Origin of the sequence: Polluticoccus soli (assembly GCF_029269745.1) — a bacterium.
Classification (GTDB): Bacteria; Bacteroidota; Bacteroidia; order Chitinophagales; family Chitinophagaceae; genus Polluticoccus; species Polluticoccus soli.
Window position 1 is genome coordinate 918,742 of record NZ_JARJHT010000001.1, and the last position, 115,343, is coordinate 1,034,084.

At 45.8% G+C, this 115,343-nt stretch carries 95 protein-coding genes and 1 tRNA gene (2 of these 96 only partly in view); 41 read left to right on the forward strand and 55 right to left on the reverse strand.

What is annotated here, in order from left to right; genetic code table 11:
• Both P2W83_RS04195 and prfA read right to left on the reverse strand, forming a co-directional pair.
• Positions 1 to 484, reverse strand: the 5' portion of a protein-coding gene (locus tag P2W83_RS04195) for a Wzz/FepE/Etk N-terminal domain-containing protein (protein WP_276132438.1). It extends 479 nt beyond the left edge of the window; only the first 484 of its 963 coding nucleotides appear in the window; the start codon lies at positions 482 to 484; its stop codon lies beyond the left edge, outside the window.
• Positions 485 to 552: 68 nt separating this feature from the next.
• The gene (gene prfA, locus P2W83_RS04200; protein WP_276132439.1) at positions 553 to 1,638 is read right to left on the reverse strand and encodes a peptide chain release factor 1; all 1,086 of its coding nucleotides are present in this window, start codon (positions 1,636 to 1,638) and stop codon (positions 553 to 555) included.
• A gap of 140 nt (positions 1,639 to 1,778) precedes the next feature.
• On the opposite strand from prfA, the gene P2W83_RS04205 reads away from it, so the two are divergent.
• A complete protein-coding gene (locus P2W83_RS04205; RefSeq protein WP_276132440.1) occupies positions 1,779 to 3,020 on the forward strand; it encodes a hypothetical protein in 1,242 nt (413 codons plus the stop codon).
• Between the two features lie 43 nt (positions 3,021 to 3,063).
• On the opposite strand, the gene infB is transcribed toward P2W83_RS04205, so the two are convergent.
• From infB to P2W83_RS04220, 3 genes are all read right to left on the reverse strand, one after another.
• Positions 3,064 to 6,231 carry a translation initiation factor IF-2 gene (gene infB / locus P2W83_RS04210; RefSeq protein WP_276132441.1) on the reverse strand — a complete coding sequence of 1,056 codons (3,168 nt, stop codon included), beginning with the start codon at positions 6,229 to 6,231 and terminating at the stop codon, positions 3,064 to 3,066.
• Positions 6,232 to 6,369: 138 nt separating this feature from the next.
• The gene (nusA, locus tag P2W83_RS04215; RefSeq protein ID WP_276132442.1) at positions 6,370 to 7,623 is read right to left on the reverse strand and encodes a transcription termination factor NusA; all 1,254 of its coding nucleotides are present in this window, start codon (positions 7,621 to 7,623) and stop codon (positions 6,370 to 6,372) included.
• A 47-nt stretch (positions 7,624 to 7,670) separates the two neighbouring features.
• The gene (locus tag P2W83_RS04220) at positions 7,671 to 8,126 is read right to left on the reverse strand and encodes a ribosome maturation factor RimP (RefSeq protein WP_276132443.1); all 456 of its coding nucleotides are present in this window, start codon (positions 8,124 to 8,126) and stop codon (positions 7,671 to 7,673) included.
• Positions 8,127 to 8,280: 154 nt separating this feature from the next.
• Here P2W83_RS04220 and P2W83_RS04225 point away from each other — a divergent pair, with 154 nt between their 5' ends.
• The 3 genes from P2W83_RS04225 to P2W83_RS04235 all read left to right on the forward strand — a co-directional run bounded on the left by P2W83_RS04225 (position 8,281) and on the right by P2W83_RS04235 (position 10,727).
• Positions 8,281 to 8,514, forward strand: a complete 234-nt coding sequence (locus P2W83_RS04225) for a hypothetical protein (protein WP_276132444.1) — start codon at positions 8,281 to 8,283, stop codon at positions 8,512 to 8,514.
• A gap of 157 nt (positions 8,515 to 8,671) precedes the next feature.
• A complete protein-coding gene (locus P2W83_RS04230; protein ID WP_276132445.1) occupies positions 8,672 to 9,187 on the forward strand; it encodes a T9SS type A sorting domain-containing protein in 516 nt (171 codons plus the stop codon).
• 43 nt (positions 9,188 to 9,230) lie between these two features.
• Positions 9,231 to 10,727: an autotransporter outer membrane beta-barrel domain-containing protein gene (locus P2W83_RS04235; protein ID WP_276132446.1), complete on the forward strand. Its 1,497-nt coding sequence runs from the start codon at positions 9,231 to 9,233 to the stop codon at positions 10,725 to 10,727.
• 31 nt (positions 10,728 to 10,758) lie between these two features.
• Here the strand turns inward: P2W83_RS04235 and P2W83_RS04240 are convergent, their stop codons facing one another.
• Positions 10,759 to 11,397 carry an HAD family hydrolase gene (locus P2W83_RS04240; protein WP_276132447.1) on the reverse strand — a complete coding sequence of 213 codons (639 nt, stop codon included), beginning with the start codon at positions 11,395 to 11,397 and terminating at the stop codon, positions 10,759 to 10,761.
• Positions 11,398 to 11,474: 77 nt separating this feature from the next.
• Between P2W83_RS04240 and P2W83_RS04245 the strand changes: the two genes are divergently transcribed.
• Together P2W83_RS04245 and P2W83_RS04250 are read left to right on the forward strand one after the other, a co-directional pair.
• Positions 11,475 to 11,548: transfer RNA gene (locus P2W83_RS04245), tRNA-Ile, on the forward strand.
• A 164-nt stretch (positions 11,549 to 11,712) separates the two neighbouring features.
• Positions 11,713 to 12,933, forward strand: coding sequence for a site-specific integrase (locus tag P2W83_RS04250; protein ID WP_276132448.1), 1,221 nt, complete (start codon positions 11,713 to 11,715; stop codon positions 12,931 to 12,933).
• Positions 12,934 to 13,014: 81 nt separating this feature from the next.
• On the opposite strand, the gene P2W83_RS04255 is transcribed toward P2W83_RS04250, so the two are convergent.
• The gene (locus P2W83_RS04255) at positions 13,015 to 14,631 is read right to left on the reverse strand and encodes a hypothetical protein (RefSeq protein ID WP_276132449.1); all 1,617 of its coding nucleotides are present in this window, start codon (positions 14,629 to 14,631) and stop codon (positions 13,015 to 13,017) included.
• Between the two features lie 76 nt (positions 14,632 to 14,707).
• Entirely contained in the window at positions 14,708 to 15,346 is a 639-nt protein-coding gene (locus tag P2W83_RS04260) for an NUMOD4 domain-containing protein (RefSeq protein ID WP_276132450.1), read from the reverse strand.
• A gap of 478 nt (positions 15,347 to 15,824) precedes the next feature.
• On the opposite strand from P2W83_RS04260, the gene P2W83_RS04265 reads away from it, so the two are divergent.
• The gene (locus P2W83_RS04265; protein ID WP_276132451.1) at positions 15,825 to 18,422 is read left to right on the forward strand and encodes an Ig-like domain-containing protein; all 2,598 of its coding nucleotides are present in this window, start codon (positions 15,825 to 15,827) and stop codon (positions 18,420 to 18,422) included.
• A gap of 26 nt (positions 18,423 to 18,448) precedes the next feature.
• Here the strand turns inward: P2W83_RS04265 and P2W83_RS04270 are convergent, their stop codons facing one another.
• Positions 18,449 to 18,913, reverse strand: coding sequence for a Riean_0653 family protein (locus P2W83_RS04270; RefSeq protein ID WP_276132452.1), 465 nt, complete (start codon positions 18,911 to 18,913; stop codon positions 18,449 to 18,451).
• Between the two features lie 645 nt (positions 18,914 to 19,558).
• A complete protein-coding gene (locus P2W83_RS04275) occupies positions 19,559 to 19,813 on the reverse strand; it encodes a hypothetical protein (protein ID WP_276132453.1) in 255 nt (84 codons plus the stop codon).
• A gap of 546 nt (positions 19,814 to 20,359) precedes the next feature.
• On the opposite strand from P2W83_RS04275, the gene P2W83_RS04280 reads away from it, so the two are divergent.
• The 12 genes from P2W83_RS04280 to P2W83_RS04335 all read left to right on the forward strand — a co-directional run bounded on the left by P2W83_RS04280 (position 20,360) and on the right by P2W83_RS04335 (position 29,199).
• A complete protein-coding gene (locus P2W83_RS04280; RefSeq protein ID WP_276132454.1) occupies positions 20,360 to 20,746 on the forward strand; it encodes a DoxX family membrane protein in 387 nt (128 codons plus the stop codon).
• The gene (locus P2W83_RS04285; protein WP_276132455.1) at positions 20,727 to 21,143 is read left to right on the forward strand and encodes a DsrE family protein; all 417 of its coding nucleotides are present in this window, start codon (positions 20,727 to 20,729) and stop codon (positions 21,141 to 21,143) included. Before P2W83_RS04280 ends, P2W83_RS04285 begins: the two co-directional genes overlap by 20 nt.
• A 10-nt stretch (positions 21,144 to 21,153) precedes the next feature.
• Positions 21,154 to 21,678 carry a TlpA family protein disulfide reductase gene (locus tag P2W83_RS04290; RefSeq protein ID WP_276132456.1) on the forward strand — a complete coding sequence of 175 codons (525 nt, stop codon included), beginning with the start codon at positions 21,154 to 21,156 and terminating at the stop codon, positions 21,676 to 21,678.
• An 18-nt stretch (positions 21,679 to 21,696) separates the two neighbouring features.
• On the forward strand, positions 21,697 to 23,367 hold the full coding sequence (locus P2W83_RS04295) for a bifunctional metallophosphatase/5'-nucleotidase (protein ID WP_276132457.1): 1,671 nt from the start codon (positions 21,697 to 21,699) through the stop codon (positions 23,365 to 23,367).
• 85 nt (positions 23,368 to 23,452) lie between these two features.
• On the forward strand, positions 23,453 to 24,106 hold the full coding sequence (locus tag P2W83_RS04300) for a Crp/Fnr family transcriptional regulator (RefSeq protein ID WP_276132458.1): 654 nt from the start codon (positions 23,453 to 23,455) through the stop codon (positions 24,104 to 24,106).
• A 15-nt stretch (positions 24,107 to 24,121) separates the two neighbouring features.
• The gene (locus P2W83_RS04305) at positions 24,122 to 24,946 is read left to right on the forward strand and encodes a sulfite exporter TauE/SafE family protein (RefSeq protein ID WP_276132459.1); all 825 of its coding nucleotides are present in this window, start codon (positions 24,122 to 24,124) and stop codon (positions 24,944 to 24,946) included.
• Positions 24,947 to 25,015: 69 nt separating this feature from the next.
• Complete coding sequence (locus P2W83_RS04310) at positions 25,016 to 26,428, forward strand: MBL fold metallo-hydrolase (protein ID WP_276132460.1); 1,413 nt, start codon at positions 25,016 to 25,018, stop codon at positions 26,426 to 26,428.
• An 18-nt stretch (positions 26,429 to 26,446) separates the two neighbouring features.
• On the forward strand, positions 26,447 to 26,755 hold the full coding sequence (locus tag P2W83_RS04315) for a rhodanese-like domain-containing protein (protein WP_276132461.1): 309 nt from the start codon (positions 26,447 to 26,449) through the stop codon (positions 26,753 to 26,755).
• The gene (locus P2W83_RS04320; RefSeq protein ID WP_276132462.1) at positions 26,752 to 27,492 is read left to right on the forward strand and encodes a DUF2490 domain-containing protein; all 741 of its coding nucleotides are present in this window, start codon (positions 26,752 to 26,754) and stop codon (positions 27,490 to 27,492) included. Before P2W83_RS04315 ends, P2W83_RS04320 begins: the two co-directional genes overlap by 4 nt.
• Positions 27,476 to 28,039 carry a YeeE/YedE family protein gene (locus tag P2W83_RS04325; protein ID WP_276132463.1) on the forward strand — a complete coding sequence of 188 codons (564 nt, stop codon included), beginning with the start codon at positions 27,476 to 27,478 and terminating at the stop codon, positions 28,037 to 28,039. The genes P2W83_RS04320 and P2W83_RS04325 overlap by 17 nt, the downstream gene beginning before the upstream one ends.
• Before the next feature lie 10 nt (positions 28,040 to 28,049).
• Positions 28,050 to 28,562, forward strand: coding sequence for a DUF6691 family protein (locus tag P2W83_RS04330; RefSeq protein WP_276132464.1), 513 nt, complete (start codon positions 28,050 to 28,052; stop codon positions 28,560 to 28,562).
• Positions 28,563 to 28,578: 16 nt separating this feature from the next.
• The gene (locus P2W83_RS04335; protein ID WP_276132465.1) at positions 28,579 to 29,199 is read left to right on the forward strand and encodes a class I SAM-dependent methyltransferase; all 621 of its coding nucleotides are present in this window, start codon (positions 28,579 to 28,581) and stop codon (positions 29,197 to 29,199) included.
• Positions 29,200 to 29,232: 33 nt separating this feature from the next.
• Here the strand turns inward: P2W83_RS04335 and P2W83_RS04340 are convergent, their stop codons facing one another.
• Positions 29,233 to 30,471 carry a tyrosine-type recombinase/integrase gene (locus P2W83_RS04340; RefSeq protein ID WP_276132466.1) on the reverse strand — a complete coding sequence of 413 codons (1,239 nt, stop codon included), beginning with the start codon at positions 30,469 to 30,471 and terminating at the stop codon, positions 29,233 to 29,235.
• Between the two features lie 399 nt (positions 30,472 to 30,870).
• Positions 30,871 to 31,263: a PAS domain-containing protein gene (locus tag P2W83_RS04345; protein WP_276132467.1), complete on the reverse strand. Its 393-nt coding sequence runs from the start codon at positions 31,261 to 31,263 to the stop codon at positions 30,871 to 30,873.
• A gap of 158 nt (positions 31,264 to 31,421) precedes the next feature.
• Here P2W83_RS04345 and P2W83_RS04350 point away from each other — a divergent pair, with 158 nt between their 5' ends.
• Entirely contained in the window at positions 31,422 to 31,697 is a 276-nt protein-coding gene (locus P2W83_RS04350) for a hypothetical protein (protein ID WP_276132468.1), read from the forward strand.
• Positions 31,698 to 31,726: 29 nt separating this feature from the next.
• Here P2W83_RS04350 and P2W83_RS04355 read toward each other — a convergent pair whose 3' ends face one another.
• The 10 genes from P2W83_RS04355 to P2W83_RS04400 all read right to left on the reverse strand — a co-directional run bounded on the left by P2W83_RS04355 (position 31,727) and on the right by P2W83_RS04400 (position 53,411).
• On the reverse strand, positions 31,727 to 32,017 hold the full coding sequence (locus P2W83_RS04355) for a GAF domain-containing protein (RefSeq protein WP_276132469.1): 291 nt from the start codon (positions 32,015 to 32,017) through the stop codon (positions 31,727 to 31,729).
• Positions 32,018 to 32,617: 600 nt separating this feature from the next.
• Entirely contained in the window at positions 32,618 to 35,674 is a 3,057-nt protein-coding gene (locus P2W83_RS04360; protein ID WP_276132470.1) for a S8 family peptidase, read from the reverse strand.
• A gap of 32 nt (positions 35,675 to 35,706) precedes the next feature.
• Positions 35,707 to 37,215 (reverse strand): T9SS type A sorting domain-containing protein, encoded by a 1,509-nt coding sequence (locus P2W83_RS04365; protein WP_276132471.1) that lies wholly within the window; start codon positions 37,213 to 37,215, stop codon positions 35,707 to 35,709.
• 5 nt (positions 37,216 to 37,220) lie between these two features.
• Positions 37,221 to 37,916, reverse strand: coding sequence for a T9SS type A sorting domain-containing protein (locus tag P2W83_RS04370; protein ID WP_276132472.1), 696 nt, complete (start codon positions 37,914 to 37,916; stop codon positions 37,221 to 37,223).
• Between the two features lie 663 nt (positions 37,917 to 38,579).
• On the reverse strand, positions 38,580 to 39,257 hold the full coding sequence (locus P2W83_RS04375) for a terminase small subunit (protein ID WP_276132473.1): 678 nt from the start codon (positions 39,255 to 39,257) through the stop codon (positions 38,580 to 38,582).
• Positions 39,258 to 39,439: 182 nt separating this feature from the next.
• A complete protein-coding gene (locus P2W83_RS04380) occupies positions 39,440 to 41,389 on the reverse strand; it encodes a PKD domain-containing protein (protein ID WP_276132474.1) in 1,950 nt (649 codons plus the stop codon).
• A 64-nt stretch (positions 41,390 to 41,453) separates the two neighbouring features.
• Positions 41,454 to 43,406: a PKD domain-containing protein gene (locus P2W83_RS04385; protein ID WP_276132475.1), complete on the reverse strand. Its 1,953-nt coding sequence runs from the start codon at positions 43,404 to 43,406 to the stop codon at positions 41,454 to 41,456.
• A gap of 69 nt (positions 43,407 to 43,475) precedes the next feature.
• Entirely contained in the window at positions 43,476 to 45,422 is a 1,947-nt protein-coding gene (locus P2W83_RS04390; protein ID WP_276132476.1) for a PKD domain-containing protein, read from the reverse strand.
• A gap of 71 nt (positions 45,423 to 45,493) precedes the next feature.
• Complete coding sequence (locus P2W83_RS04395) at positions 45,494 to 47,443, reverse strand: PKD domain-containing protein (protein ID WP_276132477.1); 1,950 nt, start codon at positions 47,441 to 47,443, stop codon at positions 45,494 to 45,496.
• A 100-nt stretch (positions 47,444 to 47,543) separates the two neighbouring features.
• Positions 47,544 to 53,411 (reverse strand): PKD domain-containing protein, encoded by a 5,868-nt coding sequence (locus P2W83_RS04400; protein WP_276132478.1) that lies wholly within the window; start codon positions 53,409 to 53,411, stop codon positions 47,544 to 47,546.
• 442 nt (positions 53,412 to 53,853) lie between these two features.
• Between P2W83_RS04400 and P2W83_RS04405 the strand changes: the two genes are divergently transcribed.
• The 4 genes from P2W83_RS04405 to P2W83_RS04420 all read left to right on the forward strand — a co-directional run bounded on the left by P2W83_RS04405 (position 53,854) and on the right by P2W83_RS04420 (position 56,443).
• Complete coding sequence (locus P2W83_RS04405; protein ID WP_276132479.1) at positions 53,854 to 54,360, forward strand: hypothetical protein; 507 nt, start codon at positions 53,854 to 53,856, stop codon at positions 54,358 to 54,360.
• 41 nt (positions 54,361 to 54,401) lie between these two features.
• The gene (locus tag P2W83_RS04410) at positions 54,402 to 55,019 is read left to right on the forward strand and encodes a hypothetical protein (protein ID WP_276132480.1); all 618 of its coding nucleotides are present in this window, start codon (positions 54,402 to 54,404) and stop codon (positions 55,017 to 55,019) included.
• A 106-nt stretch (positions 55,020 to 55,125) separates the two neighbouring features.
• The gene (locus P2W83_RS04415) at positions 55,126 to 55,788 is read left to right on the forward strand and encodes a sensor histidine kinase (protein ID WP_420831758.1); all 663 of its coding nucleotides are present in this window, start codon (positions 55,126 to 55,128) and stop codon (positions 55,786 to 55,788) included.
• A complete protein-coding gene (locus P2W83_RS04420; protein WP_276132482.1) occupies positions 55,781 to 56,443 on the forward strand; it encodes a response regulator transcription factor in 663 nt (220 codons plus the stop codon). The genes P2W83_RS04415 and P2W83_RS04420 overlap by 8 nt, the downstream gene beginning before the upstream one ends.
• A 23-nt stretch (positions 56,444 to 56,466) precedes the next feature.
• Here the strand turns inward: P2W83_RS04420 and P2W83_RS04425 are convergent, their stop codons facing one another.
• Positions 56,467 to 57,237: a hypothetical protein gene (locus tag P2W83_RS04425; protein WP_276132483.1), complete on the reverse strand. Its 771-nt coding sequence runs from the start codon at positions 57,235 to 57,237 to the stop codon at positions 56,467 to 56,469.
• Between the two features lie 227 nt (positions 57,238 to 57,464).
• Positions 57,465 to 57,911, reverse strand: coding sequence for an ArnT family glycosyltransferase (locus P2W83_RS04430; protein WP_276132484.1), 447 nt, complete (start codon positions 57,909 to 57,911; stop codon positions 57,465 to 57,467).
• Positions 57,912 to 58,083: 172 nt separating this feature from the next.
• On the opposite strand from P2W83_RS04430, the gene P2W83_RS04435 reads away from it, so the two are divergent.
• On the forward strand, positions 58,084 to 58,377 hold the full coding sequence (locus P2W83_RS04435) for a DUF6122 family protein (RefSeq protein ID WP_276132485.1): 294 nt from the start codon (positions 58,084 to 58,086) through the stop codon (positions 58,375 to 58,377).
• 224 nt (positions 58,378 to 58,601) lie between these two features.
• Here the strand turns inward: P2W83_RS04435 and P2W83_RS04440 are convergent, their stop codons facing one another.
• The 7 genes from P2W83_RS04440 to P2W83_RS04470 form a co-directional block, all read right to left on the reverse strand.
• The gene (locus P2W83_RS04440) at positions 58,602 to 59,780 is read right to left on the reverse strand and encodes a helix-turn-helix domain-containing protein (protein WP_276132486.1); all 1,179 of its coding nucleotides are present in this window, start codon (positions 59,778 to 59,780) and stop codon (positions 58,602 to 58,604) included.
• Positions 59,781 to 60,609: 829 nt separating this feature from the next.
• The gene (locus P2W83_RS04445) at positions 60,610 to 61,098 is read right to left on the reverse strand and encodes a Pycsar system effector family protein (RefSeq protein ID WP_276132487.1); all 489 of its coding nucleotides are present in this window, start codon (positions 61,096 to 61,098) and stop codon (positions 60,610 to 60,612) included.
• 65 nt (positions 61,099 to 61,163) lie between these two features.
• Positions 61,164 to 62,444, reverse strand: a complete 1,281-nt coding sequence (locus tag P2W83_RS04450) for a hypothetical protein (protein WP_276132488.1) — start codon at positions 62,442 to 62,444, stop codon at positions 61,164 to 61,166.
• Positions 62,445 to 62,484: 40 nt separating this feature from the next.
• Complete coding sequence (locus tag P2W83_RS04455) at positions 62,485 to 63,600, reverse strand: amidohydrolase family protein (RefSeq protein WP_276132489.1); 1,116 nt, start codon at positions 63,598 to 63,600, stop codon at positions 62,485 to 62,487.
• A gap of 45 nt (positions 63,601 to 63,645) precedes the next feature.
• Positions 63,646 to 64,644, reverse strand: coding sequence for a glutaminase A (gene glsA / locus P2W83_RS04460; RefSeq protein WP_276132490.1), 999 nt, complete (start codon positions 64,642 to 64,644; stop codon positions 63,646 to 63,648).
• Positions 64,645 to 64,663: 19 nt separating this feature from the next.
• Positions 64,664 to 65,908: a DcaP family trimeric outer membrane transporter gene (locus tag P2W83_RS04465; protein ID WP_276132491.1), complete on the reverse strand. Its 1,245-nt coding sequence runs from the start codon at positions 65,906 to 65,908 to the stop codon at positions 64,664 to 64,666.
• A gap of 624 nt (positions 65,909 to 66,532) precedes the next feature.
• Positions 66,533 to 67,972, reverse strand: a complete 1,440-nt coding sequence (locus P2W83_RS04470) for a DUF2252 domain-containing protein (protein WP_276132492.1) — start codon at positions 67,970 to 67,972, stop codon at positions 66,533 to 66,535.
• A 627-nt stretch (positions 67,973 to 68,599) separates the two neighbouring features.
• Here P2W83_RS04470 and P2W83_RS04475 point away from each other — a divergent pair.
• Positions 68,600 to 69,199 carry a nucleotide exchange factor GrpE gene (locus P2W83_RS04475; RefSeq protein WP_276132493.1) on the forward strand — a complete coding sequence of 200 codons (600 nt, stop codon included), beginning with the start codon at positions 68,600 to 68,602 and terminating at the stop codon, positions 69,197 to 69,199.
• 45 nt (positions 69,200 to 69,244) lie between these two features.
• Positions 69,245 to 70,414 (forward strand): molecular chaperone DnaJ, encoded by a 1,170-nt coding sequence (dnaJ, locus tag P2W83_RS04480; protein ID WP_276132494.1) that lies wholly within the window; start codon positions 69,245 to 69,247, stop codon positions 70,412 to 70,414.
• Positions 70,415 to 70,432: 18 nt separating this feature from the next.
• Here dnaJ and P2W83_RS04485 read toward each other — a convergent pair whose 3' ends face one another.
• The 6 genes from P2W83_RS04485 to P2W83_RS04510 form a co-directional block, all read right to left on the reverse strand.
• Positions 70,433 to 72,202: an ABC transporter ATP-binding protein gene (locus P2W83_RS04485; protein ID WP_276132495.1), complete on the reverse strand. Its 1,770-nt coding sequence runs from the start codon at positions 72,200 to 72,202 to the stop codon at positions 70,433 to 70,435.
• 3 nt (positions 72,203 to 72,205) lie between these two features.
• Positions 72,206 to 73,297 carry a peptide chain release factor 2 gene (gene prfB / locus P2W83_RS04490; protein WP_276132496.1) on the reverse strand — a complete coding sequence of 364 codons (1,092 nt, stop codon included), beginning with the start codon at positions 73,295 to 73,297 and terminating at the stop codon, positions 72,206 to 72,208.
• A gap of 33 nt (positions 73,298 to 73,330) precedes the next feature.
• Positions 73,331 to 73,852 carry a GtrA family protein gene (locus P2W83_RS04495; RefSeq protein WP_276132497.1) on the reverse strand — a complete coding sequence of 174 codons (522 nt, stop codon included), beginning with the start codon at positions 73,850 to 73,852 and terminating at the stop codon, positions 73,331 to 73,333.
• Positions 73,853 to 73,901: 49 nt separating this feature from the next.
• On the reverse strand, positions 73,902 to 74,903 hold the full coding sequence (darH, locus tag P2W83_RS04500) for a BtrH-related acyltransferase DarH (protein ID WP_276132498.1): 1,002 nt from the start codon (positions 74,901 to 74,903) through the stop codon (positions 73,902 to 73,904).
• A gap of 12 nt (positions 74,904 to 74,915) precedes the next feature.
• Complete coding sequence (DarG, locus tag P2W83_RS04505) at positions 74,916 to 75,320, reverse strand: flexirubin biosynthesis protein DarG (protein WP_276132499.1); 405 nt, start codon at positions 75,318 to 75,320, stop codon at positions 74,916 to 74,918.
• Positions 75,321 to 75,898: 578 nt separating this feature from the next.
• Positions 75,899 to 76,375 carry a DinB family protein gene (locus tag P2W83_RS04510; protein ID WP_276132500.1) on the reverse strand — a complete coding sequence of 159 codons (477 nt, stop codon included), beginning with the start codon at positions 76,373 to 76,375 and terminating at the stop codon, positions 75,899 to 75,901.
• Positions 76,376 to 76,444: 69 nt separating this feature from the next.
• On the opposite strand from P2W83_RS04510, the gene P2W83_RS04515 reads away from it, so the two are divergent.
• A complete protein-coding gene (locus P2W83_RS04515; protein WP_276132501.1) occupies positions 76,445 to 77,515 on the forward strand; it encodes a hypothetical protein in 1,071 nt (356 codons plus the stop codon).
• A gap of 96 nt (positions 77,516 to 77,611) precedes the next feature.
• On the opposite strand, the gene P2W83_RS04520 is transcribed toward P2W83_RS04515, so the two are convergent.
• From P2W83_RS04520 to folP, 6 genes are all read right to left on the reverse strand, one after another.
• Positions 77,612 to 77,872 carry a hypothetical protein gene (locus P2W83_RS04520; protein ID WP_276132502.1) on the reverse strand — a complete coding sequence of 87 codons (261 nt, stop codon included), beginning with the start codon at positions 77,870 to 77,872 and terminating at the stop codon, positions 77,612 to 77,614.
• Positions 77,873 to 77,880: 8 nt separating this feature from the next.
• Positions 77,881 to 78,948 carry a M4 family metallopeptidase gene (locus P2W83_RS04525; RefSeq protein WP_276132503.1) on the reverse strand — a complete coding sequence of 356 codons (1,068 nt, stop codon included), beginning with the start codon at positions 78,946 to 78,948 and terminating at the stop codon, positions 77,881 to 77,883.
• 93 nt (positions 78,949 to 79,041) lie between these two features.
• Entirely contained in the window at positions 79,042 to 80,109 is a 1,068-nt protein-coding gene (locus P2W83_RS04530; RefSeq protein ID WP_276132504.1) for a nucleotidyltransferase domain-containing protein, read from the reverse strand.
• Entirely contained in the window at positions 80,099 to 80,854 is a 756-nt protein-coding gene (locus tag P2W83_RS04535; RefSeq protein WP_276132505.1) for a nucleotidyltransferase domain-containing protein, read from the reverse strand. The genes P2W83_RS04530 and P2W83_RS04535 overlap by 11 nt, the downstream gene beginning before the upstream one ends.
• A gap of 88 nt (positions 80,855 to 80,942) precedes the next feature.
• On the reverse strand, positions 80,943 to 81,674 hold the full coding sequence (locus P2W83_RS04540; protein ID WP_276132506.1) for an SIMPL domain-containing protein: 732 nt from the start codon (positions 81,672 to 81,674) through the stop codon (positions 80,943 to 80,945).
• Positions 81,675 to 81,724: 50 nt separating this feature from the next.
• Positions 81,725 to 82,501, reverse strand: a complete 777-nt coding sequence (gene folP / locus P2W83_RS04545) for a dihydropteroate synthase (RefSeq protein ID WP_276132507.1) — start codon at positions 82,499 to 82,501, stop codon at positions 81,725 to 81,727.
• A gap of 99 nt (positions 82,502 to 82,600) precedes the next feature.
• Here folP and P2W83_RS04550 point away from each other — a divergent pair, with 99 nt between their 5' ends.
• From P2W83_RS04550 to P2W83_RS04575, 6 genes are all read left to right on the forward strand, one after another.
• Positions 82,601 to 83,173 (forward strand): DUF1599 domain-containing protein, encoded by a 573-nt coding sequence (locus P2W83_RS04550; RefSeq protein ID WP_276132508.1) that lies wholly within the window; start codon positions 82,601 to 82,603, stop codon positions 83,171 to 83,173.
• A gap of 78 nt (positions 83,174 to 83,251) precedes the next feature.
• The gene (locus tag P2W83_RS04555; RefSeq protein WP_276132509.1) at positions 83,252 to 84,367 is read left to right on the forward strand and encodes a BT_3928 family protein; all 1,116 of its coding nucleotides are present in this window, start codon (positions 83,252 to 83,254) and stop codon (positions 84,365 to 84,367) included.
• Between the two features lie 3 nt (positions 84,368 to 84,370).
• Positions 84,371 to 85,429 carry an ABC transporter permease gene (locus tag P2W83_RS04560; RefSeq protein WP_276132510.1) on the forward strand — a complete coding sequence of 353 codons (1,059 nt, stop codon included), beginning with the start codon at positions 84,371 to 84,373 and terminating at the stop codon, positions 85,427 to 85,429.
• Between the two features lie 232 nt (positions 85,430 to 85,661).
• Complete coding sequence (locus P2W83_RS04565; RefSeq protein WP_276132511.1) at positions 85,662 to 86,309, forward strand: DUF47 domain-containing protein; 648 nt, start codon at positions 85,662 to 85,664, stop codon at positions 86,307 to 86,309.
• Positions 86,310 to 86,334: 25 nt separating this feature from the next.
• A complete protein-coding gene (locus P2W83_RS04570) occupies positions 86,335 to 87,537 on the forward strand; it encodes an inorganic phosphate transporter (protein WP_276132512.1) in 1,203 nt (400 codons plus the stop codon).
• A gap of 105 nt (positions 87,538 to 87,642) precedes the next feature.
• Complete coding sequence (locus P2W83_RS04575; protein WP_276132513.1) at positions 87,643 to 91,398, forward strand: DEAD/DEAH box helicase; 3,756 nt, start codon at positions 87,643 to 87,645, stop codon at positions 91,396 to 91,398.
• 71 nt (positions 91,399 to 91,469) lie between these two features.
• Here P2W83_RS04575 and P2W83_RS04580 read toward each other — a convergent pair whose 3' ends face one another.
• From P2W83_RS04580 to P2W83_RS04600, 5 genes are all read right to left on the reverse strand, one after another.
• Positions 91,470 to 93,626 carry a T9SS type A sorting domain-containing protein gene (locus P2W83_RS04580; RefSeq protein WP_276132514.1) on the reverse strand — a complete coding sequence of 719 codons (2,157 nt, stop codon included), beginning with the start codon at positions 93,624 to 93,626 and terminating at the stop codon, positions 91,470 to 91,472.
• Positions 93,627 to 93,769: 143 nt separating this feature from the next.
• Entirely contained in the window at positions 93,770 to 95,929 is a 2,160-nt protein-coding gene (locus P2W83_RS04585) for a T9SS type A sorting domain-containing protein (RefSeq protein ID WP_276132515.1), read from the reverse strand.
• A gap of 182 nt (positions 95,930 to 96,111) precedes the next feature.
• Entirely contained in the window at positions 96,112 to 98,484 is a 2,373-nt protein-coding gene (gene pnp, locus P2W83_RS04590) for a polyribonucleotide nucleotidyltransferase (protein WP_276132516.1), read from the reverse strand.
• Positions 98,485 to 98,558: 74 nt separating this feature from the next.
• Positions 98,559 to 98,831: a 30S ribosomal protein S15 gene (gene rpsO / locus P2W83_RS04595; RefSeq protein ID WP_276132517.1), complete on the reverse strand. Its 273-nt coding sequence runs from the start codon at positions 98,829 to 98,831 to the stop codon at positions 98,559 to 98,561.
• A gap of 153 nt (positions 98,832 to 98,984) precedes the next feature.
• A complete protein-coding gene (locus P2W83_RS04600; RefSeq protein ID WP_276132518.1) occupies positions 98,985 to 99,362 on the reverse strand; it encodes a four helix bundle protein in 378 nt (125 codons plus the stop codon).
• 94 nt (positions 99,363 to 99,456) lie between these two features.
• Between P2W83_RS04600 and argS the strand changes: the two genes are divergently transcribed.
• Entirely contained in the window at positions 99,457 to 101,256 is a 1,800-nt protein-coding gene (argS, locus tag P2W83_RS04605; RefSeq protein WP_276132519.1) for an arginine--tRNA ligase, read from the forward strand.
• Positions 101,257 to 101,258: 2 nt separating this feature from the next.
• Here argS and P2W83_RS04610 read toward each other — a convergent pair whose 3' ends face one another.
• From P2W83_RS04610 to rbfA, 3 genes are all read right to left on the reverse strand, one after another.
• Entirely contained in the window at positions 101,259 to 102,866 is a 1,608-nt protein-coding gene (locus tag P2W83_RS04610; RefSeq protein WP_276132520.1) for a S8 family peptidase, read from the reverse strand.
• A gap of 72 nt (positions 102,867 to 102,938) precedes the next feature.
• Positions 102,939 to 104,171: an FtsX-like permease family protein gene (locus tag P2W83_RS04615; RefSeq protein WP_276132521.1), complete on the reverse strand. Its 1,233-nt coding sequence runs from the start codon at positions 104,169 to 104,171 to the stop codon at positions 102,939 to 102,941.
• A gap of 2 nt (positions 104,172 to 104,173) precedes the next feature.
• A complete protein-coding gene (rbfA, locus tag P2W83_RS04620) occupies positions 104,174 to 104,560 on the reverse strand; it encodes a 30S ribosome-binding factor RbfA (RefSeq protein WP_276132522.1) in 387 nt (128 codons plus the stop codon).
• Positions 104,561 to 104,683: 123 nt separating this feature from the next.
• Here rbfA and P2W83_RS04625 point away from each other — a divergent pair, with 123 nt between their 5' ends.
• From P2W83_RS04625 to P2W83_RS04645, 5 genes are all read left to right on the forward strand, one after another.
• Complete coding sequence (locus P2W83_RS04625; RefSeq protein WP_276132523.1) at positions 104,684 to 105,559, forward strand: Omp28-related outer membrane protein; 876 nt, start codon at positions 104,684 to 104,686, stop codon at positions 105,557 to 105,559.
• A gap of 58 nt (positions 105,560 to 105,617) precedes the next feature.
• Positions 105,618 to 106,175, forward strand: a complete 558-nt coding sequence (locus tag P2W83_RS04630) for a hypothetical protein (RefSeq protein ID WP_276132524.1) — start codon at positions 105,618 to 105,620, stop codon at positions 106,173 to 106,175.
• A 60-nt stretch (positions 106,176 to 106,235) separates the two neighbouring features.
• The gene (locus P2W83_RS04635) at positions 106,236 to 108,443 is read left to right on the forward strand and encodes a TonB-dependent receptor (RefSeq protein WP_276132525.1); all 2,208 of its coding nucleotides are present in this window, start codon (positions 106,236 to 106,238) and stop codon (positions 108,441 to 108,443) included.
• A 101-nt stretch (positions 108,444 to 108,544) separates the two neighbouring features.
• Positions 108,545 to 109,918 carry an exonuclease domain-containing protein gene (locus tag P2W83_RS04640; protein WP_276132526.1) on the forward strand — a complete coding sequence of 458 codons (1,374 nt, stop codon included), beginning with the start codon at positions 108,545 to 108,547 and terminating at the stop codon, positions 109,916 to 109,918.
• A gap of 92 nt (positions 109,919 to 110,010) precedes the next feature.
• Positions 110,011 to 110,610, forward strand: coding sequence for a hypothetical protein (locus P2W83_RS04645; RefSeq protein ID WP_276132527.1), 600 nt, complete (start codon positions 110,011 to 110,013; stop codon positions 110,608 to 110,610).
• Between the two features lie 2 nt (positions 110,611 to 110,612).
• Here P2W83_RS04645 and pfkA read toward each other — a convergent pair whose 3' ends face one another.
• The 4 genes from pfkA to P2W83_RS04665 form a co-directional block, all read right to left on the reverse strand.
• The gene (gene pfkA / locus P2W83_RS04650; RefSeq protein WP_276132528.1) at positions 110,613 to 111,596 is read right to left on the reverse strand and encodes a 6-phosphofructokinase; all 984 of its coding nucleotides are present in this window, start codon (positions 111,594 to 111,596) and stop codon (positions 110,613 to 110,615) included.
• 129 nt (positions 111,597 to 111,725) lie between these two features.
• Positions 111,726 to 112,400 carry a carbonic anhydrase gene (locus P2W83_RS04655; protein WP_276132529.1) on the reverse strand — a complete coding sequence of 225 codons (675 nt, stop codon included), beginning with the start codon at positions 112,398 to 112,400 and terminating at the stop codon, positions 111,726 to 111,728.
• A 23-nt stretch (positions 112,401 to 112,423) separates the two neighbouring features.
• Positions 112,424 to 114,088 (reverse strand): SulP family inorganic anion transporter, encoded by a 1,665-nt coding sequence (locus P2W83_RS04660; RefSeq protein WP_276132530.1) that lies wholly within the window; start codon positions 114,086 to 114,088, stop codon positions 112,424 to 112,426.
• 84 nt (positions 114,089 to 114,172) lie between these two features.
• Entirely contained in the window at positions 114,173 to 114,475 is a 303-nt protein-coding gene (locus P2W83_RS04665) for a hypothetical protein (protein ID WP_276132531.1), read from the reverse strand.
• Between the two features lie 186 nt (positions 114,476 to 114,661).
• On the opposite strand from P2W83_RS04665, the gene P2W83_RS04670 reads away from it, so the two are divergent.
• On the forward strand, positions 114,662 to 115,343 hold the 5' portion of the coding sequence (locus P2W83_RS04670; protein WP_276132532.1) for a tetratricopeptide repeat protein. The gene runs 371 nt beyond the window's last position; 682 of the gene's 1,053 nt are visible here — the first part of the coding sequence; it begins with the start codon at positions 114,662 to 114,664; its stop codon lies off the right edge, out of view.

A 115,343-nucleotide genomic window follows, 5' to 3' on the forward strand; every position in this document is an offset into this window, starting at 1 on the left:
CCGTCACACGAATGTGCTCATTCAGGATGTCGGCAGCACGCTTAGGATCTGTATCTGTGTACTGCAGCATCAGGTGCCTGTACTCAGAACGTTTGATCTTGAAACGTTTTTCGTACATGCCTTTCAGCTTTCCGCGATCGCCTGCATCGTTCATATTGATGTTGTAGGCAGCAGCGAGATTCAGGTTTTGGATCACCTTATCGCGCACCAGGTCAGATTCTGCAGTAACGATGATCTTATCTATATCATCATCACCCGCAAAGAAGTCAACAAAGTGCATATCGTGCGAGCGGAAAAGATAGTTCCTATCTGCATACAGTGGGTTCGACAGGAAGAACTCTGCTTCAGCCTTGTATTTGTTTTTGCGTACAAAGGTGAACAGGACACCAACGAGGACGGTAAGAAAGGTAACGATAAGAATGAACTTACGGCGCTGCCTGATCGTTTGCGTGATGTCCACCAGGTCGAAACGAGGGGTAGTCATTGTTTCTGTTATGTGTGTTTTAAAGATTTAAACTTAGCTATTTTACCTGCACAAAGCGGGCCAAAATCCTATATCACTGTCTCCCCTGCCTGCATTTTCTCTGCGTTCTCCGCAAATTGCAGCGCTTCTATCGTCTCCTGGATATTGCCGTTCATAAAGTCGTCAAGGTTGTACATGGTGAGGTTGATGCGGTGATCTGTAACACGTCCCTGCGGATAGTTATAGGTACGTATCTTGGCCGACCTGTCGCCGGTGCTTACAAGGCTTTTCCTGCGACGCGATATTTCTTCTTCCTGCTTGCGCACTTGCTCTTCATATAACTTAGAACGCATCATAGCCGTGGCCTTTTCGCGGTTGCCCAACTGCGTACGTTCTGTCTGGCAGGTGATCACTGTACCTGTTGGCACGTGGGTCAGGATAACTTTGGTTTCCACTTTGTTCACGTTCTGTCCACCCGCACCACCGCTTCGTGCGGTTTCCATTTTCAGGTCGCTTTCTTTCAGTTCAAAGTCGATCTCTTCGGCTTCAGGCATTACAGCTACTGTTGCAGCCGAAGTGTGCACACGGCCACTGGCTTCAGTTGCTGGCACACGTTGTACGCGGTGTACACCGCTCTCAAATTTCAACGTACCATAAACATCTTCACCTAACACTTCCAGTTGCACCTCTTTATAGCCACCAACGGTGCCCTCTGTTTCGGTAAGGACTGATACCTTCCAGCCCCTGCGTTCGCAATAGCGCAGGTACATACGCATCAGCTCACCGGCAAAAAGGCTTGCTTCGTCACCGCCGGTACCGGCACGTATCTCGAGGATTGCATTCTTCTCATCTTGTGGATCTTTAGGTATGAGCAGTTGCTTTAGCTCACCTTCCAGCTTTTCCTTCTCCTGCTCCAGGTCTTCCATATCATCTTTGGCCATGCTGCGCAAGTCTTCGTCACTCTCAGTTGCCAACACCTCTTTGGCGAATTCTATATTCTCAATTGCTGTCCTGTACTTTTTGTACACGTCAACAATGCTTTCTAGCTTGCGGTATTCACGGCTGATCTGCGAGAACTTTTTGTTATCGTTCACGATCTCCGGGTTGGTGAGCGCAATGCCCATGTCGTCGAATCTCGCTTTTATCGCTTCCAGCTTTTCTATTACAGAACTCATTAAATTGAAATAATTTGGCCCAAATTACGGGTGTGCGAAGTTAAAGATTATCCCGCGGAATCATAAGTGGCATCCTGTAAAATCACAGAATAATAAGAGATTAACGCCCAAAACCTTATTTTATTCAATATCATTGCCGAATGTTGAAAAATATTGCAGCCCTGGGGCTGTTCTTTGCTCAAACATACCTGGTACTGGAAGGCGAATACTTATTTGGTAGAGCCGAGAATCCTTTTGTGCTATTTGCAGTATCGCTGGCCATACCCATATATTTCTTCAGAATACATTTATCAACCCCACAGCAGATCGGGCAGCCATCGCGGCTGCGCTGGACTGGCATTGCACTGGGCATGCTCTCTTTCCTGGTTTGCTTCTGGGGGCTTCGCCGACTGTTCTGGGATCTACCCGACCCGGCCCATTGGTCGGATGTGATACCGCAGATAGATGCGCTATACACAAGATTTGCCCGGGGCGAATTTCCCTATAAGACCTTGCAGCAGTTCCTCTGGTATCCTTATCCAGTGTACATGCCTATGCACTGGCTGCCTCTGTGGATCACTTATGCGCTAAATATAGACGTGCGCTGGGCGGGCGTGTTTTTGATGGTGTTGGCTGGAGGTGTTTATGGTTGGAGCGCATGGGGATATAACAACAGTGTAGTAAAAAAGGTATTGGTCGTATTATTGCCCTCTGTGGTTGTATGGGCCTTCCTGGTATGGGGACGCTTTGACCTGGGCGTATCTTACGAAACAACCATTGCTGCCTATTACCTGGTGCTAGCCGTGGGACTCAACAGTAAAAACCTCGTTATTACCACCATCGGCATCATACTTTGCCTGCTGTCGCGATACACAATGGTGTTCTGGTTGCCGCTTTTCCTGCTGTTGCTGTTGATGAACGCGCCGATCAAAAAGAACCTAATTGTCTGGCTCAGCATACTGCTGTCGATCGTGTTCGTTTACATCATTCCATTTTACGCCAAAGACCCTAAAATACTGGTAAATGGCCTCACTTACCATAATGAGTGCGCTGTTGGCGAATGGGTTGGATTTGGCAACCCGCCTTTTTCAGCCACCTTCGTGTCGGGAATTTATTTCGGCGAATACCTGCGCAGCATCTTTAGCGGAGATATGGAGCACCGAGTGTTCCAGGCACGCATTCTGCAGGCATTACTTATGATCGGGCTCGTGATAACCGGACTAGTACTTCATAAAAAATGGAAACATAAGCTGGACATCTATGATATAAGCTTGCCCATGCTGTATGTGTTTCTATTATTCTTCTTCATGTTTGGCGTGCTTACGTACACTTATTATTACTTCCCGTTGTTGATGATATCGGGCTTACTGTGTGGAAGGATCATGCTGGCAGGTAAAAAATAAAGCCTGCCGTTTCCGGCAGGCTTATTATAATTAAGTCCAGTTATTATAAAGTTCTCTTCACTTCCACTTCTTCGAAACCTTCGATGATGTCGCTCATGCGAATATCGTTGTAGTTCTTGATGCTCAGACCGCACTCGTAACCTGCGCTCACTTCTTTCACGTCGTCTTTGAAACGTTTCAGTGATGCCAACTCGCCTGTGTATACTACGATACCATCGCGTACCAGGTTGACCTTTGTATTGCGGTTGATCTTTCCATCGAGTACGTAACAACCTGCGATCGTACCCACGCCCGTGATCTTGAACACTTCGCGCACTTCGATATGGCAAACAGTTTTCTTCTCGATCTTCGGCTCCAACAGACCTTCCATCGCGCTCTTGATCTCTTCGATAGCATCGTAGATGATTGAGTAAGTACGGATCTCGATGTTCTCCTGTTCTGCCAGCCTTGCAGCTTGCATCGAAGGACGCACCTGGAAACCGATGATGATGGCATCCGAAGCTGTTGCCAGCAATACGTCGCTTTCTGTGATCTGGCCCACACCTTTGTGTACCACATTCACTGCTACCTCTTCGGTAGAAAGTTTCTGCAACGAGTCACTCAGGGCTTCTACCGAACCATCGAAGTCACCCTTGATGATGATACCCAGTTCCTTGAAGTTACCCAGAGCCAGACGACGACCGATCTCATCGAGCGTGATGTGTTTACGTGTACGGATACCTTGCTCACGCATGATCTGTGCACGGTGGTTAGCCACTTCTTTTGCTTCGTCTTCGTCTTCGTAAACCTTGAATTTCTCACCAGCTTGCGGAGCGCCATTCAGACCCAGCACCTGTACCGGTGCAGAAGGACCTGCTTTGTCGACACGTTGGCCGCGTTCGTTGAACATCGCTTTGATCTTACCGTAGTACTGTCCGCACACGATCATGTCGCCTTGTTCCAGTGTACCGTTTTGTACCAGTATGGTTGCCTGGTAACCGCGGCCTTTATCCAGGGAGGCTTCGATCACGCTACCCGTAGCATCGCGCTCAGGGTTTGCTTTCAGTTCCAGCAGTTCGGCCTCAAGACCTATCTTTTCGAGCAGCAGGTCTATATTCAGACCTTTCTTCGCAGATATCTCCTGGCTTTGGAATTTACCACCCCAGTCTTCAACCAGGATGTTCATGCCCGCCAGCTGTTCTTTTATCTTTTCAGGATTTGCACCTTCTTTATCTATTTTGTTGATCGCAAAGATCATCGGCAGGCTAGCCGCCTGTGCGTGCGATATAGCTTCTTTCGTCTGAGGCATGATCGCATCGTCGGCCGCTACCACTATCACCGCTACGTCGGCTACCTTGGCACCACGTGCACGCATCGCGGTAAACGCTTCGTGACCTGGGGTATCGAGGAAGGTGATCTGCTTGCCAGTGCTGGTAACCACACGGTAAGCGCCTATGTGCTGGGTGATACCACCCGCCTCACCGGCTACTACATTCGCGCTACGGATATAGTCAAGCAAAGATGTTTTACCGTGATCAACGTGACCCATGATGGTAACGATTGGCGCACGAGGTATAAGATCTTCCGGATTGTCCTCTTCCTCCTCTTCTATATCTGCTTCCTGTTCCAGGTTAATGAATTCCACATCGTAACCGAACTCGCTTGATACAAGCTCGATCACTTCCGCATCAAGGCGTTGGTTGATAGATACCATGATGCCAAGGCTCATACACTTGCTGATAACTTCGGCAAAACTTACATCCAGCAGGCTAGCGAGCTCGGCCACCGAGATAAACTCAGTAACCTGTATCACGTTACCCTGTTCAGACTGCTCGGCCGCCATACGCTTTTCAGCCATCTCATCGCGTTTGTTACGACGGTATTTAGACTTCGAGCTCTTGCCGCGGGTATTACCAGCCAGCTTGGCTTGTGTTTGCCTTATTTTATCCTGTATTGCTTTAGCGTCGATCTCCTGTTGTTGTGGCGTAGGAGCCGGTTGTCCAAAACGTTGTCCGCCTCTGCGGTCGCCGCCCTGGCCTGGACCACGTTGTCCGCCCTGGCCACCACCACGCTGGTAACCGCCACCACCCTGACCCGGACGGCCCTGGTAGCCACCGCCACCTTGTCCGCCACGCTGGCCCTGGTAGCCACCGCCACCTTGTCCTTGTCCGCCGCGCTGGCCCTGGTAGCCGCCGCCACCTTGTCCCTGGCCTTGCCCACCACCCTGACCTTGCTGGTCGGGACGGAATGACTCAGGTTTCTTTTGTACAGGTATGCGTTTACGATTACGTTTTTCTTTGCTGTCGCCTTTACTCTCAGCTACTGGCAGCTCTATTTTACCAATGATCTTTGGACCTTCCAGTTTCGGAGCTTTCATCTCGATGTGCTCCGGTTTGTCGTCTTCCACTGGCGCAGCTGGCTGCACTGGTGGTTGAGGAGCAGGCTGTTCAGCCACTGGTGGTTGGGGTGCAGGCAACGCTGTTTCTTCTTCCTGTTTTTTCGGTGCCTTCTTCTTTTTAGCTTCAGTATCTTCTACTTCTGCCACTGGAGTTGGTGCCGGCGCAGGAGCTGGCGTTTCTTCAGGCGCTTCTTCTGCTTTTTCTGTCTTCTTCTTAGCTGCACCTTTCTTTGGCCTTGATGAAAGGTTCATTTCATCCAGGTTGATCTTACCCAGGATGTTTGGTCCTTCCAGCTTTGGCGCTTTTACTTCAATATGTTGTTCAGCCTCTTCCTGTGGCTCAGGTTCGGCAGGCGTTTCTTTTTTCTCAACAACTACTTTTGGCTTTTCTTCCACCACCGGCGCAGCTTCAGCAACAGGAGCCGCTTCTTCTTCCTTAACCGGTGCAGGTTTCGGCGCTTCTACCTCTTTCGGCTTTTCAGCTTCTTTTGGCTTTTCTACCTCTTTCGGCTTTTCTTCTTTCTTCTTCTCTACCTTGGGTGCCTCAGGCTCTTCTTTCTTAGCCTTCAGGTCAAGGTCTTCTTTATTCTTCTTCAGGCTATCCAGCAATGAGCCTTTAGGTAAAGCTATCTCTTCGCTCTTGCGTTTGGCTGCTTTGTCTTGCGCAAATTCAGCCTGCAAAGCGTCGTACATTACCTCAGTGAGCTTTGTATTCGGATTACTTGCGTTGATCTCAAAGCCCTTACTTGTAAGAAACTCCACGAGAGTCTCCTTACCGATGTTAAATTCTTTGGCTGCCGCCAGTAATCTTGGTGTTTTTGTTGCTGTTGCCATTCGTTGTTTTAACTCAAATAATATTCGCTAAAATCTACTTCTAAAAGCCTTTTTCCGAGCTCACAAACCTACGTTTTTTTCGCTGATAAAGCCTTAATCCAAGCTATTCTTTAGCCTTGTTTGTCCTGCACTCAGCAGTTATTCAGACTCATTCTGAAACTCTGCCTGCAGTACCTTCTGCACGTCACGTATTGTTTCTTCTTCAAGATCTGTACGGCGAACCAGCTCTTCAACCGACAGTTCCAGAACACTCAGTGCAGTATCGCAACCGATCTTCTTGAACTCATCAATTATCCAGCCTTCGATCTCATCTGAGAATTCGTCCAGATCGATATCATATTCAACTTCTTGTTCCTGTACATCGCGGTAAACGTCAATGCTAAAGCTGGTAAGTTCTTGTGCCAGTTTGATGTTGACACCTTTTTTACCAATAGCCAGTGACACCTGGTCAGGATCAAGGTATACGTCAGCATGTGCACCTTCATTATCCATATCCATGCGGTTGATGCGCGCAGGGGTCAGTGAACGTTGTATCAGCAGCTGCTGGTTGGCAGTGAAGTTGATAATGTCAATATTCTCGTTGCGAAGCTCACGAACGATACCGTGGATACGGCTACCTTTCATACCTACGCAAGCGCCCACCGGATCGATACGGTCGTCGTAGCTTTCTACAGCCACTTTTGCACGCTCACCCGGTTCGCGAACGATCTTACGGATAACGATAAGACCATCCATGATTTCTGGCACTTCGATCTCCAGCAGTTTTTCCAGGAAAGAAGGATGGGTACGGCTCAATACGATGATCGGTGTATTGTTACGCATCTCCACTTTCTTTACCACTGCGCGTACCGATTCGCCTTTTTTGAAGAAGTCGGTAGGTATCTGTTCTGACTTAGGCAGGATCAGTTCGTTGCCTTCGTCATCCAGCAGCAGTATTTCTTTTTTCCATATTTGGTATACCTCGCCGCTGATGATCTCACCAATACGGTCGGCATATTTTTTCAGCAGGTTGTTCTTTTTCAGGTCACCGATACGGGCAGCCAGTGTTTGCTTGGCGGCCAATATAGCGCGACGACCGAAGTCACGTACATCCATCTCCTCATACACCTCTTCGCCAACGCTATAGTCAGGTTCAATTTTTACTGCCTCTGACAATGGTATCTGCAGGTTCTCGTCTTCAATATTCTCATCTTCCACGATCTCGCGGCGACGGAATATCTCAAGGTCACCTGTCTGGTCGTTTACGATAACGTCGAAGTTTTCGTCAGTTCCGTACTTTTTACGGAGTAAGGTTTTGAATACGTCTTCAATAACCTTCATCAAGGTGGGCCGGTCAATATTCTCGGCGTCTTTAAACTCCTGGAACGAATCAATAAGATTGATACTTGACATGGTTCTTCGCTTTTATGCCCCCTGCCAGCCATGGCCGGGATTTTAGATTAAAAAATTACTTGAACTACTGTTTTCTTTATTGTTGCAAATGGTATTTCCACCATTTGGATCTCTTTTTTCTTGCCCACTTTCACTTCGAGCAAGATCTTGTCTTCCCGTACTTCCTTCAGCACCCCCAGTTGATCGGCGCCTTCAACAGGCGTAACCAGCAAGGTGCGACCAATGTTCTTTTTATATTGCCTTTCCTGCAAAAGTGGCTCGTCAACACCCGGGCTGGATACTTCGAGCGAAAAATCACCGTCAGGGAACATTTGCTGCTCCTCTATTATGTGGTACAATTTGCGGTTTATTTCGGCACTTTTGCTGATCGAAAGGCCACTATCTGAGTCGAGGTAAAGTTTGATATTATTTATCGGCTTAATCTTTATATTAATGATAAACATATCGCTACCTTCCAAAAGTGGTTCGGTCAGTTGCCTGATCTTGTCAATTATTTCACTCATAGATAAAAAACAAGGGGACTATCGAGTCCCCTTCTTTCTGTTTATTTCCAGTGCAAATATAGGATTTCCCTTCTTTCCAGCCAAAATTCAGCAAAACATAATTATAATTTCATTAACGGGTACCAATAACCGATTTAGTACCTTTGACCCCACTATGATATTTAGGTTCATCTTCTGGTCTATCATTATCTCGCTGGTACTTCGATTTGTAATGCGGTTCCTGTTCCCCGTCATAGTTACAAAAGCAGCTAACGACAAACTGGCGCAGCTGCAAAAGCAAATGGAAGACATGCAACGCCAGGCTAATGCTAACGCCCAGCCAAAGCAGGCATCTAAAGCGCCTAAACAGGTAGATGGCGATTATATAGAATATGAGGAAGTGAAATAACACATTAACACATACATATCAACTTAACTCAAAGCACCGGATATCCGGTGCTTTTTTATTCTAATTTAAGTTGGCATGCATTAACACATCAGTTGCATCTATTTTTTATAACATTTGAAAAAGTGTCTATATTTTTGATCAACTAAACTTCCTTCTCATGAAAAAATCAGTATTGCTAATTCTGCTTTTACCCTTAGCAGGTTTGGCGAGGTCACAGACCATCGGTCCTTCTATTATAAACGCCGCCGGGGATGCCACCATCATTGGCAGCGACGTTCATGAATGGTCAGTTGGCGAAATGACGCTTGTGAATAGTTTCGTGTCCTCCAACCTGGTAGTAACACAAGGCGTGCTGCAACCTGCACCTTTCGCTACCGGCATTGACAAGGTGGACGCATCCATACAACAGTTGCTCGTGTACCCCAATCCTACCCACGATGTCCTGACCCTGGAGCCACAATTCCAAAACGGAGGCCAGCTTCAATATACCCTTGCTGACGCCTCAGGGAAAAGCATTCTCCGTGGAACCTTTACTCTAAAAACCGGCAACGAAAAACAGGAGCTTGATCTTCATTCGCTGGCAGCCGGCCACTATGTTCTTAGTGTCAGCTTCCAGGCTCCGGCCAATAGTACAGATCATAGATCGAGCTTCAAAATAGAAAAGCTCCATTAAACCTGATTAATGAAAACATTTACTCACCATCAAGACAAATTTTATGAAAAAAAACACCGTATTTATTATTGCTTTTTTTGCAATAATGCTTTTTCAAAGCAGTTCGGTTGCACAGCCGCCAATGAAATTCAATTACCAGGGAATAGCCCGGAATGCCTCCGGTGGCGCAATTGCCAATCAGACATTGGGTTTGCGCATCAGCATACTTGATTCCAATGCTACGGGCCCGGTATTGTATAGCGAAACACATACACCAATGACCAACGCTTTCGGGTTATATACCGTTGCCATTGGAGGTGGTACGATCGCCAGCGGCGATATCAACACCATCCCCTGGGATAAAGCCGATAAATACATAAAAATAGAAATGGACCCCGCGGGCGGTACCACCTATACCGACCTGGGCACAAAACAACTGCTAAGCGTACCTTTTGCCGCCTACGCAAGCCATGCCGCATTGATGCTTCCCTATTACGACAGCATGTCGAATGCAGGCTCCTTGTTTGCCATTCAGAACAATGATGCGGGGCCCGCTATTGAAGGGATCAATAACAGCACTGCAGCCAATGCTTTCGCAGTAAGGGGTGTTGTTAACAGCACTTCACCCGGTGGATTTTCAAGTGCAGTAAGAGGCATTAACAATGGCACCGGCGGTCTCGGCATTGGCGTGTATGGGTCGCAGGCAGGTAGCGGCTGGGGCGTGTACGGAACAACCCCCGACGGGGCGGGCGTTTACGGTAACGCCACCAACGCCGGGTTCGGGGTATTTGGTAATTCTAGTTCCGGTACAGGGGTCTGGGGCACGAGCACTTCGGGCACTGCCGGCAGGTTCGAAAGCTTCAGTAGCAGCAACGCTTCTGACGTGTTGCAAGTGAATACCACCGCAGATGCAAATGGCATAAATTCAACTACTGTTTCGGGCTCTTCCAAAGCAGCCATTCGGGGTGTAACTACCGGCACCAACGGCAACGCGGTTATAGGAGAATCAAATAACGGCGCGTCCGCATATGGCATCTGGGGCATTTCGAGCAGTGGGTATGCCGGTGTTTTCTCAGGCAAAGTGATAGTGAGTGGCTTGCTTTCAAAAGGTGGTGGTTCGTTCCAAATAGATCACCCCATGGATCCGGCAAATAAATACCTCTTCCACAGCTTTGTGGAAAGCCCCGATATGATGAATGTGTATAACGGGAATATCACTACCGATGCCAATGGTGTCGCCGTGGTTAGTCTACCTGCTTATTTTGAAGTAGAGAATATAGATTTCAAATACCAGCTAACCGTTATCGGGCAGTTTGCACAGGCTATCATATCAAAAGAGGTGGCAGGCAACAAGTTTGAAGTAAAAACAGACAAACCTAATGTCAAAGTCAGCTGGCAGGTAACTGGTGTCCGCAATGACAAATTCGCGCAAAAAAACCGCATTGTAGCAGAAGTGGAAAAAGCGCCGAATGAAAAAGGTTTTTACCTGCATCCCGAACTTTATAACCTGCCTTTCGAGCGGTCAATACCGTTTAGCCGCGTAGCATCAGGCAAAGAATAATAATACAACTTCATAAAAAAAGGGGGGTGCATCACTCCCCTTTTTTTATGTCTTTGCGCAGAAAAATAGTGTCTTCAATGGTCATGCCTTTCTCCAGCCAGATGGTTTGGATACCCAGGGCTTTGGCACCTTCTATATGCTGCGGACTGTCGTCTATAAATAAAGTATGTTCCGGCTTGAAGCCAGTATCGTCAAGGATCATCTGGAATACTTCCTCCGACGGCTTGCGCACACCTATGCGGTGCGACAGGTAGACCTTATCGAAAAACACACCGATGTTGGGTATACCGTGGCTCCGCATCAATATCTCATTAAAAGCTTCTTCATGTATCTCGTTTGTATTACTAAGCAACACCAGGTCGTAATGCAGACGAAGTTGTTGCAGCAACTGCAGCCTGCGTAGCGGGAAGTCGAGCAGCATGGCATTCCAGGCGGCACATATATCTTCTTCGCCCATATCGCAGTGCTTTTTCAGCGCATCGATGAATTCGTCTTTGCCGATACGGCCTGTCTCAAAATCGTCGAACACAGGGGTTTGACGCAGTTGAGAGTATATTTCACCGAAATCGGTAATGCCTCCCGAAACAAATGCTTTTTCGGTAAGGTTGTAATCTAAGTTGAGCAGGACGCCGCCGAGATCGAAAATGATGTGCTTAATGCCTTGGATCATTTTACAAAAATAACGGCTGAAGTTTTTCCGTTTTTCAGAAAATCCAATACCTTTGCCATCCTTCGGCTTTATAGCCCGGTCCTATAGCTCAGTTGGTTAGAGCATCTGACTCATAATCAGAGGGTCCATGGTTCAAGTCCATGTGGGACCACAGAATAAAAACGAAAAGCCTTGATAGCATTGACTTTCAGGGCTTTTTTATTTCTGGCACTTTCGTTGAATAGTGGTCAGAAGAAGCCATTTTCTCTATGGCACTTGTAAATAGCTTGTAACAAGTTCGCGTCAGCAGCCATGCCTAAAATCAATTTCAAAGGCATGTTATCGTTCAAAATCATTCTGGACAAACGGTATCAAAAACCAGACGGAACGTCTCCCCTGAAACTAAGAGTCTATCAGGGTAGCAATTACAAAGAAAAGACCTTGGCTATGTTCATTAACCCAGAATATTGGGATGAGCAGCAGCAGCAGGTAAGGAAGAAGCACAAACTGGCAGTTAATTACAACAGCAACCTGACCGACCTAAAATCACGAGTTCAGAAGGCCATACTTACCTCTGTTGATTTACCCTGGGTCGTTACTCCATCGGATATTATCCGTACTACTGGAAATTCGCTCGATAACTCCCGTCCAACAGTCCCTACTTATGCAGATAGCTTCATTACGAAGCTTACTATGGCAGGCAGGGTTGGAAATGCGAGGGCATACAGATGTGCGATTAATCAGCTAACCATATTTATGGAACATAAGCAGTACTATTTTGAACAGCTAACTTATAAAGTGCTGGAAGACTTCAAAACATCCCTCCTCAGCAAAGGCATCAAACCGAACTCTGTCGCTTCTTATTTAAGAGAGATCAGGGCTCTTTTCAATCATGCAATCAATGAGGATGTTACCGAGCTGAAGCACTACCCGTTTCATAAGGTTAAAATCAAAGGCGAGAAGACTGTCAACAGGCTGCTTACCCCTGAACAATTCGCTGCTATGGCGTCATATCGGTTGGTAGTGGGTACTCCTTCCTGGCACTGGAGGAACATGTTCTTACTCTCGTTCTGCCTTGTTGGAATAAACTTCGCAGACATGCTCACATTGAGCGAGGATAACATTCAGGCTGGTAGAATCGTTTATAAACGTCGAAAAACAGGGAAGCTGTATTCGATATACCTGCATCCTGAAGCTGAACGAATCCTGTCGCTCTATCGGGGCAAACAAACAGCGACTGGTTTGCTGTTGCCAGTCATTAAGAACCCTTCCGATCCCGTGCTACTGAAGAAGGAAACATTGCAGGCGTGTAAAACATGTAGTTCGCATATGAAGAAGCTGGCAGGGAAGTGTAATATCAACATACCTGTAAGCACCTACTACGCTCGGTACACATGGGCCAACATAGCGAAGGGGCTTGGCTACAGTAAAGACATAATCGCGGAAGCGTTGGGACACGAGTACGGTAACAGAGTAACAGGTATCTATCTCGAGAGCTACAGTAACGAAGAAATTGATGAAGCCAATCGAAACGTGATATCTACTGTGCTGAAATAGCACCGTCGCAAGACATTATGGAGACAGAAAGTAGCTCAGGTAAGGATATTCCAGACCTGAGCTACATATTCATACTTCATTTTAAGAACCTGGTGATTCAACAGGCTTCGGCATACTCCATTCCTTTTCACTGAAGGTGCCAGCTACGCCAACGTAGGTCTGAAGCTCCTCTTCCAGTATCTTCCGAACCAAGTCTTTATTCGCTTTTGTAGTTACCAGACAATCATGGATGGTCGCGATGAAAACCTCGGGATGTTCATCCTGGATGCGCTTGCATACCCTTCCTATGATTAGTACGCTTTCCATGCGCTGCAATATCATTGACATATCCTTATGGTTCTTGGATTTTATGTGGTCAGTCAGCTCCGCAAACTCCGGATATATCGTGGTGAATAGACTCCAGATTTCGCCAGCTTTACCCTTGTACAACCATTTGTGTTTATGAAAATATGGGCTTGCGAAAAGCTGCTTCAACAGAGTTTTCTTCACTTTTGCCCTTTTTTCCTTCTCAGTTAGGGCTGGCTTAAAATAGCTTATCTTTTCAAGCTCCTCCACTATACGGGAATACACTTCGCCTGAAGCTGCATCTTTGACAAAATCCATCTCTTGAAACCCTTTACTGTAGCGGCTTTGCAGAGAATCGAGAAACATAATAGTAGTATCTCTTCTCTTATCTCCCGTTACCTCCAGGTAACTACCTGTAAATACCTCAGAAAGGTCAGGTTGGGCTTTATTGCCTCTCAGTGGGTAGTTTCTCTTATCAAGTAGCCTGGTTGCCATGAGTAGCTGACTGCCTGATATGTCTACTTCTGCTAATTCTTCACCTTTATAGGTGATAAAGGGTCGAAGTTCCTTTGGTAACCTGGTTAGTGGTGTGTGTAACCTATGCCCGAAATCGTCTTGTATTAGCTTTATATTGCCACTAGCAATGGTTTTTATGTCTTCGAGCTGGATTTGACGTATAATTTCAACCTCCTCAGGTGTCAACTTTCCTTTTCCTTTCATCGCTTTAGCCATTGAAGCGTTATAACGTGCATTCACCCATGCTTCCGCTTTTGGTGCGTCAATCTGCAACCCACCATCCTGGAGGGCATTTTCCAACCGGTTCACGACCCTTTTGCAATAATGCCGTGGTATAGGCATATCTGCAATTTTCCTTAGTTTCCGCAACAGGATCGTATCTGTTATTGTGACCCACCTACTTTCGTAGCTGTAGCTTGGGCCAAACTTAAAACCTTTGGAGACTGAACCTGCCTGGTAACTACCATCACACTGTAAAATACCGACCTGCATCATCCAGGCTACCACTTTCATGTAGTGGTTGCCAATCTGCTTTTTTAACATCACCGCATTCAAAGGCACATAAAAAGGCTCATGCTTCCTGGGATGACAAAAGTCCTCACCCAGGGTCTTCATTTGGCTGTATACACTTTTACAGATGACATGTACCATGTCTTTATTAAACCTCGGGATGTCTGGCGGATATGCCTCTATCAGTCGATCAAGATCTAGGTTGACTGGAATCCTCGCCTTTACATCACCTTTGCTTTTTATTTGCCGGAGTATTCTGCGTATTTTAGAGCTAATTCTAGGGCTGACCAAGTGCTTACCAAACACGACCCTATTTGAACGCTTAACAGCTCTACTTTTATATGATTCTATATACTCCTTCACTTCATTCAATTTCACCTGTTTCATAACAACTTCACATTATACTTACTAATTGTTTTCGAAACCTAGACCTTCCCCAGCGGGAAGCCTAGGCCGAAAACATTTAACGCAATGCCTTACTGGCGCATATTTTGCTGGAGTAGTCGAAAACCTCGGGACATTTCCAGATCCAATAAATGCAAACTACTCTACTGTTTTTTAGCATTATTATTATAGGTTCAGCCATTCCTTTTCTCTTGCTGTAGCCATATATTATGTTGCGTGCAGTATTGTAGTTGCGTCCAGTCGCTTCAGCCCATTCACCAATCGTCGCGAATGACTGGGCTAGCTCATTGTCAATAACACCGACAGCTTTGTAATGGGTTCCGCCTTTATTGCCACTACGACCATCGTCGTAACTAAACTGTACATTTTGGGCATGACTACACCACATAAGGTTGCTTTCGTTGTTATCAGAACTGTTATTATTTTTATGATGGACTACAGTCGCTCCTTTAGGCTTAGGCAACATTGCAAACCCTATCAATCTATGAACGTACTCCCAACGAGTAAATCCAGCCTCGCAAAGGCGCACCCTCATGTAGCCTCCTTTGTTCTTTACGGGTTTTAGCTCCCTGCCTTTGATATGTCTCGTGACACCATTTTTCAGTGTTATTGTCCTGGGGATACTGCGCACTCTACCGCACGCACTAACTTGATAATTCCGGTATCCTGGTATGGGATACCACTTCACCTTATTCATTTTGTTGAATTTTGGCGTTAACTAATCTGCTATGACAAAGAATGCCACAGCTTTTCAAGCCTTTTTAGATGGGAAATTTTCTGTTCATTGATGATTTACAGAACAGTATGCATATACAAATATATAATAATTAGTTCAAAAGAACAAATTTATTATACGTTTATTTCGTAAATATCTTAACGTTTTTCGTTAGAAATCACTTACGAATAGCACCGAGGAAGTTTCTACATATAACTCAATCCTAACGTGATTAGTTACCCCGACCTGGCAGTAGTTACGACGACAACTTTTGAGCCAAGCGGTTTAAACGAAAAGCAAAATCTTACTGCCAAGCTAATCTATAAACCTGCTGAAAGGCGCCCATACCATTACCCACTACCCATCAGTACAAAACAGAGCAGATCGTAACGCAATGCTGAGAACAAAACAATGGTGCTTTTTCTTAATAAGTGTTTAATTTAGGGCTAAACCTCCCTGCATGATTAGGAAAACTGCCAGCCTGTTTACTGTTTCACTGCTATTGTTTTTGGCGATAAAAAGCTTTGCGCAAGTCTATTATCCGGTTACACATCTTTCAGGTGCACAGGCCATAGGAGGCAGAGTAGTTACAGTTACCCCAATAAATAACCCGAGCAGTGGTTTTAGTTGTGTTGGTCCATATTCCATAGGGTCAGGCTCTCCGACTGGATATATGTTTTCGTTTTCAAAAGCGGTCGACCAAGTTATGGTAAATATGCAGTCCGTTAGCCCCAATGATATAGTGAGCATTTATGTCAACGGCACTCATTACTCCCTAAACTCGTCCAATCTTGGTCCATTTATTCCTGCTACTTGCGCTTCCGGTACCGTCTATATTGATGCTAATGGAGACCTGCAGGGTAATGGTAATACGCAACTCCACTTTTTCTCTGTATCTATAGATTCTATTCGTGTAATTGGCCCAGCGGGCTTCAGTGGTATGATCTTCGATTTTAAATTCGCCGGAGATACCTTGGTTACTATCAAAGAACCAATGCAAGACACTTTGCTCTGCTCGCTCGATAGCATTAAGCTAACGTTTACCACCATGGGCAGGTTTAAGAGTAATAATGTATTTACAGCTCAACTTTCCAATGCAGCAGGCAGTTTCGCTACTCCCATTAGTATAGGTACCCGTGCGGCAGATACTACTGACACCATTAAATGCCAGATACCTGTAAACACACCTACAGGCACAGGCTACAAGCTGCGCATCATTTCAACTAATCCTATTGATACTTCTGACATCAATATCAAGAACATAGCCATTGGCAATGCCCCGCCAGCCAACTTGAATGCAACTGCTAATACGCCCGTATGTTCAGGCACTACACTCAATTTAACAGCCAATACGACAGGCAGCGGTTATAACTGGAGTTGGGCCGGGCCTTTATCCTATACTTCCAATTTGCAAAACCCTTCCATCAGCAATGTTGCTACTAACCAGTCGGGCGATTATATAGTGACAGGTAGGCTGCATGGCTGCGTAGGTAAGGACACGGTGACTGTTACGGTCAACCAGTCTCCTGCAGCAATAACAGCAGGCAGCAACAGCGCTATTTGCGAAGGTGGCACACTAAGTCTAACCACTACCAGTGGTGGAGCGGGCGCTACGTACAGCTGGGCAGGCCCCGCAAGCTATACAGCGGGTGTTCAGAACCCGTTGCGAGTAAGTACTACTACAGCCCATAGCGGGGATTACATAGTTACGGCTACATTAAACAACTGCGATGCCAAAGACACGGTGACAGTGCTGGTAAAGCCCATGCCTGCTGTACCTACAGCCAGCAACAATGGCCCCTTATGTCCGGGCGATAGCCTGGGCCTAGCAGGGGCTAGCACAACATCAGGGGTTAGCTACAGCTGGATTGGACCCAGCTCTTTCAGCAGTAGCCTGCAAAATCCGTACATATTAAATGTAACGAGTAGTCATTCCGGTGTATATTCTCTCACTACATCGCTAAGTGGATGTAGCACCAGTGCACAGACAACTGTAGTAATTAAACCCGTACCCGCTATGCCCACCGCAAACAGCAACAGTCCTGTTTGTGCAGGTGGCTCACTAAACCTGAATGCAAATAGTATAACAGGTGGTGTTAGCTACAACTGGAACGGACCCAACGGATATGTTTCAACTATACAGAATCCTACCATAAATCCTGCTGGCCTCAGCGACGCTGGTAATTATACCGTGACAGCAACACTGAACGGATGCACTTCAGCTGCAGGAAATACGAGTGTTATTATCAACAATATAGCCAGCCTTGGTGCATACCCCAGCCCTAACGACACAGTGTGCCAAATGAACCCTGCTGCTAGTTTAGTCGCTGTGCCTTTTAACGGAGGAAGCAGCCCACAATTTCAATGGTTCAAGAATGGAAACCTAGTACCAGGTGCTACTGCGGTGAGCTATGCAACGACAGGCATTACTCAGGGGGACACTTTCTATTGCCGCATGACATCTACAGGTGTTTGTGCTGGCCCCCTGGTGTTATATAGCCCCAAAATAGGTTTAACGGTTCTGCAATCAGCAGCCCCACCTATTGTAAACGTCAATGTTAGTCCGGGGACTCTATTAAGTCCGTGGCAAATGGTAACCTTTGCAGCTGTGGCAAGTGGTAACTCAGGCACAAATCCACAATACCAATGGAAACGCAATGGAAGCAATATCATCGGTGCAACCAGCTCTACCTGGAGTGCCAATAACCTTGCAGACAACGATGAGATCAGCTGTGTAGTAACCAGCAATGCCTGGTGTGCTGATCCTGCAAGTGTGGAAAGCAATAAAACCCGGATAAATATTAAAACCGCGGTACATGACGTTACTGCAAGCCGTTATAAACTATATCCTAATCCTGTCGCAAATGAACTGACGATAGAAGGAGAATCAGGTATGCAAGTCTCCATACTTAATCTGCTGGGGCAAGAATTATATAAACATGTTTTGGGCACGAGCAAAGAGGTTATAAACATTTCTCAGTTGACACCTGGTCATTATTTGCTGCAGCTAAAAGATAATGATGGCAGAAGATCGCTGGTAAAGCTTGAGAGGCTATAAAACTTTAAAGTTGCTCGAAATACGCCTTATTTTTTCATAAAGAAGCTTCCCTGTGTAACATCAACGACGTCATCTTTTTCGTCATATTTTGCTTTGAATGAAAATGTCCCTGAAACCTTACGGTTGGCATCGTCGACTTTGATTGTAATACTTCCCGTATGGACTGAGTCTGCTTTCCATCCATGCCTGGTGCTTACATCCAAATCGTCGTACCATGCGATGTTTTTACCATTGAGCGGGTAGGTGCCCGATTTGATGTTCTTTTCGTAAACAGAAATGATGATTCCATTAGATCCATCGTCGTTGTAGCCAGAAATAGTCAAAAATTCGCTTGTCCAGTCTAAAGACAAACCAGAACCATCGCTCCTCCACCTGTTGCCATCTATTTTGCAGGTCATATATTCTTCGTCAGTTGGCGATAATTCAAATTTTTCACAGCTGGAAAAAAACAATGTAATGGAAGCAATAATCAGCGATAAGAAACGATTCATGGGCGCAAAGATAAGGCTAATCTCTTGCAAGCCAGTACTTGCCCCTGTTTAGAACGACATCAAAACGTTGATATAGGTTAATGCCTCCCGATTTTAAAAATAACCAAGGGTGAGATAGTGTTTAATAACATCCACCTTTCTGGACAAACAATAACTATTTTAGTTATCAGCACCTATATTCAATATATACAGTTATAACCTAGCAGGTTAGAGATCGAGACACCCAATAGATCATCCCTCTATTGAGTCTGCTTCGCCTGGTGCCCCCCCCGGGGTGGAGCCCCCTCCCCCGGGAAAGGTCTCTGCTAAGCAGGAGAGTTATGTTGTATTTTCTTTACTGGTCGGACCGCTGTAGCGGACTGGCCAGGTTTCTTTTGAGACGGTCTCGCTCTCTGTAATCTCAAAGTCCCCTGAAAAGAAATATCTTTACATCCATTCATTAACCATGCATGGTTGCTTGTCGTTAACTTGTAAGAGCTGTATAGTGCCTCCCAAAAGCCTTTGCTGTAGCGGTTTCCCCGCAAAAGAGCATCTGACTCATAATCAGAGGGAGTTCCCATTTATCACATGGCTGAAGCTCCAGTCCATGGCTCGTTTTCACCGGTATTAATACGAGATGCTAATGAACTTGCAGTAAAACTTCTATTATTCTGAAGTGAATGGCTCGAACACCTCAATTCCAAGTTCGTATATGTCTACATTATCCCTTTCGCAAATATCGAAGCTTCGGTCGAGCAGTCTATTTCTCGTTATGGCTTCTTCCTTCGTGTAAGTATCTTGTTTTGTTTCGCCGTTGATATAATCTTCAAATGGCGTGTCAGGATGAAAATTTAAGTCCTCCGTCTTCAGCTGCCTAAAAAACGTCTTTACATCATCAATGGATTCAATCTTCTGTATCATTACAATATATTTTGCAATGAAGATGTAATTAATAGTTCACCCGCTCAGCAAGGAAATTGCTAAAGTTTTGCAAGTGAAAAAGCAGTTTCCACGTAGCTTGTTAACATAACTTTCTCATACATCTGTGACCTAAGTCACATTCAGAATGTCTAAATCATAGAAATTTGCAGTTAATGGCTTCGCTATCTAAATATCTCTTGCTACTGCTGATTATGGTCGGCTTGGTTTTCTCGAGCGGTTACGCCAATATTAAAAAATGCAACAAATCGATTATAGGAATTAAAGTCGTTGGCTCAAGTTCTACAAACGAGGACAGCTCAAACAAAAATCTTCCACATAGCGTTAAAACTTGCCAAACGACCGATTGGACAAGTGCGCAAGAACTATACAATTTTCGGACAGTTCGTTTGTTCCCTGAAAGCACACAGCATCTATCAATTCTTGACTCTTCAATTTGGTTGCAGGCTCCTGTCAACAAGCTGTATAAGCCGCCGCGCGGCTAAACTCCTCCGCAGCATTTTTTTTCAACTTTTTTAAACAAACAACATGGAAAATGATAAGTATTTCCGGTTGTTGAGAGCTTTTTCGAGCCTGATATTCATATACGCGGGCGTGAAACATGTTGTGCATCCGGATAAAATCATCGGACGCATTTCAAAGGCAACGATTTTCGAAATATTGCCTTCTGTACAACTGTTCACGGTCATGGTGATAATAACAGGGATAATAATGATAGTGGGTGCAATATTGCTGCTAATTGGAAAATTCCAGGCACAGGCGGCTCTTGCACTGCTACTCGTCCTGATTCCGATTACACTTTCAGTACAACTTGAAAACCTCAACGACCTCGGACCCTTTTTTAAGAACGTTGCCATTGCCGGCAGCCTAATCTTTATAATAAAAAAACATCCAGATGATAAAAAAACAAATTAGCATATTCTTATTCCTGCTTTTCGCATCGATGGTGGCCATCGCTCAAACAACAGGAGAAGACAACTTACTATTTCTTCTAAGAAAAAAGGAACATTTGGCTCAGGCCTTAGTCACAGCAGAACAATTGAGAAGTTCTGAAAAGACGACCACAATAAACCCAGGCGAAATAGTAATCATCCTATGCGGTGAAGAAGTAAAGATGTTGACAGAGCCTTCATCTGTCGACCTCATCAAGAACGCCGAACGACTAAATGTTAATGTCGTGGCATGCGGACTATCGCTCAATAAATTCAACCTTAGCCGGCAACAGCTTCTGCCGGGGGTACGATATGTCACGAACGGATTTATAAAGGCATTCGAATTACAGAAGCAAGGGTATCTATCTGTTGAACTATAAAATACAAATTATGAAACGATACTTTTTAATAACGCTGGTGGCTATATCATCAATAGCTGCATTGGCATACAGCAATCTGCCTTCATCAGTTGACAAAAAATCAGAGGTCATAGAAGCCGGCAAGGAATTCGCTTCACCACTTGAGTCACTTGACCTGGTTGATGCAAAAGGTAACAAACTCGATGCTTCATCTCTAAAAGGAAAAAACGTGTTCGTCAATATCTGGGCTTCGTGGTGTATGCCGTGCAAATTAGAGATGCCGGGTATACAAAGTCTCTATGGACAGACATCAAGAGAATCCAGTGTCTTTATCATGATTTCGGTAGACGAAAGTGCGGCTAAAGCTCTGTCGTACGTCCAGAAAAAGGAATACACGGTTCCCGTATATTTCCCATCTGGGCCACTACCCGAATTATTGAACGTGCGGTCGATACCTGCTACTTTTTTATTTGACAGGAAAGGGGCATTGGTCAAAACCGTTGAAGGTATGGGATACTTCAACACCCAAAAATATGTCGACTTGCTGTCTAAGTAATAACTAATAAACGATTCTATGCAGAACAGGAGAGATTTTCTACGCAATTCGGCACTGGCTGGAATGGGATTCATGCTTGGACCAGCAGATGTAGCCGGGGCAAATAAAACACGAACCAATATGGAACAGGGAAGCGGAAAATCAAAAATTACGATTCTTCATACAACCGATGTGCACTGCCAGCTGCATCCACACGATGAAATGTTCTGGGAAAACGACAAAATGACCTTTAGAAAAACAGGGGGGTATGCGCATATCGATTCGTACTTTCAGGAGGTGAGGAACGAAAACCCGAATACAATCATCGTTGACACCGGTGATATGTTCCAGGGTAGTGAACTCAGCGTCAAAACTTCGGGAAATGTTATGCCCCCTATACTTAACGCGATGGGTTACGGTCTGTTTCTTCCCGGAAATTGGGAAGTGGTATACGGCAAACAACAGATGCTACGGCTTATGGGCTCTCTAAATGCGCCTAAGACATGCGCCAATATGTATCACGACCTTGGCGATGGCCGGAAGGGTGAGCTGATATTCCCACCCTACCATATCTGGAATATCGCAGGGGTGAAAATCGGCTTTATCGGCTATACAGACCATTTAGTTCCCGTTCGCCAGTCACCAATGTATAGCAAAGGCATCGTGTACACAGAACCCGAGGAGAACATCGAACATTATGTCACTCACCTGCGTCGGAACGAACAATGCCAGTTTGTAATCGTACTGTCGCACCTTGGATTATCACAACAGATAGCGCTTGCCAATAACCCTGCCTGCGAGGGTGTTGACTACATCCTCGGTGGAGACACGCACGAACGTGTCAGGAAGCCCATCGAATGCACGTATGCGAAAGTAGTCGAACCTGGAGCCTTTGGCTCATTTACCGGAAGGCTCGACCTCATCGTGGAAAACGGCAATATAATCGAAGAGTCCTACGAGCTGGTTGAAATGACCGCCACGAAATACCGGCCCACAGAGCGTATATCAAGGTTAGTCGAAGCAGCCGAAGCTCCGATGTTGCAGGAAATGAATAAAATCATTGGCTACAGTACCATACCGCTTTACAGGTACTTTGTTATCGAAAACACGATTGATACCCTGATTACCAATGCCGTAAAATGGAAAGTGAACGCAGACATTGCTTTGTCGAACGGATTTCGTTTTTGCCCGCCGCGCGTTGAACGGGATAAAACTGGAAATATTCCGATAACGGAGGCTTTTTTGTACGACATGTTGCCGGTTGACAGCAAAGTCAGAACTGCCAAAGCAACTGGACGGCAGATTGTTCAATGGCTCGAAAAAGAAATGAACAACGTATTTGCCACGCAGGCCGAACAACGATTCGGGGGATGGCTGGTCAAGTTCAGCGGGATGAACGTTGTATTTGAAGCTCATGGAGCAGCCAATAAGAGAATTAAGTCTGTGCATATTGGAGGAGAGCCGATACAAGTAAACAGGATATATATGCTAAGCGCCTGTGAGCGTGAAGGCGACCCCGATGATGTCCTCTGCCGTCTCAAAGGTGTCGAAAGCGCGGCAAATACCTCTTTTACGCTACATGAAGCTGTTAAGGAATACCTTGCTGCATTTAGCCCGGTCACTCCGGAGCCGCCCGGAAACGCTGTGGCAACGGATGTATCACGGCAACTGCTTACCCAAGTGACAGGAGTGGATTACAAATTCACCTGATTTTCAACTGCAAGAGGCGATTGGCCTATTTTGTCGCCTCTTGCAGTTAAATTGCATGAACGCTCAATAACCTAACACGGCCTAAATGGTATCACAACAAGAACTCAAGTCTATTTTTCCGTCGTTTGAAGATTCATTAATTGATGAACTTGCCAATGCGAGCGACTGCAAGACGTTCAAGGACGGTACGCTATTGATGAAGACCGGCCAGTACATACGTTCTACCATGATAGTTCTCGACGGACTGGTCAAAGTGTTTCGTGAAGATGAGGAGGGCAATGAATACTTTATGTATTTCATTGAGCCAGGGCAAGCCTGTGCTCTTTCTATGGTTTGTTCATCAACGCAGGACACGAGCGAACTGACCGCCGTCGCAGTCGGTGACATCGAGGTGTTAACCGTCCCGCTCTCCAAAATGGATGAATTGATGGCTAAATACACGGACTGGTACCAGTTCGTACTGAGAACTTACCGTAAGCGCTTCGAGGAATTGCTGGTCACAATCGACCATATCGCATTCAGGAATATGGACGAACGATTGGTTTTTTACCTTAAGAAAACGCAAAAAGGCCTCAAGTCTAATATCATTCCTCTTACACATGCCGAGATAGCTAACGAATTGAACTCGTCTCGTGAGGTTATCACGCGCCTGATGAAAAAGCTTGCTGAAAAAGGGGCCGTTAAGCTCAATCGGAATAGCGTGGAAATTATCGATGCCACCTTGCTGGATGTGACTTAAATCACCGAGCAAGCCATGCTGTCTGACGAAATTCGCAGCATGGAAATATTAGGTTACCTGGCCGCTACGCTAATAGGCATATCTCTGGGGTTGATTGGAGGAGGAGGCTCCATCCTAACCGTACCTGTGCTCGTTTATCTTTTTGGTATCGACGTTACTCTTTCTACCTCTTACTCTTTATTCATTATCGGTACTACGAGCCTTGTCGGTGCATACAGGAATTACAGAAAAGGCCAGGTCAGCATAAGAACCGCTCTGCTATTCGGGATTTCTTCAATAGCAACCGTATATATATCGCGGAAGTTCCTATTGCCCGTCGTTCCGGACGTCCTTTTCAATATTGGCGATTTTCACGTTACCAGGTCTTTCGCTACGATGACGCTGTTCGCTGCATTAATGCTGTTCGCGTCACTTTCAATGATTAAATCGAACGATAGCCCTGCAGAGCCATCAAAATCACACCATGGGGCACGTTTCCTATCGAACCTGTTGTTCGCCGGTATCGGAGTTGGTCTGGTGACAGGGCTGCTTGGAGCGGGAGGTGGCTTTCTCCTTATACCTGTTCTGGTGTTGCTGTTCAGGATGCCGATGAAAGAAGCGGTTGGCACTTCCCTTCTCATTATCGCACTCAATTCCCTCTTTGGATTCGCCGGAGATATGGGAAACGTAACGCCTGATTGGAAACTATTATTAACGCTTACGGCGATAGCCATCTCAGGCATTCTGGCCGGAGGAATGCTGAGCAATCGAATCGATGGGAAACGACTGAAAAAAAGCTTTGGCTGGTTTGTGTTGATAATGGCCGTCTATATCCTGATAAAGGAAACTTTATTGCGCTGATTAGTGTGACCCAAGTCACTGATGGGTCCCGCTCCATAACGGAAATTTGCATCAAGAAACAATCAATTTATGAAAGTAGAACAAATTTATACCGGCTGTCTTGCACAAGGCGCCTACTATATTGAGAACAATGGCGAAGTCGCAATCATCGACCCGCTGCGGGAAGTTGCGCCCTACATCGAAAAAGCCAACAAGGACAACTCGTCCATCAAATACGTTTTCGAAACGCACTTTCACGCGGACTTTGTTTCTGGCCATATCGATTTGTCGAAGAAAACAGGCGCGCCTATTATTTACGGGCCAATGGCCAACCCTGGATTCGATGCCATCATAGCAAAAGACGGCCAGGAGTTCAAGCTTGGAGACGCAACAATAAAAGTACTGCACACTCCCGGACACACTATGGAAAGCACGTGTTATTTACTCATTGATAAAGAAGGCAAAAAGACAGCCCTTTTCTCAGGCGATACGCTATTTATCGGTGATGTCGGCAGGCCGGACCTTGCGCAAAAAGGTGGAATCTCACAGGAGGAACTTGCAAGCACTTTGTTTGACTCCCTGCGGTCAAAGATAATGAGTCTTCCCGATGACGTCGTGGTCTATCCAGCACATGGCGCCGGTAGCGCATGCGGCAAAAACATGAGCAAGGAAACGACAGATACTATTGGCAATCAAAAGAAAAGCAACTATGCGTTACGAGCCGACATGACCAGAGAGGAATTTATAAAAGAAGTGACCACGGGCCTGCTGCCTCCACCGTCATACTTTCCATTAAATGTCATGATGAACAAACAAGGATATGAAAGCATAGATGAGGTTCTCACACGTGGTTTACAGGCCCTGTCTCCCGATGCCTTCGAGTCCGCTGCCAACGAAACGGGGGCATTGGTACTCGACACCAGGGACGCTCAAACATTCGCGAAGGGCTTTATCCCCAATTCCATTAATATCGGTATCGATGGCAACTTCGCGCCGTGGATCGGCGCGCTTGTGCCTGACATTAAACAACAAATACTCATCGTCGCTGAGCCCGGGCGGGAAGAAGAAGTGGTTACCCGCTTATCGCGAGTAGGTTACGATTATAGTATTGGCTACCTGGAAGGCGGTTTTGAGTCTTGGCTTAAATCGGGTAAAGAAACCGACACAATAGAATCGATAAGCGCTGACGAACTCTCCCGGTTAGGACAAAACGAAAAGCTGGAAATTATAGATGTACGTAAGAGCTCAGAGTATCAAAGCGAGCATATTGTTGACGCTACCAATGCCCCCCTCGATGCTGTCAATGAGAGCATGAAACTGCTTGACAAGGATAAACGGTACTACGTCCATTGCGCGGGAGGTTACAGGTCAATGATATTCGCTTCTATACTTAAGGCTCGCGGATATGATAATCTCATAGACGTGAAGGGCGGCTTTAAGGCCATAAAAGACAGTAACCGATTCTCCCTTACAGATTACGTTTGCCCTACAACACTATTATAACCATAAAAAATATAGACTATGTTTAACATCAGCAATCTTTTCGGGGGTCCGAAACAGGACATCAAAAAAATATACAATGACGGCGCTTATGTAATTGACGTTCGTAGTGCCGATGAATTCCGCGCAGGACATTTCCAAGGAGCGGCCAATATCCCGCTCGATACAATCGCAACCCAGGTTGAGCATATTCGTAAGAAAGGCAAACCGGTGATATTGATATGCCGTTCGGGAGCAAGAAGTTGCATCGCTACTAATGTTTTAAAAAACGCTGGTCTTGAGGCATACAACGGCGGTGGCTGGACAGACTTTAAAGCAAAGGTGGCGTGAACAAAACGATAGCGGTTATTCTGTTAGCCGTTGCCTTGGCCATCGGTTTTCAATCACATGGCCAGCATCTGAACGGTTGGCTGCGTACGACGGGGAGTTTACGGTTGACAGATAAATGGAAGACGGACATGGAATTACAGGGCAGGTGGCAAAATGGCTTGAACAATATCAATCCATTAAAAGAGAAGCTACTTTTCTCATACCGGCACTGGGTATATTACAAACATGACGAGTCGTTGCAATTTGGCCTGTCTCCCTTCGCATATTACTCGCTGTTCAAAATCATAGAGGACTCAACCGATTATAATACGTCACCGGTCCATGAATATAGAACCACAATATCGGCTGAAGTCCGGCACAAATTGATTGGCAATCTATACGCGACCGACAAAACCATGCTTGAATATCGAATATTTAGCCAGAGCGGCAACATTCTTAGGCTGCGAAATAAACTGGGGCTGGAATACAAAATAAATAAGCCCCTGGCCTTGAAGCTATCTCATGAGGTATTGCTGAATGCAGCAGGAGTCGAGAAACAGTATTTTTTCGACCACGAACGAACCGGCGTGAGTATGGAAATTAGAACTGCGATGGGATATGTGGAAGCAGGATACATACGCGCAAGTCGCCTACCTGTGTTAGCGGAAACAATACTGACCGAAAACAACCTTTTTATCAATTTAGGATTTACGATTAATCAAAACAGACAAGTTATCAGTAATGTTAGAAATCATTAAACAGCCCTGGCCCTGGTATATCGCAGGACCGCTCATCGGGCTCACCGTACCAGCTTTGCTAATTCTGGGAAACAAGCACTTTGGTATTTCAGCGAACTTGCGTCACATCTGTGCGGCATGTATTCCGGCTAAAGTCCCCTTCTTCAAGTATGATTGGAAAAAGGAGGTTTGGAACTTGCTATTCGTAGTTGGAATTATAGGTGGGGCTGCGATTGCTGCCATATGGTTACAAAACCCGGCATCCATTGAGCTCAATCCAAAGCTTGTTGAAGAATTGGCGGGTTATGGAATAACAAATTACGACTCGCTGGTCCCAGGACAATTGTTTTCCTTTGAGAACCTTTTAACAATAAGAGGGTTTCTTATCATGATAGTTGGAGGCTTCGTCGTAGGCTTCGGTACCAGGTATGCCGGTGGTTGCACGTCAGGCCACTCAATAATGGGGCTATCGAATCTTCAATGGCCGTCTCTCGTGGCAACAATAAGCTTTATGGTTGGCGGCTTCTTAATGGCCAACTTCATTTTACCACTCATTATGGCTCTCTAAAACAAAACAAATGGCAGAAACTAAAATAACAGATGCGGCATTTGACACCGACCATGAAATACGGGCACAGGACTCTGTCTGCATTAATGAATCGCACCTTACGCACAAATGGTATCACCAAATAAAATACATAGTTGTCGGCATCCTTTTCGGAGTGGCATTTGTGAAAGCTGAAATAATCTCGTGGTTTAGAATACAGGAGATGTTCCGCCTGCAAAGCTTCCACATGTTCGGGGTAATAGGCAGCGCCGTAGTCGTTGGGGCAATTTCAGTATGGCTCATCAAGCGATATAATGCGAAGACTATTTATGGAGAGAAGATTGAATTTCATCCAAAAAAATTCAACAAAGGTCAAATTTACGGCGGCTTGCTATTCGGGCTGGGTTGGGCAATGACAGGGGCATGTCCGGGTCCTCTGTTCGCCCAGCTTGGGACAGGCGCATTTGCCGTTCTTGCAGTCATATTAAGCGCAATCGCCGGCACATGGGTCTATGGATACTTCAGGGAGCGCTTGCCCCACTAACGTTAAATCAGACAATATGAACAACACTAAATCACATTGGGAAACGGTCTATAACACCAAACAGCCAAACGAGGTTTCGTGGACACAAGATAAACCTCAAACCTCACTGTCATACATTCAGTCTTTGAACTTGCCTAAAAAAGCTGCTATAATTGACATCGGTGGCGGTGATAGCAGGCTCGTTGACAATTTAATTGAACTGGGTTACAGGAACGTCACAGTGTTGGACATTTCTGAAAGCGCCCTCGAACGTGCAAGACAACGACTCGGGAACAAAGCCGACCTGGTGAAATGGCTGGCGATAGACATTACAGAATTCGAACCCCAAAGCAAATACGATGTATGGCACGACCGGGCCACGTTCCATTTCATGACTACGGAATACCAAATTAGCCAATACATTCGCGCCTTTGAAGTTTCGGGTGCAAGACATTTGTTTATTGGAAGTTTTTCAAAAGATGGCCCAACCAAATGCAGTGGGCTTGACATAAAGCAATATGACCCAACAGACATGCAGAAAAGATTTGGCAACTTTGAGATGACGGCCTTCACTAAGGAAGACCATATAACGCCGTTTGGTACTAAGCAAAATTTTGTCTTTTGCAGTTTCGATAGAAAAGAAAAACTGAGTCGATAAAAGTGGAGGTGGCAATTTTGCCACCTTCCTTATTTAAAACTTCAGCAGCGTTTCAGAAATTTCCTTCGTTTTATTGTCAGGAAGCGTCTTTAAGTAGTGAGCTGTAGTGGCAGAAGTAGAGTGGCCAAACAGGTCACGTATAAACTCTATTGGCGTACCTTGTAGTTTCAGGTTTGTACCAAAGGAGTGGCGTGCAAGGTTTAAGTTCAATGGCTTTGTAAATCCAAGCTTCTTACCAATATCATTTAGTACGTGATTAATCTTCTTCTTTATCGTTTTACGGCGTAGTTCCTTCTTCGCAGAAGTGTTGAACCTGGTATCGTCCATAATCGGGAACACGTACTGCTCAGGCTCTTGTGGCTTGTTTCCCCATTCATTGATGATACGCTGCATCTCAGGGTGCAGGTAAATCTTTATCTCCTTGTTGGCAATCGTGTTCGTTCTTTTGGTCTTCTCCCTTACAATAGAAATGTACTCTCCTTGGATATTTTTATACCTCATGTACATCATATCCTTAGGATTGATACCGTTTGCAAGGTAACAGAACAGCCAGTAGTCCTTTGCCCTGCGCTCCCGCATCAGCGGGCTTTGGAACTCATACAGCGCCTTTACCTCCTCAGGATAAAGAACATTCTTAGATTTAACTGATGTACCTATTGTATATTTTCTAAAAGGATAGAACCTTTGTGGGATATAACCGTCAGTAATGGCTTTATTGAAGATGGCACGCAGACCTCGCAGGTAAATTTGAGCTGTGGCAGGTGAATTGCCGTTTGCAATCATCCAATTGTTATAGGATTTAAGAAAATCGGCATCCATCTCTTCAAAGTATAATTTAGCACGGAACTGCTTTAATGATTTTAAACCTTGTCCGTAATTCTCTGCTGTCCTGAGTCTATCCTCTTTTTTGAGATTTCTGATGTACTCTTCATACAAAAAGGTAACGTCGGTCTTGTTGTTTAGGAACAACTCAGCTTCCGACTTAAAAACGCGCTGAAATGTTTCTCTTGTTGGATTAGGCAGATGTGAGAGAACGTGCTCCGCTTTGTTGACGTATTTGTTTATTGCGCTTCGCAGCTCTTTGACTTCCAAGCTACCGCCCCGGCCGCTCATGGCTTTCTCAAATTCTTCCTTAGAGGCGTAAAGCTGTAAACCAACCTTAAATTGAACGCCTCCAATCCTGACTGCAATCTGCACCGGACATTTATCTGTTCCCTTCTTAGGATAGCGCTTGTCCCAGTGAACATGTACTGAATATATTTCTCGTTTCATTGTCTTCGAATATTATAAGCCGAAGATGCAAGAAATCGGATTGCCAGTCCCCCTGATTTGCGCTAATGTTTCGCAAGTCCAATGTTAATTCACCTTCCCAGCTTCGAAGGCATTCTAAGCGGGTCCTGATAGTGCTGAAAAATTGATAATAGCAATCGTATCTATTAGCTTTTTGCCTATCTTTACTATAGGCGAAGCTTTATTAAAGCTTGGGGGCTATATGCCCCCTTTTCATTACGTACAGTTGTTACGTTAAAAAGAGAAAAAGAATTTGAAGAGCACGCCAAAGCGTTATACCATATCATCAAGTACTATCTAATCAGTCATTTCAGAAATCTACGAAACAGTGTACGCTGACAAAAGCACTTTAGATGTAGACCCTTTGTCAATTTCAAACCATTATTCAATCTCATGGTCTCGTAACTGTCGGGAAAGCTTTGTAAAGCCAACAACAGTTCCATCGTCGTCGTGCAGAGCTGTAATAACGATACTGCCCCAAAACGTGCTTCCATCTTTACGCACACGGCGGCCAATGTGCCTGGCTCTGCCTTCACGCCTCGCAAGTTCCAAAAGCTGTTCGGGCAGCTTTTCTTGTCTATCGCCAGGGAGATAAAATATATTAAAATTCTGCCCAACTATTTCATCGGGTCTATACCCCTTTATTTCCTGTGCACCTTTGTTCCATGAAAGAATAGTCCCGTCGCTATCAAGCAAGATTATTGCGTAGTCTTGCACTTCGTCAATCATCCGACGGTGTAGAAACTCAAGTTTCTCCTTCTTGTCTAACTTCATATCGCTCTCTCTAATTAAAATTTCCATTTCAGTCCGCAAAGATACAACCAGAATATTTTAGTAATCAGTACACCTATCCATTGTATCTTTAACAATTATCCAGACTTGGCTGATGTACGGGGTCACGAACAACATAACATTTGCAAAGGCAGCCACTATTGAAACAAAAGCACCTTAAACTTAAGGGCCTTCAATACACCAAAGGTTTGGAAACAATAGGAGTAATCATTGATTTGATTATTTTCAGAATTGATGAAGAACGAAATGTGCGCTTAAATTTCAATTCAAATAATCCAATCATTTATCAAAACATTGATAACAATGAGCCTGGATTTGGAGTACTGGTTGCGATTAAACATGAACATTTAGCTTTGCGTAAGCCGGTAATATCATTCCAGCACTTGGATGAATATCTTACCGAGTGTGGGTTATAGTACATACCGAAGACAGGATTACGTTAAGTCTATGTGGCAACTGTTACCACAGCTATTAGTTCATGCGATATTCGTTCAGCTATTGACGAAAGCGCCAATTCAATAGCACCAGCATGCTGAATTTTTGACTCATTCATCAACACGATAAGACCAAGTGGTTCGCCATTGGGATGCATTAAAGGCGTTCCGATATAGCTTTCAATTTTCAAATCCTGAAGCTCTTTGTCATCCGGAAACATTTGTTGCACCCCCGAAGGGAAATAGCAACAATTACGACCCACTACATTTTCGCAAGGTGTACCATATAATGAATACGTCATGTTGTCTATAACCTTTCCCTTGGCAACCAGCGTTACTGTTTTAATTTTAGAACGGTCTTCCGGCAACTTACTCCAGTCTCTTCAGCTATTCATTTGTTCTACAATTTATTTAGTTTGATTCAATTTCTCCAGAGTTGCATTATAGGTTACACCAAAAGGTCAACTTTAAAAAACACAATTTAAAACACAATTCCTGCTGCAATTTCGTTTGCTATGGCTTCTCGTTGTTTCGGCATTTTTGCTTTGACAATGGCAAATTTGAGAGCACGGTTGACGAAGTCACATGTCATTAATAGGATGTCAACTGAAGCAACCCTTATTTTTTTATTGCTTAAATTGTGTCAATTGACACCGAGCTTCTACCTTCCTACACCTAACAATACTAACCAAACTCTATATCAAGTTTGATGTTCCAAGGCACTTTCCTATCGCACTATAACTCGCAATAAAGTTTTCCTGAGTACTGCAAATTCAAAAACTTGCACTTTTCAATCAAAAAAGACAGTTTTGACTGTTTTATTCGGGTTCATTTTTATAGATATACACAAAGGGGGCAATATTGCCCCCTTTGTTATTTTTTGAGTTAAATGCCTATCTACTTTACTCCACTTTCATAAACTTCAACGAATGGTGCTTGGCTTGCTTGTCAATCATCTTAATGAAATAAACTCCAGGCTGTAGCGCTTTCGTATTAATCTGATATTGGCCATTTGTGAACTCAATATTCTTCCTTGAGTATACTGTACGTCCAGTAATATCAACAACAGTTATCATTGTCAGTGCTTGTTTGTCGCTAACGGATTGAATAGTAAAGTTTTCGTTGGTCGGATTCGGATAGCCCTTAAAGTCTTTGGTATCCATTTCAAAGGATTGCGAGCCTTGCTTTCCTTCGGTTTCTTCATCTGCCTCGATATTTATAGCAAAGCCAACAGCACCGTATACTTCATCTCGTGCCATTGCAAACTTGGTCCCATCGCCATTGTCGACAGAATCGATACGTTCAATAATCTGGCGAATCCACACTCTCTCGTTTTCGACTGCAAAGGGGACAGCGTTCCCATTTAATTCCAGAAGAACTTTTACTGGATATTTTTGCATGGCACCTATATCAAGATTGCCCAATCGTAGCGGGTGATGTAAATCGAAATACACTGTTTTCAAACCATCCTCATAAGATGTTGCGTTTCCCTCTCTACCCCCATCGACCCATAAATCATACAAATCGCCCAGTACAAGGGAGCCCTGCAAATAATCTCCTGGATGGCCATGAAGGTATGGTTCTATGTGTTGTCCAGTAGTAACCTCAAGTGTAAAAACAGTGGGCGTATTGTTTGCATTGCCTACCACAATAACCGTTCCTTTGGGTGGTGGAGCGCCAGGCGTAAAATTTGTTACAACAAGGTTTCGTGTAACGATATTGTTGTTGTTCCAAATATTTTCTTTTACAAGTGTGTCCTCTGCAAACGTCATACCATCATTCGTTACGGTAGGCATTATAATACGGGCAAGAATACAAACCTCTATTTTCGCAGCAGTATCATAATTCTGCGGATTAGGCGGCTGCCACGCGCACTCTACCAATATCTCTTGTCCGGGATTAAGTGAAGGCAAAGGTTTAGAGCAAATGCTATCTCCAGCCTTAAGACCATTTATGAATGTATTCCCAACCCAATCATCTTCCCACGTCTCACCTGTCGAAGCTATTGTCCAATAAAACTTTGAACGAACACTGTCACCTGATGGCGAAGCAGCGCAGCCTACATTTCTCACGCGAGAGTACACATAATTGTTCACACCTTGCGTATACTCGGGATTTTGTGGTATATCAATGCTGTCCTGCAATTCACGTACCCATAAATCGGGGCTTTCCCAAATATTCCAATTCTTTGCGTTAATCTGCTCCATGTTGTTTCGCTCTTCATAGGTATCTGCGAACGCATCACGCATTACCAAATCCCATTTGTTAGCATCGTCTATTAAGTTAAACTTGATTACTTTATTCGCAACTTTTTGAATGTTAGATGCGTCGTACACAGTTAACCGATAATAGAAAACATACGGCGCGCCAAGGACACCGGGGATAGTGGCAGTAAAACTATTGTTCGTTATACCGCTGTTTGTTATCGGGGATACGTGGCATCGATTACCGTCAATAGGCTCCCATTTATAAGAGTAGGGAGGTGTACCATTCTCCAGTTCTACGGTAAGCTGAGGATTTGGCACACTCACAACGGTACCTGGCGCGCATTTAGTGCTGATTTTAATAGTTTTTATTATAAATGTTGTGGTGTTCGAATTATTGTAGCTGAAATCTTTTGCCACAGAAACTGCCGCAAACGCATCTAAGCGTCCAGTTCCAAGTCTGCCGTTATAAAGTGTCGAACCTTTATATTTCTTGTTCCATGAAACATCGTAAATGTCTTTGTTCGCTTGAGTTTTCAATATCCATTCCATTTGATATGGTGTTAGGTCTGGCTTTAATGTCCGCATTAACCCTACTGTTCCGGACACAAGCGGTGCACTAAAAGATGTACCTGTCCCCAGTTTATTATACCAGTGTTTGTTCGGGTCATTGGGGTCATAAGTTAACCCACTTAGGTCCAGACCTGGCGCACATATATCTACACGGTCATTATGATTTGCGAATGTTGTTGAATCACCTGAAAATCGCTCATGCACAAGCACTGCGTCATGAACATTAGGGTTGACTGTATCAGTATTCAACCAGCCAATATGTGTCACTGAAATGTTATGGTCAAATGACGCAGGGAAAATATAGTGTCGGGTATCTCCAGTATTTTGACCTGCTGCTGCGACCGTCAAGGTTCCGTTTTCATAAATTTCATCATACAGGCCTTGCCAAACAAAAAGTTTAATGTTTTGGCTAACAGGATACCGATACGGATAAGTTAAATGCTTTTCGGTTCCTTCATACCAGCTTGCATTAGTTATGCGTCTTCCTCTTTGCGATATCGCCAGCATCACACTATCTCCGTTTAAGCCAGAGTGAGCCTGAATATCTAATCTGCAATTAAATCCAATTGCAGGAACTCCACCATTCGTATCAGTCGCGGCGGCGGCATAACCGGCGACAGCCGTGCCATGGTCCGCCGGCGTGGTCGCCACACCAGTACCTCCATTATAGTATACCTTACCCCACAAATCAGGGTTATTCAGGTCGAAATAGTTGTCGCATATGCCGATAATAATAGTATCGTGGCCTTTTGAATGGACCCACGCGTCCCTGGCACCAATGAAATCAAGATAACCCATATCATACCCAAGAGTACTCCAGTCTCCAGGCGTGTAGCTAAGCGACTTAACTGTATCTATCCTGCCATAGCTGGGGAATAAGGTACTGTCATAGTTCCTCAAATCGGACAGTATCGCAGAGTCGTCTACCTGTATTTTATAAACGTTTCTCAGGTACTCGTACTTAGAGGTTGGAAACGCCTTATTAAAGCCTGACACGACATAGTTGCCTATAATACTATTAATATTGGGGTCGTTAAAGGTCGGAGTAACAGTACCTCCCCCTTTCGCTACGCTTGTAATGATGGAGTTGTCCGGTATTGACAAATAAAAAGTATACGGCTGGGCAAACGATTGGCTAATTGCCCCGAGCAGGAGCAATGACCACAGCAATGCGTGTTTCATATATGTAGTATTTAGTTACGGTATCAGCATCCTCACCTAAGGATAACGACAGGTTTTATAGCTTGCCTGTTTCCTGCAATTAGTCGCAAGAAATAAAAGCCTGCTGGTATATCTTGAAGGTCTATGGAACCTAAAAGCAATCTGTCATACCTTCTAATAATTCGACCATCTGCGTTTACTAATTGGACTAACTCTATTTTATCCGTCGAATTGCCTTCAATATTTATTATATCATTGGCAGGGTTTGGATAAAGGCGAAATTGACTCTCCAGTGAATTTTCAGATATATGTGACGCCCAATTACCGTTATATCTTGCAAGCACCACCTTTCGTACATTCCAAGGAGGATTAGGCGGATACTCTGCATATCCTGTAACGACAATCTTTCCGTCAGGCTGAAGAGCTACGTCTTCACTTCGGTCGTCATTTCCTGCAACAGTAGTTTTTACGATTCCATTTGTGCCAAATGTCTTATCAATTTGTCCATCGGGGTTATACCGTGCCAATGCAAATTGATTATTGCTATTTCCAGTAAGAACTATGCGTCCATCTGATTGAACTGCTATTCCTCGAGCAATGTCACCTCCACCAAGGTCAGTAATAACTTTCCCGTTCTGACCAAAGCTATTATCGAGAGAGCCATCAGCGTTAAACCTTGCCATAGCAAAATCATTGCCTGTGCCAGGTGATACGGTATATCCTGCAAGAATAATCTTGCCATCTGGAAGTAAAGTAGCGTCATTACATTTATCGTAGTTGCTGGCAAAATCAAGAACAGTAGCACCATTCACACCGAAGCCACTATCCCTACTTCCGTCATCGTTAAGCCTGAACAACACAAAATCATAGCTCGTATTAGCAGGTGGGTCAGCAGAACCTGCAACTAAAATCATGTCATTCGGTTGAACCATAACAGCATTTGCCTCATTATAAAATGTAGATGCGGAATAAGCATGTAAGACCTTTCCGCTATCATTAAAAGTATTATCAAGAGTACCGTCATTATTATAGCGGACAAGAGAAATAACAGCACCAGTTCTACCACCGAGTATTATCTTGCCGTTAGACTTTATGGAAACTGTATTACAATAGCTGTTTAGTCCACCTATATTGGTAACGACATTCCCATTATAACCAAATGAAGAATCTATCGACCCATTCCCAAGCAGACGGATAGTTATGAAATCGCTGCCATTCTGTAAGTCGTCACCTGCTATAAGAACTTTACCATCGGTTTGAATAGCAATTGCATTCCCTCGACAAAAATTAGAAATTTGGAATGTATCGTAGCCGTTGTTTGCAAAAGAATTATCCAGTGAGCCGTCGGTGTTAAACCTGGCGACGCCAATGAAACCATTTGCTACAGCTGAAACGACAATCTTCCCATCAGGTTGAAGAGCAAGTGCGGTTGCCCTGTCCTGTTCTACAATGTGCATTTGCACAATACCGTTATTGCCAAACGTACTATCTAACGTCCCAGGTTCCTGCGCACTGAGCTTGAAGGTGACAAGAAGGAATACTACAATCGATATGTTTCTCATGCACCTCATCTGTTTATTATAATTGGCTTAACGATTAATTCTTCACCAATAACCATGTGCATGAAATAATACCCCGTAGGTATATCTTGTACATCAACCTCGCTGAAATCTGACGTCGAGATTGTCTTTATAACCTTCCCATCTGTCGTTCTTATATGTATCCTTGATATAGCCTTATTTGTCTCCTTCTCCAAGTAAACAAAATTGTCGGCTGGATTAGGATAAATCCTCACTGTACCTTTCTCCAAAATTGTTTGTACAGATAACGGCGGGTAGCAATCACCGTTGTAGAATAGATTTTGATAGCCCGTCTTTTGTCCATCCTTATACGAGCAAAGTAGATATTGCCTACCTAAAAAGCCGCCATCATACTTCCATATCAGGCCCATGTTACTGCTAATACCTTCAATAAGGGTGAACGGTTCATTAATCGATTGGTATTGCTCCGCCTTACCCTTAAAATAGATATGTTTTCTGCCATTGACTACTTTCACGCTGTCAACGGTTTTCAGGGAATCGGGATAGGGGGACCCATATGATGGACCGAGATTGTAGATGTCCAAAGTATCACCAACATTTAGGTCCATTCGATAAAGCAGCTTCTCAACCGTGTCCTCCCAAGCACCAACAAAAGGTTTTGTATACCTGGCCCAGACCGAACCCGTATTTAAATCTTCACGTACAAGCCAGGGCCGCTGCATTCCTGGTGGGCTGACTATCTTTTTATATTGAGTTCCGTTTACAGATGTATCCTTTTCGACGTAAACAGAATCAATAAAATTGTATTGGCCTTGCCAATTGTATTTGAAAACCCATTTGGTTGAGTTCTGGCCGAAAATAGACTGGTAAGGCTGCGCATTACTGATTGAACTAATGAGCAACGTTAATAGTGTCAGTATTGATAACCGTAAATTAATCATTGACTTTAGTTCATCATATTACCTATCAATCAGCTATGTTCACTAAATTATCCTATCAAATCTAACTACTATATTTGTTATTCAACACCGTTAAAAACACGGTTTTAGTATCTAACCCGCTTTAAATACCTCGTAATCATCTCTCACTTATTTGAAGCTTCCTTAGGGCCAATAGTCGCACTACAACTCGCAATAAAGTCTTTCTGAGTACTGCAAATTCAAAACTTGCACTTTTTAGTAGAAAAATGCAACATTTTAAACATATGTCACTAAATGCAGTATATTCAGCACTTTAAAGCCGCAAAATATCAACAATTTGATGAGAAAATGAGGCGCATATCCGCCACTCATAATCAGAGGGTCCATGGTTCAAGTCCATGTGGGACCACAGAATAACAAAAAGCGTTGTGCACTGCATGACGCTTTTTTATTGCCCATCCGTCTTTACAGCCTTACCGTTCGCAGCCTGGGGAATTGTTGCAATTTGTTGTCTTTTAAAGAAAACTGCGGCGTATTCAGAAATGGCAAAGGAGGTTCTATACGCGGCTCGGTAACCGGCTTTTCCATTTTACCATTTGTTACCGGTACATAGATCGTTGTGGGGAGTGTTGCGGGCTGCTTTGTTGCATTTTGTTGCGTTTTGCAGGGAACTGCCGGCGGCTGACTGCCGGGTTCATTTTGCCCCTCGGGCTGTTCCGGTATCTCCACGCTTCGCGCAGCAGCCTGGTAGCTGCCATCCATACGGTTATCCATATCTATGGCCTTCAGTCTTTCTTTTATGGTGGGCACCATTACGGGGGTGCGCTGACCTTCTATATGATCGGGCGGTGGCTGCTCCATCCATTTACCTTCGGCTATCTGTGCCAGCAGCTCACGCTTGCGCTGCACGGTAAGCAGTTCTGCAATGTATTTCTCCTTCAGCACCTGCCGTGCTTCTTCCAGTATTCGCTCCTGCGCTTCTGCGATGGCTGCCGTCACTTCGGGATCTTTCATCAGCCTGTTGGCTGCCGATTCGATGGAACGGGGATTTTCAGTTTGCGGGTTGTATGCAGTTTTGTAGGCTTCGCATTTATTGCCGTGACGCAGCAGTTCGCACACAAAGGCGTGTTGATTCAAGTTCATGATGATAGTTTTTAGCCCGCTTCCAACTTGCCTGGAAATACGGGTGGTTTATAATAACAACAAAGATACAATTTTAAATTAATAACAACAAATTAAACTATGCGGGGTTAGGCGCAACGGATGTTATCAAAACAAAAAAAGCGGCAACCGGGTTGCCGCTTCTCTTTTTACAAATAGTGTTTCTAATCTTTAGCCAGTTTTATAGTTTTGCGGTGACCTTCTGATGTGGTGAGCTGTAGTATGTAGCTACCCGCTGGCAATGAACTAGTGCTGATCTCTGCGTTATCAACTGACAGCTTGCCGGTGTACACTTTGCTGCCCATTACGTTGTATAGCTCAGCCGTTGCACCTGCTGCACCGTTTATGGTCAGCTTGTTGCTTACAGGGTTTGGATAGATAGTGATCTCATCCAACACCTGTACTTCGTCTATGCCAACAGTCACACTCACTGTCTGGCACTTGGTGTCTGAGCCGCAGGGGTTGTATACGGTTACGCATACATTATAAGTACCTGTACTGGCATAGGTATGGGTTGGTGTAGCACTGGTACTGGTTCCACCATCACCAAAATCCCAGCGAAGGCTATCGTATGGCGAGGTACCATTGTAGGTAAATGCTGCTATTGCACTATTAGCCGGTGCATTGAAGGTATAGCTTGATACCGGTGTTGTACAAGTACAGTTGGCGCTGCCGTATTTGGCTATGAAGAAGTCAGATGGGCCGCCGGAGTTGTTAAGAATATTAGAAGCTACAGTTACTTGCGCTTGAAATCTTCCTCCAACATAAATATTCCCTTTGTTATCACTGGTTAATGCGGTACCTGCATCGTAATAACCAAAAGGACTACCGATAGAATCAAGCACCAGTGGATTGCCATTTTGTATATCAAAACCTGCCAGAAATGCGTCATATCCCTGGTTTTGGATATGGTTCAACGTTGTCGTCCCACCAAAAGTCAACGTGCCAGGATAATCGCCAGTCATAAATACTTTGTTGCCACTTAAGGCAATACCTACACCTCCTGTAGCGCCATTTACCGAGCCATTCTTTGCCCATGCATTAGTTCCACTTGCATTCAGCTTGACAATAACAGGCAGTGTGCTAGTAGTCATTAAAGTATTAACGACCGTATACCCGTTAAATATCGCTCCTGCTTTCGCAGAGCCCGCTGCATATATACTGCCTGAATTATCTATAGCAATGCGGCCAGCGAACGCAATAACACCTGTCCCCTCTCGTTTCCACAAAAAATTGCCTGAGTTATCAAAGGCGCCGATATAACCTGAGTTAGTAATAGGCTGACCACCCATAGATAATGTGCCGCTTTGATACCAACCAGCTAAATAAAACCGGCCGTTGTTTTTATCTCGAGCAATCCGGCTCGTAAAAAAAGATCCATTTACAAACGTATTAGCCTGCATTTGAAGAGCAGTGAAGCTTTGAAAGCCACCCAGTGCATTGTACTTTAAAATGTAAGCACCTTGTGCTGGAATCGACTGTGTACTACCGGCAATCTGGCAAGGTGGCATAATGCACAACCAATATACATTTCCAGCATTATCAACATCAAAGTCAACATTACGATATTGATTTGAATTGGTAAATTGCATTGTATCCGGCTGCGGCATTCGCAACCAACCAAAATTTCCACTGGTATCATACTGCACCAGGAACATTGTTTTTGAATAGCCTGAAGGCAGCAGCGAATCTGTATCAAAGCCAGCTGTGCCAGTATAAGGATAAATATTGCCACTAACGTATACATGACCCGCAGTATCTGCCCTTAACGAATAGGGAAAGTCATTCATTGGATCATCCGCGGGACTGCCTATCGCCTTTTTCCATCTTAATGTGCCATCACACTTAAAGCTAGATAACAGCATATCCTTATTACCAAATCCATTGTATTGTTGTCCATCAATATCTTCCGAGCCGTTCGTTTCTAACAAAGACAATATATACACGTTGCCATTTTTGTCTGTTGCCATATCCATCACTTCATCTTCCGGAGTAACGTTCATGCCTTGAGAGTTTCCCCCTCCTCTCTTCCCCCATTGCCAGCTTTGCGTAAAAGATGGAGTTGCTTGCAACAAGACTAACAGAATCAATAGCGGCGTTAATGTTCTTTTCATAGGGTGTGTATAGTTTAACAACAAAAGCGGCAAACCAGCTGCCGCTTTTGTTGGATTATGTGAGTTATTCTTTAGCCAGTTTTATTGTTTTGCGGTGGCCGTCTGTTGTGGTGAGTTGCAGTATATAGCTGCCGGCGGGTAATGGAGCCGTGCTGATCTCTGCGTTATCAGCTGACAGCTTGCCGGAGTATACTTTGCTGCCCATTACATTGTACAGTTCTGCTGTTGCACCTGCTGCACCGTTTATGGTTAGCTTGTTGCTTACAGGGTTTGGATAGATGGATATCTCACCCAACACCTGAACTTCGTCAATGCCAACGGTCACACTCACCGTCTGGCATTTGGTGTCTGAGCCGCAGGGGTTGTATACGGTTACGCATACATTGTAAGTGCCGGTGCTGGCATAAGTATGCGTAGGCGTAGCACTGGTGCTGGTACCACCATCACCAAAATCCCAGCGCAGGCTATCGTAAGGCGAAGTGCCATTGTAGGTGAAGGCTGCTATTGCACTATTAGCCGGTGCATTGAAGTTGTAGCTTGATACAGGCGCGGTGCAGGTACAGTTGGCGCTGCCGTATTTGGCGATGAAGAAGTCTGTATCTCCACCTGAGCTGTTGAGCACGTTGGTGTTGACGGTAATTTGCGCCGAAAACAAGCCGCCAACATAGAGATTACCTTTTGCATCACTTGTCAAGCAGCTAGCCATGTCTCTGTATCCAAACGGACTTCCAATCGAGTCCAGCGCAATCATAGCGCCCGATTGTGCATTGAACCTCGCCAGATAAACATCGTAGCTCTGATTAATAATGTGATTAAGCGAATCAACTCCAGGCAGAACTAATTTACCCGGATAAGAACCGTTGATCGCAACTTCGTTGTTGCCACGTAACGCAAGACCGGCGCTGAAAGATGCGCCATTAGTATTAAAATTCTTTAACCACACATTGTTGCCATTCGCATCCATTTTAACCACAAACGGGCAGCCATACATGCCAAATGGATTGGTAATTGTTGAACCATTAAAATTATCGGTGTTGACAGAAATGCCTGTTAAATACAATGCTCCTTGTACATCAATACCAATACGACTGGTAAATCCACCACCTATAGTATTCTCGCGCTTCCAAAGAAAATTGCCAGAATTGTCAAACGCTCCTATATAAGCATACTTTGTGATTGACTGGCCTCCCATAGACAAAGTACCACCATCATATTGACCCGCCAAATAAAAACGGCCATTGCTTTTATCGCGCTCCATACGGCATTTAAAATCAGAACCATGATAGAAGGCTCCCGCTTGCATTTGCAGGGCTACCACACCGAGGAAATTACCTTGTCCATCATACCTTAAAATGTAGGGCCCCAAAGCGGAGATAACCTGTGACGTACCTCCTAATAAGCATGGAGACATAACACACAACCAATAAACGTTCCCCGCATTGTCTACATCAAAATCTACCGCGCGGTATTTGCTGCGGTTTGTACGAAGCATTGTATCGGGTTGTGGCATCCGCAGCCACTGGTAGTTACCGCTGGTATCATACTGAGCTATGAACATGTTCTTCGGATATCCAACTGGCAGCGTAGTATCACTATCAAATTTTGCAGATCCCGATACATTTGCATACACGTTGCCGCTTACATAAACGTGTCCCACAGTGTCCACCCGCAATGAATAAGGGAAACCATTCATCGGATCGTCTGACTGACTACCAATCGCTTTTTTCCACCTGAATGCGCCATTGCAACTAAAACTAGACAGTAGTATATCCTTATTCCCAAAACCTGTATACTGCAGTCCATTAATATCCTCAGACCCTGAGGTTTCGATAACCGACAAAACATAGACATTTCCATTTCGGTCGGTAGCCATATCCATCACATTGTCTTCTGGTGTTGAATTAAGTCCGTTAGTGTTCCCACCTCCTCTTTTGCCCCATTGCCAGCTTTGCGCAAATGATGAAGCTGATTGCAATATGACCAATAGGATCAATAATGGCGTTAATGTTCTTTTCATAAGCGGTGTGTATAGTTTAAAAACAAAAGCGGCAAACCATAGCTGCCGCTTTTGTTGTGTTACGTTGTGTTATTCTTTAGCCAGTTTTATTGTTTTGCGGTGGCCATCTGCTGTGGTTAGCTGCAGTATGTAGCTGCCGGCTGGCAAGGATGCTGTGCTGATCTCTGCGTTATCAACTGACAGCTTGCCGGTGTACACTTTGCTGCCCATTACATTGTACAGTTCTGCTGTTGCTCCTGCTGCGCCGTTTATAGTTAGCTTGTTGCTTACAGGGTTTGGATAGATAGTGATCTCATCCAACACCTGCACTTCGTCTATGCCTACTGTTACACTCACAGTCTGGCACTTGGTGTCTGAGCCGCAGGCGTTGTATACGGTTACGCATACATTGTAAGTGCCGGTGCTGGCATAAGTATGTGTAGGTGTAGCACTGGTACTGGTTCCACCATCACCAAAATCCCAGCGCAGGCTATCGTAAGGCGATGTGCCGTTGTAGGTGAAGGCTGCTATTGCACTATTCGCTGGCGCATTGAAGGTGTAGCTTGATACCGGTGTAGTACAAGTACAGTTGGCACTGCCGTATTTGGCTATGAAGAAGTCGGTAGGGCCGCCGGAGTTGTTGAGCATCGTTGATGCTATTGTTACCTGAGCCTCGAATAGGCCACCTACATACAGGTTACCCTTAGTATCACTCGTCATACTGCTAGCTATTTCACGGTAGCCAAAAGGACTTGCAATAGAATCTAATCCAATAAGAACACCAGTTTGTGTGTTAAACCTGGCAAGGAACACATCATAGCTCTGGTTTAAAATGTGATTGAGTGAGTCTACACCGGGCAGTACCAATTTACCAGGATAAGATCCATTAATAGCGACTTCATTACTGCCGCGCAAAGCAAGTCCGCCAGCGAACGTCGCTCCATTGGTATAAAAATTTTTCAACCAGACATTATTACCGGCGGGATCTATCTTAACTACAAAAGGTAATCCGTGGCCACCAAATGGATTATTTAGAACTGTGCCATTGAAATTATCGCCATTTGCCGAATTGCCAGAAACATACAAATTGCTTTGTCCATCAATAGCGATACGGCTCGTAAAACCTCCACCGATAGTATTTTCCCGCTTCCAAAGGAAATTGCCCAAATTATCAAATGCACTGATATACCCTTGCTTTGTTATGGGTTGGCCTCCGACCGTCAACGTTCCTGATGTATATTGACCAGCCAGGTAGAAACGTCCATTGTTTTTATCTCGTGTCAAAGAACCTCGAAATTGAGATTGATAAGTTGCCTGCATTTCTACAGGCGTCACGGACGATAAATTACCAGACGCACTATATTTCAGTATGTAAATTCCCTGAGTCGGTATTGTGAGAGTGCTGCCAGCCAAAGAGCATGGATTCATAATGCACAACCAATATACATTCCCAGCGTTGTCTACTTCCATATCGATTGTGCCATACCTGTTGCTATATATCGACTGCATAGTATCCGGCTGAGGCATGCGCAGCCAGTTGTAGGCACCCGAGGTATCATATTGTACTAAGAACATCGTCTTTGCATACCCTGATGGCAGCACCGTATCGGTATCAAAACCTTTTGTTCCTGTACTCGAGAAAACATATCCAGCAACGTAGACATGGCCTAACGAGTCTGTTTTAACGCCAAATCGTTGAGTCGCTAACACATCGCCACTTGGACCTCCAATGACTTTTTTCCATCGGAACGAACCATTACAATTAAAGCTGGAAAGCAACATATCTTTTGCACCAAAACCGGCAAAAGACTGACCGTTGACATCTTCTGAGCCACTCGTTTCTACAACAGAAAGCACATATACGTTCCCATTTTTGTCCGTCGACATGTCAATTACATTATCCTCAGGATTTACGTTGAGTCCAGTTGCATTTCCTCCGCCTCTCTTTCCCCACTGCCAGCTTTGCGCAGTTGAAATATCTGCAAATAGTAATACGCAGGCTAACATGAATAATAGCGGCGTTAATGTTCTTTTCATAAGCGGTTTATAGTTTTTTAAGACAGCAAAAGCGACAATGTGGTTTGCCGCTTTTGTTGTGTATGCTGCTTTTATTCTTTTGCCAGTTTTATTGTTTTGCGGTGGCCGTCTGCTGTGGTGAGTTGCAGTATATAGCTGCCGGCTGGCAATGACGCTGTGCTGATCTCTGCGTTATCGACTGACAGCTTGCCGGAGTATACTTTGCTACCCATTACGTTGTACAGTTCTGCTGTTGCGCCGGCTGCACCGTTTATGGTTAGCTTGTTACTTACAGGGTTTGGATAAATAGTGATCTCATCCAACACCTGTACTTCGTCTATGCCAACAGTCACACTAACAGTCTGGCATTTAGTGTCTGAACCACAGGGGTTGTATACGGTTACGCATACATTGTAAGTGCCGGTGCTGGCATAAGTATGCGTAGGCGTAGCACTGGTGCTGGTACCACCATCACCAAAATCCCAGCGCAGGCTATCGTATGGCGAGGTGCCATTGTAGGTAAATGCTGCTATTGCACTATTGGCAGGTGCATTGAAGGTATAGCTTGATACCGGTGCAGTACAGGTACAGTTGGCACTGCCGTATTTGGCAATGAAGAAATCTGTAGGACCGCCAGAGTTGTTGAGAACGTTAGAATTGACAGTAAGCTGCGCTGCAAAGCTTCCACCGATGTAATAGTTACCCTTGCTATCTGCCACCAGGGCAGAAGAGTGATCATCGTATCCTGTCGGACTATCCAAAGAGTCCAATCGAAGCATAGCACCCGTTTGTGCATTAAACCGCGCCACAAAAATATCGTAGCCCGTATTAGTAGGATTCTCTAAAGAGTCCATTCCTACCCAATAAAGGCGACGGGGGTATGATCCAGAGATAGCAACTTCGTTATTGTTCTTTAGGGCTATCCCACCACAAAAGGTCGCAGCATCGGTCGCTGAACTTTTCAACCAGATATTGTTGCCGTTTGCATCCAGTTTTACAATAAAGGGGAAAGCACCTAACCCCAGAGGATTGTTGATGGCAGTTCCATTAAAATTGTCTCCGCCACGCGATTGACCTAATAGGTAAATATTGCCTTGCGCATCTATTTGCGGCCTGCCAGAAAATCCATTTGAAAGCAAAGAATTTTCTTTCTTCCAAAGAAGATTTCCTGCAGCATCAAACGCACCTACATAGCAGGAATTGACAATCTGCGTACTTATGATTAGCTGACCAGATTCGTATTGACCGGCTAAGTAAAAACGGCCATTGGAATTATCTCTCTCCAGGCGGCATTTAAAATTTGATTGCAATAGCCCGCCTGCCTGCATCTGTAATGTCGTATAACCCAAAAAGCTGCCATTAACATCATACTTTAAAACATAAGGACCTTGGCTCGGAATGCTTTGTGATGTTCCCGCAATTTGACATTTGTCCATGATACACAACCAATACACATTCCCCGCATTATCCACATCAAGATCCACTGACCTATAGCGATTACTCGTGCCCCCGGACATTGTATCGGGCTGGGGCATCCGCAGCCAGTTGAAATTTCCACTTGTGTCATACTGTACCAGGTAGCGATTCTTTTTGTAGCCAGCAGGCAGTATGGTATCTGTATCAAAACCGCTTGTGCCGCCGCTTGGATAAATATCACCGACGACATACACATGCCCTGTTGTATCAGTTCTTACAGAATGATTAAAGCCACTAAGAACTTCGCTACTTGGGCCACCAAATATTTTTTTCCAACGTAAGACGCCATTACAGTTAAAACTTGAAAGCAAAACGTCTTTTGTACCAAAACCATTTACGAATTGTCCATCGATGTCTTCGTTGCCTAAGGTTTCAACAATTGACAATATATACACATTTCCATTTCTATCGGTCGCCATATCCATCACATTGTCTTCTGGTGTTTGATTAGTTCCAGTTGCATTTCCTCCTCCTCTCTTTCCCCATTGCCAGCTTTGAGCGCTAACTAGTGATAGGTTACAGATCAAAAAGACAAAGACTAGTGCTGGCGTTAATGTTCTTTTCATAAGCGGTGTTTAAGTTTATTCTTCAATAATACGTTTCAATATCCAATTCAAAATAATAAACCATAGCGGGCCTTCGCCCGCCATGGTTTATACATTGCATCTATTTAGCTATTACCAGTTTTTGGTGCTGTATCGTCTTTCCGTCTTCTTTCATCATGACGGTATATACGCCCGGAGGCTGGTTGTCGAGGCGCAGTATATGCACACCTGTGTCGCCCTTCACGTATACACGCTCTATCAGTCTGCCCATAACATCATAGACATCTATATTGCGCTCGTGGTTGGCGTCATCGCCCGTGTAGTGATACTTTAAAGTAGTAACACCTTTCGATGGGTTCGGCATCAGCAGCAGTTGTCCAAACATATCCGGACTCTGGTCTTTCAATGACTGGTCGCCATCGCCGGCGTAGCTATGCTTGCCACCTATTATGATACCACCACAGCCCGGCAGGTTCACATGGAAGCTATCGGCACAATGCACCGTATCGCCGTCGCTGTTGATGTAGTAAGAGCTGAGTATGATCCAGGCCATGCCACCCGAGAAGCCGGGGTTAGGCGTAAATACCGGCGTAGGACTTAACCAGTTCCACATGCCCGAAGGCACATTGTAAGTAGACGGCGAGAACGTGCCCACATTGCTGGTGATCGTTACCGGTTTGGTGCCCGGGAACGGATTGTGTACTGCGAGGTACGCATTGTAGTTACATGGCTCGTTAGGGCCCTGGAAGTATTCGATGAACAGGCCAAAACCACATGGCTCGTACACTGTTATGCACTGTTCAGGGAATTCAACACTGATATCCTGGTCGCAATAATGCACTTGTCCGTCTGTACCCATATAGCTGGTAGTAAACTTGATGGTGCTCCAGCCACCGCCTACATAGGCCGGGTACGGAGTGAAGTTGAACGTGTAGTAGCCGCCACCTGGGCCGATGCTGGTAGTAGCAGGCGACAATGTACCGTAAGGAGTAGTGAAGGTGCCGTTAACGGTTACACCGCTCATGTTGTTCATGTACAGGCGTACTTTGATCTGGCACGGATCTTCGATCCATACATTATCCAGCGACATTTCCACCTCGCAAGGACCAGCACATGGCGGGAAGTCTACCTCTATAGAATCCTTACACCAAACTATCTGGCCATCGTCGGTCATTTGCTGGCTCACTATCTTTATCCAGGTAGGGCCGCCGGGGAAACCGGGGTTAGGATGGAACTCGACCTGGAAGTTTTGCGAACCCGCAGGAACGTTCATGCTGCCCGTATAGGGCGGAGGACCGTATTTGAACGTACCCCACGATGAAGACAACCATACATCCATATCGTGCGGGCCGGGGTTGTTGATCTGCACATCGAGGTCGTAACGGCATTTGCCATTGTCGTCAACCTGCTGCACATTCATTACATCCAGCTGCACATCGTCGCAGCAATCTTTGATCATTGTGAGATCGAGCACGCCCGACTCGTCGCTGCAGTAGCCGTTATCCAGCGTCAGCGTGTACTGGCCGGGGCCTGTTACCTGGTAGGGACTCACCAAACCCGTTCCTACCAACCAGGAAGCGGTGCCGCTATGTTCTTTCCACTCCCACCTGTTAAACGGTATGATTGGACCATACAGGGTGAAGGGGAAGAATTCCGCACATAGCGCCTTGCAGCCTGTAGGGAATACCCATAGGTACACTTCAGGGTCTTTGGGCACGTCGATCTCGGCGCTGGCTTCGCAACCGTTATCGGCCTGGAAGAACACTTTATATGGGCCGCCCTCGTACACCGTGATCGGGTTGCCGCTCATACCATTGCTCCAGGTATAGGTACCTGTTGTGCTGCTGGTAGCGGTTATCTCTACCTCGTAAGTAGCACAGTCGTTGATGGTAAAGCTAAGGCCCGGAGGCAAAGCCGGCATACTGATGGTAACCGGGAAATTGGCACTCGTATTGGTGCAGGTAACGCCACCATCTGTGACGCTGATCTCCAGCTTGTAGATATAGGTACCCACCGCAGCTACATAGTCATTCAGTATAGGTACGTTGCCCGAGGCGATGAGGCTGCCATTGCGGTACCATTTGTAGTCGGTCACGCCAGGACCTCCATCGCCGTTCAGCACCACCATTTCGCCACTGCAGTAGTTCTTCTCGCCATCTATGATAGCATCAGGAACGTGGATATGGTCTGCAGGTTTTGCTGGTGTTGCAGCCTTACAACCCCAATTTCCTTCTACTTCAACCCAATAACTTCCTGGATCGTATAGAGGTGAATAGGAACCAGATGTAGTTGGAGATCCAGGCAAGATGACGCCATCTTTTTTCCATGTGTAGGTAATCGGAGAAGCGGTTCCCTGATTGTCGTATGAAATGGTGAACGGATCTCCCTTGCAGAACTTTACAGGCGATATATCCAACTCACCCACCAAACCATTCGACATTATCGTCACATTCTTCGTCTCTACATCAGTACAACCATATTTATCTGTAACAGTCAACGTAACGTTGTAACCACCGCCGAGCGTCGAACTGTATACTCGTTTTGCATGTTCCATAATAACACTTGCTCCATCAAGGAAATTCCAATCACTGGTTAAAACTGATGGCGATGTTGATGGCGTGCTAGTGTTCGTAAAGGATATTGGGGTATTCACACAACCAGGATTAGGTGACGCCACGAAATTCGCTACCGGCAGTGCTGGCACCTGGATAGGTACAAAAGCCCAGCAATCAGGATAGCCCGGAGCGCTGATCTTCAGCGCCGCGTTGTAAAGTACTCCCGGTGTTACCGTAGTAGTGTACTGCGTGCTGGTACCGCTCTGCGCAGGCGTGCCTATGGTGCCTGTGTACAGGTAAAACGCGAAGTTGGTAATTGGTACTATATAGTTCGAGTTGTCGAGCAGTGTCAGGTTATAGTTGCCCGTTCCGCAGGTGAGTTTGTATTTCAGATCTGCAATAAACGGCACGGTAGTAGTGCATTTATCCTCGCGCTCGCAGAGGCCGCTGGTACCCATGTAGGTCACCTTGTAAGAGAAGTCGTAATAACCTGCCTTATCGAAAGTAAACACTTTAGGGTTGGTACCTGAAACGCTGGTTACCTGTGGAGGATATGTCCACACTGGCCCAGATACAGGGCTACCCGTATGCGAACCTGTAACCGTTACCTCACCGCAATCGCTCAGGCTGCAGGAAGCAGACACCGTAGGATTGGGTGAAATAGTGCACGGAGAACCCGGGCAGGCACTACCAAATACTACCTGGTTAGTTTGCGCTGTACATCCGTTAGGATTGGTCACAACGGCATAATAAGTACCGTTGCCCGGAGGCGCGTAACTGGTAGTTGTATTCAACGATATAGTTGGAGCTGATGCCTCATACCAATTGATACCTGTAGTAGGGCCACCAAAACCCGATTGTATCGTAGCAGTCAACGTTGTAGTATGTGTAGCCGGAGGACAAACATTAATTGGCCCTACTGGCGTGATGTTTGCTACAGGCGCAGGTTTTATCGTTATGGTATGGTTGGCCTTGGCAGGTACCGTACATCCGTTAGGATCAGTGATCTCCAGGGAAACTGTATAAGTAGTGTTGGCCTGGATCGACGAATTGTACGTATGTGTTGGCGCGGTCGTACCGGTGACAATTGAGGTGTTATCACCAAAATCCCAGGTTATGCTGGTATATGGTGAAACCGACGGTGTAAAGCCAAAGGTAACCGGCACGCCACGGCATTCTGTTGTTGGGCCGGTGATAGTTACATTGACAGTTGGTGTTACCCATACCTTCAGTGTGTCCTCGTCTGTAACACCGCATTTAGTGATCTTAACATACAGATCAACGAAGTGCGCAGTAGTTACTTTGTTCCACTGTACCGTAACATTCGGCGTGTTATTACCTGTAGCAATACTACCATCTACCGATGGATTTATGCTCCATACATATGTATCGCCCAAAGCGTAGCCAGCATTGTAGTTGGCAGTGGTATTGGCACACACAGTAGTAGGCCCAGTGATATCGGCCACCACTTTCGGTGTATACAATACTTTCTCCAGCTTAGCGGATTCGCAATACGGAGCGTCTTTCAGCTTACGCCATACCCTTATTTTATATGGGCCATTGGGGTCGGTGAAGGTAATGCTTGCAGTACCCGGATTCTGCAAAACAACGGCAGGACCGGTACCGTCTTCATATTCCCAATAGAAATTAGAACCTGGCACCGCATCAAATGCTGTGAACGTATACGGCGTACCCAGGCAAATAGTGTCCGGACCATCAATGCTGTCTACAGCCGGAGGCGTAGGCGCTACTTTAATGATCAGCGGATCGGGCGAGCAGAAGCTGCCACTCACTGTCAGGGTATAAGTACCCGGTACCGTGAAGTTGGCATTGAAGGTGCTGGTACCCGTGCCTGTCTGCAAGAAACCACCAGGACCGTTCAGTGTCCAGTCGCCGGGATTTGAAGTACCAGACAGAGTATAAGTCTGCGAAGAGTTCTCGCAAGCCTTGTTCAATCCTGATACAATAACAGGTGGTTCTACATTGATCACCAGTTCTGCGCTGCTGCCGCATTCTATCGGCATTGTTTTCTTCCAGGTTGCCTTCAGCGTATACGTACCACCAAAATTCGCCTGTACGATGTACTCGTTAGGCTGGTCGGTAGGTATCAGCGTAGCACCTGTAGATGGAGACAGTGTCCATGTGAATAATGTAGCAGGCCACTGAGGAAGTGTGTAGCGGTATTGCTTGTTGGCGCAAATGGTTGATGGACCAGTGATCTGCGTCTCTGTACCGATGATAGGCACTTTAGCTACCACCAGGCCAGGACAAGTACCCGTACAAGTGCTGGCGTCAAAGGTCACGTAACCGAAACCATCGGGAGAGGTAGGCATCGGTGCGCTATTCCATTTAATGACCACCCAGGCCTCGGAACCAGTAACACCTGAAGACACTACCGTACCATATGGCGAAGCATCCCAGATGTATGGGCCGGGACAGCTGATGCCCATATCGGACAGCTGAGTAAGATCTACCCAATACCTGTCTTTTTCGCCTTCACATACCACTATCGGGCAGTGAATAGGAATGGCTTGTACATCACTTACTTCAATGTCGTAAGTAACGGTGTCGGTACAGTTACATTCGTTTTTAACAATCAATGTTACAGGGTAGGTACCGCCACTTGTGTAAGCATGGGTAGGGTTTTGTACGGCAGAATAAGTACCGTCGCCAAAACTCCAATACCATGAAACGATAGGAGACCCTGTACCTACAGAAGAGATGTCTGTAAAATACAGGAGCTGGTTAATACATGCGCTCAAACCGGGATTAACGCTGAAATCAGCTGTGGGCCCGGGAATGATCTCAATGCATTTTGTTTTAGATCCAGAGCAACCGTAAGCGTCTGTTTCGGTAACAGTAATAGAACCATTACCTGCAGCACCCCAGTGCACTACACAGCTGCTGGACGTACCACCCGAAATGATGGTGCCGCCTGCTACTGTCCATGCAAAAGTACTGGTCGCGCCTCCGTTAGGCACTGAGTAGGTCACATAGCTGTTTTCGCACACCCTCAGGCAGGTACTGTTTCCAATACTTGTTTCCGAAGAGTCGTGCCCTTCACCAAGCGGGTTGGTGATCTGGCACCCTACTTGTGCATTCCACGTCATTTGGGGTTCGGGCGGGGGCAGTATGTATACTGTTTTGTTCCCCTGCTGCGTTGATCCTCCGTTTACGCCATTTACGGTAAGCGTAGCAAGACCGGTTCCATTCCAAACAACGGTGGCACCGCTGTTACCTGGAGACTGGATATTGCCCTGTGAAGTGACCGACCACGTGTAGGTAAAACCCGTGGTTGGAGAAATAGCATAGGCGCCGGAGCTGCCTTTACATAGTGTGTCGGGACCGGTGATGGTGATGGGTGTTTGTCCCCGCGCCAGTACGCAAAGGAAGACCATACACATCAACATGCCGAATTTCAGAAGTGTCTGCATAGATATGATTTTAGGTTTTAAAAAAAATGGTGCATCCGGCCATTATGGTCGTGTGTTATTAATGTTTTAATTGTTATAGAACTTAACAGCAAATAATTCCCGTGAACAGGAAGGAAAGTTGTTTGCAAAAGAGACGACGAAATGGCGATGTAACTATTGAAAGTTCGCCAGATGCACTCCAACGTTGGGTACCCCATAGTGTTCGAGTTTATAGACCCTCTCTTATCCCTCATATCAACATTTGAATTCCTGATTACTGAAGACAACAAAGCTCTTCTGTATCCATATTTTTTTCCCTAATCGATTGATTGATTTTATAATCTCTTTTGTAAACAGCCTAACCCATCATTTGTAACAACTAACACCCATCATTTGAGTCTGTTGTGGCCGCATTTACTCCACTAGCTTCGCAGCTCAATAATTGATTATAACCGAAAGAAACATGAGAAAAATTATCATTGGCTTCGCCGCCTTACTGCTGACAGTCGTAGTAGCCTGCAGCAAAAAGAACTCAACACCGGACACTTCAATTGCAACCCCGACCAAGGAACTGGATTTTCACAAGTACGCCATTATGGGACTGGACTCACCCTTTATTTCTATTGACACTGGTAACATTATGCTCAACAGCTACCTGAATAGTATTCAAAACAGAACGAATGAGGTAAAATCCTTTATCGTAGATGCGGACGCACTGAGATATTATCTTCAAAACACCAACATCAAACACGTAAAACTGATGCTTGCACATAAGTTAAGCTACGTGCGCGGAGGAAATGCTAATCAATATGCGGGTATGGATTATAACGCCATGACTATGATCATCGCTGGATTTGGAAGCGATTATGACTATATTTATTCACCACAGGGGGCGGTAATGGATTTTAGTATTCCTTGCCCTAACAGCTGTCCAGGTACGGGAACCGCAGGACAAAATACGTTGCAATGATCTAAAGCTTGATGGATACAACAATACTTTTCTTTGTTTACATGTCGGTTATCTTGCTGGCGATATCTGGAAGCATGTTGAATTTCAGGGGCAGAGATAAAGCCTCTAAAATGATTGTCTTCTTACTTGCCCTAACGTTTGTGGCAGAATCAGCTGCATACGTTGCAGCAGAAAAGTTCCACACAAATATGTTCGTCTATCACATATTTGCCCCTATCCAATTACTTATGCTCGGCAGATATTTTGACACCGCAGTATTTAAACAACGAAAAGTCGGACTAATAACAAGTGTATTAGGCATTGTCGTAGCCGCATTTAATACCATTTTTCTCCAGCCCATTCAAACTCTGAATTCTAATTTTCTGCTGTTTGAAGGGCTGGTGATCATGGCAATGGCGTTGTACGCCTTTCAAAAAATTCTTGCTAACGAGCGCCTGGACATTTATAAGCACGAGCATTTCTGGCTTATTTTATTACTCGTATTTTTTTGGAGTATGACCTATACCGTGTGGGCACTGTATGCAATCCTTGGAATGAAGAAAATATTCCTGATGCATTTTATTTCCATAATGATTTTGATAGTAAATATTATCACTTACTTTGGAATCGGATTAGTTCTGCTGATCTTCCCAAAACGAGAATTGAAGCGTGTACGATAAATATATTATACCGATACTGATCGCTGGCTCTATCCTATTGCCGATGTTCATGTTCTTTGTCACCACCTTTATCATCATCAGCAAGAACAGGCAACGCAAACTGCAATTGGAAAAACAGGAGATCGAATTTCAGTATGAACGGCAACTGCTCAAAACCAAACTGGAAGTACAGGAGAAAGGATTAAATCACTTATCACAAGAGATCCACGATAATATCGGACAGGTTTTGACAAGCGTTTATGCAAATCTTATCACTGTTTTAAATAGCCAGAATTTTGACGCCCGCGAGTTGATCGAAATAACGAAAAACCAGGTATCGCATGCACTGAAAGACCTCCGCAATATTAGTCATGTGTTAAACAGCGGGTATATAAACAGAATCGGGTTGGAAGAATCCATTAAAAAAGAGTTAGATTATCTGAGTTCGTATCATGCAATAGAATTTACAACTAGTTTCGATGGTGAGATCGACAACCTGCCGCCGGATAAAGAACTAATGGTTTTCAGAATTGCACAGGAAGCTCTTACCAACATTGTAAAACATGCCAACGCCTCGCAAGTGACCATTGCCATATCACAAGACAACCACGATCTCAAAATGGCCATTACGGATAATGGTATTGGTTTTGCGGATACAGACGAAGCCCCTAAAGGCATCGGCTTGCTAACGATGCAGCAACGGGCTGAAGTAATGAATGGATCTTTGAAGTTAACTTCGACCCAACGTTTAGGAGCGAGTCTTATTTTGACAATACCAGCCTATGAATAATCCCCACGCCATACACGTAGCTATTGCTGACGACCATACTGTTGTCAGAGATTCGATCAGCAAAATGATCGCCACTTTCCCAGGTTTTAGAGTAACTATTGAAGCCAGCAACGGAAAAGAACTTATTGAGCAGTTGAAGGGTACAAAACCATTTCCGGAAATATGCGTACTGGACATACAAATGCCAGATATGAACGGATATGAAACAATGGCCTACATCAAAGAAAAATGGCCCAAATTGAAAGTATTAGCTCTTTCGATGCTCGATGATGAGTTTGCTGTAATAAAAATGCTAAAGCTGGGTGCCCGCGGGTACATTGTAAAAAGCAGTGACCTCGAGGAATTGCAAAAAGCGTTGAATGCAATTCACGACAGAGGTTATTATAGTTCTGAGCTCGTGGCCAGCAACTTTTTTCAATTGCTTAACAGTGATAATGACGAAGCACTATATAAGATCACCGAACGTGAGCAACAATTCTTAAAATACTGTCCAACCGAACTCACGCTAAAAGAGATAGCCCAGAAGATGGGAGTAAGTACAAGCACGGTGCAGGGTTATCGCAATATGTTATTCGATAAGCTAAACTTAAAGACAAGGCAGGGTCTTGCAATCTTCGCTGTTAAATCCGGCATCGTTTCTTTCGAAGACTTATAGCGTGCATTACTGAGTATCATTGGCTACTCAATTAACTTGTACACCGTATAGGAGTAGTCAGTAGTGATAAACCATGGCAAATAGTCTATTAGGTTTGATAGAACAGGTATCCTCTTCTTGTTTTCAACGGTCGACACAAGGCGATAGTGCTCATTTAAAAGCAACTTCTCAAATTTTGCAATGTCAGGGTTCTTTTTCCCTAGCACTATATACTGCACTTTTTTCGCCAGGAAGTATTGCGTGATCCCCTTGTATGGTCCGTTCTCTATTATTATCTCGAACGGATTATTGTTTTTTACTGCCATGTAGTAGTAGGTAAAATCTCCTGCTACCGACGCATCGCGAGGAATATTTTTGGCGTAGGCTTCATAATAATAATCCTCGCTACGCTGAGGTACGGTTGCAACCACCACCGCAGATTTTAAAGCAAATGTGGCCGCAGACAAGATCAATACCACATATATGGCTGTGCGAAAATAAACCTTGTCCTTCAGCTGACCGAAACTCCAACCAATAGCCAGGGCTGCAAGAGGTATTGCAAACGCATAATAGATATACGATCCGGCTACGATAATATGAAAAAAGATAAGCCCAATAGCTGTGAGCGGAAAAACAGCACTACGACGCGCGTCGGCCTTTCCAAAATAGGCGAACGAGCCAACTATCAGCTCGAAAATGGAGATGCCTATTTGATAATTCAATGGCTGGCTTGTCGCGCCAATATGCCTGTTTAACTCGTGGGAGTTTTTGAAGTAACTTATATAACCTTCCAGCCCTCCGAAAGCAATATGCATCCAGCAAAAATACATGGCCGCAAAAATGACAGGCACGAGCAAATAAGGCAATAACACAGCAGGTCTTGCTCGTAAATAAAAGAGCGCATATGCACACCAAACTACAAACATGGGCAGAGCAAACACAATGCGCGGCGTGGTTAGCATGGCACTTCCTAATAACAACCCAGCCAGCAATGCAAATAAATAGGACTTTGTAGTGCCATCACTGATTTTCATCACGGTCATCAACGATGACAGAAGAAAGAAAATGGCGAGCATATCCATTCTGCCGGAGGGCATACTTGATTCAGCGCGGGATTGAGTAAGAGCAAGATGATGGTCATCACCGCCGCACTTTTACCAAGCTCAAACTTTTGGCAGATCTTATACACCAGGAATACATTAAGAAAACCGAAAAGCAGGCTATTCATCCGGAAAACGTATAGGCTCAAACCAAATAGCTTTATGATATAAGACTGTAAGACAAAATAGATGGGTCCGTATTCCGGCCGGGGATGTGGAACACTATACCTTCTAACGGTTTCCATAAAGGTTCCATCAACAAGATAAGATTGGGTCATGCTGGCAAAAGAAACCTCATCGAACCATGGTAAGGGCGAATAGGACAAAGACAGGAAATGGTAGACTATATATAAAAATATACCTACCCATATGGTTGTGTTGTGCCGCATAGCTAATGCAAATATATTTCGAAACTCACGATCACAGTAAGCGTAACACAAATAGAAATTATACACATGCGAGGCTCGCAGAGGCTATTTAGATAGCATGACTTGTGCATTTTTTTATTTTTGCCCTTTAATTTCTCAGCTGAATTTTCTGCTGAGTTTTCTATTCGGTCACATGGTCCACATTGCGCTGCATTTTATAGTACCTCTTGTATACAGTTTACTCTTCTTTAGAGACAGACTGCTACGCACCTGGCTGATATTGTCAGCCACCATGCTTGTCGACTTAGACCATTTGCTGGCTGATCCGATATATGACCCAAACCGCTGTAGTATAGGGTTTCACCCACTGCATTCCTATGTAGCCATTGTCATTTATGTGCTGCTGCTGCTGCCTCGTAAAACAAGGCTGGTGGCAACAGGCCTGATCATACATATGGCGCTAGACTATTTAGATTGTTTTATATAGAAGTAACAGCCTCTCGATTCAGAAGACTGAATAAACAAAAAAGGGTCGCACTGCTGCAGCCCCTTTTTTGTTTATTCATGGTGGTAGCAAAATACTTGGATCTTAAATGACCTGGTCGGCCTTATTCATTACCGCGTAGACACCCGGCCTGAACCACCGGTACTAGTTCCGGGGGTTCAGTGCCACTATAGCGCTTCGCCTAAAACTATGAGGCCAGCCAGGTATCAATCTACTTTTATCTGTTTCAAAAAATCAGAAGGAGTAACGCCCATTACTTTCTTAAACGCCAGCGTAAAAGAATTCCTGTTATTGAAGCCGGACTCTTTCGAGAGTGCTTCCAGCGTTTTATACCTCCATTCCTCATTCTTTATTTTTTCAATACAGAATTTGATCCTGTATTCGTTGATGAAATCGTTATAGTTCATGCCATACCTGCGGTTGATGAATGCAGACAGGATATACGACTGTACACCAGTATCGTCTGACAGCATCCTGATAGTATAGCTATGATTCAGGAACAATTGTTTTTCTACCAGGATAGTGTTGACTTTTTGTTCGATCTGCGAGAAGTTGTAATCATGATGGTTGGACGAAAGATTAGGGTTTACAGGTAGGTCCATGTTAGCATTTTTAACATCTTCTACTTGTATGTCAATATTTTCGTCTGCAGGTTTAAACTCCACGTCTGTCTTGAAATCTTCTGAAGATGCGGCTTGCAGCATTGCACCGCTCCTCATCTGTGAGATAACAAACCCTGCAACAATGAATATGCTGCTGGCAACGATGGCAAATAAAACTACATACTCTTCAAATTTTTGTGCCTTATACAGATCAAATAACGAAAAGAACAGAAAGTACATTTCTATACCTATGCACAGCAGGAACCATTTAACCAAAGGATGGCTGATCTGTTTTGTAAAATATTGCTGCTTACGAGCCCAGACGATCATGGTATTCACCTGCAGCAGCAGATACACGCCAATAGCATGGTAATAAAAACCTACAAACGCCGTGTTAGGAAGCAATGATGCGTTTGATGAAAGCCTGCCGGCTGTACCACCATTTTCATACTGGGGAAAGAACAGCGGAATAAAGTTGATTAAATACAATAATGAAGGAAAAACATGACCCAGATCTTCGGTTTTGAGTGAGCGGCGAAGAACTACAGACTTAATATACAAGTAGGCGCAAGACATGTACAACAGCACACAAAGATTCCTCAACAATATCAGGTCCCATTTGTAATGAAGAAAGGCATTATTGATGCCGATGTTCAGCATCAGACAACAAACCAAGAGGGTAGAGGCGGTAACGAAGGTTACAACGGTGACGTTTTTTGACGTTTTATCGGATAATTCAGATTTATCCAATAGTGCCTGGGGTAGTGCGATAGTCATCTTCATAAAAAATGGTTTTTTAAGGTAATAACTCAGGCGAAGCTATTAACACAGTAAGTACCAGCTTTGGATGAAGCTGTGGTGATCAGCCGATGGTGATGAGGCGTAAGATCGGCCGTTTGCAGAGGCAAAACCTAAGGTCCATTTTTTGATTCATCTGGTTTCATAGCAGAAAATTTTTCGTTGGTGATTTTAAGGAATTTTTAATGTCTAAATCAAAAATAGTCAACTTTTCTAAAAATCCTAATTTTTTACTCTATAATAATCAACTTTTTAAAAATATCAAAAAACTATAAGTTTTATTTATAACGTCGGGAGGTTGGTTGTCTCGGCAGGCATTAATCCCTGCCGGCAATTCGCTTAAGTGCCTTTCGCTGTCGACTATATATCACTACCGGAGCCGGCAGTGCAAACGAGAAAAGAAATATTCGGGTATTGGTATATCGGAAGTGATCGCTCAATCTGGTAGTGAGGCGACAAATGTACCCTATTACGGGTACCTCTATCAGGACCAAATTTATCTTAATTTGGCCAGTGTGGTTCTTGGGGTTCATAAATCCTCCTTATATGCTATTATGTTAGCAAATATGGCACCTGTTTGTCGCGGCACCTTTCCGATCTCTCTCCAGGCAAGGCACTATAAAATTACAATACGATAACACAAAACGCATCAATAAAACCCTGTTTTCTTGCCAATAGTTACTGAATTGTCCTGCAAAAAATCTCCAACCAGCCTTTCCTACGCACAATATAATAATTGTGTTCAGATTCTAAAAGCCCTTTTTACAGCATTTTTCATTTTTCTTCAAACTTTTCATTGTTGGCCCTAAAATTGTCATTTTAGAATTCCAGACATCCGGATCAAAATATTGAGAGCAAAAATGATCACGCAGATCACCTGTATGCCGATGAGCTGGGTGGCTCTCGTGAGCGCCTTGAATTTTCGTTCCAGGCCGTAAGTCAACAATGTCGCCTGGGTTTTCAGGTCTTCATGCCATTTATCGTCGTCCATCTCTTGCCAGAGCTCTTCATATTTTTTATTGCTGTGCTTGCCGCCGAGTGCTCCCCAAAAAACCGAGGAATAGCCGGACTTGATCGATTTATCGTTTACAAATGGTTTTAACGCAACCAAGGTGTTCAATATGGCCGAAAGGTTACAGAGTAAAACGAAGATCACCAGTATCGACATTTCCGCTTCGGTCCGCACCGCTTTGTCTGACGAAAAGTATCCGGTCACCAGACCGGCCAAAATACCGATGTTTACGGTGAGATAAACATTTCCCCGCAAGCCTATTGATGAGTAATAAGCATCGTAACGCTGCATAATAAACTGGAGCTTTTCGTTCTTTTGTTTATTATCCATTGTTCAATTGCTCAGTACCGATTGAGTTAAAAATTCACCTCCAGATTCAGCATGAATATATGTCCATTCGAACCAACAGCTGTCGGGTAAGCCAGGTAACCGACCGGTGAGTTATGAGGAAATATCACTTCTCCATTGAAACGAAGTATCCTGTTCTTTAAAACATACCAATTGACGCCACCTATGATCTCGTAGGGGTAACCATACTGGCCATTTACATAAGATCCCGCACCATACAGCTGGAGTGTCTTTTTTATTATCATAGCTGAGGCCTGCACGGAAAAGCCATTATCAAAAAGGCTGGAAGGGGGTGTATTACCTACATACTCGATCTGGCTTATCCACCGGGTAAAAAACTCGCCGTCTAATGAGAATCCGCGATATTTTATCCCACCGCTTGCCGAAAGCATCTCGTATTTGGCGGCCGTCACCTGGGAGCTGTCTACAAAAGCATCTAATGCAAAAATGCCTGTGCCGTCTGATAGCCTGATCTGCGTATTTTCAGGATCGTCCACCCCTGGCTGCGATTGCTTGGTTTCATTACTCCTGGTAAAACCAACAGTCAGGATCGTTGCTGGTTTGCAATGGTGTTCAAAATCTCCATAAGGGCCCAGCTTGCCAAAATCATTAGTGGTCCACCAAAGACTTGACCCCCATGTGTCGAAGCCGCTATCCAACTGCCCTGCGTCAATACCGAGTTCGCTCAGGTTATTTGCCAGCATTGATTTGTAGTTAAGGCCCGGCGCCAGCTCACCTTGAATCCAAATGCCAAAAGTATACGAAGGCCTGAAAAATTCTTCCGCCATCGGCCTGCAATCCATGCGCAGCCAGTTAGGCCAGCTATACAAAAGCGACCGTGCTCCTGGTATTCCCTGCGTACCGCCTCCGAAGCCGAGCCATTTTTTAAAGTCATATTGAAGGCTTCCTATAAAAAAGGCCTGGGCGGTCTGGCCCATGTTCGCATTCGAACACCATGCATTCAAAACCCAACGCAGCTTAGGGTCAAATAACCAGCCCCTAAAATATACGATGATCTTGTGCATCTGAAAATCGTTGCGTGGATCTACTGATTTTACTCTGTTAAAATCATCCACGTAACTATCATCAGTGGCCATCTGGTTGAGATAGCGAAGTGAAACATAAGGACTGATTATAAGAGTACCTATTTTAGAGTTGATCACGGGAAATCCACTGCCAGGCACATGTTTTGCAAGACTATCCATTATGTCCGGATCAAGCGACTGAGCCGATAGTCTCCCGATTATTGCAAGGGTAACAAGTAAAATAAAAAAGATACGGCTGCGCATGGCGATAGCTTACGGGGTTCAGAAATAATTCTCTTAGTTACTAGTTCCTGATATTCGCTTTCTCCCAAGCACGCACTTTTCTGCGTCCTTCGTCGAATATCCTTTTGTAATTGCCCTTCCGCACCTTCTCGCTTGTTTGCGGATCGAGTGCATTCCAGAGCGGTGTATACATCTTATGTACGGCGAGGTAAAATTCCTGGTTAGGTGGCGCTACTACATCGGTGCCAAACAAAAACCGGTCAGGATATTTATTAACCAACTTTGCAGTAGCCGCTACAGTCTCAGGTGTTCTTACAATATACTTGGCTACTTCATCCCACGATATATCGAAGCACACGTGTGACAATTCGGGATCGCTGAGCATCTCTTCCACGATGCTGATCTGGGTTGGGTGAGCTTCGCTTCGTGATGCGGAACCATAGCCAACCGGGTGCACAATACGACCCAGTCCCATGTGCGCCCATATAATACTTGTGTTTCTATGCCGTTTCAACAAACTCTTCATTTGGTTGAGATAAACCGGGGCGGTTTTCTCTTTGGACATAGGCATGTCTATGTCGTTATGTATGACAACGACCATTCCGACCCTGCCTGCAAACTCAAGAATACTATCAAGCGCTGGATTAGTAAGGCTAGCTACTTCACCCGACACTTTGGGTGAAACAAATTCTTTGTGAATGGTAAATTCACCTATCCCTGTAAATACTCCGGGAAAGGTCCTCAATACGCGTTCAATATGTCTCGCGGCATACATATCCGCTGGGTTAAATCCCGTGATCATCGGGTCGAACCGTGCCTGCTGCTCCCTGGAAAGGCTCCTATACTGCATCGCAATGTATGCATCAGTGAAGGAGTAATAGTACAATGGCGCATCTGATTCCAGGTAGTAAGATGGGCTAAACATACCTGAATTCTGATACGACCATTGTTGTTGCAAGGGAATACCGAAGAGGGTCGAACGTTCTACCTTTGAGCCCATTAGTTCGAGGAGCCTTTCTGCGGTAATCCCTTCCTGGATATAGTTGGTAAGATGAAAATGGCTATCGTTAAACAGAACGCCATCATCTGAGGTTTTGTTTTGCGCAGGCGCGTAACTGGGACCGATGATCACGAGAGTAACTATCGTACAACATATGTATTTGGCAAGCACATTCATAGTGCGTGTTTTTAAGTCTTAAGTTTGACAGGGGGACACCGGTTGTTATTTCGGCATCACCAGGTTAGGGTTAGCTTTCAGCTCAGCAATTATCGCTTCGATGGTACGCTGTGCTTTTACACTATTACCAGCTGCATCGAGGGGTGGAGAAATCACAGCTATACCAAATTTCCCCGGCACAGCAGCAATGATACCGCCGCCTACACCACTCTTGGCAGGCACGCCTGTTTTAAATAACCACTGGCCTGCATTGTCATACAGACCTGCAGTTTCCATAACCGACATTGTATACGCTGCAGTTTCAGGACTAACTACTTTCTTTTTGGTAACAGGGTTGGTGCCACCATTAGCTAGTGTCGCGGCCATTACTGCCAGGTCTTTCGCGTTTACATTAAGTGCGCATTGCTTAGTGTACACGTCTGTAGCTTGTACAGGATCAAAATACATACGACCGTAGGCCAGCAATAGGTGAGCGATCGCCTGGTTACGCAGGTTATCACCAGCTTCGCTTACATACACGGGACCATTCACTAACAAAGTACTGCCTGCAAATTCATTATGCACCTGTTGTATGTTTCTCCATTTGGCGGCTGAGTCTGCACCATTTATCAAGCTAACGGCAGCAATAGCACCCGGGTTTACCAATGGGTTGATCTCTTTACCTTTTTGCAGTTCGATCGCTACGATAGAGTTAAACCTCAAACCAGTAGCGTCAACACCAATCTTATCCATTATCGCCTGCGGACCTTGTTCTTCCAGGATCTTTGCCAGCGTAAATACTTTGGATATAGATTGAATGGACACGCGTGAACTAAGATCACCCTTGGAGTATACCTTTCCGTCTGTCGTAACAATAGCTATACCGTATATATCAGGATCAACGTTTGCCAGCTCTTTTATGTAGTCAGCATTAGCTCCCTCTTTCAGGTCTTTATACTTCGAATAAGCATTATCGATAGCTGCCTGGTAGTTTTGCGCAATCGCAGTATAGGAGAACAATAGTCCTGCTAAGGCGATAGCTGGAATTAATCGGAGTGTTTTCATGATTATTTAGTTTACCGGTTTATTTGTGTCTTTTTTCGTAGAAACTGCGTGAGAAATTGTATTTGAATGTTAGCTGGATCTTGTTGATCACGCTACCGAAACCATCGCGATTATTTTCGCGGGCACCCCATTGGTATTCAAGACATGTCATCGCGTTCTGGGTTGGATAGTACATGATGTTACCAACAATATATTGCCCCTGCTGAAAAGCATCATCTGCCTGGCCGTCCGAAGGAGTGATCTCTATTAGAGAATAACCCAGAGAGGATGAGAATTTTTTGCTCCAGTTGTGATCAACAAAAGCTACGACACCTAGCACTGGCAGAGCTACACCAATGATCGGCCTCACCGGATCGAAGACGCGGAACCCTGCGCTATCGATAAGGTTGTTTTTAATACCGATGTCCGCTGGTGCGTCATTCATGTAGTTCTGTATACCTTCCCCGTAAACAAAACTGCCGCGGAATGTTGTGTTATCACCAAACTTGATATTTGTACTCAGGTTTAATCCCCAACCCCATGCGTCACCCGAAAGATCAAATGGATCAACTAAGTGGTCTTCCCATTCTATGCGGCGAACAATACCTGCAAGCTCAACATAGCCCCATTTCTTTCCACCAAACCGGTATTCGGCCGACAGATCTGGAAGCGGGAACCGCGGTACCACGCCGGTTAGTTCGATACGGTCGGCATAACGGCCCTGATCGGCACTAGCGCCCGGTCTTTCAAGTGCTATCGTTAAACGGCTATCTCCTTGTATCGGCATGTACCGGATCTGAACGTTTCGAAAGAATGCCATACCGGGAGGCCCCCAATACTCAACGGTATTCGGGAACACGTCGATGTCCATGAACGGACTCCAATACTGACCGGCACCAAACTTGCCCAGTTCGCCATAAGCATGACGCAAGCGAATAGTGGTTTGGCCCGCATCTACACCGGTACCGAACATTTCAAATTCAAAGGTCGTTTTTAGTTCCCCATATTTGGTGCAGAACCAGTTTTTTACACCAAACCGGGTTTGACGAACTGAGAAATACACATTGCCATCGCTTCCAAATTCATCGTCAAAAGCCGGAAGCTTTGTTGGCCTAACGACATCAAACCAGTCAGGATGGATCTGGTTAAAGTTGTAGCCAGCATCGGTCATAACGAAGCCGTAGATCTCCATTTCTTTTCGTGGCTTATCGTCATCATCGTCCTGGGCGAGCACCGGGCTGATAAACAACCCGGAGAGTAACATTGAGAAGATTAGTGTTTTCATAGATCCAGATTAAGTAGTGGTAAAAAATCGTCAACAACGTTGAGATTCGTAGTTGACGATCAAATGGGAGTAGTCGGTAGTAGAGCTTGGTATATAAAGGGTTAATAAATCATGACCACCTTCATCCAGACTGCGAATACTGTTTTGTGCTAAAGAGTTTTCATGGTGATAGTAGTCGTCAAGGTGGTAGAGATGGTCATGGTGGCAGGGGTCATAGAAAAAATCATAGTGATAAGGTTGAATGTCATGGTGATAGGAATGAAAGGGCTGTCTGAAGTATATATTCTTAACACGGTTCCTGCACCTGCTGAGGTGTCCTGAGGTGCAAAAGCCCGGCTGTTTCCTTGGGGAAATAAAAGTTGAAAGGGTACGATGGTGATGTAGGTGCGGTTGCATATTTATCCCTTGTTGGGTGATCCGGTATCCGGGAGCATCTTTTCTATTTACTTATTTTCACAGATACTTTTGGGCCGGAGAGTAAAGTTACATTCGTCAGTATGCGATGTGAATCATCAATGGTCGGTTCCTTGCCAATAGTTAATGTTTCTGCTTGCAAACAGTTTTGTTATCGTTACAGTCCAATGCACAAAACCATAAAATTGCGCATGCCTATTAGTTTCTATCCTACTGATTCACTGTAGCAACCGGAACGGTCTCTGCCTTTTGTACCCGAGTGGATGCCGAATTCGCATGGGCTGCTACTCTACCGTTTTTAACAGCTGCCTGTAGCACTTCAAAGTCTTTTTGGTTTTGCGCGGCATATTCAACAGCAAATTGCGAAACTGAATCTTCGAACTTGCAACAGCTGCCCAGGTAGCCACTAATTATCGCCGACTTGAAATTCCGCGCATGTGCCCTTGCCAATGCACCACCGCACAAGCTTGCATATCTCGTCATAAGTCGTGCGTTGAAAGTTTCAACGTTTGGCTCTACTCTGATATCCCGCATCTGCCTGATATAAAAATGGCGGCCGTTAGCTATCTCTGTCCAACCAAGGAACACATCGCCCGCTGCCTGCATAAGCTTCTGTCCAGCCACAACTCTTTGCCCGTTATTGGTATATCGACTTTTACCTGCATACGGCTCCAGCACCGATGGCCTTGCTTCCCGCACCTGGAGAAACAGCGGATCATCATTTGCAGACATGCGCAGTGATATACCATTGATCGTACCAATACTACCGAGACCACCAATTTTGGCAGCTATATCGCGAAACTTGAATTGATCAAAAAGTATGCGTTCTTCATAGGTCAACGTATCCACATAACTCTCACATACAGCTTCTATTAGTTTACGATAGTCGTGCTGCATGAGCGTTGTGTCATTTCTAAGCTGGATCTTATCTCCTTTCATTTCTGTAAGTCTGTGAAAATCTTCGCCTATCAGGCTCTTGGTTATCGCCTTCCTCACTCTACGGGCTACACGATTCCTGATCTCATGATCTTTGGTCATCTGCAGTATCTTCTTTACCGAAAAGCATGAGTACCATATCTGCAACGGATCCATTTCGGCAAACGCGGCCATGTGCACCCGGTACGATGAAATACACTCACGGGCAATAATTTTTGCCGTCTGCCTGTTCATCTTGTTTTGCAGGGAGGCGATCACAAAACTGGTTGCCAGTCTTTTAATATCCCATTCCCAGGGCGCGGGCAATGTTTCGTCAAAATCTACAAGATCAAATACTGTCTTCCTTTCTTGCGTACGGTAGATGCCAAAGTTCAGCAGGTGGCAATCTCCACAGCTTTGCACATGCAAACCAGTGTCGGGCGTGGTTGCAAGATCTGCCGCCATAATAGCTGCAGCACCACGAAAGAAATCGAGCGGAGATCGAAGCATTCGACCATAACGTAGCGGCAAGAGATAAGATAACAAACCCTCATTTGCAGCAGTCAGCACATCCACCGGATCTAACCGATCTTTAGGTGCTGACCACCGTGCATGACTCAGCCGGTCTGTCTTATTTCTCAATGCTTTACCGAAGTTGATTGCCTGGTCCCTAGTGATGCCTGGAGTGAAGAGATGTTCTTCCCCCATTCCCCTTCCATTACTGTCGTTTGTCATAAACTAGAGTTTTCAAGATCTGGACATAGGACTCCGGTCATGAATAGCCGGAATTTAACTGTTCTCTCCATATACTATTGGTTACAGGTTTTGGTATAGGTATTTCTCTCTATAAAGACGGGCGGGAAGCTTATTGTAAATTTAACATCGTTACAACGGGCTAAACACAGCTGTTCATCGTTTGCTTGCCTACAATCAGGATTTTCAATTGCCAACAATCTCTGAGTTTTGATGTATTGCGACAACCTCGCCAACATATTGACACTAAAGCCGCTTATTATTTGAAACGGCAGGGTTACAAACCGAATTTAATACCCAGTTCTGGGTATAGAGCAGGACTCCGGGACCGAAGGCTTTTTGATTGGGTACAGAACAAATCGAGTTACAGCCATTTTCAAAAGGTAAATTGAATCATCCCTCCTTTTGACGCGAGAAAATATGTGAAATTTTCAACTATCATAAGATATTCCGCAAATGAACCTGGTTTCGATTTTATGTCCATTTCGCTATACATAACCACAAAAACAATACATGTCGCCGTTTATATGCGACAATTTGTCCCAAAACACAGGAATGGCAAAGTAATTGACCGTATTTTTGCGGATGTTTTTCAAAAACAAGAAGACCATGAGCGATAAAAAGGATAATCGAACTAACGGAACTGCCGACAATATGTCACAAAACAACGAGGCGATGGAAGATGCTCTTGCAAACGAACTAAATGTTGACGACAGCGTTAGCGGCATGCAGCACCTGGACGATGAGATGAGTGACGAGAGCGAGCTGAAAAAAATGCAAAAAGACCTGGACGAGGCTAAAGACAAATATGTACGCCTGGTAGCTGAGTTCGACAACTTCCGCAAACGCAATGCAAAGGAAAGGCTGGAACTGATCTCAACTGCCGGTAAAGACATCGTTCAAAGTCTGCTGGTGGTACTCGACGACATGGAGCGCGCGGAAAAGCAACTGGAGACAACAGATGATGTTAAAGCGATCAAAGAAGGCGTGATGTTGGTTTTCAACAAACTGCGCAGCACTTTACAACATAGGGGCTTGAAAGCGATGGAAAGCAAAAATGAAGCTTTCAACCCTGACATGCATGAGGCGATCACGGAAATACCGGTACCGAGCGATGACATGAAGGGGAAAGTGATAGACGAGGTAGAAAAAGGATACTACCTGAACGATAAGTTGATCAGGCATGCTAAAGTTGTAGTAGGCAAATAAATCATTCACAATAAAAAAAGCAGTCCCGTTTTTTGGGACAGTGGTATGGCAAAAAGAGATTATTACGAGGTCTTAGGTGTAAGCAAAACGGCTAGTGCAGACGAGATAAAGAAGGCCTACCGTAAGATAGCCCTAAAGTACCATCCTGACCGCAACCCCGGCGATAAGGATGCAGAAGAGCATTTTAAGGAAGCAGCTGAAGCTTACGATGTACTAAGCAACGCCGACAAGCGTGCTCAATACGATCGCTTCGGTCATGCAGGAATGGGTAGTGCTGCAAGCGGCGGCTTTGGTGGCGGCATGCGCATGGAAGACATTTTCCAAAACTTCGGCGACATCTTCGGCGACGACATGTTCGGCAGCTTCTTCGGCGGCGGTGGTCGCCCAGGTGGTGGTGGTGGCGGACGCAGGCAGGGTTCACGCGGAGCTAACCTGCGCGTAAAGCTGAAGCTGGATTATGCTGAGATAGCTAACGGCGCTAACAAGAAGATCAAGGTTAAGAAATATATCCCTTGTAACATTTGCCACGGTAGCGGTGCAAAGGACAAGAGTTCTATACAGACCTGCGGCACCTGCGGCGGTTCAGGACAAGTACGTCGTGTGACCAACACCTTCCTGGGACAAATGCAGACTGTAACTACCTGTCCGACCTGTAATGGCGAAGGCACGCAGATAACAGCCAAGTGTGGTAACTGTAAAGGTGAAGGTCGTGTGTACGGCGAAGAAACACTGAGCCTGGATATACCAGCAGGCGTACAAGACGGCATGCAGCTGAGCATGGGCGGTGGCGGTAACGCCGGTGAACGCGGCGGCCCTCCCGGCGATCTGCTTATCGTAATTGAAGAGGAAAAACACCCGCAGCTGAAACGTAATGATATGGATGTGATCTTCCAATTGCACATATCATTCCCCGAAGCGGTATTAGGCACTTCTGTAGAAGTACCAACAATAGATGGCAGAGCCAAGATCAAGATACCGGCTGGTACGCAGAGCGGCAAGATCTTCAGATTGAAAGGGAAAGGCTTTCCTGCATTCCAGAGCTATGAGAAAGGTGATGAGCTGGTAGAGGTGAATGTTTGGTCGCCACAAAACCTGACCGATGACGAGAAGAAGATGCTGGAAAAGCTTCGCGACTCACCCAACTTTACACCATCGGCTGATGCGAAGAATGCAAAAGAAGACAAGAGTTTCTTCGATAAAATATTCGGAAGCTAAATACGCAAAGGGAAAAGGCTACAACGCTTTTTCCCTTTGTTTTTCTACAGCAGTGTACAACTTGTAATATTCTCCTTTTGCTGCTATAAGCGCGCCGTGATTGCCGCGTTCAATGATCTGTCCTTTATCCATTACAATGATCTCATCGGCTTTGCGGATAGTTGAAAGACGGTGGGCTATCACGATAGAGGTACGGCCTTTTATCAAAGTGTCTATCGCGTGCTGGATAAGCTGTTCGCTTTCGCTGTCTATCGAAGAGGTTGCTTCATCCAAAACAAGAATAGCAGGATCGTATAGCAATGCACGCGCAAATGAGAGCAGCTGCTTTTGCCCTTGAGACAGTGTGTTTCCCCGCTCCATTACATCGAAATCATAACCACCTGGCAACTGCATAATGAAATCATGTATGCCAAGCATACGCGTTACGCGCTGCACCTTCTCAAGCGATATATCTTTGTTACGCAAGGTAATGTTATCGAATACTGTGCCTGAGAACAGGAATACATCCTGCAGCACAATTCCTATCTTCTCTCGCAATGCGTATATGTCGTATTCCTGCAGATCGCGACCATCGATCAGTATGCGGCCACTTTCAATTTCGTAGAGGCGGTTGAGGATGCTGATGATAGAAGTTTTACCTGCGCCTGTGTGACCAACTACAGCCATTGTTTTACCGGCAGGCAGATCAAACGAAACGCCTTTTAAAACAGGTATGCCCTTCTTGTAGCTGAAGTGCACGTTCTCAAACTTCACAGCACCTTTCACTTCTGCAGGTTTATAACTGCCGTTGGCTTTCAGATATTCTTCGCTGTCCAGTACGCCCAACACCCGTTCACCAGCTATCATACCCATTTGCAGAACATTGAACTTATCGGCCAGCATACGCAGTGGGCGAAATAGCAAGTTGAGATACATAACAAAGGCAATGACCACGCCCTGCGTTACTTCATAGTCCAGCAAACGTGCTGCGCCCCACCATACCAGTAATCCCATGGATATTGCAAGAATGATCTCGACAACCGGGAAGAAAACTGAGTAGGCGAAAATGGCTTTGATATTGGCGTTGCGGTGCTCTCTGTTTATCTCTTTGAACTTGTCGATCTCTGTTTTCTCAGCTGCAAATGCCTGCACGATGTACATGCCGGTGATATGCTCCTGCACGAATGCATTGAGATGTGCCACTGCATTGCGTACACGCTGAAACGACTTATTGACACTCTCTTTAAAGAAATAAGTAGCGATGATCAAAATTGGAAATGCAGCCAGGCATACCAGCGTCAGTTTCCAATCGGTGATCAGCATTACAATAATGATTGCGATAATCGTCATCACATCAGCAACAATTGAAATGATACCTTCGGAGAATACATCATTTACTGCTTCAATATCGTTGATAGTACGCGTGGTAAGTGTGCCTATTGCAGTACGGTCATAAAACGACACATCCTGGAAGATGATCTTTTTAAACACCGACTTGCGCATGTCATTCACCACGGTTTGTCCCAGCCAGTTGATCTTATACAGGAACCAGAATCGAATGATGGTTTCAACCAGCAATACGCCCAGCTGTATCACGCTTATCCATATCAGCCCTTCCAGCAGCCGGTTGCCGATATATTTGTCTACTGAAAGCTGTATAAGATAAGGACGTACGGGAGATAACGCTGCCACGATAACAGACAGGAACATCCCCAGGTAAAAGGTTTTCTTATACGGAGCTGCAAAAGCAAATATCCTTCGCAACAAGTGCGTATCGAATATCTTCTTTATGGAGTTAGTTGCTGTCAATCTTTAGTCCTGTTCTTCTTTTACACTCATCAGGTAGGCCTTGATGAAATCGTCTATCTCGCCATCCATCACCGGGCCTACGTTACCTACTTCATAGTCGGTGCGGTGGTCTTTGATCATTTTATACGGATGGAACACATAAGACCTGATCTGCGAGCCCCACTCTATCTTTTTCTTCGATGAGTTGGCGGCGTTCTTCAGTTCTTCGCGCTTGCGCAGCTCTTCTTCATACAACCGGCTTTTCAGCATGGTCAAAGCTTTCTCACGGTTCTCACCTTGTGTACGCGCCTGCTGACATTCAACTATAATACCGGTAGGTATGTGCTTCAGTCGTACTGCTGTCTCCACCTTGTTCACGTTCTGACCACCTTTACCACCCGAACGGTAAAATTCCCATTCCAGGTCGGCGGGACTCACTTCTACTTCTATCGAATCATCTACCAGCGGGTACACAAACACTGAGGCAAAAGAAGTGTGCCTGCGGGCGTTTGAGTCGAAGGGTGAGATACGAACCAGGCGGTGTACGCCGCTTTCTGCTTTCAGCAGACCGTAGGCAAACTCGCCATCAAATTCCATGGTCGCTTGCTTAATGCCCGCGCCATCTCCATATTGCACATCGATCTCGGATACTTTCCAGCCTTGCTTTTCGCCATACATTCGGTACATGCGCAGCAGCATTTCGGCCCAGTCCTGGCTTTCGGTACCGCCGGCGCCGGAGTTGATCACCATCACACCTGGCATTTCGTCTTCAGGCTCATTCAGGGTCGATTTGAATTCGAGCTCATCCAGCGCTTTCAGGGCGCTATCGTAACCAGCCTTAGCTTCGTCCTCAGTGGCCTCACCTTCTTTCCAGAAGTCGAACAGCACGGCGAAGTCTTCTACAGAACTATTTACCTGGTCGTACAGGTCTATCCAGAATTTATTGATCTTGATCTCTTTCAGAATACCGGTGGCACGGGCATTATCATCCCAGAAACCGGGCGACAGGGTGAGCTGTTTATCGCTCTCCATCTTGGCTATACGATCTTCTATACGGAGGAAACGGTGCAGGTGCTGCACGCGGTCACGCATTTCTTTAAGGTTCTCCTGCGTCATAACGGAGGCAAAGGTAAGGAGTTTGACCCGCTGCTACTCTATTTCAATATAGTCGGGCGCAACAACGTCTACTTCTTTTACTTTGAAGGTAAAGTTGCGTTGCGAGATGTAGCTGAACACAGCTACGATAGCATTGGTAAGGACATATGCCAGCGTAGGATATAAACCAAACCACTCTACGAAGATCTTCAGGAAGATATAGTTGAGCAGTACACACATGCCTACGAGTAGTGCATAGCGGAAGAGCTGTATCCTGCCCTTGAGGTTTGACTCAGGGAATACCACATACTTGGCCAAAATGAAACCAGCGGGAAAACTGATGCTGAATGACAACAGGAACGCCGATATGTGCGGTGTTATCGTCAGGCCTCCAATTAATATCGCTTGTTCTTCCACAATGTGGTGATAGCACAACCAGTAAAGGAAAATGCCCAACACTGTATTAGTACCACCGCAAGCCAGGTAGCGGAAGGTTTGCAGATTTATCCAGCGCGAAAAAGGCGCATGAAAAAAATCAATAAACGCTAATACGATATTTTTGGCTGAGCTTAGCATCAGGAGCCGCAAAATTAGTGCTTTTCGGGCAACTAAACGTTAATATACATTACCATTTAATCTTATCCATGCGCTTAAAGAAATCTTTTTCTTTTTCGCCGCAGATACGCAACAGTCCGCTCAGCTCATCGTACGATACGAGGTCAGATTGGCGGGCCTTCATGATGCGCGCTGCATGGTAAGCAAAGTTGCGCCAGTCGTCGCCAATGGCTGTCAGTTCTTCTGAGAAACGCAGCAAGTCGTCGCGCTTCAGCATTTCGCCTGCTTCCTGCAGAAAGGCTGCGTGTAAGAAACGGAAACCGGCTCCACCGGTACCTATCTCCTCCTGCATCCGGATAACGTTGCCGAGATACAAAGCGGCTTTACGCGGAGGCAGGGTTTGAGGATATTTTTTAATGCGATTGGCCAGCAGAAAGATCGCGCTATTACCAAACCAGGGCAGCGGCGGACTGAGCATGAACCAGCTGGTCTGCTTAATGCCTGCTTTTATGGCTTTCTCGTAGTCAATGTTGGCCGGGGTATTTTTTATGTAATACATAAAACCCCTCGGCTCGGGTGTACCCTTGGCGAAGCGGGCCTTCACCAGGTCGTCGTATTTAATACGCGCCACATCTTCCAGTATGGGATCGCTTACCAGGTACTCGTCACCCTCTTTACCATAGATCACCGTGTTGTGAGCGTTAAAGTGGAAACGGAAAGCTTCGGGCATGAACGGCAGGTAATACACACTGCACAAAATACCTACAGGCCTGCCTTGCGCCAGCACGGCATCGAGCGCCTGCATGGCTTTTTCCGGCGAACGGAACCGTTCTGTATGCATTTCCACGCCAAGGCGGTTCATCACCCGCTTAAAAATAGCGCCCGGCCAGGTGCGAAATGTAGAACCCGGAGTGCCGTTCACTTTTACAAACGGCAGGTGACCGAAAAACATACCTGCGCCTATACCGAAAGCCATCGGCTCGGTGATGTTGATGCCATCGTGGCGGAGCAGGTTGGCGGTAACGCCGCTTTCGCAGTGTGCGTGCTGGTAGTGCTTGAACTCTGTACCCATGATATATGTAAGCTATTTACCGAAACCGGTCAGCTCGTCTACTGTAATGTTGAAAATTGTTGCGTATTTCTGAAGCGTTTCGGGTTTGAGCGTTTGGAACACTGAAGGCTTCATATGGCGTTTTACCTGCCACTCCCATTTACCAACGTATTTGGCCAGCAAAGGTACGTCCATCAGCGTCTTTTGCATAAAGTATGCTAGAGGACTTAGTTCACCGGCTTTAACCTTAGTCTCAGTTTCAGCCAGCTCCTGCTCCACTTCATCCCAGGCCTGCTTCATGGCAAAGTTCTCTGCCTCCCAACCTGCCGAATTAACGCCTGTGTATTTACCGTCTTTATCGACGGCATACATCAGCTTCCGAAGGTTCTCGCCTTCTTTAAAGTTCTTGGGATCCTGCGGTACTTCGTTGATCTTCATGTCGCTCCTCTTTCGCTTGGTGCCCGAAATTACACCCGATTTCCTGAAATTCTCTCCGGAAAGGCTGGATTTGTTGCCGATTGTTGCCGTTTTGGGGAGTTAAAAACTAAATCCTCCCTATTTGTTGTCGTTTGTTGTCGATTTCGTGCCAGCATCCTCATCTTCAACTTTATTTTCATTTCTCAACCTTACTTTCTTTTGTCTTGAAACAAAAGAAAGTAACAAAGAAAAATTCAAGGCTAAGCGAAACGGCTAAAAATTCCGTTCGCTTCGTTGCAACGAAAAAAGCTTACTAGCATCCACTAACATATCCGGACCTTTCTCAAATCAGCTTTACCAACCATACCCAACATTTTCGTTGCGGCCACTACGCTCCCGGAATTTTCTTAACGCCTTATTCGCTAAGGCCGGCACTCCGAAATCGTGTCATTCGGACGAGCCAGTTACAATGTTTACATTCGCTAACATTGTTAGCGGTATTTTTCGAATAGCGAAAACGTTAACAAACGTTGTACACCTTGCCACAAATTTACAAATAGCAAATATACAATAATTAATTCAATTTTGGATATACATTTCTAGGTGGTCGCTTCCTGCTGCACGAGCTTTTTAATGAGTGCGATCTGGCCCAGGTGGTAATGAGCGTGCTCGATAATTCCGGCGAGGTTGCGGTACCAGGTGCCGTATTTCGGGTCGGTGAAATCTTCTCCGAGTATGCTATCAGGTAGTTTTTCGATGAGCGATGCAAAGTGTTCTGCTTCATCCCAGCATTTGTTTAGAAAATCATCCCATTCGCGCTGTTCACCAAAAGGCGGATGCGTGAATGCATATTTATCGCTGGCTGTCAGCGGCTGGCCTTCCAGCACTTTGATCACTTCGTGGATGTAATAATTGATATGATAGGTCAGTGTAGCAATAGTATTGAGACCATGCACCTGTGTAAGTGCCTGCTCGAGCGTTACGCCTGTCAGCTGTTCTTTCAGGTTGGAGACCGTCCAGTTACCACCGAAGTGAACATCGCGCAGGTGTTTGGCTATTTGTGCTGTTGTGGTCATGGCATGTATCTTAGCTTATTGCAACTTCGCACTAATAACTGTATTTTACAACAATACAATGCCTTTTCAATGAAATTATTGGCGACAGAGAGAATTGACACGCTGAACTTTTTCCTGATCATTTTATCTGCTGTCATGGCGATTTTCATGCCCTTCGAGCTGTTCCTGTTCAGCTATGCAATTTTCGGTCCGCTGCACTACCTGACCGAAGTATCATGGTTGCATGACAAGAACTATTTCACGCAGAACAAATACGATTATCTATACCTGGTGGCCATTGCGGGAGGTATCTCTGTCCTGTTTCTCGACGCCATCTTCAATTTCATGGATATCCCACTGCCCCCGTTCATGGCTTCTACGCTTACGTGGGTGGGCATCTTATTGGCTATCCTGTTTGTTAGTGTAAAAAAGCTGGCCTATCGCATAGTCGGCATTATCGGTATACTGATACTTGCGAAAGCCTCACTAAGCCAGACAATGACAGTGTATCTGAGTGTGTTTCTGCCAACGCTGATACATGTTTATGTTTTCACCGGCTTATTCATGCTATACGGGGCACTGAAATCTAAAAGCCGCATGGGCCTGGTGAGTGTGGCACTATTTGCATTTTGTCCGTTCATACTCCTGAACCTGTTTCCCAACTTCAGCTTCTATGATGCTACCGACTATGCCAAACGGGCTTATATAGGCTCGGACGGGAAAGCTGGCTTTATGAGCATGAGTATACAGACCATCCATTTGCTGTTTGGCACAACGGTAACTGCCACAACCGAGCAGGAGGCGAACCAGATGTGGCTCAACCACATCTTCCATTCAGCAAACGGCATCGTAGTGGCACGGCTGGTGGCCTTTGCTTACACTTATCATTATCTCAACTGGTTCTCAAAAACCAAGGTAATACAATGGCACAAAGTACCCAGGCTGCGTTTTGGCATCGTGATCATTGCCTGGCTATTGAGCGTAGCACTGTATGCTATCAACTTTACCATGGGGCTGACCTGGCTGTTCTTCCTCAGTATGGTACATGTACTGCTGGAGCTACCGTTGAATGCTGTTTCCGTAATGGGTATATATTCGATACTGAAGCAGCGGGTGCTCGGTAAAAAGGAGGAAGTTGAGGTGAAGGTGGTAAAAGGGTAAAACTTCAATTCTCTTAATAAGCGAAAGGCTGCTTGATGCAGCCTTTCGTCTTCAAATATCAAAGGCAAATTACCGGCAACTTTGCCATCGGCTCGACTACCCTGCCTTTAGCTTGCCTTCCAGTTCTTCAATGATCTTTTTTAGGCGGCCTTTTGTCTGTGTGGCGTCTACATAAAATGCCTCACCATCGTTGACGGTAATGCTGTAATACAATTCATCTCTCACCCTCTTATCTTCAACAGGGGCAAGTGCCTTTAGCTGTTCGATAACCTCTTTTTCATCGACATCATAGCTACCTGACGCCTGTAGTGTTTTGCCTAACAAACCACCCGACCGTTTCAACTGCAATTTTACCATGCCTAAATTTACACTTTCGCGGCCTTCCAGCCAGCTATGACGCCTTTATGCACCTTGCTGTTTTTGCCAAACAACTGGTGAGCATGTGATATGGTAGCTTTTTTAGCCGCTTTAAAATCGGAGTCAGCGCTAAGAGATTGGGTAAGCGCCGCATACCATACCTTACCGATGGTTTCCCAGGCATACCCGCCAATTTCTTTGGCCGCCATGCAAAATGCATAGTTGGGGATCCCAGAGTTATAATGCACACCGCCCCAGTCTCCATCCTTGGTATTGGGCAATACAACAAAATCTTTCATTGTAGCCGGTTGCGGGTCATCGCCCCATTGCGGGTGGTTTGTAAAAGCTGTGCCGGGTGATGCCATGCTTCTCAAGGAGTACTGCTTGCCGAGCATGATATTCTCACCTATCAGCCAGTTGCTCTGGTTCACGTCCTCGTTCATGGCATATTGCTTTATCATGATGCCAAAAACATCTGAAAACGATTCGTTGAGCGCGCCGGGCTGGTTCTCATAGTCGAAGTTGGCAGCATATTCGGTTACACCGTGAGCCAGTTCGTGTGCTATTATATCAATATCATTCGTAAAACTGTCGAACGTAATCTTGTCGCCATCTCCGTACACCATCTGGCGGCCGTTCCACAGTGCATTGTTATACTTCTTGCCGTAATGAATTGAATTGACCAGCGGCATCCCGGCATCGTCAATACTGTTCCGTTTAAAAATATCGTAGTAGAAATCCCAGGTGGCCTTTACGCCTTTCAACACATTCCTGGCTTCTTTATCTTTCTTTATCTGCGCACTGGTCATGAGCTTGCCTGGCAGGCTATACCCTTTACTAACCGTGTGTATTTGAATCACGGCTTTCGGCTTTGGCGCCGCAGCTTTCTTCACGGCCAAAACAGTTCTTTCAGTGGCCGCAAGTGTAGAAAAGAATTTCCGGTCGCTCCGAAGGCGGAAGTCGCGGAGTTCATTGTTCAGCGCATCTTCCAGTTTAAGTTTTTCACTCTCCTTCATCTTTTCAGCGATGTAGGGCGGCAAAATGCACCGGATCGGATTGCGATGGTTTTTACACATGGTTCATGGTTTTAAGTGGTAACAGATATGTTTCTCAGTATCCCGAAAACCAATATAATAAAACCTGAAGTGTTTTTATAACACGCCGCGTAATTAGCTTGTATACAATACCTCCCGAATTCTAATCAATGTCTCATTGGCCTGCACTTCATCAGGAACTTCTGGCAGATCGCTTTTGGCAAAGAGCCCAGATATGGTTTGCACGCGTTCTTCCGCCATTGCTACAAGGTCATCGTATAAGAAATGACCATTACGTACTTTCATAAGAAATTCACGGTCGGGACGACGCACATTGATCTTGTTTTCAGTGGCGATCTCGGCAGCCATATGCAGCAACCTGAATGTGTGCATCATATTTTTGGCATCGTAGTTTTTACCATGAGCCAGGGTATTTTGAAACCGTACATTGTTTCGTTTGCCCACCCAATCCCAATACTCGCGATAGTCTTTACAATAGGCTGAATAGCCATCTTTATTGAATGAGATCAGGGCTTTGGGCTCCAGCTTTTCTTCTATAGAGCTCAGCCGTACGTCGTTAGCATCTTCTCCGGAATAGATACCGGCAAATCCGCGACCGAAAACCTGGCTATTGTGAAACAACGCATAGACATCCCGTGCATGAGGAACTCTGACAAGTCCGCAGTCTTCCTGCTTATATCCCTGCTGATCGAGCCATGCCTGTAAAGGCAAAGCGTGATAACCATTGATGATGTAACAAAAATCAATGACCGTTTTCCGCTTCTCGTCTACCGGGTTAAATATTTTTTTATTGAGGCCTTTGGCTTTTTTTATCTGTGTTTGCGCATAACCCGCAAAGCTGTGCTGACATAATCTGGAAAGAAAAAGTTCCGGCTTCACCAGATTTAGTACATCGTGTTTGTATAAGATGCAATCTGCGGGACTATTCAGCAACTCCAATATGTTCGGATTGTTGCGAACTAACATTTCTATAAAACGTTTCAACTCGTAATAGACTATATCATTGGTACTGTTAGCCACCTGCTCGGTGTAATACAGGCTATAGTAGTCATTCTTGTCTAAATAGAAAACGCCTTTAATATCTGTATCCGACTGCGGAGTATCTAATCCATACGCTTTGCTACCGCTGATGCATCTCAACAACTGCAGTCGTTCATTTCCGTGTATGTCCTCAAATTTCATACAGATGCTTTCTGAATAGATCGTTCAATGCCGACGATTCTGTTTCTTTTTTGGGGATGTCCCGGCCTTTCGTTTCACAATATGCAATCTGCTCCTGGATGAAATGCTGCACGCGGGGGATGGACTTAATGGTGCTTTTTTCATCAGCATGTTCTTTCTGCTCCAGCAAAAGGTCAATAAGCTCTTGAAGCGCGGGTTCGCTAATAAGCGTTCTCAAAGCTCCAAAAGTCATCGGTGGCACTTCGTTCTTTTCCACGATCCATAGCGCCGCTAACAGCGAACGCAAACAATAAAAATATTTTTTCAACCGAACCTCCTCCGACTGCAATTCACTGAAAGCATTCCTTGCCATACTAGAATAATGATGCAATCCAGCACGCGGAGAAAAGTAGTCAGCCATTAATTGCCGGATATCGTTCATGAAAACGGAAGACTGCCTGTAAACGATTGGAGATTGCAGCCACTCGTACAAGGGAGGGTTGGAGGTCCGAAACAGGCGAAGCGCTTTACGAATATCCCAGCCATTAATATCTAAAACTTCGTTGACAGGCAAATCGAGAACATCGCGAAACTCATCGATACTTAAATATTTGTCACGGGGCTGAGCATATATGAATCGCACATCGTAGTCGCTGTCAGTTGAGGGGAAACCCCATGCTCTGCTACCTGATTCACATGCATATAATATTTTGACCGAATGCTGCCTTTCCAGTTCATCCAGCTGATGCTGTATTTCACTAACCATTCGGCTAATATAATATATTGAACCAGCCGAACATTACCCTTTATTCAGAGCCTCCCACAACTAAATGTATCATTTGATTCCCAGTATGCTAATGTACCCGGAACTCTGCCCGAACAGTGATGCTGGCAGTTTTATTTTTGCTGCTGGTATTGAAAGCCCCCGAAGAGGTGAAGTCCTCGTTGCTATACTGCCCGGTTATCTGGAAGATGCCCATCGATGCGCGTTTCAGATCGCCCAGCTTACTTCCACTGTTATCCGCTATCGTGCGCGCGCGGTTGCCTGCATCTTTCGCCGCTTTGGCCAGCAGGTTGAGCTTGATATCCGCCAGCTTGGTGTAATAGTACATTGGCGGCTGAGAATTGAGCTCAATACCAGATTGGATCAGTTGCGTAATATCCCTTGACACCTTTTCTACATTATTGATATTTTTCGATTCGACCTTAACTGTCTGGTTCAACTTATACCCCTTAAACACACTACTGGTACGATGGCCTTCTTCGTTATAAGTCTCATCGTACTCTTTTTCGATACTTATAGCAGAAATGATGATCTCGTTTCGCGCAATACCGTTGCTTGTTAAGTAAGCCTGTACTTGCTGTGCATCATTTTGCAACGATGAATAAGCCAGCTTTAGATCAACATCGGTACGCTGAAAACTGGCGGACCAGACGATCAGATCGGCAACAAAGTTATGTTCAGCGCTACCAATAACACTTACTGTAGCATCCTGTCTGAATTTGCTCTTGAAGGATGTACCCAGGATAGCTGCAGCAATAACTATCGCCAGGGCGAAAATGATGGCAGGAATGTGACTGCGCATGGTAACAGGTGTTTATATCCTAAAATTAAAACATCTTATACCGCCACTCTTCATATCATTGCCAACTTCTCCCACAACCTCATCACTTCCATCGCTTCCTTTACGTCGTGCACACGCAGTATGTTGGCGCCCTGCTGCAGAGCTACCATGTTTAGTGCCGTAGTACCATTGAGGGCGTCTTCGGGCGAAACCCCGAGTGTGCGGCACACAATGGATTTTCTGGAGAGGCCGGCAAGTATCGGTTTGCCCAGCATGCGGAAGGTGTGCAGGTGATTGAGCAGTTCAAAATTGTGCTCTACAGTTTTACCAAAACCAAAGCCGGGATCGATAATAACGTCGGTAATGCCGGCTTGTTTGCAACGGTCGCAGATATCCACCAGGTAGCTGCGCACTTCGGTCACTACATTATTATAGGTGGGGTTTTTCTGCATGGTTTTGGGCGTGCCCTGCATGTGCATGGCTATGTAAGGCACTTTCAGTTCTCCCACCGTCTGCAGCATATTGCTGTCTATACTGCCCGCGCTTACATCATTTATTATAGAAACTCCTGCTGCAACAGCCTCGCGGGCGGTGGCGGAGTTGTAGGTATCTATAGACAGCCAGGCCTCCGGAAATTCTTTGGCAATAGCTTCAATAGCCGGTATTACCCGCTGCAATTCTTCTTCTGCACCCATTATCCCGGCGCCGGGTTTTGTGGTAGCACCTCCTATATCCAGTATCGTCGCCCCCTCGTTCAACATCTTTTCCGCATTGCGCAAAAGCCCGCCGGTGTTGCTATCGCGGCCCTTTGTATAGAAGCTGTCGGGCGTGGCGTTGAGTACACCCATAACAATGGGTTTCGATATGTCGAGCAACCGCCCTTTGCTTTGCAAGGTGGTTTGTACGGGTAAAACTGTATTTTTGAAACTCATTGCCTTACAAAGAAAATGCAGGATAGTTTAAGCACCAACACCACAGCCGAAATGTCTCACACCTTACAGCAGTACACCAGTGTAGTAGCCAGATGTAAAGACCTGTACCTGAATAAGGCCAAGGACTACGGCACCTCGTGGCGCGTACTGAGGCCTATATCAATTGTAGACCAGATATATATCAAAGCCTGGCGCATACGCCAGATACAGGAAAAAGGCGTTCAAAAGATAGGCGACAGCATCGAGAGCGAGTTCGTCGGCATAGTGAACTATGGCATCATAGCGCTGATACAAAGCGCCATACCCGAAGGCACCGAGACAGAGCTGATGTATAGCGAAGCGCGCAGGTGGTATGAACTGAAGGCAAAAGAGATCGAAGACCTGATGCTGCAAAAAAACCACGACTATGGCGAGGCCTGGCGCGATATGTCGCAACAGAGCTTTGTAGACCTGATATTGGTAAAGCTCCTTCGCATCAAACAAATACTGGCAAATGATGGACAGACCATCGTATCTGAAGGCATTGATGCCAACTTTTGCGATATCGTGAACTACGGGATATTTGCCCTCATAAAAATGGGAGAGTAGCTTTTTAACACTTTGCTACCATCCATTTACTAAATTTACTTGTCATTAAAAGACAACACACAACCTTAGCATAAAAATATGAAGTACTTCCTCTGGTTATTACGCATCGTAGTAGGTGGTTTATTCATTTTCTCCGGTCTTATCAAAGCCAACGATCCGCTCGGTCTCAGCTATAAGATGAACGAGTTTTTCGAAGTGTGGGGTACTCATTTCCTGATGCCGTATTCGCTGGCCTTGTCGGTTGTCATGATCGCTTTTGAGATCATAGCTGGTGTAGCGGTGATATTGGGTTATGCTTACAGGGTATTTTCTTTCTTATTATTACTGCTCATCACCTTCTTTACCTTCCTGACGGCCTATGTGCTGTTCTCGGGCAAGATAAAAGAGTGCGGCTGCTTTGGCGATTGCATCAAAATAACCAACCAGGAAACTTTCTGGAAAGACGTGGCCCTGCTGGTGATGATATTGATACTGTTCGTTTACCGCAACAGGGTAAAACCGATATTTAGTGGATACCCCAGCGTTGCCATACTGGTGCTGACTGCGTTCTTTGCCTTCGGTATTCAGTGGTGGACACTCGAGCACCTTCCGTTCTGGGATTGCCTGCCATTTAAAAAAGGCGTGAATATCAATGTGGACAACAAGATACCTCCGGGCGCAAAACCCGACCGTTATGAGTCTATCATGATCTATAAAAAAGACGGTGTAGAGAAGGAGTTCACCATGGAGAACTATCCATGGCAAGACACTACCTGGGTATTTGTAGACCGTAAGGATAAGCTGGTAGAAAAAGGCAATGCAGAACCGAAGATCAGGGACTATATCATTACCGACTACGATGGCAACGATCGTACCGAACAGATACTGACCGCACCGGGCTACACCTGGCTGTTGTATATCAAAGATCCGGGTAAGGCACGCCACGATAATTTCGACCGCATCCGCCAGCTGGCGCAGGAAGCGAACCAGCAAAACATACCATTCTATGTATTGATCTCTGCCGACAAAGCAAGTGCAGAGCAATACCAGAAAGAATGGCATTTTGAGAATATGCAATTCCTGGTGCTGGACGTGACAGTGAGCAAAACGGCCTTGCGCAGCAACCCTGGCCTGATGTTGTTGGAACAAGGAGTGATAAAGGGTAAGTGGAGCTTCCGCGATTACCCCAATTCAATTGCAGACGTTAAACAATAACGAATGGTAAGTTTCCTGGCACGGCGCATCAGGTACAGTATCTTGGTACTCTTCGGCGTAGTGACAGTGGTATTCTTCCTGTTCAATGTATTGCCCGGCGACCCGGCAAGGCTCACCATGGGCCAGCGCAGTGATATAGCCACACTCGAGAACGTGCGCAAAGAAATGCACCTCGACAAGCCGCTGATCACCCGCTATTTTTTGCACCTGAATGATATTTCACCTCTGGGTATACATGCACGCGATAGTGCTTCAAAAGCGAAGTATGAGTATGTGGGGTTGGTGCCTATATCGAAGAAAAACATACTGGCTGTGAAGTGGCCTTTCCTTGGACGGTCGTACCATACCAAAAGAAATGTAGGTGAAGTACTTATGGAAGCGCTACCCGGAACGGTAATACTTGCTTTGGCGGCAATGGTGCTGGCAACTATTGGTGGCATTTTGCTGGGTGTACTGGCCGCTCTTAAAAAAGGCACCTGGCTCGACACCTCGGCCATAGCAGCAAGCGTAGCTGGCATATCCATGCCTTCTTTTTTCGCAGGGCTTATTATCGCCTACCTGTTCGGCTACCTGTGGCATGAAGCAACAGGACTGAACATGACCGGCAGCCTTTGGGAGTACAATGCCCTCACCGGCAGGTATCTGGCATTACACAATCTCATATTACCGGCTATTGCTTTGGGTATTCGTCCACTGGCCATCATTACCCAACTTACCCGCGCCAGCCTGCTCGATGTACTAGGCCAGGATTATATCCGGACTGCATATGCAAAAGGTTTATCCACGACGAAGGTAGTTTTCAGGCATGCACTGCCTAACGCCATGAACCCGGTGTTGACGGCCATATCAGGCTGGCTGGCTGAATTACTGGCGGGATCGTTTTTTATTGAATATATATTCGGGTGGAAAGGGATCGGCAAAATAACTGTGGAGGCGCTGGACAAATTTGACTTCCCCCTGGTGATGGGTTCGGTGCTGCTCACAGCTTTCATATTCATTATCATCAACTTACTCACCGACCTCATGTACGGTTGGCTGGACCCCCGCGTGCGCTTACGTTAAGTCGTTACAAAATGAACTTAACTCCAATGTTACGAAATCATTAATTCTCTATTATTTCTTTTCCGGGCCAAAGCAAGAAAATACCTTTGCCAGCAAACAACCGCCTGATATAAGGCATAAAATTTATGTATTGCTGAGGTTAAGAAATCATTATGTCTTTGTTACGGCTTTTTAATGGCCTCAAAGCATGGTAGTTTTGCGCCGCAATCTCTCATTTAATAACTAAGAATTTATGGCATTTGGCTCTTTTCTGAAGATGTTCACCCCCAAAGACCGCGTGTTTTACGGTCTGTTCGAGCAGGTAAGTACTAACCTGACCGAAATGGCTAGTATTTTTTACAACGCGGTAAACGAACCCGATTTTTCGCGTCGTGAGGCCATGCTGAAAAGCCTGGAGGAGTGGGAACACAAAAATGACGAGGTAACACATAAAATATTCATTGAGCTGGGTAGCAACTTTATCACCCCGTTCGACCGTGAGGATATACACTACCTGGCAACGTCGCTGGATGACATCGCCGATTACATCTGGGGCAGTGCCAAGCGTATGATGAACTATTATATCACCGATATTGACGATACAACCAAAGGTTTCGGCGATATCATCAAACGCTCTGTGTCTGCACTGAACAAAGGTGTATACGAGCTGCGTGATATGAAAGACCTGCGCACCATTATGGAGTCGTGCGTAATGATCAACAGCCTGGAGAACGAAGGTGACGACCTGCTGGACAAAGGCATGGGCCACCTGTTTACAACTAACGTAAACCCTGTGGAGCTGATCAAGAAAAAAGACCTGTACCAAATGCTGGAGATCGTAACTGACAAGTGTGAAGATGCGGCAAACGTGATCGAGTCCATTATCATTAAATACGCTTAAACAACACAAGACGTAACTCCCTCTTATGGCTACATTGCTTATAGTCATTATAGTGCTTGCCCTGATCTTCGACTACATCAACGGTTTTCACGATGCGGCAAACTCTATAGCGACGATAGTATCTACCAAAGTGCTCACGCCTTTCCAGGCAGTATTGTGGGCAGCTTTGTTCAACTTCCTGGCGTTCTTCATATTTAAAGATCATGGCGTGGCCAATACCATTGCCAAAACGGTAAAAGAAGAATTCATCACACTCCCGGTGGTTTTTGCGGGACTTATCGCAGCCATCTTCTGGAACCTGCTTACCTGGTGGTTTGGTATCCCTTCCAGCTCTTCGCATACGCTGATAGGCGGCTTTGCGGGTGCAGCCATTGCACACGCAGGCTTTAACTCGGTAAACCCGGAGCCGGTAATTAAAACGGTTAGCTTTATCCTGCTGGCACCAATGGTGGGTATGATCGTGGCGTTTATCATTTCGCTTTGGTTCATCAACTCTTTCAGAAAAGGGCCCGCCCCCAAACTGGTTTCAATAGGCGTATTGATCATTGTGGGTATCATCCTGTTCAACAACATGGAAACCCACCCGGACAAATTGAAGACCCACTACGATTCCTACCTGGCAAGCATCATCTTCGATTCAAAGAACTTTAAATGGATACTGCTTAGTTCTGTACTTGGCTTCATGGCTATATTTACGCTGTTCCTGAGCACCCTGAACGTTGCCCGGGCTACAGTATGGCTCAAGCGTTCGCAGCTGGTTTCTTCGGCGGCTTTCAGTATTGGCCATGGTGGTAACGATGCCCAGAAAGTAATGGGTATCATCACCGCAGCCCTTATAGCAGGTGGTAAGATATCCAGCTTTGACGAAATGCCTGTTTGGGTGCCGCTGGCGTGTTACGTTGCGATTGCGGCAGGTACCATGAGCGGTGGCTGGAAGATCATCAAAACCATGGGTACACGTATCACCAAAGTAACTCCATTTGAAGGTGTGGCTGCTGAAACGGCCGGTGCAATAACCCTGTTCGTGACTGAAAGCCTGAAGATACCGGTGAGTACCACGCATACTATTACCGGTTCTATCATAGGTGTCGGGGCCACTAAACGTTTGTCGGCCGTACGCTGGGGCGTTACCATCAACCTCCTGTGGGCCTGGATACTCACCATCCCGGTAAGTGCCGGCATTGCGGCTCTCGTGTATTATATAGTTTCTGCACTGGGAATGGGATAAATATTACATTATTAACACATAGTTAGACAGTTACGCGCGGGAAAACCCGCGCGTTTTTGTTACCTTTGTAGCTTGCCTTTTTTGAAACGGGCAGGTAGTTTTTGAATGTCGTTACCACCGCTGTTAAGACACGTCTATAACCATGGCACCGAAGAGGTGATACGCAGAGGTAAAAAGATTTTTTACACTGCAGGAGTACAGATGATGGATGTTGACCACCTGATAGAACAGGTGCGTTTTCGCGTGCGGAATGATGTGTACCAGAACTATTACACAGTAACGGTCAATAAATATCTCGACCCGAAAAATCTTTCCATTCGCTGCCAATGCCCTTACAACCTGGGCGAGATATGCCGTCACGAAGTGGCTGCATTATTCCAGCTGAACGACATATTGCAGAGCGGCTTTTTTGAGAATACAGATATCACGTATGACCAAAAACATACCGTGGTGCGTATGCGCCAGGTGAGTATGCAAATGCTGCGCGTATTTGCGTCGCCCGAAGCAATGGAAAAAGCGGAGATCTGGGCAAGCAATAATAAGGCTATCCTCACGTCGAGCAAAAACGATAAGATAGAAGCCGAAGTACCTGACGAAGAAGAAACTTATAAAGTAGCCATCAGGCAAAACGACGACCGCTATTTCGATACATCTTGCAGTTGCAGCGAAAATAAACATCCCCTGTGCGTGCATAAGGCAACGCTGTTCATTCAATTGCTAAAAACTTTTGGTCCGCAGTATTTCCAGTCGTTGCGCGATTGGGATGAGCAGAAGAACAAGCTGCTCAAACAATATGGCTACACACTGAATGATGATCTTACCAATAAGTTCACGTTCACTTACGAGAATGGCAAACCATTTTTGCGTGTACTGGATCCTTCTATCCAGAAAGTAGCACAGACGCATACTAATACATATACTAACACCACACGCCCTACTCTCACCTCTTCAAAGCCGGAGCCAACGGTAGAGGAAGAAAAACGTTTGGGCATTGTGGTAAACACCAAGGTTAGCTGGTATCCATTTGTCAACTGGCTGCTGGTAGCGGGATCCGTAGATGAAGACGAAAAGAAATTCATCAATGGCATAGAGAAGCTGGAACTGCAACAGTACGTCAACCCGCACCAATTCCGCGAAGATGAACGTGAGCTGCTGCCGGTGATACGTAAGTTCATGCCGGAAGAAGTGCTGAAGTACCTGAAGAAGAACTTACCTTTTGGTGACCTGTATGATGATTACGTGCAGGTATTGAAAGAACAACCTAATGAGGAAGTAAGGGATCAGACGTGGGAATACCTGCTGCCTAAATATCATAAGCTGCTGGAGCGTTACGCGAACCACTCGCTTTGTTTCCTGCACAATACATCGAAGAACCTTACAGCTTCAAGCCTCGAGCCGATAGCGTTTTCTGAGAAAAAGGCGCATCCTCAATTGAGTGTTTTAAAGGATGGGAAAACCTACACCGTTAGTCTCAACTGGCGTGTGGATGATAGTTACATCCCTTATTCTGATACTACTATATTAAACGCAGGCCTCTTCCTGCACGATTATACGCTGTACTCTGTAGCTAATACTGCAGAAGTCACATTAGCAGAACAGTTCCTGCCCAATGGCGAAATGAAGATCGCTGCGAAAGATTGGGCTGAGTTCCTGCGTGAGCAGTTGATGCCATGGAGCCAGACCGTGTATGTAAACTTCTCTGAAGACATTGTAGAACGTGTAGATCGCGCTAAACCTAGCTACCACTTGTACCTGCAGGAGCGCGAGCAAATGCTGATACTGCAACCTGCCTTCTCGTACAACGGAGTAGAGATACGTCATGGTTTCTTTGGCGACCTGATACAACCTCAGGATGGCATCGTTAAGATCATTGAGCGCAACGAGACCGAAGAGCAGCAGTTCATCAACATGCTGGCCGGCCTGCACAGCGATATACAGTACAACAAGAAAAATAATTTCTATTACCTGCCGGCAACGTCAGTACTAGCCAACAACTGGTTCTTCCGTTTCACCGACATCATGCGCGAATGGAACGTGGAGATGTTTGGTTTTGAAGGACTGAAGAATCTGCGCATAAACACACACAAGCCTACTACGCGGGTAAACGTTGCCAGTGGCATTGACTGGTTTGACGCTTCGATAGACCTGGTGTTTGGAGAACAGGCGGTGTCTATTATAGAAGTAAAAAAAGCCCTGGCACAAAAACAGAACTTCGTCAAGCTGGATGATGGTTCGATCGGTTTGCTGCCTGAAGAATGGCTGAAGAAATATGCTCTGCTCATCAAGATGGGCGAGGCCAAAGGCAATAAGCTGCGCCTGAAAAAATTCCACTTCAGCGTGCTGGATGAATTGCTGGCCGAAGTAGACGAAGAAGCGCTGCAACACGAGCTGGAAGAAAAGAAAGAACGACTGGAGAACATCATTGCTAACGATTTCAGCAATGTGGATCCGCCCAAGGAACTCATCGCAGATCTTCGTCCATACCAGTTAACCGGTTTCCAGTGGCTTACATTCCTGAACGAAGCTGGCTGGGGGGGTATATTGGCCGATGATATGGGTCTTGGTAAGACCGTACAGACGCTTACATTCTTCCAGCATTACAAGAATAATAATCCCGATGCCAAATTCATGGTAGTATGCCCTACCACGCTGATGTACAACTGGGAGAATGAGATCAGGAAGTTTACCCCAACGCTAACGCACTTCATTCATCACGGGCCAAAACGTATGGCCGGCGAGCGTGCATTTGCACCTTACGATATTATCATCACTACTTATGGCACCATGCGTAGTGATATCAAAATATTCAAAGAGCTACCATTCGATTACGTAGTACTCGATGAATCGCAATCGATCAAGAACCCGCAATCTCAGGTGGCTAAAGCCGCACTATTGCTGAACGCAAAGAACAGGCTGGCGCTGAGTGGTACGCCCGTACAGAACAATACTTTCGACCTGTACGCGCAGATGAACTTCCTGAACCCCGGCATGCTGGGCAGCAGGGAATTCTTCATGAACGAGTTTGCGACACCGATCGATAAATTCCAGGAAAGCGAAGTAAAGCAACAACTGAAGAAGCTTACTTATCCTTTCATGCTGCGCCGCACTAAAGAGCAGGTGGCAAAAGACCTGCCGGAAAAAACGGAAACAGTGCTCTTCTGCGAAATGGGAACGGAACAGCGGAGGATATACGAATCGTATCGCCGTACCTACCAGTCGGAGATACTAGGAATGATAGAAGAGAAAGGCATGGAACGCTCTACGTTCCACATCCTGCAGGGTCTAACCAAACTGCGCCAGATATGCGACTCGCCTGCCATCCTGAATGAAGCAGAGCGTTTCCACAACTACTCTATCAAGCAGGATGAACTAACGCGCGAGATCAATGAAAACGTGGGCAATCACAAGGCCCTCATCTTCTCGCAGTTCCTGGGCATGCTGGCGCTGATACGCAAAGAGCTGGAAGAGAAAAACATTCCTTATGCCTATTTCGACGGTAGTTCTTCTTCTACCGAAAGAGAGATTGCCATACAGCGATTCCAGAACGATGAGGACTGCCGTGTGTTCCTGATTTCACTCAAAGCGGGTGGTGTCGGTTTGAACCTTACCGCTGCAGACTACGTGTACATCGTTGACCCATGGTGGAACCCTGCGGTAGAGCAACAAGCCATCGACCGTACACACCGTATCGGGCAAACGAAGAACATCTTCGCTTACCGACTGATATGTAAGGATACAATTGAAGAGAAAATGCTGATACTCCAGGAACGCAAGCGGGCACTGGCAAGTGATCTCGTATCAGATGACAATGCATTCCTGAAACGACTGACAAAGGAAGATATCGCTTACCTATTCAGCTAATAGTATACTACAAATAAAAAGCCGGGATAAACATGATCGTTTATCCCGGCTTTTTTATGCGGTTTGTTATTCTAGTATTCGATCACCAGCCTTGTAAAGCTGATCGCATCTCCTGACCTCAGTTTCACGACATAAACACCTACAGACAGATCATGAACGGCAACCTGCGTTTGTGTGGATGTTGTTGAACATTCGCCTTTGAACACAACTTGTCCGATAGCGTTTACTATCTCGTATGTTGCTCCATTTACGTTACCATGTTCAATAGTAAACATACCATTGTTTGGATTAGGATATAAACGGATCGCATTCTGACGGCTTACTCCTTCTACCGAAGTATTGATGTTCACAACCACTGCCTGGCTGGTAGCCGTAGCGGGCGCTGCACAGTCGCTGCTGCTTGTTACCTCTACAGATACTGCATCATTGTTCACAAGGTTACTGGCGCTCCATGTTTGTCCTGTTGCGCCCGGAATGTTATTGCCATTTAGCTTCCACTGGAATGTTGGTGTCAGACCACCATTGATAACATTGGCCGTGAACGTCACCAGCTGCCATGGACTAACCTGCAATCCGGGACTGGCGCTAATACTCACACCGGCAGGCTTTTTATCTACGATCACAATATTATGGCTATTACTGCTTGCCGTAAGCGTAGAGCCGCAACCAGTTGTCGTAACTACACAGTTGATAACATCGCCTGTTGCCAATGTTTTGCTCACAAACGTAGCGTTAGTTTCTCCTGCTATCGGCGAACCATTCTTCATCCACTGGTATTGCGGGTTAGCTCCGCTCGTAACAAGAGCATAGAATGCTGCGGTATTACCCATACAAATCGTATCGCCGGGGCTGGCGTAACTAGTAACAGCAGGTGGAGTGTTAGAGCCAATGGCTACCACTTCTGTGTCTATTTGCGAGGTGCAGCCGTTCAGTGTAGTATAGAGCGTGTAGTTGCCCGCATGCGCTGTGGTAGTACCAGAGATAGATGGGTTTTGCTGGTTTGATGAAAAACCAAGAGGACCACTCCAATTATACGTAACACCTGCCACAGTCGATGAACCAGACAGGTTAAGTGTTTGTCCTGCACATACTGGTGAGTTACTGTTAATAGACGGTTTGGCAAGAGCGCCAACACTAATGTTTGTACCATTGTCGCGCCCCGTATACGATACATTGCTGCCTACGATGCGCACACGATAACCATTGCCATTAGGTGTTGACGAAGGTATAGTAACACTGATTGTTCCGCCACCAGTAGCTGTTACACTACCAATATTGGTAGGACTCGCAAAGCTTCCGCCGGCATCCGATAGCTGCACAGTAAACACGTTGTTTGCAGCGAAGAAAGAAGTATTATTGACGGAATAGCCTATGCTGTAAGTTTGGCCCGGGCATAAATTTGAAGGCACTGACGTAACGGCTACTATACCCCATAGGTAGTCGTACACCTGTTGCACTTCGGCATTAGTCAGCGCCCGATTGAATAAGGCGACTTCATCCATCCGACCATCTACCGGGTATGGGTAGTTTACAAGATCATGTCTGCCTATCCACAGATCAGCAGTATTCGCGCCGATACTGCCTGAAACATTTTTCGTGTAATACGGTGTTACCGAACTCACGTAATTATTAGGATCCATTGCTACCTGGTAGTGTTTAGCTGTAGTCCCGTCATAACTGGAAACTAAAAGATACCATTGACCCGTAGTCACATAATTGCCGGCCGGGATAGTGCTATTCACAGCGGGAACCGAAGTATAGCCTCCCCAAAACTGTTTGTTATTGGGACTATTAATAAAACAGCTTTTGTCGAACGGATCATCGGTAATAGTAAGTTGGTAGTGTCCTGGTGTCTGATCATTTCCTTTTGCTATTATAAAATTCGACTGGCAAAGTGCGCTATTAAAACTATTGAAACGCACCATAGCCACCATTGTTATTGCAGAAGGTTGTAATGAACTGTGGTGCGGTATTACCGCGACGCTATTAGAGCCATTAAAATCCATAGCTTTATTAGCCACATTCCTGAAACCTTGATTAGAAGTCAGGCTTGTAACAGACGATGAATTCCGGCCGTTACCACTTACATCCGGCAATGAAATAACAGGGCCGGGACTTTGTGCAAAATCCCAACGTCCGATACATCCCGAAATCCCGCCTGGATAATTTGTTTGAGCCGACACACTAAAACTTGCCGCCACAAGGGCTGATAGTAAAATTCTTCTCATCTGTATTGTAAATATGAAGCAATATAATGTAACTGGTAAAAAAAACGAAAGGCATCCGGTGAAGGATGCCTTTCGTTTTGTGAAACTGCGATTTGATCCAGCGAATGGTGCTTTTCATTCATTGAAAACACCTGCTAATTCCATTATTTGCTAATAACTATCCGAGAACGGTAATTCTTACCGTCAACATCCGTTTTCATCAAATAAACACCCTGCGCCACTTGTGACATATCAACCACCACAGACGACGAGCGTGCCCTGTATTGCTGGCGATGCACTATTTGCCCTACAGCGTTCAGCACTTCTATCTGCCCATCAGCTGATGGTACTTCGTTAAACGTTACAGTAAAGGCACCGTTGTTTGGATTAGGATAGATGCTGATGTTGTTTCCTTTATCAATTTCTCCCACCGAAGTATTGATATTCACAATCGATGCCTGGCTGGTTGCAGTGGCTGGCTCCGCGCAGTCGCTGCTGCTGCGTACAACCACAGATACCGCATCATTATTAACAAGGTTGTTTGTGCTCCATGTTTGGCCTGTTGCACCGAGGATATCGTTACCGTTCAGCTTCCATTGATAAATTGGCGTTAATCCGCCGTTGATGACATTGGCTGTAAATGTCACCGTTTGCCATGGGCTTACCTGGAGGCCGGGGTTAGCACTGATGCTTACGCTCGCAGGCGTTTTACCAACTATCACAACACTGTGGCTGTTGCTGGTTGCCGTGAGTGTAGAACTGCAACCTGTTGTGGTAACCACACAATTGATCACATCACCTGTGCTTAGTGTCTTGCTCACAAACGTTGCGCTGGTTTCTCCCGCCATTGGCGAACCATTTTTCATCCACTGGTATTGGGGGTTAGCACCGGCTGTAACCAGCGCATAAAATGCAGCTGTACCACCAACACAGATCGTATCGCCGGGGCTGGCATAGCTTACAACATTTGGTGGTGTGTTAGAGCCGATTGCCACTGCTTCTGTATCTACCAGCGATGTACATCCGTTCAGGGTAGTGTACAGTGTATAGTTGCCCGCGTGTGCTGTAGTCGTGCCTGGTATTGATGGATTGGGCTGGTTTGACGAAAAGCTCAGAGGACCACTCCAGTTGTAGGTAACACCAGGGGTTGACGATGAACCTGACAAATTAAGTGTTTGCCCGGCACATACTGGCGTGTTGCTACCTGCAGATGGTTTAGCAAGACTTGTAACGGTCAGGTTAGTGCCATTATCCCGACCCGTATACGACACGTTGGTGCCAACAATACGGATCCTATAACCTGTACCACTTGGTACAGAGCTCGGTACCATACAGCTGATTGTGCCGCCGCTGGTAGCTGTTACACTACCTATGTTGGTAGGACTGGCGAAGCTTCCGCTCGCATTAGACAACTGCACCGTAAACACGTTGCTGGCGGAAAAGAATGAAGTATTATTTACAGTATAGCCAACGTTGAATGGCTGATCTGTGCAAATATTGGTGGGTACAGACGAAACTGCTACTATACCCCACAGGTAGTCATACACTGATTGAACTTCTGCATTAGTAAGTACTCTATTGAATAAAGCTACTTCTTCCATTGAACCATAAACAGGATAAGGGTGGCCCGGCACACTATGCCCTCCAATCAATAGGTTTTGGGTATTTGTTCCGATAGTACTTGAAACGTTTGTTGTAAAAAAGGGTGTAATAGTGCTTACGTAGTTGTTGGGATCCATCACTACCTGGTAATGTTTTAATGTTGTGCCGTCATAGCTTGACACAAACAGGTACCATTGACCCGTAGTCAGATAATTACCCGCAGGCACTAGGTTGGTCAAATTAGTTGCACCATAAAGCGCATAGAACTGCTTGTTAAATGGACTGTTGACAGTGCAACTATTATCGTAAATATTGTCGCTTACAACGAGCGCATAGTTGCCAGAGGTAAGGTTGTCGCCTTTTGAAATAATATAATTGCCCTGGCACTGACCTGTATAGAACCCATTAAACCTAACCATCGAAACCATTGTAATAGCTGTTGGCTGCAATAAGCTTGCGTGGGGAATCGTTGCCAGGCTGTTAAATCCATTAAATGCCATCGCCTTATTAGCTACACCTCTAAAACCGGTCGCAGACGTCAGGTTATTGACCGAAGAAGAGTTGTTTCCGTTTCCACTTACATCTGTTAGTGCACTAATTGGACCACCCCCTGTTGCAAAATCCCATCGGGCGATACATCCCGAAATCCCACCGGGGTAATTAGTTTGAGCAGACACACTAAAACTTGTGGCCACGAGGACCGATAGTAAAATTCTTTTCATTGCTCGTTAATTATGGATTAAAATATTTTACCAATTTAGTGATCTTATTTTAAGAATAAAATAGGTGTATAAAAAACAATAAGAACAAAAAAACAAGACATAACACATTGGCTATCAAAATCCATTACATAAAAAAGCCGCCCTCTATGAGGACGGCTTTTGATTTCAGATTGTCGTTATTGTTACAGTGCCAGGTCAGCATCAGAGGCACCACCTTCGTTACCTGCAGCAAAGCCTTCGCTGTTAGCTTGTGCCTGCTGTTGGTTTTCGTTGCGTTGTGGGCGCTCACGACGCTCACCACGGTCGCGGTTGCCACCTTCGCGACGTTCGCCACCGCCCCTGCGGTCACCACGGTCGCCACCACCACGGCGGTCGCCACGGTCGCCTCTTTCGCTGCGCTCAGGACGCTCGCGTTTTTCAGGCTCTACATAACCTTCAGGTTTTGGCATCAGCACTTTGCGGCTCAGGCGCAGTTTACCTGTTTTCGGATCGGTGCCTACCAGTTTTATTTTCACTGTATCGCCCTCTTTCAGTACACCTTCTAGTGTATCGAGACGGCTCCAGCTTACTTCTGAGATGTGCAGCAAACCTTGTTTGCCAGGCATGAACTCGATGAACGCACCGAAAGGCATGATGCTCTTCACAGTACCTTCATAGGTCTCACCTATTTCTGGCATAGCAACGATGCCTTTGATCCATTTCAGCGCTTTGTCGATATTCTCTTTGTTAGCAGCGAATATCTTCACTTCACCGCGATCGTTCACTTCTTCGATATTGATAGTAGTGCCGGTTTCGCGTTGGATCTCTTGTATCACTTTACCACCTGGTCCTATCACCGCGCCAATAAATTCGCGGTCGATGTTGATCTGCTCGATGCGTGGTGCATGTGGTTTCAGTTCAGTACGTGCTTCAGGTATACATTGGTACATCGCATCCAGGATGTGGAGACGGCCTTTACGTGCTTGCTCCAGCGCCTGCATCATGATGTCCATGCTCAGGCCATCTACTTTGATATCCATCTGGATACCGCAGATACCATCGCGTGTACCGGTTACTTTGAAGTCCATATCACCCAGGTGATCTTCATCGCCCAGGATATCGGTAAGAACTGCAAACTTACCATTCTCGCCAGAGATCAGACCCATTGCCACACCACCTACGTGTTTAGGCAGAGGTACGCCAGCATCCATCATTGCCAGTGAACCGGCGCAAACAGTTGCCATTGACGAAGAACCGTTAGACTCAAGGATATCTGATACGATACGTACTGTATAAGGGAATGATTCACCTGTAGGTGCCATTTGTTCCAAAGAACGTTTGGCCAGGTTACCGTGACCTACTTCTCGACGGCCGGGGCCGCGTTGCATCTTCACCTCGCCTGTTGAGAACGGAGGGAAGTTGTAGTGCAGTATGAATTTAGAGTAGTTAGAAGTAGCAGCGCTTTCTATCAGCAGCTCGTCTTCTTTAGTACCCAGTGTAACTGTGGTCAGCGATTGTGTTTCACCGCGTGTGAACAATGCAGCACCGTGCGGAGAAGGCAGGAAGTCAACTTCCATCGTCAGCGGACGAACATCTTCCATACCGCGGCCGTCAAGACGACGACGATCGTTCAGCATCATAGCGCGTACGATCTCTTTCTCTACATCGTGGAAGTATTTAGAAATGAGCTTCTGATCTTCTTCAGGCATTTCTTCGCCTTTCGCGATCTCTTCGAATGCTTTATGTACTTCATGCATTGCATCATGGCGCTCGTGTTTGCCAAGAGCAGCGCGTGCTACAGTTGCATATTTTTCACCGGCAAATTCTTCAATGCGTTTTTTCAGTTCAGGGTTCTCATAAGGCTTAGTGTATTCACGTTTGCCAGTAACGCCTATCTTATTACGCAATTCAATTTGTGCTTTGATCTGCTCGCGGATAGCTTCGTGTGCCAGCTCGATAGCTTTTACAACATCAGCTTCCTGGCATTCTTTAGCCTCACCTTCCACCATCATGATGTTCTTTTCAGTAGCACCGATGATGAAATCCATATCAGCATCTGCCAGCTGGGTGCGCGTAGGGTTAATTACGTACTCGCCATTGATGCGGGCAATGCGTACTTCAGAGATGATCTCCTGGATGGGCACGTCAGAAACGGCCAGAGCTGCCGATGCAGCCAGGCAAGCCAGTGCATCAGGCATTACTTCCATGTCAGAAGAAATAAGGGTGATGATCACCTGCACGTCGCAGAAATAATCATCAGGGAACAGCGGGCGCAGAGCGCGGTCTATCAGACGCGATATAAGAACTTCATAGTCGCTCAGGCGGCCTTCGCGTTTGAAGAAAGAACCTGGTATACGACCTGCAGAAGCAAATTTTTCCTGGTAGTCAACTGTCAGCGGGAAGAATGATTGCCCGGGTTTTGGCTCGGCGTTGGCAACAACAGTTGCCAGCAGCATACAGTTACCCATGCGAACCAATGCCGATCCATCGGCCTGGCGCGCAAGACGTCCTGTTTCTATGCTGATCTCACGCCCGTCTTTCAATTTGAAAGAAACGGAAACGGGATTAGGAATCATACGATAAATTTAGATATGTTCAAGAAAAACTATTCCCAACCGTTATCAGTTGGGAATAGCTATTGAGTTGCAGCTTATTTACGGATACCAAGCTTTTCGATCAGCGCACGATAAGAAGCAAGGTTCGTGCGAGTCAGGTATTGCAGCAGGCGCTTGCGGCGACCTACCATTTGCATGAGTCCGCGTTGGCTGGAGAAATCTTTTTTATTAGTCTTAAGGTGATTCGAGATGTGATTGATACGCTCAGTGAGCATAGCTATCTGGCCTTCGATAGAACCCGAATTGTTTTCGTTTTCACCGTAAGTTTTAAAAATGGTTGTCTTTTTTTCAGCAGTTAAATGAGACATTTGGCATCAAAATTTTTATAACGACACTTTTTCAGTTTGCAAAGATAGGGAAAACTGTTGGATTAATTAATAATTTTTATTGAGGGATGTTGGATTTTAGATATTTGATGTTGGATACCCTATGTAGTGTTGACTTTCCTAAGCAACATTAAACTATTTCACCATTTGATTGTGACCCCGCTGAACTGCATCAAGGAAGTTGTTCAGTTTCTTTCCCAACCGGTCAATTTTTTCGTGCAGGTCGTTATATAGCACCTGGTTTTGCAAAGACCCTGTTTCATAAAGGGTTTCTAAATGGTCCATTGTTTCGCAGTTCGAAGCCAAAGAAAATATGATGAACCGGATGAATTCCTGTTTGTATGCACGTCGTCCATAGCCTTCAACGATATTCGTTCTTACCGATTTACTTGACCTCCGAATCTGTTGACCGGTTTCAAATAGCTCGAATTTTGGCAATTCAAGGCTCATCTTGTGAACAAGGATAGAAATCTCCCTTGCCAGTGCCCATATTTCCAGTTGGCGGTAACTCATTTCGAATAATCTATCTCAAATTATCAAAAATCTAGTATCCAGTATCCAATATCTAATATCCAACTATCCTCCCCACATCTTATTTTTGCGAGCTATGACGCTTGCTGCCCAGATAAAATGCGCTACTGAGGATGCCCTGAAGCATCTATTCCCGGATGCGGAGATCAATCCCGCTTCCATTACTATTAATCTGACCAAACCTGAATTTAAGGGAGACTACACTATCGTATTATTCCCTTTTGTAAAGCAACTGCGCCAAAAGCCCGATGCCTTAGGCAAAATGCTGGGCGACTACCTGGTAGAAAAATGCACCTTGTTCAGCGGTTATGATATTGTGAGTGGCTTCCTGAACATGACAATAAAGGACGGTGTCTGGCTTTCGTTCCTGCAAAATCATTTTAATGATGTCCATTACGGCGAAAAGTCTGGTCACGACCGACGGGTAATGGTGGAATATTCTTCGCCTAATACCAACAAACCGCTGCACTTTGGCCACCTAAGGAACATCTTCCTTGGTTATGCTGTAGGTAATATCTTGCATGCAGTAGGTGAGCAGGTGGTAAAAGCCAACCTGATCAACGACCGTGGTATACATATATGCAAGTCGATGATAGCCTGGCAACGTTATGCAAATGGCGATACACCTGAACGCACCGGCATCAAAGGCGACCACCTGGTGGGCGACTATTATGTAAAGTTCAACGACGCTTACAAAGCGGAGGTGGGCGAACTGGTTGGCAAAGGCATGGACCAGGCCACTGCTGAAAAAGAAGCACCCATCATGAAAGAAGCGCAGGAAATGCTGCGTCAGTGGGAAGCCGGCGATAAAGAAGTGCGCAGCCTGTGGGAAATGATGAACGGCTGGGTGTACAAGGGCTTTGACGTGAGCTATAAAAACCTGGGCGTAGACTTTGAGAAGATGTACTACGAAAGCGATACCTACCTGCTGGGTAAAGCCATAGTAGAAGAAGGCCTGCAAAAAGGTGTGCTCTATAAAAAAGAAGACGGCTCTGTTTGGGTTGATCTTACCGAAGAAGGCCTTGATCATAAATTGCTGCTGCGCGGTGATGGCACTTCTGTGTACATCACGCAAGATCTGGGTACTGCCAAACTGAAATTCAACGATTTTAAGCTTGACCAATCTGTATATGTCATTGCCGACGAACAGAACTACCATATGCAGGTGCTGAAGCTGATTTTGAAAAAGCTGGGAGAACCTTGTGCAGATGGTATCTATCACTTGTCGTACGGCATGGTGGAACTGCCTACAGGCCGTATGAAGAGCCGTGAAGGCACCGTAGTTGATGCTGACGACATGATGGAGGAAATGATCAACCTCTCGCGCGAGCAAACAGAAGCTGCCGGCAAGACCGAAGGTTTTTCACAAGAGGAATTGACGAAGCTGTATAACACCATCGGTATGGGCGCGCTGAAGTTTTACCTGCTGCGCGTAGATCCGAAGAAGAAAATGATATTCGACCCAAAAGAGTCGATAGACCTGCATGGTTTCACTGCTACGTTCATTCAATATGCACACGCACGTATCTGTTCTATCTTGAGAAAAGAAGGTGTTGCCCTGCTGCCGGACAGCACCAAATTCCAGTCGTTGCACTTGTCAGAAGAAATATTCCCTTCTGAAAAGAAACTGGCAGTGATGCTGGAGCAATACCCGACGATAGTTGAAAACGCAGCCGCAGAATTCAATCCGTCTGAACTTTGCAACTACGCATTCCAACTTGCACAACAGTTCAACTCGTTTTACGATGAGCACAGCATTGCCCGTGCTGAGAACGAAGAGAAAAAACAACTGCGCCTGATGCTGATCATCATGACCGCACAGGTGTTGAGGCATTCCATGAATCTTCTGGGTATCAGGTTGCCGGAAAAAATGTAAGGCTATTCAAGTACTAGTCGGTGGGTGGATGTAGTATTATCTTCAGTCACCACCGTCACAAAATACACACCCGGTGCAGCACCGTTCAACCGGATAACTGCAACGGGTGTTTTTATGTCCTTCCGGAAGATAGTTTGCCCTACTATAGACGTCACTTGGACAGTCTGGATGTTCTCGATCCCTTCAATGATAAACTCGTCTTTTGCCGGGTTAGGGTAAACGCGAAATCCTGTATTTGACTTTACAGTTTGAGGTACTGCCAGGAAACGCTCGTATAAAATTGAATCCGCTTTCCTGGCATCCGGCACACCATAGCCCATAAGAGAATCGGGGGTGGCGTACTGATGCGCGCTCTTTTTGATCGCCTCTATAATATCGATGTTCGACGCATAAGGATACGCCTGCTTCAGGCAGGCGGCAATGCCGGCTATCTGCGGGGTTGCGGAAGACGTTCCTCCGTAAAAAGAAGTATATATCTGCCCATTGTCACTGATTGAATATCCATTTCGTGTAAGCGCTGCAACATCAGGCTTCACCCGTCCGTCGAACGAAGGACCGAATGATGAAATCTGGTCGTAATTGCGTAGCGAGTCTGCCCCACCCACACATAAGATGCTGTCCGCGTCACAAGGTGCGCAGATAAAACCTGAATTGCCTGCTGCGTTTACAATGATCATTCCCTTTGCTGCAGCCACACGCACACCATTGGTCACGATCGTTGTTTTCCCGTCCATATCAGAATAGATATAATCTGCAGTTGGCGCATCAAACTTTTTATAGCTGATAGATGCGCTGACAACTTGTGCGCCAATACTATCCGCCCACTCCAGCGCCGCGATATAATTAAATTCATCATCGTGCGTTTCAGTAACCGGGTGATCGGTCACGGCCAGTAACACATCTACATCAGGTGCCAGTCCCACAAAGCTTCCAGGTATATTAGCTATAATTTTGGACGAGCAAAAAGTGCCGTGACCCGAACCGTGATAGACATTGGCTGAATTTGTCCAGAAATCATAAGTAGCCTTAAGTCCGTTGCGCTGCCTTAGCGCCTCGAAATACGGGATAGTGTCAAAGCCGTTGTATCCCGCGTCAAAGAATGCAAGAGTTACACCTTTGCCTGTATATCCTTTATTATGCAGATAGTCAATATTATATAAATGGTTCTGCATGGTAGCCGCTCCATAGTCAATAAGTGCCGTTGTTTTATTTGCCATTTCCAGATCTACCTGCTGCGTGCCTGCAACTTCAAATTTGTTAATTGCTGCAGCCTGGATTGGCGCTTGCTGCACGCGAACAATGTTATCTGACACCTGCCGCAATGCTGTAGGCAACATGTCCGTTTCTACCAACGCAGCATTCAGCCAACGCGATGTTCGGACAACCTGTACTCCCGCTGAGCGTAGTTTTTCAATATCGGCTTCATTTACCGCGACATCGTATATGTCGAAACCTATACCTTGTGCTTTGCGCTGCTGTAATGCAGCAGGACTTAAAGAAATGGCATTTTCGCCACCACCCGCTTTGCTACCGAAGTAAACTATATAACGGTCTTTAGCCTCTACAATAAAAGAAGCTATCAAGCACAACAGGGTTAAATAAGCTTTCATGAAGTAAAATTACATATGGATGCAACCCACGCATCAACGTTACCAGGAAATGACAGGCGGATTACAAGTACACTAGTTGCTCCTTAAATGCACTTGCGCCTTTTGGGCTTTGTAGGCAGGATACCAGGCAGCCGCCAATCCCACCAGCAGAATAGTTCCGAGTATTAGCACGAAATCCCACCACTCCAGTGATACAGGATAGGCTTCGATGATAAAATTGCCCTGCATTTTTATCCATTGGAAATGCTTTTGGCCCATGCTGATGAGCGCCCCTACGAACAAGCCGATCACGCCACCTGTAAGCGCCCAGAGCACACCTTCGGCAAGGAAAATATTGCGTACAGTAGATGGCTCTGCACCCATGGCTTTGAGAATCGACATGTCCTTTTGCTTCTCGAGCACCAGCATGGTTAGCGCACCCACCATGTTGAAAGAAGCGATCAACAACACCAGAACGAGAATGGCAAACACCGCCCACTTCTCGCTTTTCATCACCATGTACAGTGTTTTGTTCTGCTCAAAGCGGGTAGCTACAGTAAAGTTCTTCCCCAGCTTTTCAGATAGCTCGCGCTGCACACGGTCCGCGCTCGTATTGGCAGCCAGCTTTAACTCCACAGATGAGTATTGCCCATCAGTTTGCATCAGCTCCTGTACCAATGGCAATGGTGCCAGTATATACTTGCTGTCAAATTCATCCTGCACCTGGAATACACCGTCAGGTTTCAGCTGTAAGGTCTGGAAAGCAGATGTCGGGTTAAGCGCAAGGTTCGAGGATTTGGCATTCGGATAATGCAGCACCAGCGTGCTAAATGCATTGGTGATATCCAGCCCCATTTCATTGGCCAGCTGCAAACCCATAAGCGCCGTAGGTGCCGGGCTGAGGCTGACTGAATCTGTCCCTTCAATGACATATGGCTTGACCTCGTTTACCTTAAGATAGTTCTGGTCGATGCCTTTCAGCATGGCCACTTTCGTTTCGTCGTTGCCGGTGAGCAGCACATTATCTTCCAGCACCGTAGTGATGCCAGACACGCCCTCGATACTTCTTACGCTGGCCATCTGCTGCGCATCCAGCGAAAAGAATTTTCCCCTAGTAGCCGTGATCTTTATTTCGGGGTAGAAGGCCTTATACAGGTCACTGACCAGGTCGGTAAAGCCATTCAGCACCGAGAATAGGATGATCATAGCAGCACTGGCCACGGCAATGGCCGTCATGCTGATGCGTGACAGAATGGGTACAATGTTGGCCGTGCGTTTGCCGCGCAGGTACCTTAGCGCAAGCTGCCGGGTGAGGACGGAGTTCATGCTTACTCTTCGGCAGGCTTATTATCGCCCGGTTTGGGTTCTTCTTTTATCTTCTTAAACAGCTCTTCCATCTTGAACACATAGTCCAAAGTATCATCTGTAAAAAATATTAATTCGGGAACGCGGCGCAGCTGGTTTTTGATACGTTGCCCCAGTACCTTGCGGAACTCCCAGCCTTTCTCCTTTATCTCGTGCATCATCTTCGCCGGGTCTTTTACCTGGAAAAGACTCAGGTAAATGCGCGCCTCCAGCAGGTCCGGGGTCACCATTACCTTCGAAATGGAGATCATCCCGCCATCCACGATGTTATATCCTTCTCGCTGAAATATGTCACTCAGTTCCTCCATTATCAGCTTTCCAACCTGTTTCTGCCTTTTGCTTTCTTCCATATTCGGGCTTTTTACGAAGGTAAAGGTAAAGGAAAGCGCATTTATTGTCATATTTGGCTGAATTCTCATCTTCAATTCGCTAGTATTTATTAAATTCGTAGCCGCAAATCCTGAATTGTTTTAATGAAAAAGATCTATCTGCTGCTGAGTGCAGCCGGCGTTATCAGCCTTAGTGCTTGTGAGGAAAAGGGACCGGCCATTGATTTCGGAACCACTGCCGTTGCCAAAGACACGACTTACATGGCCAAAGTAGAAACGCCAGATAAGAAAGTAGTTTTAGTAGAGGAGTTGACAGGCGCATCATGCACGCCTTGCGTTCCTGCCCGTGAAATGCTGGCCGGGATCGTCAGCCAACACGAGGGACAAATAGCAGTAATGGAAATGCACATTTTCGCGAACGCTCCACAAACAAAACCCATAAAAGATCATAGCCAATACGACCTGAGAACCGACGATGGTACAGAAATCCAGAAAGCGTATTACTCAGATATGATAGGTATTCCTGTAGCTGGTATAGACCGCGTGCCGGTGAACAACGTCAACGCCTTAACGACTCCTTCGTGGGCCGGCGCTATTGACAAAGAACTGCAAAAAACGCCACCGGTAAATGTGAAGGTAAAAAGCACTTACGATGAATCGTCAAAAAATGCTGTGATCACCATAACGGCAAGCTATACCCAGGCTGTTTCTAAAAAACAGTTCCTGTCTGTAGCCATTCTGGAAAAAGACATTGTAGATGCCCAGGAAACAACGACTGGTGTTGAACCCAACTACACATTCAAACACACCTTCCGCGATATGATAACAGGTGTGAATGGCGACGAGTTCCTGAAAGACCAGGCTACCAAAGACGCTGGCCGTGTGTACGAGCGTACTTTCATTTACCCGGTAGATGCTAAATGGAAACCTGAGAACTGTGTAGTGGTAGCTTATGTGCATGGAGAAGGCGAGAACAAAGAAGTGCTACAGGCTGGCGAAACAGACCTGAAAGGTCAATAACACTGCCGATAAAAACTTTCTATTATTTTTAAGTCCTGCTTCTGGCAGGACTTTTTATTTGGCACATCCGAAGACATACAAACGCACAATCCCCGGCACCATAGCGCTATGCCTGGTGTTCATCGTATTGCTTTGTTATACGGGTGGACTTGTGGTATGGAATGTAGCCCGCGAGATCTCGTATGAATACGTACGGAGCTACGGGAATGAGCTGAAGTTCAGGGACACTATTACGGTCTCTGCCGAAACCATCAAAGGAAACGAAGAATTGAACTGGGTGCGACACGATGAGATCCGCTACCACGGCCAGATGTATGATATTAAGAAACAGATTTCGCTTGACAACGGCAAGATCATGCTGGTAGGTTATTTCGATAGCTGGGACAGTGATTTATTCAGTGAATTGGAGCGACTGCTTGAACCTTCTCCCGGGCAAACCCCGCAAAACGAAAATGAGTTCTTTTGGCTGGCAGATGCAGTTTTGCCCGGCAATCATTTAACATCCGCGACTTATCCAAAGATAATTTTACGCCATTTCTCTAAGGACGGCCAGCACTTTCATCTCAGCTACTCACCGGACATCCCGGTGCCCCCGCCCAATGTGTGTTTTGCATAACTGATCGTTTGTCGCCACCGGCGACTGCACTCTTATTTGAAACAATCACACCACTTACAAATGAAAAATCTATTTACACTAATAGGTGTAATGGGGCTATGTACAGCTGCCCATGCACAAACAGAAACAGATAGCATACACCCGATACGGATGGACCAGGTGGTGATATCTGCCAACAAATTCAACGAAAGCAAAAAGGATATTGCCCAGCCCCTGCAACTCATCACCCGCCAGGAAACCGAATGGGCCATGCCCCAGACTACAGCTTCATTGCTGGAGCAAACCGGAAATGTATTCGTGCAACGCAGCCAGATGGGCGGCGGTAGTGCAGTCATCCGTGGTTTTGAGGCCAGCCGTGTATTGATGGTGGTAGATGGCGTTCGTATGAACAACGCTATTTATCGTGCAGGCCATCTGCAGAACATCATCACTATTGATAATAACCTACTGGAGAGCACTGAAATACTCTACGGTCCGGCCTCTACACTTTATGGTAGTGATGCCTTAGGCGGTGTAATCGTGTTCAATACGAAGAATCCTGTCGTGTCGGGTAGCAGCAAAACCAAAGTAAGTGGTAATGCCATGACACGCTACAGCACGGCCAATCATGAAAAGACAGCCCATGTTGATCTCAACCTCGGTCTTAAAAAGATCGCTTTCCTCACCTCCGTCACCTACAGCGATTTCGACGACCTGAGACAAGGTACGTTCCGCAATCCGTTCTATGGCAGCCTGGGCCTGCGCGACAGCTTTGTAACTACCATCGATGGAGTAGACAATATCGTAGCAAACGATGACAACAATATCCAGAAGTTTAGCGGATACAACCAGGTGGATGTGATGGAGAAGATATTATTCCGTCCAAGCTGGCGTATATCACATACACTCAACCTGCAATACTCCAACAGTTCTAACATCCCACGTTACGACAGGCTGACGGATATGCGTAATGGTCGTCTGCGCTATGCGGAGTGGTATTACGGTCCTCAGCTGAGGATGATGGGCGCCTACCAGTTCCATGCACACGACCTTGTAGGCTTCTTCGACGAGATCAAAGCAGGTGCCAGCTACCAGCGTATACAGGAGAGCCGCTACCAGCGTTCTTTCAAGTCGAAAGACCTGCAGGCGCGCATCGAAGATGTGGATGTGATCGGTTACAATGTCGACTTCCGCAAAGAAATGAAGAAACACGAGCTGACCCTCGGTACCGATGGGCAATACAATAAGGTGAAATCAACCGCTCACATAGAGAATGTCAACACCGCGGAAACCACACCGCTCGACACGCGCTACCCCGATGGCGGCAGCAACATGTTGTATGCAGCGGTGTACGGTCAGCACCTTTACAAGATCAATAGCAAGTTGGTGTTGAACGACGGTGTGCGCCTCAACTATACCAGCCTGAAGAGCAAGTTTGAAGATCAAACCTTCTTCCCGTTCCCCTTTAGCAGTGCAGAACAGAACAACCTGGCATGGAGTGGCAACCTTGGGTTAGTGTATATGCCGGCCGAAAGATGGCGTTTTGCAGCCAACAGTTCAACTGGTTTCCGTGCGCCGAATGTAGACGATATGGTAAAAGTATTTGAATCGACAGCAGGCGGTAACCTTATCGTTCCTAATCCGGATCTGAAACCTGAGTACACCTACAACGTAGATCTTGGTATCAACTACATCGTTGACAATACACTAAAACTGGAAGCAAGTGGTTTCTACACCTGGTTCCGCAACGCGATCGTTACGGATAAGTTCACGCTCAATGGTGCAGATAGTGTAGAATACGATGGTAAAATGACAGCTATATTCGCAAGCCAAAACAAAGCACGTGCTTGTTTATACGGTTTCAATGCAGCTATTACAGCTCAACTGATGCCACGTGTTACTTTGTATAGCACCATCAACTTTACCTACGGCAGGTATTTCAATGCGGCAGATAAAGAAACTCCACTCGATCATATTCCACCTGTATTTGGGAAGACCAGTATTATTTACCGTGAAAAGAAATTCACCGGCGAGGTATTTGCCCTGTACAACGGCATGAAGCGACTGAAAGACTATAGCGCATCCGGCGAAGACAACCTCGCCTATGCAACAGCTATGGGCATGCCGGGCTGGTATACGCTGAACCTACGTGCCGGGTATCAGGTGCACCATCGCATCAGCGCAGAGGTAGCTCTGGAAAACATATTGGATTATAACTACCGTGTTTTTGCCTCAGGCCTCAGCGCACCGGGTCGCAACCTTGTGGTTACGCTGCGCGGAAACTTTTAATTAATCCCCTATATGAAACAAAAAGGCCGGGCAACCGGCCTTTTTTTATGGCCCGTCCGCTGAGCTTGAAATAAGCCCCGTAACTTTGTACTTTAGGGGGTATGCTTTACGCGATAGTGGATATAGAAACAACGGGGAGTTTTGCTTCGGGTAATGGCATTACAGAAATAGCCATCGCCATACATGATGGCGAGCAGGTGATCAACTTCTACGAAACACTGGTCAATCCTCACCAGGCTATCCCATATTTTATCCAATCGCTTACCGGCATCACCAACGAAATGGTGGCTAATGCGCCTTCTTTCGAAGAGGTAGCAGGACAAATACACGAGCTGCTGCAAGACAAGGTTTTTGTGGCACACAATGTCAACTTCGACTACTCGTTTGTAAAACACCATTTGCAGGAAGCCGGTTATAAGCTGGAAGAGAAAAAACTCTGCACCGTTCGCCTTTCACGCAAAATACTGCCCGGCAAAAAAAGCTATAGCCTTGGCAAGCTTTGTCGCGAGCTGGGTATAGGCCTTGACAATCACCACCGCGCAGGTGGCGATACCATGGCCACCGCCAACCTGTTTACCATGCTGGTAGCCAACGATGCTGCTGGCGTGATACCACAAATGCTGAAGGGCCGTAACCGCGAGCAATACCTGCCACCACACCTGCCGGTAGAGCAACTGGATAATTTACCTCGCGGTGCCGGCGTATACTATTTCTACAACGAAGTAGGTAAGCCTATTTATGTAGGTAAGGCCAACAATATATTCAAGCGCGTAAAAAGCCATTTCTCTAATAATAAATCCGGCAAACAGAAACAGGATTTCCTGCGCGAGATACACCGTATCAGCTATAAGGAATGCGCTACAGAACTGATGGCACACATTCTGGAGAGCACAGAAATACGTAGGCTGTGGCCGCGTTACAACCGCAGCCAGCGTGGCTACCTGCCGCAGTTTGGTTTGTTCGTGTACGAAGACCGTTCGGGCTTCAAGCGTTTTGCAATAGAGAAGAACAAACACTATTACAAGCCGCTCTATACTTTCAATACACTCATTGAAGGACACAACTGGCTGCGTGAGCTGATAGGAGAATTTGATCTCTGCCCACGCCTGTGCAACCTGGCTAAGGTGGCTGATTGCGGCAATGGCGAAGTAGCTTCGAATACAAAATGGGATTGTGAAATTCACAACAACCCAACCAGCTACAACAAAAGAGCCGACGACGCCATCACATGGATAGGCAAACACCTTCCCAGCTTCGCCTTTATCGACAAAGGGATCGATGAAAGCGAGCAGAGCTGCATCCTGGTGAAGAAGGGTAATTTTTACGGCATGGGCTACATCCAAAACAGCCTTCAACTTGATGACATCGAGCTGTTGCAGGAAAAGCTGGAACCATACCAAGACAATGACTACATCCGCAACCTGATACTCAAACACGCAGCCGCCTTTCCCGAAAAGTGCTACACCTTCGGTTAATTATTTTAGCTATCTAAATGACAATCTGATTACTTACAGCTATAACTGCCGTATAAACATTTGTATAATTTTGTGACTAACTATAGTTACCAATGAAGCTTATAGCAGGATTGATCGTTTGTATACTCCCTATCATGGCTACCGCGCAAAGCCTTACTGCCGGCATACATGGAGGCATCATGTACAACACAGCACCAAAGCCTGCCACCACAACTGCTGTAAAGCCATACGGATCGCTACGTGTGTATAAACCAATAAATGATATTGAACTCGGGTTCTGCCTCGACATAGGTTCGCTCGATGCCAATACCACCGTTCAATATGTCGATTCATCCAAAAAAGCGTTGCAGGTCATTGCATATACCGAAGAATACGCACGCTATTTTATCATGCCGAATATTTCAGTCAACTCGCGCACACCGCTAAAATTTGGCAGTTGGTACTTCGGCGCCAACATTGGCTACATGTTTGGCAAAACAACATTTATGGAGGCACCGACGCCTTACACGGTGGTCAAACAAAACCAGGGCACTTACGGCGCCTCGGTAGGACTGCACACGGGATTAAACATTAACGCCGGCAACAAACTTGGTTTCAATATAGAAGCGGCAGGCCGTTACACCAGCATTGGCAAAAACCGCCCAAAGCTTTTCTATTTTCCTTTGTCTGCAGGATTGCAGTATGCATTCTGACCTTATGCCGACAACACGTGTATCATCTCTACCATGTCCGCGCGTAGCGTATTGTTAGTTTTAATTGCCTGTGTAAATGGAGTGAATACAACTTCATCATTCACTATACCCAGCATGCATTGGGTTCGGTCATCTCGCAATGCGTTTACCGCTGCATACCCGAGCCTGCTGGCCAGCACACGGTCGGCATAACTAGGCGAGCCACCGCGCTGTATATGACCTAAAATTGTAGCTCGCACGTCGATATTCGGAAAGCGCTCAACGATCTTTTTATATATCGCTTCAGACCCACCAAAATCATCTCCTTCCGCTACTACCAATATGTGTACTGTCTTCTTGCGACGTTCATCGTAGTCGATCCTGTTCAGTACGGCTTCAATGTCGGTCACAGTCTCCGGCAGCAGTATATCTTCAGCGCCGCAGGCAATGCCGCTATTCAATGCGATATATCCAGCATCCCGTCCCATCACTTCTACAATGAACAGGCGATCATGCGCTTCTGCTGTATCCCTGATCTTATCGATGGCTTCCACCGCGGTGTTAACTGCCGTATCAAAACCGATTGTATAATCTGTTCCCGCAAGGTCTTTATCGATAGTACCCGGTAAACCAACTGCCGGTATAGTGAACTTCTCAAAGAACTTGACCGCCCCACGAAATGTACCATCGCCGCCTATCAGTACGAGTGCCTCTATTCCATGGCTGGTCAGCTGATCATAAGCCTTCTTCATGCCCTCGTCGGTCATGAACTCCTTGCTACGTGCACTTTTTAAAATGGTGCCCCCACGTTGTATGATGTTTGCTACATCTGTAGTGGCCATTTTGTAAATATCGCCTTCTATCATGCCCTGGTAGCCGCGGCGAATGCCGTATACCTCAATGCCATGGTAAATGGCAGTGCGCACTACGGCGCGTATAGCTGCATTCATACCCGGGCTGTCGCCACCTGATGTCATGATCCCGATCTTGCGGATGGTATTTGTCATAGCCTGAAAATTAGCGATTATCAAAATTCCTGCCAGCACAAAAAAAAGACGGGCCACACTACCGGACCCGCCTTTTGCCTGTGAGTAAACATAGGTACTACATCACGGCCTTAAATGAAGCATCTTTATTTATGCTACAGAGGTTGCTGCAGCAGCCTCTGTCTTCATCAATGTATCTTGTTCGTAAAAGGTCACCTTACCGGTGGCCACATCGTACATGGCGGGCACTATCCCTACTCTGCCATCGTTTACTAAGTTACGAATGATATCGCTTTTTTCAACTATCTGACGGACACTTTCTACAGCATTTATTTTTGCTACTTCATTTACAAAGTGTTGGTTACCCCCGGTCCTGTTGTCTGTCACAGTAGTTTCATTGGCTACGGCAGGTTTTATTTTTTCCAGCAGGTTGGTAATATGTCCCAATTGTACATCGTCGCATGCACCTTTTACAGCACCACAGTTGGTATGACCCAGCACCACTATCAGCCTTGATCCTACTACGGCGGTAGCATACTCCAGGCTTCCCAGAGTATTTTCAGAAATGATATTGCCGGCAATACGGATGCTGAAGATATCGCCCAGTCCCAGGTCAAATATCAGTTCGGCCGATGTACGTGAATCCATGCAGCTCAAAATGGCCGCAAATGGCCACTGACCGTCTTTGGTATCGTTCATCTGCTCCAACAGATCGCGGTTCAGTTTCAGGTTATTGATGAAACGGAAGTTTCCTTCTTTCAGCGTAGCCAGGGCTTCTGCCGGGCTCACGTCTTGTGGTAATATTTTATGCTCGTGTTGTCTCATTTTGTTCTTTGTTTTATTAGGTATTAGAGGTCGTTTTGTTCTGTAAGTTGTTTAATCAGGTTTTGAAAGCTGCCCGATGTACGCTTAGGTACTTCGCCTGTCTCCACAAAACCGGACACCAGCTGCTTTTCCGAGTTTGATGAAGACACCTTGTAGGTATTCTTGAAACCTACCAGCGACATTTTGATGTTTTTTGTCGGCGCCTGGTTCTCATCGAAGTCGCGTATCAGATCCAGCACGTCGAAGTCGATGTACTCGGTATTGCTCGCATCTATGATCACGCTGCTGTTCTTCGGCAGGTTTTCCAGGGTTTGTTTAATACTGGCCTTGTTCAGAAAAGACACTTCCTGCGCAAGGTTCAGTTTTATCAGCTCACCGCTGGTAAAGCTGCTGCGCTGGAAGTAATACGCGATGCGCATGTTCTGACGCAGTATGTAGAATATGCTGATACACATACCTATCGCTACACCTTTTAGCAGGTCGAGCGATACTACTGCAACAGCTGTCACAACGAAAGGAATGAATTGCGTTAAGCCGCCTTCCTTCCACATGTGTTTGAAAACCGATGGATTACACAGTCTATAACCGGTAAAGATCAGGATGGCTGCCAGCGCTGCTTTCGGTATCAGGTTGAGTGTTGCCGGTATTGCCGCAACGCATATCAACAAAAGAGTACCGTGTACAATAGTCGACAGCTTAGTGCGCGCGCCGGCATTGATGTTGGCCGACGAACGAACGATAACCGATGTAACCGGTAAACCGCCCAACAGGCCGCTCACCATGTTACCGATACCTTGTGCTTTCAGCTCACGGTTGGTTGGCGTATAGCGCTTCAGCGGGTCCAGCTTATCGGTTGCTTCTATACACAGCAGCGTTTCTATCGATGCTACTATCGCAATAACTGCACCCGTCTGCCAAACTTTTGGATTGGTAAAGCCAGCGAAGTCAGGCAGGGTGAACTGGTTGACAAACTCGCTGGCGCTTGTTGCTATAGGTAGATTTACCAAATGAGTCGTATCCAGCGCCAGCGCTGAACCGTTCATCTTGAACAGTTCGTTGACGAGCACACCCAGCACAACCACTAATAGTCCGCTTGGTATCAGCTTTAGTTTTTGGAATGGCTTGGTCGTCCACAATACCAGGATAGCCAAACCAACCAATGCAATAACTGCCGCCCCAGGCTGAATATGTTCGAGCGCGCCTGTAATATCTGTCCACTGGAAACCGTCGTCGGCATCCATCATGTTGGCGTTGTTGGGTGGCTCGTAACCAACCGCCTCTGGTAGTTGTTTCAGAATGATAGTCAGGCCGATACCTGCCAGCATCCCTTCAATAACACTGTTGGGGAAATAGTTGGCAATAGAGCCGGCCTTCAAAAATCCCAGCACCAGCTGAACAGCTCCGGCCACCATTACGGCACAAAGAAATATGTCGAACGCGCCAAGATCGTTGATAGCCACCAGTACGATAGCCGTAAGACCCGCGGCTGGTCCAACAACACTAAGCGCGGATCCGCTCAGCGCACCAATAACAAGACCGCCTACGATACCGGCCACGATACCCGCAAACAACGGTGCGCCTGATGCCTGCGCAATACCAAGACACAACGGAAGGGCAATAAGAAATACGATAAGACCTGCAAGCAAGTCTTTTTTATAGCTTGAGAAAAAAGATACTTTCTGATTCATATAATGACTTATTCAAAATGGTTAAGACGCAGGCATGGCCATACGCATACAATTCGTCCTTACGGACAAGTTTGAAAGAAGACGTTATATGAAGTTGGGAGGAGGCGTGAGGATGTCGGGAACGAAATGCCGTGGCAAATGTTCGGACCGGTGGAGCGTGAGTTCCACTATTTTGGTGAAATGGATGACTGACGCCACCGTTTCGTATTTAGCAAAGATCTTGGTATCTGATTCTTTTTTGATCTTGGATCCCGGAGGGCTATCATCCGCCGTTTCGTGGATCTCCTCGGTCATCTGGCCTTTGAAAAGGATGCTGCCTATCTCCTTCACAGGCAGCACCTGGAAGCTGAAGATCAGTAAGAATATATAGGCGATAAATTTCTTCATCCGTGGCAAAGAAAGGCAAAAACTCCGTTCCATCCGCCAGTTTTGCCGATAAGAAATTGTTAAACCGGATAATTAAAAACTATATCCATTGCCAGCAAACGCTTTAGCGCCCATCGGCTTACTGCCTGTTTTGCGCTATGTTTGCACTATATGGGTATGGTTCGAACATGTTTTTTAGCCCTTAGCATGCTGGCACTGGTAAATACTTCCACAGCCCAGCAGTCTGTTTCCTGGCCTTCGCCGGAAGTGGAGCAGATGTACAAGCAGGCCCGCGAATTTCACTCGAAAGGTAACCTGAAACAGGCCATCATGATGTACAAGCAAGCTATACAGGCTGCTCCCGGCATCATGCTGCTGCACCGTGAGCTGGGACAGGCACAATACATCTCAGGCGATTATGCTGAAGCTCAGAATACCCTGCAACCTGTTATAGACAATGGCGCTGCCGATGAGGAAACCTACCACATCATGGCTTCCAGCCAGATGTCTCGTGGCGACCACAAAAAGGCACGCAATACTATAAAAGCCGCCCTGGAGCGCTATCCGCACTCAGGTATATTATATAACCTGTCGGGCAAAATGTACGAGGCCAACAATGAACGCCCTGAAGCGCTGCAAGCCTGGCTGCTCGGCATAGAGAACGATCCCGGCTACCATATTAACTATTACGATGCTGCCCGTGCCTACATGGATGCCGGCGTCTACACATGGGCTATCCTGTATGGCGAAATGTTCATCAATATAGAACAACAAACACCCCGTTCTCACGACATGAGAAAGATGGTGATGAACTCATATGCAAAAATGTTCCAGTCGGTAGAAGCAGTGAAATTTGGCAAGACCAATGCGCCTGTTTCCGGCTTTGAGC

Bases quoted from the DNA above. Each gene is read 5' to 3' on its own strand.
- P2W83_RS04510 (WP_276132500.1), bottom strand. From the start codon at position 76,375: ATGACCACAACAGCACAAATAGCCAAACACCTGCGCGATGTTCACTTC.
- P2W83_RS04625 (WP_276132523.1), top strand. From the start codon at position 104,684: ATGAAAAAGATCTATCTGCTGCTGAGTGCAGCCGGCGTTATCAGCCTT.
- P2W83_RS04455 (WP_276132489.1), bottom strand. From the start codon at position 63,600: ATGAATGTGCTTGCCAAATACATATGTTGTACGATAGTTACTCTCGTG.
- P2W83_RS04635 (WP_276132525.1), top strand. From the start codon at position 106,236: ATGAAAAATCTATTTACACTAATAGGTGTAATGGGGCTATGTACAGCT.
- dnaJ (WP_276132494.1), top strand. From the start codon at position 69,245: ATGGCAAAAAGAGATTATTACGAGGTCTTAGGTGTAAGCAAAACGGCT.
- P2W83_RS04520 (WP_276132502.1), bottom strand. From the start codon at position 77,872: ATGGTAAAATTGCAGTTGAAACGGTCGGGTGGTTTGTTAGGCAAAACA.
- P2W83_RS04410 (WP_276132480.1), top strand. From the start codon at position 54,402: ATGTCGGTTATCTTGCTGGCGATATCTGGAAGCATGTTGAATTTCAGG.
- P2W83_RS04475 (WP_276132493.1), top strand. From the start codon at position 68,600: ATGAGCGATAAAAAGGATAATCGAACTAACGGAACTGCCGACAATATG.
- P2W83_RS04495 (WP_276132497.1), bottom strand. From the start codon at position 73,852: ATGCTAAGCTCAGCCAAAAATATCGTATTAGCGTTTATTGATTTTTTT.
- P2W83_RS04440 (WP_276132486.1), bottom strand. From the start codon at position 59,780: ATGAAGATGACTATCGCACTACCCCAGGCACTATTGGATAAATCTGAA.
- P2W83_RS04255 (WP_276132449.1), bottom strand. From the start codon at position 14,631: ATGAAACAGGTGAAATTGAATGAAGTGAAGGAGTATATAGAATCATAT.
- P2W83_RS04435 (WP_276132485.1), top strand. From the start codon at position 58,084: ATGGTCCACATTGCGCTGCATTTTATAGTACCTCTTGTATACAGTTTA.
- P2W83_RS04265 (WP_276132451.1), top strand. From the start codon at position 15,825: ATGATTAGGAAAACTGCCAGCCTGTTTACTGTTTCACTGCTATTGTTT.
- P2W83_RS04580 (WP_276132514.1), bottom strand. From the start codon at position 93,626: ATGAGAAGAATTTTACTATCAGCCCTTGTGGCGGCAAGTTTTAGTGTG.
- P2W83_RS04230 (WP_276132445.1), top strand. From the start codon at position 8,672: ATGAAAAAATCAGTATTGCTAATTCTGCTTTTACCCTTAGCAGGTTTG.
- folP (WP_276132507.1), bottom strand. From the start codon at position 82,501: ATGGGTGTACTCAACGCCACGCCCGACAGCTTCTATACAAAGGGCCGC.
- pnp (WP_276132516.1), bottom strand. From the start codon at position 98,484: ATGATTCCTAATCCCGTTTCCGTTTCTTTCAAATTGAAAGACGGGCGT.
- P2W83_RS04325 (WP_276132463.1), top strand. From the start codon at position 27,476: ATGTTAGAAATCATTAAACAGCCCTGGCCCTGGTATATCGCAGGACCG.
- P2W83_RS04310 (WP_276132460.1), top strand. From the start codon at position 25,016: ATGAAAGTAGAACAAATTTATACCGGCTGTCTTGCACAAGGCGCCTAC.
- P2W83_RS04585 (WP_276132515.1), bottom strand. From the start codon at position 95,929: ATGAAAAGAATTTTACTATCGGTCCTCGTGGCCACAAGTTTTAGTGTG.
- pfkA (WP_276132528.1), bottom strand. From the start codon at position 111,596: ATGACAAATACCATCCGCAAGATCGGGATCATGACATCAGGTGGCGAC.
- P2W83_RS04340 (WP_276132466.1), bottom strand. From the start codon at position 30,471: ATGAAACGAGAAATATATTCAGTACATGTTCACTGGGACAAGCGCTAT.
- P2W83_RS04225 (WP_276132444.1), top strand. From the start codon at position 8,281: ATGATATTTAGGTTCATCTTCTGGTCTATCATTATCTCGCTGGTACTT.
- P2W83_RS04330 (WP_276132464.1), top strand. From the start codon at position 28,050: ATGGCAGAAACTAAAATAACAGATGCGGCATTTGACACCGACCATGAA.
- P2W83_RS04275 (WP_276132453.1), bottom strand. From the start codon at position 19,813: ATGATACAGAAGATTGAATCCATTGATGATGTAAAGACGTTTTTTAGG.
- P2W83_RS04465 (WP_276132491.1), bottom strand. From the start codon at position 65,908: ATGAAAACACTAATCTTCTCAATGTTACTCTCCGGGTTGTTTATCAGC.
- P2W83_RS04355 (WP_276132469.1), bottom strand. From the start codon at position 32,017: ATGACGTATTCATTATATGGTACACCTTGCGAAAATGTAGTGGGTCGT.
- P2W83_RS04220 (WP_276132443.1), bottom strand. From the start codon at position 8,126: ATGAGTGAAATAATTGACAAGATCAGGCAACTGACCGAACCACTTTTG.
- P2W83_RS04645 (WP_276132527.1), top strand. From the start codon at position 110,011: ATGAAGCTTATAGCAGGATTGATCGTTTGTATACTCCCTATCATGGCT.
- P2W83_RS04205 (WP_276132440.1), top strand. From the start codon at position 1,779: ATGTTGAAAAATATTGCAGCCCTGGGGCTGTTCTTTGCTCAAACATAC.
- P2W83_RS04390 (WP_276132476.1), bottom strand. From the start codon at position 45,422: ATGAAAAGAACATTAACGCCGCTATTATTCATGTTAGCCTGCGTATTA.
- P2W83_RS04280 (WP_276132454.1), top strand. From the start codon at position 20,360: ATGGAAAATGATAAGTATTTCCGGTTGTTGAGAGCTTTTTCGAGCCTG.
- P2W83_RS04295 (WP_276132457.1), top strand. From the start codon at position 21,697: ATGCAGAACAGGAGAGATTTTCTACGCAATTCGGCACTGGCTGGAATG.
- P2W83_RS04345 (WP_276132467.1), bottom strand. From the start codon at position 31,263: ATGAAGTTAGACAAGAAGGAGAAACTTGAGTTTCTACACCGTCGGATG.
- P2W83_RS04450 (WP_276132488.1), bottom strand. From the start codon at position 62,444: ATGCGCAGCCGTATCTTTTTTATTTTACTTGTTACCCTTGCAATAATC.
- DarG (WP_276132499.1), bottom strand. From the start codon at position 75,320: ATGAAGATCAACGAAGTACCGCAGGATCCCAAGAACTTTAAAGAAGGC.
- P2W83_RS04365 (WP_276132471.1), bottom strand. From the start codon at position 37,215: ATGAGAAACATATCGATTGTAGTATTCCTTCTTGTCACCTTCAAGCTC.
- P2W83_RS04375 (WP_276132473.1), bottom strand. From the start codon at position 39,257: ATGAACTTGAATCAACACGCCTTTGTGTGCGAACTGCTGCGTCACGGC.
- P2W83_RS04315 (WP_276132461.1), top strand. From the start codon at position 26,447: ATGTTTAACATCAGCAATCTTTTCGGGGGTCCGAAACAGGACATCAAA.
- P2W83_RS04300 (WP_276132458.1), top strand. From the start codon at position 23,453: ATGGTATCACAACAAGAACTCAAGTCTATTTTTCCGTCGTTTGAAGAT.
- P2W83_RS04400 (WP_276132478.1), bottom strand. From the start codon at position 53,411: ATGCAGACACTTCTGAAATTCGGCATGTTGATGTGTATGGTCTTCCTT.
- infB (WP_276132441.1), bottom strand. From the start codon at position 6,231: ATGGCAACAGCAACAAAAACACCAAGATTACTGGCGGCAGCCAAAGAA.
- P2W83_RS04550 (WP_276132508.1), top strand. From the start codon at position 82,601: ATGCAGGATAGTTTAAGCACCAACACCACAGCCGAAATGTCTCACACC.
- P2W83_RS04305 (WP_276132459.1), top strand. From the start codon at position 24,122: ATGCTGTCTGACGAAATTCGCAGCATGGAAATATTAGGTTACCTGGCC.
- P2W83_RS04600 (WP_276132518.1), bottom strand. From the start codon at position 99,362: ATGAGTTACCGCCAACTGGAAATATGGGCACTGGCAAGGGAGATTTCT.
- P2W83_RS04290 (WP_276132456.1), top strand. From the start codon at position 21,154: ATGAAACGATACTTTTTAATAACGCTGGTGGCTATATCATCAATAGCT.
- rpsO (WP_276132517.1), bottom strand. From the start codon at position 98,831: ATGTCTCATTTAACTGCTGAAAAAAAGACAACCATTTTTAAAACTTAC.
- P2W83_RS04610 (WP_276132520.1), bottom strand. From the start codon at position 102,866: ATGAAAGCTTATTTAACCCTGTTGTGCTTGATAGCTTCTTTTATTGTA.
- P2W83_RS04420 (WP_276132482.1), top strand. From the start codon at position 55,781: ATGAATAATCCCCACGCCATACACGTAGCTATTGCTGACGACCATACT.
- P2W83_RS04370 (WP_276132472.1), bottom strand. From the start codon at position 37,916: ATGCAGCGGCCCTGGCTTGTACGTGAAGATTTAAATACGGGTTCGGTC.
- P2W83_RS04535 (WP_276132505.1), bottom strand. From the start codon at position 80,854: ATGGTTAGTGAAATACAGCATCAGCTGGATGAACTGGAAAGGCAGCAT.
- darH (WP_276132498.1), bottom strand. From the start codon at position 74,903: ATGGGTACAGAGTTCAAGCACTACCAGCACGCACACTGCGAAAGCGGC.
- rbfA (WP_276132522.1), bottom strand. From the start codon at position 104,560: ATGGAAGAAAGCAAAAGGCAGAAACAGGTTGGAAAGCTGATAATGGAG.
- P2W83_RS04430 (WP_276132484.1), bottom strand. From the start codon at position 57,911: ATGCGGCACAACACAACCATATGGGTAGGTATATTTTTATATATAGTC.
- P2W83_RS04235 (WP_276132446.1), top strand. From the start codon at position 9,231: ATGAAAAAAAACACCGTATTTATTATTGCTTTTTTTGCAATAATGCTT.
- P2W83_RS04660 (WP_276132530.1), bottom strand. From the start codon at position 114,088: ATGAATCAGAAAGTATCTTTTTTCTCAAGCTATAAAAAAGACTTGCTT.
- P2W83_RS04470 (WP_276132492.1), bottom strand. From the start codon at position 67,972: ATGACAAACGACAGTAATGGAAGGGGAATGGGGGAAGAACATCTCTTC.
- P2W83_RS04385 (WP_276132475.1), bottom strand. From the start codon at position 43,406: ATGAAAAGAACATTAACGCCATTATTGATCCTATTGGTCATATTGCAA.
- nusA (WP_276132442.1), bottom strand. From the start codon at position 7,623: ATGTCAAGTATCAATCTTATTGATTCGTTCCAGGAGTTTAAAGACGCC.
- P2W83_RS04425 (WP_276132483.1), bottom strand. From the start codon at position 57,237: ATGCATATTGCTTTCGGAGGGCTGGAAGGTTATATAAGTTACTTCAAA.
- P2W83_RS04555 (WP_276132509.1), top strand. From the start codon at position 83,252: ATGAAGTACTTCCTCTGGTTATTACGCATCGTAGTAGGTGGTTTATTC.
- glsA (WP_276132490.1), bottom strand. From the start codon at position 64,644: ATGAAAACACTCCGATTAATTCCAGCTATCGCCTTAGCAGGACTATTG.
- P2W83_RS04530 (WP_276132504.1), bottom strand. From the start codon at position 80,109: ATGAAATTTGAGGACATACACGGAAATGAACGACTGCAGTTGTTGAGA.
- P2W83_RS04405 (WP_276132479.1), top strand. From the start codon at position 53,854: ATGAGAAAAATTATCATTGGCTTCGCCGCCTTACTGCTGACAGTCGTA.
- P2W83_RS04250 (WP_276132448.1), top strand. From the start codon at position 11,713: ATGTTATCGTTCAAAATCATTCTGGACAAACGGTATCAAAAACCAGAC.
- P2W83_RS04260 (WP_276132450.1), bottom strand. From the start codon at position 15,346: ATGAATAAGGTGAAGTGGTATCCCATACCAGGATACCGGAATTATCAA.
- P2W83_RS04270 (WP_276132452.1), bottom strand. From the start codon at position 18,913: ATGAATCGTTTCTTATCGCTGATTATTGCTTCCATTACATTGTTTTTT.
- P2W83_RS04380 (WP_276132474.1), bottom strand. From the start codon at position 41,389: ATGAAAAGAACATTAACGCCGCTATTGATTCTGTTAGTCTTGTTGCAA.
- P2W83_RS04665 (WP_276132531.1), bottom strand. From the start codon at position 114,475: ATGAAGAAATTTATCGCCTATATATTCTTACTGATCTTCAGCTTCCAG.
- P2W83_RS04240 (WP_276132447.1), bottom strand. From the start codon at position 11,397: ATGATCCAAGGCATTAAGCACATCATTTTCGATCTCGGCGGCGTCCTG.
- P2W83_RS04445 (WP_276132487.1), bottom strand. From the start codon at position 61,098: ATGCAGCGTTACGATGCTTATTACTCATCAATAGGCTTGCGGGGAAAT.
- argS (WP_276132519.1), top strand. From the start codon at position 99,457: ATGACGCTTGCTGCCCAGATAAAATGCGCTACTGAGGATGCCCTGAAG.
- P2W83_RS04540 (WP_276132506.1), bottom strand. From the start codon at position 81,674: ATGCGCAGTCACATTCCTGCCATCATTTTCGCCCTGGCGATAGTTATT.
- P2W83_RS04285 (WP_276132455.1), top strand. From the start codon at position 20,727: ATGATAAAAAAACAAATTAGCATATTCTTATTCCTGCTTTTCGCATCG.
- P2W83_RS04360 (WP_276132470.1), bottom strand. From the start codon at position 35,674: ATGAAACACGCATTGCTGTGGTCATTGCTCCTGCTCGGGGCAATTAGC.
- P2W83_RS04335 (WP_276132465.1), top strand. From the start codon at position 28,579: ATGAACAACACTAAATCACATTGGGAAACGGTCTATAACACCAAACAG.
- P2W83_RS04655 (WP_276132529.1), bottom strand. From the start codon at position 112,400: ATGAGACAACACGAGCATAAAATATTACCACAAGACGTGAGCCCGGCA.
- P2W83_RS04560 (WP_276132510.1), top strand. From the start codon at position 84,371: ATGGTAAGTTTCCTGGCACGGCGCATCAGGTACAGTATCTTGGTACTC.
- P2W83_RS04570 (WP_276132512.1), top strand. From the start codon at position 86,335: ATGGCTACATTGCTTATAGTCATTATAGTGCTTGCCCTGATCTTCGAC.
- P2W83_RS04515 (WP_276132501.1), top strand. From the start codon at position 76,445: ATGAAATTATTGGCGACAGAGAGAATTGACACGCTGAACTTTTTCCTG.
- P2W83_RS04395 (WP_276132477.1), bottom strand. From the start codon at position 47,443: ATGAAAAGAACATTAACGCCAGCACTAGTCTTTGTCTTTTTGATCTGT.
- P2W83_RS04565 (WP_276132511.1), top strand. From the start codon at position 85,662: ATGGCATTTGGCTCTTTTCTGAAGATGTTCACCCCCAAAGACCGCGTG.
- P2W83_RS04640 (WP_276132526.1), top strand. From the start codon at position 108,545: ATGCTTTACGCGATAGTGGATATAGAAACAACGGGGAGTTTTGCTTCG.
- prfA (WP_276132439.1), bottom strand. From the start codon at position 1,638: ATGAGTTCTGTAATAGAAAAGCTGGAAGCGATAAAAGCGAGATTCGAC.
- P2W83_RS04615 (WP_276132521.1), bottom strand. From the start codon at position 104,171: ATGAACTCCGTCCTCACCCGGCAGCTTGCGCTAAGGTACCTGCGCGGC.
- P2W83_RS04575 (WP_276132513.1), top strand. From the start codon at position 87,643: ATGTCGTTACCACCGCTGTTAAGACACGTCTATAACCATGGCACCGAA.
- P2W83_RS04525 (WP_276132503.1), bottom strand. From the start codon at position 78,948: ATGTGTAAAAACCATCGCAATCCGATCCGGTGCATTTTGCCGCCCTAC.
- prfB (WP_276132496.1), bottom strand. From the start codon at position 73,297: ATGACGCAGGAGAACCTTAAAGAAATGCGTGACCGCGTGCAGCACCTG.